The organism is Wolbachia endosymbiont of Dirofilaria (Dirofilaria) immitis, from assembly GCF_013365455.1.
Taxonomy (GTDB): domain Bacteria; phylum Pseudomonadota; class Alphaproteobacteria; order Rickettsiales; family Anaplasmataceae; genus Wolbachia.
The window spans coordinates 57672-173014 of sequence record NZ_CP046578.1; the positions used below are offsets into that span (position 1 = coordinate 57672).

General features: G+C 32.6%; 67 protein-coding genes, 1 tRNA gene, 1 other RNA gene and 3 pseudogenes (2 of these 72 cut by a window edge). 41 read left to right on the plus strand and 31 right to left on the minus strand.

The annotated features are described in order from the left end of the window. A protein-coding gene (locus GOY12_RS00225; protein ID WP_175818101.1) for a class I fructose-bisphosphate aldolase crosses the window boundary here: on the minus strand, nt 1-396 show its 5' end (the start). The gene continues 501 nt to the left of window position 1, outside the view; only the first 396 of its 897 coding nucleotides appear in the window; the start codon lies at nt 394-396; the stop codon falls past the left edge of the window. 566 nt (nt 397-962) lie between these two features. Between GOY12_RS00225 and priA the strand changes: the two are divergent. Continuing rightward, nucleotides 963-3240: pseudogene (gene priA / locus GOY12_RS03770) on the plus strand (replication restart helicase PriA). Between the two features lie 1095 nt (nt 3241-4335). Next, entirely contained in the window at nt 4336-6141 is a 1806-nt protein-coding gene (gene sdhA, locus GOY12_RS00240) for a succinate dehydrogenase flavoprotein subunit (protein ID WP_175818102.1), read from the plus strand. Here sdhA and GOY12_RS00245 read toward each other — a convergent pair. Beyond that, nucleotides 6113-8689, minus strand: a complete 2577-nt coding sequence (locus GOY12_RS00245) for an ankyrin repeat domain-containing protein (protein WP_175818103.1) — start codon at nt 8687-8689, stop codon at nt 6113-6115. The genes sdhA and GOY12_RS00245 overlap by 29 nt on opposite strands. A 462-nt stretch (nt 8690-9151) precedes the next feature. Between GOY12_RS00245 and GOY12_RS00250 the strand changes: the two genes are divergently transcribed. After that, a complete protein-coding gene (locus GOY12_RS00250; protein ID WP_175818104.1) occupies nt 9152-10483 on the plus strand; it encodes a dihydroorotase in 1332 nt (443 codons plus the stop codon). A gap of 1162 nt (nt 10484-11645) precedes the next feature. Here GOY12_RS00250 and gltX read toward each other — a convergent pair. Then, nucleotides 11646-12974, minus strand: a complete 1329-nt coding sequence (gltX, locus tag GOY12_RS00260) for a glutamate--tRNA ligase (RefSeq protein ID WP_175818106.1) — start codon at nt 12972-12974, stop codon at nt 11646-11648. Between the two features lie 789 nt (nt 12975-13763). On the opposite strand from gltX, the gene miaB reads away from it, so the two are divergent. The 3 genes from miaB to GOY12_RS00275 all read left to right on the plus strand — a co-directional run bounded on the left by miaB (nt 13764) and on the right by GOY12_RS00275 (nt 21618). Next, nucleotides 13764-15092, plus strand: coding sequence for a tRNA (N6-isopentenyl adenosine(37)-C2)-methylthiotransferase MiaB (gene miaB / locus GOY12_RS00265; protein ID WP_175818683.1), 1329 nt, complete (start codon nt 13764-13766; stop codon nt 15090-15092). 461 nt (nt 15093-15553) lie between these two features. Then, the gene (gene ileS, locus GOY12_RS00270) at nt 15554-18814 is read left to right on the plus strand and encodes an isoleucine--tRNA ligase (protein ID WP_175818107.1); all 3261 of its coding nucleotides are present in this window, start codon (nt 15554-15556) and stop codon (nt 18812-18814) included. A 59-nt stretch (nt 18815-18873) separates the two neighbouring features. Beyond that, a complete protein-coding gene (locus GOY12_RS00275; protein ID WP_175818108.1) occupies nt 18874-21618 on the plus strand; it encodes a hypothetical protein in 2745 nt (914 codons plus the stop codon). Here GOY12_RS00275 and alaS read toward each other — a convergent pair. Together alaS and prfA are read right to left on the minus strand one after the other, a co-directional pair. Continuing rightward, nucleotides 21603-24329 (minus strand): alanine--tRNA ligase, encoded by a 2727-nt coding sequence (gene alaS, locus GOY12_RS00280; protein ID WP_175818109.1) that lies wholly within the window; start codon nt 24327-24329, stop codon nt 21603-21605. The two genes, GOY12_RS00275 and alaS, sit on opposite strands and share 16 nt — an antisense overlap. A gap of 4375 nt (nt 24330-28704) precedes the next feature. Continuing rightward, complete coding sequence (prfA, locus tag GOY12_RS00285) at nt 28705-29784, minus strand: peptide chain release factor 1 (RefSeq protein WP_175818110.1); 1080 nt, start codon at nt 29782-29784, stop codon at nt 28705-28707. Nucleotides 29785-29913: 129 nt separating this feature from the next. On the opposite strand from prfA, the gene yihA reads away from it, so the two are divergent. The 7 genes and pseudogenes from yihA (at nt 29914) to GOY12_RS00320 (ending at nt 37263) form a co-directional block, all read left to right on the plus strand. After that, complete coding sequence (gene yihA / locus GOY12_RS00290; protein ID WP_175818111.1) at nt 29914-30495, plus strand: ribosome biogenesis GTP-binding protein YihA/YsxC; 582 nt, start codon at nt 29914-29916, stop codon at nt 30493-30495. Between the two features lie 4 nt (nt 30496-30499). Then, nucleotides 30500-31408, plus strand: a complete 909-nt coding sequence (gene argB / locus GOY12_RS00295; RefSeq protein WP_175818684.1) for an acetylglutamate kinase — start codon at nt 30500-30502, stop codon at nt 31406-31408. A 34-nt stretch (nt 31409-31442) separates the two neighbouring features. After that, complete coding sequence (dut, locus tag GOY12_RS00300; RefSeq protein ID WP_175818112.1) at nt 31443-31898, plus strand: dUTP diphosphatase; 456 nt, start codon at nt 31443-31445, stop codon at nt 31896-31898. Nucleotides 31899-32003: 105 nt separating this feature from the next. Next, nucleotides 32004-32636 carry a hypothetical protein gene (locus tag GOY12_RS00305; protein ID WP_175818113.1) on the plus strand — a complete coding sequence of 211 codons (633 nt, stop codon included), beginning with the start codon at nt 32004-32006 and terminating at the stop codon, nt 32634-32636. A gap of 1727 nt (nt 32637-34363) precedes the next feature. Next, nucleotides 34364-35553: pseudogene (gene ftsZ / locus GOY12_RS00310) on the plus strand (cell division protein FtsZ). A gap of 373 nt (nt 35554-35926) precedes the next feature. Continuing rightward, nucleotides 35927-36403 (plus strand): rRNA maturation RNase YbeY, encoded by a 477-nt coding sequence (gene ybeY / locus GOY12_RS00315; protein ID WP_175818114.1) that lies wholly within the window; start codon nt 35927-35929, stop codon nt 36401-36403. Between the two features lie 71 nt (nt 36404-36474). After that, nucleotides 36475-37263, plus strand: coding sequence for a succinate dehydrogenase iron-sulfur subunit (locus GOY12_RS00320; RefSeq protein ID WP_175818115.1), 789 nt, complete (start codon nt 36475-36477; stop codon nt 37261-37263). On the opposite strand, the gene GOY12_RS00325 is transcribed toward GOY12_RS00320, so the two are convergent. The 4 genes from GOY12_RS00325 to GOY12_RS00340 are packed head-to-tail and all read right to left on the minus strand — an operon-like array spanning nt 37243 to nt 40714. After that, a complete protein-coding gene (locus tag GOY12_RS00325) occupies nt 37243-38403 on the minus strand; it encodes a transcriptional regulator (RefSeq protein WP_175818116.1) in 1161 nt (386 codons plus the stop codon). The two genes, GOY12_RS00320 and GOY12_RS00325, sit on opposite strands and share 21 nt — an antisense overlap. A gap of 56 nt (nt 38404-38459) precedes the next feature. Continuing rightward, nucleotides 38460-39239 carry a GNAT family N-acetyltransferase gene (locus GOY12_RS00330; protein WP_175818117.1) on the minus strand — a complete coding sequence of 260 codons (780 nt, stop codon included), beginning with the start codon at nt 39237-39239 and terminating at the stop codon, nt 38460-38462. Then, entirely contained in the window at nt 39229-39711 is a 483-nt protein-coding gene (locus GOY12_RS00335; protein ID WP_175818118.1) for a phosphatidylglycerophosphatase A family protein, read from the minus strand. Before GOY12_RS00335 ends, GOY12_RS00330 begins: the two co-directional genes overlap by 11 nt. Before the next feature lie 19 nt (nt 39712-39730). Next, nucleotides 39731-40714, minus strand: a complete 984-nt coding sequence (locus GOY12_RS00340) for an NAD(P)H-dependent glycerol-3-phosphate dehydrogenase (RefSeq protein ID WP_175818119.1) — start codon at nt 40712-40714, stop codon at nt 39731-39733. A 325-nt stretch (nt 40715-41039) separates the two neighbouring features. On the opposite strand from GOY12_RS00340, the gene GOY12_RS00345 reads away from it, so the two are divergent. After that, nucleotides 41040-41810, plus strand: a complete 771-nt coding sequence (locus GOY12_RS00345) for a response regulator transcription factor (protein WP_175818120.1) — start codon at nt 41040-41042, stop codon at nt 41808-41810. 40 nt (nt 41811-41850) lie between these two features. Here the strand turns inward: GOY12_RS00345 and rnpB are convergent. Together rnpB and bcp are read right to left on the minus strand one after the other, a co-directional pair. Continuing rightward, nucleotides 41851-42197, minus strand: an RNA gene (rnpB, locus tag GOY12_RS00350) — RNase P RNA component class A. A 2373-nt stretch (nt 42198-44570) separates the two neighbouring features. Next, nucleotides 44571-45038, minus strand: a complete 468-nt coding sequence (gene bcp / locus GOY12_RS00355) for a thioredoxin-dependent thiol peroxidase (protein WP_175818685.1) — start codon at nt 45036-45038, stop codon at nt 44571-44573. A gap of 2246 nt (nt 45039-47284) precedes the next feature. On the opposite strand from bcp, the gene rimM reads away from it, so the two are divergent. The 3 genes from rimM (at nt 47285) to GOY12_RS00370 (ending at nt 49126) form a co-directional block, all read left to right on the plus strand. Continuing rightward, entirely contained in the window at nt 47285-47791 is a 507-nt protein-coding gene (gene rimM, locus GOY12_RS00360; protein WP_175818121.1) for a ribosome maturation factor RimM, read from the plus strand. Nucleotides 47792-47854: 63 nt separating this feature from the next. Continuing rightward, nucleotides 47855-48421 carry an elongation factor P gene (efp, locus tag GOY12_RS00365; protein WP_175818122.1) on the plus strand — a complete coding sequence of 189 codons (567 nt, stop codon included), beginning with the start codon at nt 47855-47857 and terminating at the stop codon, nt 48419-48421. 6 nt (nt 48422-48427) lie between these two features. After that, nucleotides 48428-49126 carry an inositol monophosphatase family protein gene (locus GOY12_RS00370; RefSeq protein WP_175818123.1) on the plus strand — a complete coding sequence of 233 codons (699 nt, stop codon included), beginning with the start codon at nt 48428-48430 and terminating at the stop codon, nt 49124-49126. Here the strand turns inward: GOY12_RS00370 and hemA are convergent. The 3 genes from hemA to htpG form a co-directional block, all read right to left on the minus strand. Continuing rightward, nucleotides 49118-50320 (minus strand): 5-aminolevulinate synthase, encoded by a 1203-nt coding sequence (hemA, locus tag GOY12_RS00375; RefSeq protein ID WP_175818124.1) that lies wholly within the window; start codon nt 50318-50320, stop codon nt 49118-49120. The two genes, GOY12_RS00370 and hemA, sit on opposite strands and share 9 nt — an antisense overlap. Before the next feature lie 65 nt (nt 50321-50385). Beyond that, complete coding sequence (locus tag GOY12_RS00380; RefSeq protein WP_175818125.1) at nt 50386-51168, minus strand: TomO hydrophobic C-terminal domain-containing protein; 783 nt, start codon at nt 51166-51168, stop codon at nt 50386-50388. Between the two features lie 1472 nt (nt 51169-52640). Continuing rightward, complete coding sequence (htpG, locus tag GOY12_RS00385) at nt 52641-54539, minus strand: molecular chaperone HtpG (protein ID WP_175818686.1); 1899 nt, start codon at nt 54537-54539, stop codon at nt 52641-52643. Between the two features lie 1252 nt (nt 54540-55791). On the opposite strand from htpG, the gene GOY12_RS00390 reads away from it, so the two are divergent. The 3 genes from GOY12_RS00390 (at nt 55792) to GOY12_RS00400 (ending at nt 57865) form a co-directional block, all read left to right on the plus strand. Continuing rightward, nucleotides 55792-56427, plus strand: coding sequence for an HAD family hydrolase (locus tag GOY12_RS00390; protein WP_175818126.1), 636 nt, complete (start codon nt 55792-55794; stop codon nt 56425-56427). Then, nucleotides 56427-56921 (plus strand): RDD family protein, encoded by a 495-nt coding sequence (locus GOY12_RS00395; protein ID WP_175818127.1) that lies wholly within the window; start codon nt 56427-56429, stop codon nt 56919-56921. The genes GOY12_RS00390 and GOY12_RS00395 overlap by 1 nt, the downstream gene beginning before the upstream one ends. Nucleotides 56922-57241: 320 nt before the next feature. Beyond that, nucleotides 57242-57865, plus strand: a complete 624-nt coding sequence (locus GOY12_RS00400; protein WP_175818128.1) for an SURF1 family protein — start codon at nt 57242-57244, stop codon at nt 57863-57865. A 612-nt stretch (nt 57866-58477) separates the two neighbouring features. Here the strand turns inward: GOY12_RS00400 and ftsH are convergent. The 3 genes from ftsH to GOY12_RS00415 all read right to left on the minus strand — a co-directional run bounded on the left by ftsH (nt 58478) and on the right by GOY12_RS00415 (nt 62298). Next, nucleotides 58478-60307 (minus strand): ATP-dependent zinc metalloprotease FtsH, encoded by a 1830-nt coding sequence (gene ftsH / locus GOY12_RS00405; protein WP_175818129.1) that lies wholly within the window; start codon nt 60305-60307, stop codon nt 58478-58480. A 12-nt stretch (nt 60308-60319) separates the two neighbouring features. Beyond that, nucleotides 60320-61618 carry a tRNA lysidine(34) synthetase TilS gene (gene tilS / locus GOY12_RS00410; protein WP_175818130.1) on the minus strand — a complete coding sequence of 433 codons (1299 nt, stop codon included), beginning with the start codon at nt 61616-61618 and terminating at the stop codon, nt 60320-60322. 197 nt (nt 61619-61815) lie between these two features. Then, complete coding sequence (locus GOY12_RS00415) at nt 61816-62298, minus strand: OmpA family protein (protein ID WP_175818131.1); 483 nt, start codon at nt 62296-62298, stop codon at nt 61816-61818. A 274-nt stretch (nt 62299-62572) separates the two neighbouring features. Between GOY12_RS00415 and GOY12_RS00420 the strand changes: the two genes are divergently transcribed. The 3 genes from GOY12_RS00420 to mnmA all read left to right on the plus strand — a co-directional run bounded on the left by GOY12_RS00420 (nt 62573) and on the right by mnmA (nt 66465). Continuing rightward, a complete protein-coding gene (locus tag GOY12_RS00420; protein WP_175818132.1) occupies nt 62573-64000 on the plus strand; it encodes a gluzincin family metallopeptidase in 1428 nt (475 codons plus the stop codon). A 21-nt stretch (nt 64001-64021) separates the two neighbouring features. Beyond that, nucleotides 64022-65098 carry a rod shape-determining protein gene (locus GOY12_RS00425; RefSeq protein ID WP_175818133.1) on the plus strand — a complete coding sequence of 359 codons (1077 nt, stop codon included), beginning with the start codon at nt 64022-64024 and terminating at the stop codon, nt 65096-65098. 260 nt (nt 65099-65358) lie between these two features. Next, complete coding sequence (gene mnmA / locus GOY12_RS00430) at nt 65359-66465, plus strand: tRNA 2-thiouridine(34) synthase MnmA (RefSeq protein ID WP_175818134.1); 1107 nt, start codon at nt 65359-65361, stop codon at nt 66463-66465. A 622-nt stretch (nt 66466-67087) separates the two neighbouring features. On the opposite strand, the gene GOY12_RS00435 is transcribed toward mnmA, so the two are convergent. The 3 genes from GOY12_RS00435 to GOY12_RS00445 are packed head-to-tail and all read right to left on the minus strand — an operon-like array spanning nt 67088 to nt 68856. Further along, nucleotides 67088-67465: a cytochrome c-type biogenesis protein gene (locus GOY12_RS00435; RefSeq protein ID WP_175818135.1), complete on the minus strand. Its 378-nt coding sequence runs from the start codon at nt 67463-67465 to the stop codon at nt 67088-67090. Next, complete coding sequence (locus GOY12_RS00440; protein ID WP_175818136.1) at nt 67449-68498, minus strand: hypothetical protein; 1050 nt, start codon at nt 68496-68498, stop codon at nt 67449-67451. The genes GOY12_RS00435 and GOY12_RS00440 overlap by 17 nt, the downstream gene beginning before the upstream one ends. Before the next feature lie 10 nt (nt 68499-68508). Next, on the minus strand, nt 68509-68856 hold the full coding sequence (locus GOY12_RS00445; RefSeq protein ID WP_175818137.1) for a ferredoxin family 2Fe-2S iron-sulfur cluster binding protein: 348 nt from the start codon (nt 68854-68856) through the stop codon (nt 68509-68511). A 126-nt stretch (nt 68857-68982) separates the two neighbouring features. Here GOY12_RS00445 and murD point away from each other — a divergent pair, with 126 nt between their 5' ends. From murD to GOY12_RS00460, 3 genes are all read left to right on the plus strand, one after another. Next, a complete protein-coding gene (murD, locus tag GOY12_RS00450) occupies nt 68983-70323 on the plus strand; it encodes a UDP-N-acetylmuramoyl-L-alanine--D-glutamate ligase (protein ID WP_175818687.1) in 1341 nt (446 codons plus the stop codon). Between the two features lie 1027 nt (nt 70324-71350). Then, the gene (locus tag GOY12_RS00455) at nt 71351-71566 is read left to right on the plus strand and encodes a hypothetical protein (protein ID WP_175818138.1); all 216 of its coding nucleotides are present in this window, start codon (nt 71351-71353) and stop codon (nt 71564-71566) included. Then, complete coding sequence (locus GOY12_RS00460) at nt 71551-71832, plus strand: hypothetical protein (protein WP_175818139.1); 282 nt, start codon at nt 71551-71553, stop codon at nt 71830-71832. Before GOY12_RS00455 ends, GOY12_RS00460 begins: the two co-directional genes overlap by 16 nt. A 492-nt stretch (nt 71833-72324) precedes the next feature. Here the strand turns inward: GOY12_RS00460 and rsmD are convergent, their stop codons facing one another. From rsmD to GOY12_RS00500, 8 genes are all read right to left on the minus strand, one after another. Next, a complete protein-coding gene (rsmD, locus tag GOY12_RS00465; RefSeq protein ID WP_175818140.1) occupies nt 72325-72873 on the minus strand; it encodes a 16S rRNA (guanine(966)-N(2))-methyltransferase RsmD in 549 nt (182 codons plus the stop codon). A gap of 104 nt (nt 72874-72977) precedes the next feature. Beyond that, a complete protein-coding gene (locus GOY12_RS00470) occupies nt 72978-73616 on the minus strand; it encodes a WD_0853 family protein (protein ID WP_175818141.1) in 639 nt (212 codons plus the stop codon). Continuing rightward, nucleotides 73606-76863, minus strand: a complete 3258-nt coding sequence (locus GOY12_RS00475) for a TrbL/VirB6 family protein (protein WP_175818142.1) — start codon at nt 76861-76863, stop codon at nt 73606-73608. Before GOY12_RS00475 ends, GOY12_RS00470 begins: the two co-directional genes overlap by 11 nt. A gap of 153 nt (nt 76864-77016) precedes the next feature. After that, complete coding sequence (locus GOY12_RS00480) at nt 77017-79968, minus strand: TrbL/VirB6 family protein (protein ID WP_175818688.1); 2952 nt, start codon at nt 79966-79968, stop codon at nt 77017-77019. Next, a complete protein-coding gene (locus GOY12_RS00485) occupies nt 79962-82367 on the minus strand; it encodes a TrbL/VirB6 family protein (protein WP_175818143.1) in 2406 nt (801 codons plus the stop codon). The genes GOY12_RS00480 and GOY12_RS00485 overlap by 7 nt, the downstream gene beginning before the upstream one ends. A gap of 41 nt (nt 82368-82408) precedes the next feature. Continuing rightward, nucleotides 82409-84955: a TrbL/VirB6 family protein gene (locus GOY12_RS00490; RefSeq protein ID WP_175818144.1), complete on the minus strand. Its 2547-nt coding sequence runs from the start codon at nt 84953-84955 to the stop codon at nt 82409-82411. Continuing rightward, complete coding sequence (locus tag GOY12_RS00495; RefSeq protein WP_175818145.1) at nt 84948-87353, minus strand: VirB4 family type IV secretion/conjugal transfer ATPase; 2406 nt, start codon at nt 87351-87353, stop codon at nt 84948-84950. The genes GOY12_RS00490 and GOY12_RS00495 overlap by 8 nt, the downstream gene beginning before the upstream one ends. 9 nt (nt 87354-87362) lie before the next feature. Further along, nucleotides 87363-87656 (minus strand): type IV secretion system protein VirB3, encoded by a 294-nt coding sequence (locus GOY12_RS00500; protein ID WP_175818146.1) that lies wholly within the window; start codon nt 87654-87656, stop codon nt 87363-87365. Between the two features lie 65 nt (nt 87657-87721). On the opposite strand from GOY12_RS00500, the gene GOY12_RS00505 reads away from it, so the two are divergent. The 3 genes from GOY12_RS00505 to purH all read left to right on the plus strand — a co-directional run bounded on the left by GOY12_RS00505 (nt 87722) and on the right by purH (nt 94289). Continuing rightward, nucleotides 87722-89299 (plus strand): lysine--tRNA ligase, encoded by a 1578-nt coding sequence (locus GOY12_RS00505; protein WP_175818147.1) that lies wholly within the window; start codon nt 87722-87724, stop codon nt 89297-89299. Nucleotides 89300-89976: 677 nt separating this feature from the next. Continuing rightward, nucleotides 89977-91368, plus strand: a complete 1392-nt coding sequence (fumC, locus tag GOY12_RS00510) for a class II fumarate hydratase (RefSeq protein WP_175818148.1) — start codon at nt 89977-89979, stop codon at nt 91366-91368. A 1397-nt stretch (nt 91369-92765) separates the two neighbouring features. After that, the gene (gene purH, locus GOY12_RS00515) at nt 92766-94289 is read left to right on the plus strand and encodes a bifunctional phosphoribosylaminoimidazolecarboxamide formyltransferase/IMP cyclohydrolase (protein ID WP_175818149.1); all 1524 of its coding nucleotides are present in this window, start codon (nt 92766-92768) and stop codon (nt 94287-94289) included. Between the two features lie 324 nt (nt 94290-94613). On the opposite strand, the gene GOY12_RS03680 is transcribed toward purH, so the two are convergent. Next, on the minus strand, nt 94614-94724 hold the full coding sequence (locus GOY12_RS03680) for a P-loop NTPase family protein (protein ID WP_369406217.1): 111 nt from the start codon (nt 94722-94724) through the stop codon (nt 94614-94616). 1452 nt (nt 94725-96176) lie between these two features. Continuing rightward, a complete protein-coding gene (miaA, locus tag GOY12_RS00525) occupies nt 96177-97064 on the minus strand; it encodes a tRNA (adenosine(37)-N6)-dimethylallyltransferase MiaA (protein ID WP_175818150.1) in 888 nt (295 codons plus the stop codon). Between the two features lie 74 nt (nt 97065-97138). Here miaA and GOY12_RS00530 point away from each other — a divergent pair, with 74 nt between their 5' ends. Continuing rightward, nucleotides 97139-97609 carry a hypothetical protein gene (locus GOY12_RS00530; protein WP_175818151.1) on the plus strand — a complete coding sequence of 157 codons (471 nt, stop codon included), beginning with the start codon at nt 97139-97141 and terminating at the stop codon, nt 97607-97609. A 206-nt stretch (nt 97610-97815) separates the two neighbouring features. Here GOY12_RS00530 and recJ read toward each other — a convergent pair whose 3' ends face one another. After that, nucleotides 97816-99555 carry a single-stranded-DNA-specific exonuclease RecJ gene (gene recJ, locus GOY12_RS00535; protein ID WP_175818152.1) on the minus strand — a complete coding sequence of 580 codons (1740 nt, stop codon included), beginning with the start codon at nt 99553-99555 and terminating at the stop codon, nt 97816-97818. Nucleotides 99556-99694: 139 nt separating this feature from the next. Between recJ and GOY12_RS00540 the strand changes: the two genes are divergently transcribed. The 11 genes and pseudogenes from GOY12_RS00540 to uvrC form a co-directional block, all read left to right on the plus strand. Continuing rightward, nucleotides 99695-100222, plus strand: coding sequence for a c-type cytochrome (locus tag GOY12_RS00540; protein WP_175818153.1), 528 nt, complete (start codon nt 99695-99697; stop codon nt 100220-100222). Between the two features lie 3 nt (nt 100223-100225). Then, nucleotides 100226-100978: an alpha/beta hydrolase gene (locus GOY12_RS00545; protein WP_175818154.1), complete on the plus strand. Its 753-nt coding sequence runs from the start codon at nt 100226-100228 to the stop codon at nt 100976-100978. A 1084-nt stretch (nt 100979-102062) separates the two neighbouring features. Next, nucleotides 102063-104435 (plus strand): DNA topoisomerase (ATP-hydrolyzing) subunit B, encoded by a 2373-nt coding sequence (gyrB, locus tag GOY12_RS00550; RefSeq protein ID WP_175818155.1) that lies wholly within the window; start codon nt 102063-102065, stop codon nt 104433-104435. Between the two features lie 858 nt (nt 104436-105293). Then, nucleotides 105294-105378: transfer RNA gene (locus GOY12_RS00555), tRNA-Ser, on the plus strand. Between the two features lie 35 nt (nt 105379-105413). Further along, nucleotides 105414-106043, plus strand: coding sequence for a ferredoxin reductase domain-containing protein (locus tag GOY12_RS00560; protein WP_175818156.1), 630 nt, complete (start codon nt 105414-105416; stop codon nt 106041-106043). Further along, a complete protein-coding gene (locus GOY12_RS00565) occupies nt 106027-106560 on the plus strand; it encodes a 5-formyltetrahydrofolate cyclo-ligase (RefSeq protein WP_175818157.1) in 534 nt (177 codons plus the stop codon). The genes GOY12_RS00560 and GOY12_RS00565 overlap by 17 nt, the downstream gene beginning before the upstream one ends. A 1339-nt stretch (nt 106561-107899) precedes the next feature. Next, the gene (mutS, locus tag GOY12_RS00570; RefSeq protein WP_175818158.1) at nt 107900-110380 is read left to right on the plus strand and encodes a DNA mismatch repair protein MutS; all 2481 of its coding nucleotides are present in this window, start codon (nt 107900-107902) and stop codon (nt 110378-110380) included. Nucleotides 110381-110563: 183 nt separating this feature from the next. Next, nucleotides 110564-111321, plus strand: a pseudogene (locus GOY12_RS00575) (phosphatidylglycerophosphatase). A gap of 44 nt (nt 111322-111365) precedes the next feature. Continuing rightward, nucleotides 111366-112205 (plus strand): glycine--tRNA ligase subunit alpha, encoded by an 840-nt coding sequence (locus GOY12_RS00580; RefSeq protein WP_175818160.1) that lies wholly within the window; start codon nt 111366-111368, stop codon nt 112203-112205. A gap of 3 nt (nt 112206-112208) precedes the next feature. Further along, nucleotides 112209-114314 carry a glycine--tRNA ligase subunit beta gene (glyS, locus tag GOY12_RS00585; RefSeq protein WP_175818161.1) on the plus strand — a complete coding sequence of 702 codons (2106 nt, stop codon included), beginning with the start codon at nt 112209-112211 and terminating at the stop codon, nt 114312-114314. Beyond that, nucleotides 114311-115343, plus strand: the 5' portion of a protein-coding gene (gene uvrC / locus GOY12_RS00590; RefSeq protein WP_175818162.1) for an excinuclease ABC subunit UvrC. It continues 623 nt past the right edge of the window; only the first 1033 of its 1656 coding nucleotides appear in the window; it begins with the start codon at nt 114311-114313; its stop codon lies beyond the right edge, outside the window. The genes glyS and uvrC overlap by 4 nt, the downstream gene beginning before the upstream one ends.

Sequence of the window (115343 nt, forward strand, 5' to 3'; positions counted from 1 at the left end):
GCAGCCTAAACGTAGCGCATCTTTTACAGAAGCAGTGATTGCCTGGTCAGAAGATAGGCTTCTAGAATGTAAAGAGTTGGAGCTGTTAAGTTTCAAGATAAGTGGCAGCATTCCAGCATAAGTTGAAACACCAGCCTCGATCATACCAAGTGGAGCAGCGTATGCACTAACTCCTGAATCAACTGCAAGTTGAAAATGATAATGTGGATCATAAGCATCAGGGTTAACTTCAAAACTTTTTATTGGTCCGTGCTCAAATCCCTGGTCTACAGGGAGAATTACCAATTTGCCAGTTCCACCAAGTTTTCCATGCATGAGAATACGAGCGAGGTTTGCTTTTACTCCAGGGTTTTCACTTTCGTAGTAACTTAGAATTTGTCTTACTTTATCACTCATTGTTACTATAACTTAAGTTAAATTTAAATTATAACAAAGGTGAAGCTTAGTACAAGAGCTTAAAACGATATCAAAAGCAATCTTATTCTTTTATTTGCTTATGTAAATTCTTTGAATCCTTAATTTTCTCCTTTAGTTAATTGATATTGAGTATTTCTTCAGCTAAATAGCTTTTTATTTCTTTTTTACAGCTTTTTATTGATAGTGCTCACATTTCCTTGTGTGTAACCAGTTGTGAAGCAAATGATGAGAAAAAGCGTCTAGTAAGCATTTGTACTTCCTGTAACGAAGGGCTTTCTTATTAACTACATTACTATATACATTCGATCTGATTTTATGGTGTTCTTCTTTGAATTCTTCATTCATTTTAAATAGCTGTTTTTCTGTTTTACTTGGTTTTCTGAACTTCATCGGATTTTATGAAGTTCAGAAAATTCTGTTAATTTCTATATATGAGTTTTTTATGTTTATGCCTTAGCTAAACAAATTTACATAAATTATGTTAAGTCAATTTGCTTGTAAAAATCAAGCGAAAGTTCTTAAAATGGTGCTAAACTTACGCTGCTATGACAAGAACAGTTGACATGTTACTCCCACTTCCACTTGACCAGTTATTTTTGTATGCAATTAAGGAAAATACTGAAGTTTCAATTAGGAATTATGTAGTGGTGCCATTTGGTAAAAATGTTAATCGGCATAATCTGGAAGTATAGCGATAAAAGCGGTCGGAAATTAAAATTTGTTGGGCAGAAGATCGATTTACCACAATATTAGACCAAAGTGTTGATTGCATTTGTAGAGTGGGTTGCACGATATAATTTGATACCTATTGGTGTGCTTGCCAAGGTGATAATAGGAGGGGTGTTAAAAGTGAACCGAATAGATAAATTTGTTTATACTGAGCAAAAACAGGAAGTAGGTAAGATAAACTGCCAATTGAGTGCTGAACAGCAAGCAGCTAGTGATAAAATAATAGGAAACTTGAATAGGTATTCAGTAACTTTGCTTGGCGGTGAAACTGAGTCTGGAAAAACAGAGGTTTATCTCTCTGTGGTTGCACAATTGATTAAGAATGACAGTAATCTACCTACCATTTCAAGCGCTGCTCAGACTTTACCATCTCAGTGCACAGATATTGAAGTTCAGGAAGGAAAATTAATATCAAGTATATAATTATATCAACGTTATAATATAAGGGTGCTTTCTGCTAAAAATGATATTGCTTCAGTGCCTGAACACTGTGATCCAGGAGACTTCACTACAAATGAGCATACTAGGCAGTTGCATAATAAAGGCTGGGGTTCCAAGTGCTTGGATGTTAGGTGACCAGAGAGCGTTGAAATTGCCTCGAGAGAAGTTAAAATACGGCAAGTTTTTAGAGCGAGCCTTGAATGCCACTGAGCTAAGTTTCTTGGTACTTGATTGCAGATATGATCTACCAATTGTGAAGTTAAAACAATTTCAGGAAGAAGGATTAAAACTTGTGCACACTAGTTGGCTTAATATAGTAAATTGGAATGTGCAGATAATTATAGGGGCAAGATCAGTCCTTTTTTACCTTATAAGAACCTAAATTTATTATTGTTGTTATTGTTGATGAAGAGCACGATTCATCTTTTAAACAAGAGCAAGGGGCTATATAATGCTCAAAATATGGCAGTAGTCTTAGCTAAAATTGAAAATATCTCAATAGTTTTATTGTCAGCAGCTCCGTTTACTTGAAACCATTTATAATGTTTAAAATGGCAATTACAATTATGTTAGGTTAGCTCGACGGTTTGGTGGTGCAGAATTGCCACTTATTAGAGTAGTAGGTATGAGAAATAATAAACAGTGGATCTCTGATGAGTTTTTTAAAGACATAGGACGAACTATAAAAAGAGATCAGCAGGCCATGCTTTTTTTTGAATCGCCGAGGGTATGTGCTCAGCTCGCAGTTTGTAAAAAATGCAGATATGAAATTTCCTGCTTTGAATTGTGCTGTTTGGCTTACATTTTACAAAAAAAAGAATGTTCTTTTATGTCGTCATTGCTCTTATCAATTGATGCTTCCAGAAGAATGTCCTAATTGCCTAAAGTGGACAGCCATTGTTTCTTTATGGTATAGGGATTGAAAGATTGCTTGAGAAAATAGTAAAATTAATACCAAATGCAAGAACTGCGATTGTGAGTAGTGATCAGAAATCAGTGAGTAACATTATTGACTTAATATTGAAGGAGAAAGTGAATGTTATAATTGGTACGTAGATGATTGCTAAGAGACACAGTTTTTCTAAATTAACTTTAATTGGGATAATAAATGCAGATTTAGGACTTGAGAATTCTGATTTGAGGGCAGCAGAAAAAAACTTATCAGTTATTGCATCAAGTTGTAGGAAGGTCTAGAAGGTTTAACAAAAGAGGGAGTTATTTTATGAAATTGAACTTGAGTTGAGATTAAAAGCTAAAATACCACCTTTTAGAAGGTTAATAGCACTTATAATTTGCGGTAAGAATCAGATTGAAACACAAAAAGCAGCAAGTAGAATAACTAGCTTTTTGTATAGTCAATGTTTAACTACTGCTTCTTCTTTATTGTCATTCAGTGTATAGTACCAGAATCTAGAAGAAAAGAATTTGAAATTTTTTGTTCCATTGCCGGCAGCAATAGATTTCTTAAGTAATAAGTATCGGTATAGGATATTACTGAAGATGTATAATAAACATTGTTTATCGGTACAAAAGAAGCTAAAACATTGGATTCAAGAATATAATTTAAATTCGAGCATCACAGTTACAGTAGATGTTAGTCCTGTGAGTTTTTTAACAGATTTATTACAGAATGTTAAGCCTAAAATTAGATAATATTTTTTTATTCTATAGTTGATTAGGTAATTATCTACAAAAACTTTGTAAATTATGTTGGTTTATTGACCAAGCTCTTGATTTTTAGCAGAATTTATTATATTATTAACGTAATTAAAGCAAGGGGTATATAATCGAGTTAATTATGAAAGAATTTGTCAAGCTGGTAACAGAAAAAGTATTGGTTTAATAGTAAACTTTATTGATAATGGTAAAGTAAAATTTGGTACTTGTTATAAATCTAATGGTTAAAAGGTGCTACATACAGAAGTTCTTCTTATTTTGCATGTAATCTGATAAGCAACTACTAGAAGATGTGATAAAGCATTTAAGAGGGGCGTTGCTGGATTATGTAAAGAACAATTTAATAAAGAATTAAGATAAAGGACTTTATGCTTACATAAAATTTCAGAATAGAGAGGTGATATATTTATTACATTAAGCTATTAAAGTAATACACTTAGATAATGGCAGCCTTTTAGTAAAAGACAAAAGGTAAGATTCTGTTGGATTTAGCTTAAGGAAAACAAGAGCTGCACTTTAATAATAATATGAGGAGAATAAAGCTAAGTCAAAGAAGGGAAGAGCTAGATATAGTGATTTAATTGATATTGTGCCCAGTTTTTTCTTGATGTTGGATTAAGTATTGCTACTATTTTAGTAGCTATTAATGCTAGTTTAGATATAATAGTAGTATTTCCTTTTATTGTTAGAATAGTGGCTGAATTGGCTGTAATCTTTTTGGTTATATAAATAAGCTAAAACGATGAATGGTGTTTGTTAATATGGTTCTGAATTCTCTTTTGTTTATAAGACATATAAAAATAAATAACTTGCTGACGAGAGTTTTACAAAAGAATTTATTGAGTAACACAAAAATCTTGATGTGTTTCCCTTGCTCATTGTAGTAAATTAGGTGCTTAAGTAACTTGCTTTTTAGGTCCTATAATAATTTCAGCTCTCAGTCAGTTTTATATAAGATTAAATTGCCGCTTTTTTCTTTTCTCACTTATTTTTATCTAAAGAAGCTAGAATCTAGTATAGATTTTTTCTACCTCTGTGATATTATAAATTTATGGTCATAGATAAGCAAATATGTATAGGTCGGCATACGCGATTATAGAACATCAGTATGATGTAGTGGTAGTAGGTGCAGGTGGAGCAGGGCTTAGAGCAGCACTTGGAATGTCTGCTACTAATTTTTCAGTTGCTTGTATCTCTAAGATCTTTCCTACGCGCAGTCATACAGTTGCAGCGCAGGGTGGAATCAGTGCAGCTTTAGGAAATATTGCTGAGGATGATTGGCGCTGGCATGCGTATGATACAATAAAAGGGTCAGATTGGCTTGGTGATCAAGATGCAATAGAGTATATGTGTAAAAACGCTGCTGAGGCTGTTATTGAACTTGAAAATTTTGGTGTGCCTTTTTCGCGCACAGAAAAAGGCACAATATACCAGCGTTCTTTTGGCGGAATGACAACTCATTTTGGTAAGGGAAAATCAGCTCAGCGTACTTGTGCAGCGGCAGACAAAACTGGGCATGCAATTCTTCACACTCTATATCAGCAGTGTCTTAAATTCAATACTGAATTTTTTGTTGAATACTTTGTGATTGACCTGATCATGGACAACAAAACTGGGGCTTGCTGTGGAGTTTTTGCCTGGTCGCTATGCGATGGTACGCTGCATAAATTTCGCGCACATTTGGTGGTATTAGCAACAGGTGGATGTGGGCGTGTTTACTTTTCTACAACGAGTGCACACACCTGTACAGGTGATGGTAATGGTATGGTAGTAAGAGCTGGATTGCCACTTGAAGACATGGAGTTTGTGCAATTTCACCCAACGGGAATATATGGTTCGGGATGCTTGATGACAGAAGGGTGTCGAGGAGAAGGTGGATACCTTATTAATTCTCAAGGTGAGAGATTTATGGAACGCTATGCACCTAAGGCAAAGGACTTAGCTTCTCGCGATGTAGTGAGTCGTGCGATAACAGTTGAAATTAGGGAAGGGAGAGGAGTTGGGCCAAAGAAAGACTGTGTATACTTAACTATAGCACATCTTGATCCAGAAGTAATAAAATTAAGGCTTCCAGGAATTAGCGAAACCGCAAAGACTTTTGCAGGAGTTGATGTTACTAAAGATCCAATACCGGTTATTCCAACTGTTCACTACAATATGGGTGGCATTCCAACTAATTATCATGGGGAGGTGGTTACGTTACAAAAAGGTAACGAGCAAGTAGTAGAAGGATTATTTGCAATTGGAGAAGCTGCATGTATTTCTATACACGGTGCAAATCGACTTGGTTCTAATTCACTTCTTGATCTCGTAGTTTTTGGTAGAGCTGCAGCACTAAGAGCGAAGGAAAAATTAAAGCTCAATATGCCACATAGAAAGTTGCAATCAGATTGTACGGATTGGATAGTAGATAGGTTTCACAAGATGCGATTTGCTTCTGGAGGGTTTAGAGTAGCGAAAATACGCAATGAAATGCAGAACACTATGCAAAAATGTGCATCGGTATTTCGTGTTGCTGAGGTTTTAAAAGAAGGTAAGAAAGCTATAAAAGAAGTAGCAAAAATGATGCCTGATATTATGGTTAAAGATCGCAGTATGATATGGAATAGCGATTTAGTTGAAGCGCTAGAACTTGCTAACATGATTCCACAGGCAGTTATTATCATGGAGTGCGCAGCTAATCGCGAGGAAAGCAGAGGTGCTCATGCTCGTGAAGATTTTCCTAAGCGTGATGATGAAAACTGGATGAAGCACACTATGGCGTGGCTTGAAGAGAAAAAAGATGAAATCAATGTAAAAATCGATTACAAAAAAGTTGCTGGAAAAACTCTGAGTGATGAGATTGACTTTATAGCGCCAGAAAAGAGGATTTATTAATTTGCTTGTTAAATTCTAATAATTCCTGGGTGAGTTGGGATATTGATATACTGTCTATTTTAGAATTAGGGAGGTTTTCAGTATGTTTTAATTGGTTTTGCAGTTCTTTTTGTTTTTCTAAATCATTGAGCTGATTTTCTATCTTTTTGGAAGAAGGGCTATTGTATTGTATATTACTTTGGGGTGTAGTTTGCTTTTCTTTGATGAGTTCCTCTTTAATTTTTTTAAATCCTTTGTAAATATTTTCTAAATTTAGGCAGATAAGATAGCAGACTCCTATGGCTGTTATAGTAAATGATGCAGTAATAATTGTAATACTTCCCTGAGCAATACTGAATACTACTGCACAGGTTAGAGCAGCAAACACAAGCGTTGTCACTACTTTGTAAGTAATGTTGTTGACATGTTTCACAATATCACGTGCTTTAAATTTCTTACCAAAATTAAGTTTTAGTTTAGTTCTCATGTCATTTGGAATAAGTAATTTACCCATTGACTTCTCTATTTCTTTTATAGTTTTATAGTACTCTTTATTCCATGATGGTTTAGATAGTATTAATTGCTTTGGGTCAGCGCCATTTTGTAGTAATTTTACACAGAACTTAATTGTGTTATTGTGGTTTTTAGGATTGTGGTGGTGATTATACCTATCTTTTACTATTTTAGAAGTTAACGCTACTTGTAGCGGTGTTTGTTTTTTGCCGTTGCTAGTGTTTATAGCTTTATTTAGCTTATCCTCAGATATATTCCCGTATTTTACTACTAGATCCAAGCATATAACCTTTTGTTCTCCTTTGAGTAAAGCAATATAGTGCAGAGCATTCTTTTTGTTACTGTCTTTGATAGTGATATCAGCACCGTTTTCTAATAGTAGCTTTAAGGCTTTGTATCTTTTAGTATTCTCAAAACTTGCCAGTGAAGGTTTTTTGCTCTTTTTTTGCATGTATTGGAGTAGTTGGTGGAGTGGTGTTTGTCCTTTCTCATTAATAGCATTAATAGCATAACTAAATTCGTCTTTGCTTAAAATCAACTTCAAGTATGCAATTCTTTGTTTTCCCTTGAATGGAACAATATAATGCAAAGCGTTATTCTCTTTTTTATCCTGAATGGTAATATCAGCACCATTTTCCATCAATAGCTTGAAGACTTTATACTTGTTAGTATTTTTGAATTCTTTTTTTACTATATTTTTTATTTTGCTTATTAATGAAGATTTTTTGCTCCTTTCCTGTATGTGCTGGAGTAGTTGATGGAGAGGTGTTTGTCCTTCTTGATTCTTGTTATTATTTATGGCATTAATAAATTGTTCTTTTTGACCTACTTTTAGTAATATATTGAGGAATTCAAGCTTTTGTTCTTTTTTCAATTTTGAAACTATCAGGTGTAGAGCATTATTGCCATTTACATCTTTAAGGCTGACATTTAACCCTTTTTGTAACAGTTTTTTAAAAAGTTTTTTATCGTAATTATTAATTGCTGAATGTAGTAGATAATTATTATTAATATCTAAAATATTTATAATTCGTGTTATAATATCTTTAATTTTTTTTTCTATATCAGATTTCTGCTCTAGTTTGGATTGCTTTACTAACTCTGTTAATTTTTCTGAGAAATTACAATAGTATGCCTTTTGCTCTTCTCTTAATCCTTGTAATTCTTCTATAAATAATTCTAAATTACTATAGCTGGTTCTATATTTTAACAATTTTACGAAAAATTTAAGCGTGTTATTGTTATCCTGTAGTGTATGAGACTTATGTTTTTCTTTTGTTATTTTATTAATTGTTGCTTCCTGAATAGAAGTCTTTTCCTGATCTTGACTATTAATAAGCTGTTCTGGATTTTTTTTGCTAACAGTTTTAATTAGGGTACTGAAAAACTTAAGTTTCTGTTTCCTTTTTAGCGATACAATAGGGTATAAAATATTCTTTTCTTTCTTATCTTTTATGTCGCTAATATCTATGTAGCTTTTTAGGTGTTTTCTAAATTTTCTATCATTTTGATCTTTAATCGCCTTCAGCAATTGAATACTATTATTTACTGCTCTGTTATTTATTTCTACTTTGTAATCATCTTCAATGTTGCTGCCGTAGCCACTTTCTGGTTTGCTACCTTTGCTGTTCTTGTAGTTATTTTTCTTGTGGGCAGTACTATTAAAGCAATGTTTACTGTTACAAGTAACTTCTAAAATTACTTGTCTTATTTCCTCTTTTTTTGTATAGTTTAATTCTTTTGATATCTTTTTATTTAATACTGGGATAAAGCACTGGGTATAGTGTCTATAGTATTTTTCTTGTTTTCTTAGTGTTTCTTTTAGTATAGCTAATACTTTAAGGCTAGCACCTTTCTTGATTAGCCTTTTGTACTTCTTGATAATTCTATCTCGGCTTCTTGGTTTTTTGTGTTTATGCTCTTCTTTTTTTACCTTTTTCTCTATAACATTATACAGTTGTTCACTTTTTCTCTCTTGTTCTTGCCTTTCATTTTTATCTATGCACCCTTCTAATTTATTCACGTTAGTAGTTAGTGCATTTATATCTATATTCATATAAATCCTCGATATCAAAGCTGTTTAGCTATTAGTACAGAAGCTTAATCTACTGAAACTTAGCAGCAAAAATTTGGGTTAGGCTTTTAAATTAGCTAAATGTTGTATTTATGAAAATAAGATGGAAAGGCAGAAAATTAGTTTCTATTGGAAAATTTGCCATCGTAACTATGACTCCACTTTAACGTTTATCTGCTATTTTTAACCTTTTAATCTTAAAAAAGAATGAACGTAGCCAAGGTTGATCTCAATTACTTTAGCTTAAGTTGTTTTTGAAGAATAAAAAAGATGATAATAAAGCTTTATTTTTACATATGTGGAAAATGGTAGCTTTGTGATGTGTATTATTTTCATGGAGGTCAAAAAGTGAAGATAAGATTTTATGTATATACTGCATTTTAATTTAGTTGTGTTTTATAAAAAAGGCTTTAGAATTTAGTAAATATTGACATATGCAAACCCGTGACTAAGACTTGGAGCCTATTACAAGTAGGGCAAAAGGAAAATTATAAGGTGGCATATATAAATGCTCGTATTATTGATCCAGAGACTAAGCTTGATATAAAAGGCTCACTATTAACCGAGGGGAGTAAGATTATTGATTTTGGTGAGTCATTGTTTTCAAATAGAGTGCCAAGTGGAATTGATGAGACGGTAGACTGCAAAGGGCTTGTTCTGATGCCAGGCCTTATTGATATTCATGTGCATTTTCGTGAACCAGGTCAAGAATATAAAGAGACTATATATACAGGCAGCAAATCTGCAGCTGCGGGAGGTGTAACAACTGTAGTTTGTCAGCCTAATACTGTTCCAGCAATAGATAGTATTGTCTTGGCTAAGTATTTGAAATATAGAGCACTTGAAACTTCACATGTGAATGTTGAGTTCTATGCTAAAATCACTATTTCAGAAGAAAGGTTGACAGAAATGGCGCTTTTGAAAGAAGCAGGTGCAATTGGGTTTACTGATGATGGTATGCCAGTTATGAATCCAATGGTTATGAGGCAAGGAATGCTTTATTCGAGTATGTTAAATGTTCCTATTGCACAGCATGCAGAAGATTTAAATTTATCAGCAGGTGGTGCAATCAATGCAGGTAAGGTTTCTGAGGAATTAGGGATAAGGGGAATTTTAAGTACTTCAGAGTCGGTTATGGTGAGTCGTGATATATTGCTCATGAAAGATATAGAAAATGTGCACTATCACATTTTACATATTTCGTCAAAAGATTCGCTTGATGCTGTTAGGCATGCAAAAAATTTAGGGTTAAATGTTACGTGTGAGGTGACTCCTCATCACTTCGCTTTAACTGAAGATGTAGTAAAACAGCATGGAGCAGTTGCAAAAGTAAACCCGCCACTTCGTACTGAAGGAGATCGTTTGGCTATGGTTGAAGGTTTAAAAACAGGTGTGATCGATTGCATTGCAACTGATCATGCGCCGCATGATCGTGGTTCTAAAGATCTATCACTAGAAGATGCTACATTTGGTATCGTAGGTCTTGAAACAGTTCTGCCTCTTTCACTTGAGCTTTATCATAGTGGACAAATGAGTTTGTTTGATGTACTAGCAAAGCTTACATATAAACCTGCAGATATAATACATCTACCACGTGGTCGTATACAAAAAAACCTTGCTGCAGACTTAATTTTAGTTGACCTGAATCATAAATGGGAAGTTAAAATTGATGATTTTGCTAGTAAATCAAAGAATTCTCCTTTTAACGGACGCAAGGTAAAAGGACACGTAGTACGCACTATTGTGTCTGGTAAAACTGTGTATTTATACAAATGATTTTTGCAGATGGCTATACTTATACAGCCGTGAAAAATTTTATTATTTATGCTAATAATAACTTTTTTTTTGAGCTTGACAACTTTATTGTAAGTATAAAAATGCTGTAGCAAATTCTAACTCTTTTCATTATATCTAAATTAACTTGGCTACAAATTCTTTTGTCTTTAGCAGAGCGTTTTTATGTTTTCTAGATAAGGAATAGGTTTTCTGTGATTCGATATTCTGTTGACCTATTGATTTAGTTATGTTTCGGAGTTTATATTTGGGATAGTACGTTATCTTTAGATTTGCACAAAATTAATTCTATTATAGATACATGCTTTAGTAAATTATCACCTGCAGGAAGGTAAAAGTTTGTTTTTGTCAGCATACTTTGGTTTAAAGTCTTTATTTTTTGTTCAGTCACTACAAAGTAGCATAACTTGATGATGAAACAGTAAACTAATATTAGAGATAAAGATCTCTAATATTGAAATGAAATTGCCTGTTAAACAAAATGTAAATCCTTCTCCCAAAGTTTGAGCTGGAGCTTTTCTATATATTTTACAAGCTCTTTTCCTACCTATATTTTTTTTATTAAGATCATCTTCTGTGTTTTAAAAAGTAGAAATATATGGATCATTTTAATGTAAATATGCTAGATTTGATTAAGAGATGATAACTTGTCTTTAAAATTAATAATTACTTACCCTTGATATGTATGTAATTCATATTCTTTTGTATTACTATAATGTTATATATTCAACCGTATTCTATAGTTTTTTGAGAGTAGAAAAGTTCCTATTGTAAGTTTTTATCTTGTCGATAATCACTATATTATATGAAGCTAAGGCAATTGTGCAGCAATCTCCTGCATGGATTTAATATTAGGGTACTACTCTTCAGTGAATTTACATGTATGTTTTAAATTTCTCATGCTTAAAACCTTTCATTTCTGTGAATACCCTTTTCTGGAAATCTTTTGCTTGATTGATATCAATATTTTTTACTTCATAATCATGTTCTCTTTGGGGTTTTAAGATCTATACTAACATGATAGTAAGATAAAATAAGCTTGTTTATTTACTGCGAATGTTGCTTTATAATGACTGTTTAATGCGAATCTTTAGCTGTTCTGAGAGTCTTATGTGCGCTTTTCCCCCATAATTTTTGCACTAGCTTACCTTCTACTTTTTTTTAATCTTGCAGCAATACTTTCTCTGCCGATAAAAACTAACAACCTAGCAAGTTCCGGACCTGTTTTTTTACCTGTTAAAGCTAAACGTAGCTGCATAAATAGGTTTTTTGTTTTTGTGTCTACTGCCTGTCGAATAGCTTTGACCCACTCTGACAATGTACTTTCATTACAATCACCTTGCGGTAATACATTGAGTGCAGTTTGTATGAGCTCCTTATCAAAAATCACAGGTTCTATATCAGATTTGCATATTTGCCACCACTTTTCTACCTCCGAAAACTTTTTTATATTATTTCTTATAAAGTACCAAAACTCCGGAGAGTTTACTCTGACTTGATTTAAACGCTCTTCCATTATTTTAAATGGCATCTGTTGCAGAACTTTGCTATTTAGCTTGTATACTTCGCCTAAATTAAATTGTGTAGATGCTGAACTAAATTTTTTAATGTCAAATGAGTCAACTAAAGATTGCATGTTAGCATGGGCCTTAATAGGGTCTAATGTTCCAAGCTTTGCTAAGTAGCTGGTAAGGGCAATTGGTTCAATTTCACCTTTCTTGATAAATCTGATGTCTAGTCCACCTTTTCGCTTTGATATCTTGCTATTATCAAAATGTAGCAGAGAAAGATGAGCAAATGTTGGGACTTTTGCTTTTAATGCTAGTATCATTTGTATTTGTGCTGCAGTATTAGTTATATGATCTTCCCCACGTACAATATGGGTTATATTAAAGTCAATGTCATCGATGACAGAAGGTAGCATATATGTATAAATCCCATCTTCTCTTCTTACTATAGGATCGCTGATATGACTAGTTGCAATATTTATTTTGCCTTTAACTTCATCGTTCCATTTAGTGACCTCATTTCTATTCAACTTAAATCTAAAGTGTGGTTTTCGTTTTTCTCGCTCATAGCGAGCTTTGTCCTGCTCAGTTAGAATTAATGCACCTCTATCATAAATGGGAGAAAGTCCTTGTTTTAGCTGCAGTTTACGTTTGATGTTTAACTCTTCTTTTGTTTCATAGCATGCATAAATATATCCTTCTTTTACTAACTGCAAAAACACCTCATTATAGCGCTCGAAGCGCTCTGATTGCTTAAAGTTTAAATCCCAATCTATATTAATCCATTGCAAGTCTTGTATGATACTATTTATGTATTTAATGTTTGAACGCTGAAAGTCAGTATCATCAAAACGGAGTAGAAACTTTCCGTTTTGACTGCGTGTATACATCCAGCAGATAAGTGCAGTGCGAACATTTCCTACATGAAGGTAGCCAGTTGGGCTTGGAGCGAATCTTGTTAACATTTATGTCTCTAGCTTTTTTTAATTTTATATAAATATATAGCTAAAGCAAGCAAAGCGATTTGGTTTTTTTGTAAGTGTTCTATTTACCAAAGATTCAAGTAGCTAATAGAAGTGAGATAAAAATTATTTAACAGACCTTACTGGTTCTCTTATCACATATAATATATAATAGTAAAGGTATTCAATTATCTTCAACTTTGTATGGGGCAAATGATTGGATATTATATAGCTCGTGTCTTACATTTAATTTTTGTACTGTGTGCGCTCTATGCCTTTATAGATTTTATCTAAACTTTTGAATCTTTGCTTATACAGACTGAAACACCCTTATCAGGTGTTAAGACTTTTTAAAAAACGCCTATATAAAAATAGTGTTGCTAGAGTTTCTTTTTTTATTGGTAGATTTTTAAAGTGTTGAGGCAATTCTTATACAAGCATTTATTTTTACAATAGGAGGTAGATTTTAGTGCGTAACACTAAAATCTATATTTCTTTTTTTCTGGATTCTAGTGTTAGACTACTTGAATAGAATCTATGAGTCCTATTATCTAGATGCTTGACACTGGAACCTGTTTTTTCATATAGTTTTACTATATGAAGTTTGCAGTGAAAATGATGTTGCGCAGGTAGCCAATATTTTTGAGGTTGAGTTTTCATTATGTAACTAGTTGTTAATCCTTTGGTGTTACCTACTTAGATAATATCTGTTGTGGTATTTTAAGTAACAGTGCTTATGCTGCTGCACCTCATATGCCAGAGGTATATATGATGACTTGCAAGAAGTGTAAAATGAAGGGTTTATATATTAAAACTTATGGCTGTCAGATGAATGTTTACGACTCCATTTTAATGAAAAATATGATTAAGCCTTTGGGATTTGATATTGTAAGCGATGTGGAAAAGGCTGATTTAGTGATACTAAATACTTGTTATATTAGAGAAAAGGCAGCGGAAAAGCTTTATTCAGAGCTTGGAAGGATTCACTTGTTACAAAAGAGTAAAGAAATTATTATAGTGGTAGCCGGATGTGTAGCACAAGCAGAAGGAGAAGAGATATTTAGAAGAGCTCCGTTTATACATGCTGTTGTTGGTCCGCAGAGTATTGCTACTTTACCAGAGCTGATAGTTAAGATAAACAAAAATAAAGGGCATGTAATAAGCACTGACTTTCCTGTGATTGCGAAGTTTGATAAATTACAGGATAAGTGCTACGGTAATAGCCAAGGATCTTCTGCATTTCTTTCTATACAAGAGGGTTGTGATAAGTTTTGTACGTTTTGTGTAGTACCTTATACTCGTGGAGCTGAATATTCACGACCAGTGGGTGAAATATTCCGTGAAGCATTAAAATTAGTTGCAAATGGAACAAAGGAAATCAATTTGCTCGGTCAAAATGTTAATGCTTATCGTGGGGAATGTGAAGGGAAAGTGTGGAATTTAGGAAAATTAATTAGTTATATCGCTAGAATTGAAAAGCTAGAAAGAATCCGCTATACGACTTCTCACCCAAGAGATATGCATGAATCTCTATACTTGGTGCATGCGGAAGAACCAAAACTCATGCCATTTATTCACCTGCCTGTGCAATCAGGTTCAAATAAAATATTGCGTGCAATGAATAGAAAATACACTGCAGAGGAGTATTTGGAAATAACGAGTAAGTTTCGCAAATTGAAACCTGAAATTGAATTTTCTTCTGATTTTATTGTTGGTTTTCCTGGAGAAACTGAAAGAGATTTTGAGGAGACTATAAAGTTAGTAGAAGAAGTAAAGTATGCTCAGGCTTATGGTTTTAAATATAGTCCAAGACCAGGTACACCTGGGGCAGAAAAAAAAGATCAAGTGCCTGAAGAAATTAAAACAGAACGTCTCCTTTGTTTACAGAAGTTAATTAATAAACAACAGCTTAAATTTAACCAGAGTATGATAGGTAAAACTATACCTGTTCTATTTAGTGGTAAAAAAGGTAAACGTCAAAACCAAATTATTGGTAAGAGCCCATATATGCAATCAGTGTGTGTTAGCGATCCTGAAGGTAAATATGGAAATAAAATAGTGAATGTGAAAATACTGGAAGCTTGGCAGAATAGTTTATTAGGAGTAAGTTTAAAGGATTAACTCTGTTGATCACCTGTCAAAAATTATTCTTTTGCTTAGAGAAAAGCGCCACTATGAAAACAAAAGAGGACTTTTCTCGTTTATCTCTGGTCAATTATTTTAAATTCTATAGTAACCATAATTCTTTATTATGTTAGTATGTAAAGCTTCATATAGTATACTTTTAGGTCTGCTAGTTATTCTTCTTTTGCGTTTATGATATATTGTCTAGTTTTTTCTAAGAATTATTGTTCTTATAGAAATGTAAGTTCTAAGTTAGATTTTTATGATAATATTTTTATTATTGTTGCCTTTAGGCATAATTAGCTCCTTTATATTAAATAATGTATTTAATATATTAATATCAGATATAGTGATATTAATATATATTAATAGATAAACTTTTATAGAGATAAGGTTTACATTTTTTTGGATTTGTAATTTTTTACGAAGCTCTATACTCTTTAGCTTTATCAGTAAAAGTGAGCATGAAGCATTATCCTAGTACAATTAGCAACCCTGATTTTTCTTTGTTAGAAAATGAAGTAATAAAATTTGGGCAGGAAAATAAAATTTTCGAGCGTTCAGTTGAAGAACGTTCTAAAGATAATTGTTTCGTCTTTTATGATGGACCTCCATTTGCAAATGGACTTCCACATTATGGGCATTTACTTACTGGTTTTATAAAAGATGCGTTTGCAAGGTATCAAACCATGTTACAAAAGAGGGTTGAACGTAGATTTGGTTGGGATTGCCATGGACTGCCAGCTGAGATGGGTGCAGAAAAGGAACTTGGAATATCTGGTAGGACTGAGATAGAAAAATTTGGTATTGAAAAATTTAATAACCATTGCCGTGCTTCTGTAATGAGATTTTCATTGGAATGGAAAAAATATATAAATAGGCAAGCAAGGTGGGTAGATTTTCATGATAGCTATAAAACAATGGATAGATCATTTATGGAGTCGGTCATGTGGGCATTTAAGCAGCTTTATGATAGAGGTCTGGTATATGAATCGGTACGTGTTGTGCCGTACAGCTGGGCGTGCGAGACTCCATTATCTAATTTTGAAACAAGGCTTGATAACTCTTATAGAGAAAGGACTAGCAAGGCTGTCACTGTTGCATTTGAGCTTTTGGAAAATCCACAGCAATTTAAGCAAAAATGTAAATTGCTTGCTTGGACTACAACTCCTTGGACTTTGCCAAGTAATTTAGCTTTAGCAATAGGGAAAGATATTGAATATTGTGCGGTGTTAGTTCACTCCTTGATGTCATTTCAACATGTGACTCTAGAATCTGCTTTCGGATTTCAGTGTCAAGGTGCTAGGATAACAGAGGACAATAAAAGAAATCAGGTAAGTGATGAGGTATATATCTTTGCTAAAAGCTACCTAGAAAAATTTATCGATTATTGCGAAAAGGACAATGTTACATATGAAAACTGTAACATAAGGCTTAAAGCAAATGATCTTATAGGTCTTTCTTATAAGCCACTGTTTGATTACTTTAAAGATACAAAAAATGCGTTCCGCATTTTTGCTGCTGATTATGTTGTAGGAGAAAATGGTACTGGCGTTGTACATACTGCTCCTGGATTTGGTGAGGAAGATTTTTACCTTTGCCAAGGTCATAATATTCCAGCTGTTTGTCCGATTGATAACAGTGGTAAATTTACTCTTGAAGTTTCAGATCTAGCCGGAGTGCATGTTTTTGATGCTGACGATATAATAATAAAGAAATTGAGAGAGCAAGGAAACTGGTTTAAAACTGAGAAATATGTTCATAATTATCCGCACTGCTGGAGAACTGATACTCCTTTAATCTACCGTACTATGCCTTCTTGGTATGTTGCTGTGACAAAGTTTAAGGGAAGGATGTTGGAGTTGAATAGAAGAGTCAATTGGATACCAGATTATATAAGAGATGGTCAGTTCGGAAAATGGCTTGAAGGAGCACATGATTGGTCAGTTTCACGCAATCGGTTTTGGGGTACACCAATTCCTGTGTGGAAATCGGATGATGTAAGGTATCCAAGAATAGATGTATATGGTTCAATAGCAGAACTAGAACGAGATTTTAATGTTAAAGTAAATGATTTACACAGACCATTTATTGATTCTTTGACAAGGCTAAATCCTGATGATCCAACAGAAAAGTCAGTTATGCGCCGTGTACCCGACGTGTTTGACTGTTGGTTTGAGTCTGGTTCAATGCCGTTTGCACAAGTTCACTATCCATTTGAAAATAAGAAATGGTTTAAGGGTAATTTTCCTGCAGATTTTATCACTGAATATATAGCGCAAACAAGAGGGTGGTTCTATACACTTTTTGTATTATCTACTGCTTTATTTGACAGTGAACCATTTAGAAATTGTATATGCCACGGTGTAGTTTTGGATATGAAAGGTCATAAGTTATCTAAGCATTTGAGTAATTATGTAGATCCAATGGAGGTTTTTGATAAGTATGGTTCTGATGCTCTGCGCTTTTTTATGCTTTCTAGCCCTATTGTTTGTGGTGGTGATTTGTTACTTGATAAAGATGGGAACTCGATACGAGATGTTTTAAGAAATGTGATAAAACCTATTTGGAGTAGTTATCACTTCTTTACTATGTATGCAAATGCAGATGAAATCAAGGCTGCAGTTTGTAAAGATTATCAAAGTACTATTGATTGTTATATGGTCTCTAAATGTTTTGAAGCTATAGAAAGCATCCAGACTTTTATGAACAACTATAATTCTCAAGGAGCTTGCAAAGTTCTAATAGATTTTTTTGAAGTGCTGAATAACTGGTATATCCGTCGCAATCGTGGGCGTTTTTGGAGAAATGGTTTAGATCAGAATAAAATTGATGCTTATAATGTTTTATACACGGTTTTTTATTATATATTAAGAGCCGCAGCTCCTTTATTGCCGCTTATAACAGAAGCTATATGGCAGGGACTTAAGTATAGGGAAACATCTGTTCATTTAGCTGATTTTCCACAATTAGAGAGGTATGATAGTAAATTTATTGCCAAAATGGATTTGGTGAGAGAAATGTGTAATGCTGCACTCTCTGTTAGAAACACTTTTAATATACGTATTAGGCAGCCACTTGGCAGTATGGTAATTTATCATCAGTTTTTTTGTAATTTTCTTGAGAATGATTATCAGGAGATGATAAAGGATGAGGTAAATATAAAAAGCTTGGAATTAGTTAACAAGCTTGAAGATATTGCGTCACTGGAGTTAAAGCTAAATTTTTCACTGCTTGGAAAAAAGATTCCGAGCAAAATCAAGAGGCTAGTTCAATATGTTAAAGGGAGAAAATGGAGACAGATTGAAGGTGGGCGAATATTTTTAGGAGATGAGTTAGAAAGCTATGTTATAGAAGAAGGTGAGTATGAACTATTATTAAAGGCAAATAGGGAGCATTCTGCTGTATTTGATAACAATAAAGGGGTTGTTGTCCTAAACATTGAACTAAATGATGAATTGATTCTAGAAGGACTTGCGCGAGATATTGTAAGGTTCATTCAGGAAACTAGGAAACAAGCTAATTTTCATATATCTGATAGAATCAGAGTAATAATCAAAACAGAGGATGAGAAAATTGAAAAAGCGGTAAATGTGTGGGGTAAGTATATAAAAGAGCAGACTCTTGCCTTATCTTTAGAGGTTGGTGCAGAAATCAGAGCTGGCTTCTATTTTAAGAAATACCAAGATTTGATCATTGGTATTAGTTTAAATTATTAAGTAGTTGAGAATTGTCATTGTTCATGCTACACTTAAGTTACTTCAAATGAGGTTACAATATGGATATAGCTGTTAAAGTTGGTAACTTAAGTAACGATGATGATGGTAGTTTGGGTAAAAAAGAGTCTGTTCTTACTTCGAAAGAGCAAGATGATTTGAGGAAAAGGGATGAGGTTGTTGATTTTAGTATCCCACTAAGTATATTTTATTATAAAGGTTATAACTCTGACTTTTTTACTTCCTGGTATAATGTATCAAGTAAAATCTTCAAAGAGATAAGCAGTGTTTGCCCGGAAAAACGGGTGTTAAATTTAGCTTTATCGGTTTTGATGCTTCCTTATGTTGCTTTTGTTGTATTAGGGTTAGTCATATGTAGTAGATTTAAAGCAGACGATAAAATACAGATCGGTTTTGAAGAGAATAAAGTGAAAAAAGGTGAAGTGAGTGAAAGTGTACCGAAAAGATTGGCATATGGTGTTCTTACTGCGATAGTGATTCTTGTTAACGTGGCTATGCTTGTAGTCTTAATTATCCCTGCAACACTTGCTTTAGCTACTTTTTGTCTTTTAAATAGGAAATTATCTAACTCTTTAATTGCTGCTCTTAGAATAAGTATTGGGCTGTGTTATAATAAGCACCAAGATATTAGAGTATCTTTTCATGAAACAAGTTATGGGGCGGAAGTTCTTAATCCAAACATTATGTGGAATATGAAGATTAAGTTCCCGCCACAGTTTGAACAGTTGCTTAAAGATTTATGCGAAGATGGAAATGGTAAACTATCTATTATGCGAGATGTAGGGCATAGTACTATACTAAAGCTATCAGCTAATGTTCGCTTAAAAAATGGTCTTGTACATTTGTATAGTGAAATTAGTAATGTGATTGCAAAGTCAATTCGAGAATTTGCAAGGGGTATTGAAAAACTGGTAAAACTAAGAAAGAATGATATCGTATACGATAGCCTAAAAAAGCTGTTGAATGAGTTTAGACTGAAGGTGATAGATAGTGTAGATTCTAAGTTAGCAAGTCACTTAATACAGGACGCTTATAGAGTTGCCTTTATACAGGCAATTAAGGTTGCACAAAGGGAAAGAGAAAAAAGGGGGGGATTAGATATAGAAGAAAGACTGAAAGAGGTATTGGTAGAGCAAGAATTGAAAAGCCAGGGTAAGGAGTTACCGACTGAGAAAGAGATGATAATAAGGGATTTAAAAATATCAACCAACTTAAAAAGTGGTACACTTCCTTTGTTTAGAGCAAAATGGAAACAACGTGTGGTTGGAGGAGTAATTGGTGTTTACAGTGAAATATATCCTCAGGAGACAAAAAAGGCTACCTCTGAGGCTAGAAATTTAATTGTAGAGTTAAAAGAAAAAGGAGGACGGAAATATCAGAACATAAAAGAGAAATTAGAGGTGATATATTTAAAGATACATAAAGCTTTGAAAAAAGATAGCAGTTCAGTGAGTAATAATCTAAGGAGGAAACTTGAGGATATTTTTGAATTTGAGCCTGCTAATCAATATGTTTATCGAGAGTTGGTAAAATCGAAAATAAGAAAGGCTGAAGTTATGTTAAGTCAATCGGATCTAGCAGTTGATGTAAAGCAGGGTCTGCTTGGTGAATTCTGTGATTTAAATATAAATGTGTGTTCTTATCATGAAGTAAACCTCTTGCTAGAGAAAATGTATTTAGAAATAATGAAATGTAAAACTCAAAGTTTGTTTCAAGAGCAAGGAAAAAGTATAAGAGACATAGAAGATAATACTGGTGTATTCATGCTGTTTGATGGGGAGGATGAAGAATGCCTAGTAAATAGGATTGTTTCTTATCGAGAAGAAGTAGGAAAGTATTTAATGCAACCTGTGGAATTGAAGAAAGTAATAGAAAAGCAGAATAAGAATTTGGATAGTGAGAAAAATAGTAAAGAGAAGGAATCTTTAAGTATAGAGTTGATAGAGTTATGTTTGAAAAATAACCAGGAAATTTTGGAAACATTGGAACGATTAGGATCAGAAAAAGAAGGGTTATTGATAAATGAGAAAACGGAAAATGATTACAGAGAAGAACTTACTTCTCGTGAAAAGATAAGATTTGCGGTAATAGAAGATGATTTATTGAAGTTGTGTAAGCAAGAAACTTTTAATGAAAAAGAAATCAAGAAGTTATTAGAGAGAGCAGAACTTGAATGCTGTTTAGCAGAAAAATGTATCGAATATCCTATGATTAAAACGAAAGATAATATCAAACATTTTTGTCAGGCTTTATTATCTCCTTTGATAGGTATTTTGATGGAAAATATAATAAGTAATGTGCCAAAAAATATATCGAAAGATAATGAAAATAATTTATTAGGTCAGGGTTGGGGTTGGGTATATAGAAAAGTAATAAAGCCTGCGCAGGTTGCTCTGAATTATAATAAGCTTGGATTATCAGCTATTGGAGATAAAAATAGTATAGAAGGAAAAGCATTAGATTCAGCTCATAATACTTATAAGGAGGTAGAGATGTTGCTTCAATATTTTGAATCAAGTTATGAGAAAGTAGGAACTTTAGTAGGTAATGTATTTTCTGATGATGGAGAAACATTTAAAAAGAATATATGGCCTCAAGTAAAAGAGCATTTGTGTAGTATGTGGAATAGATTTTTTAAGGATATTGAGTTCACACTGGTTAATGAAAGTGAAAATATCCCTCAAGAAACAGAAGAGACAGTGAAAACTAAATTAAGTGAGCTTTATAATATAGGAATACGGCGACAAGCTCTACCTGGTAGCATAATACACTATCTTGCTAAGTAGTTATAAATGGCTGTGATAATATCACTATCATTACAGCCTGTTTGAACAAGTTCATCGTTTCCACTGCAACTTTTTCCAGTTACAGTAGATACTAGCTCTTTTGCACTGATTTTGTCAGCTAGGTCTTTACTTACTTTTACAATCAAAGCTGTTTTACTGGACTTCTTGCTTGGTGAGAAATTAGTAGCTCTATTTGGCATCATCCCAGTGTGTGAAGTTGGAATGATAAAGGATTGCGAAAGTGTTTTATTCTTTCCAGTTACTGTAAAAGCTATTACTGTTTTTGGCTTTTGTTGCTGCAGAACAAATTCTCTTATTATATTTACTGGAATGTCAGTAAAAGCATGACTTATAAAATATATCCTATTTATTTCGATGCTTTTTATATTTTCTATTCTTAAGAGCTTTTTATAAAGTTTTTTTATTTTAGCTTCGAATTCTTTGCGTTCTTGATTTAAAATATCTAATCGATTTATTATCTCGCTTATTGGCGCTTTTACGGATTTTGCAACTTTTTTTAAGTTAATTTCATTATTACGGACATAATTAATTGCTTCTTGACCAGTTAGGGCTTCGATTCTTCTTACTCCAGATGAAATAGAACATTCTGTTACTATTTTAAATAAACCTATTTCTCCAGTGCATTCTACATGTGTCCCACTACATAATTCTTTTGAGTCTCCAATGTTTACAACCCTGACCTGATCACCATATTTTTTGCCAAACGATGCTATAGCTCCTTCACTCATTGCCTGGTTTATGCTCTGAATTTTTGTGGACGTGGAAAGATTTGCTCTTATTAAAAAGTTTACCATATCTTCTATTAAAAACAGCTGATTTTGAGTAACTTGAGTGTTATGGCTGAAGTCAAATCTTAATCTATCTGATGCAACTAAAGAACCTTTTTGAGTAATGTGATCACCTAAGGTTTTTTTCAGTACAAAGTGTAAAAGATGTGTAGCTGAGTGATTCATTCTTATGCTCTTTCTTTTTTCCTTATCAATGGTTGCTGTGACTATGTCACCTTTATGAATTGAACCAGATTTAACTATGCATCTGTGTAGATATAAGTCTTTAATTTTATTGGTATTTTCTACTGTAACTATACCTTGAATAGTATGATTTGTAGTACATGATTGGTTATTTTTTTTGTGAATCTCAGCGCTTATCAATGGGGTAGCAAAGAGAAACTCTCCAACATCCCCAGATTGTCCACCTGATTCACCATAAAAAGGCGTTTTATCAAGTATGATAGTTATCTTATCTCCCTTTTGTGCAGAGTTAATAACTTTATTTTTAGGGGAAATTATGGCTAGTACTTTTGCATCCTTTGCTTCACTAGACTCATAACCAATGAATTCTGTTTTGCCAAATTTATCAATCAAATCAAACCATACTTGCTTAACGGATTTTTCGCCAGGTCCTACTACTACCCATTTAGCACGTGCTCTTTCCTTCTGTTCTTCCATTGCGTTATCAAAACCCTTTTGGTCAAAATTTATTCTTCTCTCTTTTAAAATATCAAGCGTGATATCTAAGGGGAATCCATAAGTATCATATAGCTTAAATGCTGATTTTCCTGATAGAGTATCACCTGGTTTTAAATCTGCAATAAATTTTTCTAAGAGATTGATACCTTTCACCAAAGTATCTTTAAAGTTCTCTTCCTCTGATTTTAATGTTATTTCTATTAAGCTTTTAGCTCTAATTAACTCAGGGTAAATATCTCCCATATAAGCTGAGCTTGAGCTATCTATTAATACTGGAAAAATATGATGAAGAAGGGGTTTATTATATCCAAGCTGGTGAATATAACATGCAGCTCTCCTGATCAATCTACGTAATACATAACTTCTGCCTTCGTTTCCAGGAAGCATTCCTTCTGCAATTAGAAATGCAGCTGAACGAAGATGATCTGCGATAATCTTATGAGCTACTTTATTTTCTATATTTGCACAGTATCCTTGTGATTTATTTATTATGGTAGAAAATAGATCAATATCATAGTTATCGTGAACGTTTTGCATCACAGCAGCTATTCTTTCAAGACCCATCCCAGTGTCAATGCATTTCTTTTGTAATTTTTGTAAATTGCCTTCTTCATCTTTATTGTATTCTATGAATACCAAATTCCAAATTTCAACAGTTCTGTCATTATCTTGTAAGTTGGGCTTTGCATGATCGAAAAGAATTTCAGAACATGGACCACATGGACCAGTGTTGCCCATGCTCCAAAAGTTGTCTTCTGTTGCAATTCTTATGATTTTATCATCTGAAAAACCACTTACCTTGCGCCAAATTTTGTATGATTCATTATCAGTATGATAAATGGTTATAGATAATCTGCTTTTGTCAAGAGATAATTCTTCGGTAATAAATTTCCATGCAAGTTCTATTGCTGTTTCTTTAAAGTAATCACCAAAGCTAAAATTCCCAAGCATTTCAAAGAATGTATGGTGCCTAGTCGTATAACCAACGTTTTCTAGATCATTATGTTTACCGCCGGCCCTTAAACACTTTTGACTTGAAACAGCACGTTCAGCTTCAATTTTTTGTAAACCAGTAAAGCAGTTTTTGAACTGCACCATGCCAGCATTTGTAAACATAAGTGTTGTGTCGTGTTCTGGAATTAAAGGAGAAGAAGGAATATGCTTGTGATTGTTATTTACGAAAAAATTTATGAATCTTTCCCTAATTTCGTTTAGCTTCATTGTTTTTGAGGTTATTTATGAATAATAAGTTGTAATGAGGGTAAAATCAATTTACTGATCTAAATATTAATATATTACATTTAGTGTAACAAAAATGATTCTTATATAAAAATTTTAGTAAAAAATTATAGTCTCAAGTAGTCTGTTCAAATAATATAGAGATATTTATTAATTAAAGCAATATTTTTATTGATTAACTTAGAGGATATAAAATATCTATGAAATTATTACTAGGTAATATGGGATAGATATAGATTATCTGAAAAGTAATCGGTTTTATCAATTTAATTACAAATGATGAAATAGAAATTTGTTCCTCTTTGTATATTTGACATTCATGTAATTTTTGAAGTTGAAGTAGGTGATAAAGACCTTAAAAAAATTATGGTATTTAGTAATTCAATAGTCGGTGGGTAATAAATTTTGCAGTAAGTTATCTGTACTGAGAATAGCTGAGTTAAGTGATAAAGTGTGGCCTATATACCTTAAGATAAAAAAACGTTGAGCTTGGCGCTTGTCGTTAAAGAGTTTTTAGATTGAGTTATTCCATCCTTGAGTGAATTTTTATTATCTAATATATAAAGAGAAAGAATAAACAATACTGTAAAAGTATATAAGATAACTACAATTACAGAAAGTACTGTAATTTGACAGCACAACAGCAAAGCTATCTCTGACTTTAATAAATTAGAAGAATACACTACTGAAAGTAGTTAACTGTAGGATACGAGCTACTAAAAGGTTAATGTTGCTAAGTATTATAGTAACAAGATTTCTAGATTTAAACCAACATCTACTACCGGAAAGGTTAATTATTGAGGTATATGAAGGTAGAGTAAATATATTGTGTAGAATTAGCTCTTTGAAACAATAAGAATTTTATTTTGCATTAAATAAAATTGGTGGAGGAATTAGCTATATAATGAAAGGAAAAAAGATTGAAATGCTGATAATAAAATTGTAGTTAAGGACATAAGAGGTGTTGTTTTCTGTTCTAATAACTTTATATCAAGGGCTATAACTACCATCTAAGTAATATGGGTGGAGTGTTGTTTAAATTGCCAGACGGACTGTAGTGGTTACTGGAATAATGGTAGTAGAATTTAATGCTGAGTGCTTGTGTTATATGAGTGCTAGGACTGTTAACTGCTGTTGTGGGGTTAAATATTGGCCTTTGATATAGGAGAAAAAAAAGAATAGTGCTTAAAAAAAGCTGGTATAGGAAGGAAAGAGGTAAGGTGTTGGCTGAAGAAGATCCTCTACTTGATAAAGTATAAGCATTGAGCAAGGAACGTATAGGTCTTTTTGACTTAATATTTAATCAGTTATAGAAAGAGCTGCTGTATTATTCTCTGTTTGTAGATCTTTTATACTAAAACTAGTATAAAAATCTGAACATCACTTGAAATTTGTGTGCTTTTAAACAAAAACAAGTTATAGGAGCACATTCTCTTGTTGTTTCTAGTTGATTAACCACTCACATTCATCATTCTTAATTAACTGTATATAATTTATTGCAGCTTTGTGATAAAATTTTGCAGTGGATAAAAGTAATCAAAAGAAGAAACGTTTCTTTACTGTGTTTAGGCCTATATTAAGCATCAAATTTTCCTTTAAATATCAATTCTGAAAACATATCTATGTTATTTTTGAATATACCTCTAAGTCACTCTATAACATTCAATATATATGTTATCTTAATAATTTAAACCTTTGCTCTTATATTTGCTAAGCATGCTTTTCACTTTGGAGTTAAAATTGAATGCCTTTATTTCAATTTTATTCGTATTGTTTAATCTATTAGTTAATTTTATATTAGAATTCTCCATGAGTTTTGCAACTCTACCTTTGTTTTTTTATTTCTATTAAGAGTTGGTGCTAGTTAATGTCTGGAATATTTACAACAACTTATGTGTGTTTAGTGTCATGTTTATTTAGAACCTTGAGAGTAATATATTTCACAGCTGCTTATTTAAATGTTTTTTTCTTTGGTGCTATAATAAAAGGTTGACGGCCATGACATTACTCCCGTCAATTGTAGTGGAAAATAGGTCTTTTTTATTATATGTTTGAGTGATGCTAATTACTGCATCTAATTGATTGGCTAAGCAGAATTTGTAAAAAAAAGCAAAAATAAATGGGACTAGAAAGTTTCAGGTACTACTACATATTAAACTTTGTAGTTTTGATTTTGTTGTTTATAATGCCTACTGAAAAGTGGGTAGTTCTATTTAAGTCTAAACTCTTTTAAATCTAAATATTTTGCTATATATTCAACAGCAGCAGAACCAATGCTGAAAGATTTTTGATAAAAAGATTCATCAAATTTTTCCCTTTTTGTAGATGGTAAATTATTTAGGATTTAATAATTAAGCTATAATTGGATAAACTTTCTCTGAAAGAGTAAAGGTTTTTGTGTTTAACGTAAAATTTATAAAAGAATATTAATTAAGTTATATAATCTTTTTTTACAGTTCTGCGTAAAATTTACTTTTTATGACTAAGACGTTTATAAACTTAGCTTTAAGGTAAAGCTAGTGATGAAGGGGAACTTACTAATTGTAGGTATTAATATCTCTATTTTATGCATATTAGTATATATTGTGTGTAATTTAAAATGTTATAATTTTTAAGTTATTAATAAGATTCAATATAGGGATAACAGACATAGGGCAATTTTGTGGGTTCTAATTGTATAGAGTATATGTTTTAGCATCTTATTCCTATAGTATTCTCTAGATAGGTTTAGTTCTAAAATTTATTGTACCAGTTTATATTGTATTGGCACTTTAGGTACCTTACCTTTAATTAATTCTAGCGATTAGAGCTCTATTTTATTGTTGGAAGATGGGTAATTATTAGTATTTATTCTTTCTTCAGTGCTTAGATTCTTTAAGGTAATAAGTGTTCATTACTGCAGAGAAAAATTTGTCATGCTGTTTATTAACATATTAATTATTATTTGTATCTAAGATAGAGTATTTTCTATAAACTATTAGCATGATTTATTGATGAATTTTGATGAAATTTTACTGTGTATATTTATATGATATCCGGAGTATTACTTACTTTAATTACTTATGTATATGTTACCCAAAGTTGGTTCCTAAAATTAGAGGTGAGATATTTAAAAATGAAGCAAGGTCCATACTTAATAAAGGTATTTTATTGCTAAATTTGTTTAGCTTTCTTATGATTAGAGCATTGAAAAACTTTATAAATACATAGTCTGTAACATCTGTATTAGGTGTACCCTATAGATAGGTAAGTTGTGTGTAGTATTTTGAAATAGATGCTGACTTTAGCTTTAGGTATTTATTATTTTCCTTATATATTGGTAAAGGATGCAACTAAGCACTATAGGATAATAGTTTCTTGGAATATCACTATGATAATTGTGTTCTTACTGATTTTTATGTTCACTATTAGTATAGCTTTAACATTCTCATATTACTTTCGGTATTTACCTTGCTTTTGACTACTAGAGTTTGTAAACTGTGTGCAAGATAATGTAGTAGTAAATGCTAAGACCTGTAGATAATTCTATGGCTGTGAATTCTGGTTACTAAAATCAAAGCGTACCATAAGAAGTTAATTTTCCTTTTTAGGAAAGGGGTTGCTTTGTTGCATAGCGAGCTAGATAATCATAAGAAATTTATGTAGCTAATTTGAGAATGTGTTTGTTATGTTTTTTTAATTTGACTTTTCTAGTAGGCTACTACTTTTTTGTGTGGGTGGTTTTAATCATTTTGATAAAAATGCTCTTTGTTAAATACTCTGAATGCTATGACAGAAGAAGAGTATTTATAATACAGGTAATACATTGTGCTATTAATTGGTGGTATTGATTGTGTTTGTACACTATCAATTTTTTTTTACTTTTTTATCTCTTACTCTGTTTATAGCACTCGTGTATAGCATATTTATACCTGTAGTTGTATCTCAATTGCTGCAGATAGCTATAAAAGTAATGAAGCAGTGAAATTTATTGAAAACATAAGTTCTATTATCGTGGCTGTTATGGTGATTAACTCGGTTTTAGGTAGGTTATATCAATAAAATTGATGAGTAACAACATAACATTTATGTAAACGTCGCAATAATTATACTATTGGATTTCTATTACTTTTTGATAGGCATGATTGCATTTAATGTTTACCTACTACTTAGCAATATCACCTATAATTACTTTTTATATCAGTTATAAAATCTGTCAGACAGTGCTAATTAGAGGTGTAAACTTCTTCTTGTTTTATTTATATCAGATTCTTTATTGACTTGTCAAATTGTGTTTTTTGTGGTAGTACTGGAACTCATTTTTACTACTTGTTTTATGCCTTTGAAGGACACAATATGGTTGATGTAGATATGTATACTAATTTTCTCCTGCTAACCTTTCTGCTTCGTTACGTGAAATTAATGCTTCAATAAATTCATCTAGCTCGCCTTCTTTTATAATCTGCTCTAGCCGATGTGAAGTTAGATTGATTCTATGATCTGTTATTCTTGATTGTGGAAAGTTATAAGTTCTTATACGTTCAGAACGATCTCCAGAGCCAATTTGGCTTTTCCTCATTGTTGATCTTTCTATCTCTTTTTTTTGCCTTTCAATTTCGTATAGCCTTGCTCTCAGCACTTTAAGCGCTTTGGCCTTATTTTTGTGCTGAGATTTTTCATCTTGCTGTATTACAACTATTCCTGTTGGTAAGTGAGTAATTCTTACTGCACTATCAGTTGTGTTGACTGATTGCCCACCGGGGCCGCTAGACCTGTAGACGTCTATTCGTAAATCTTTCTCTTCTATTTTAAAATCGACTTCCTCAACTTCAGGTAATATTGCAACAGTAGCTGCTGAAGTGTGTAATCTTCCTGAAGACTCAGTTTCTGGTACTCGCTGTACTCTGTGTACTCCTGATTCAAATTTCAGTCTTGCAAAGACTTCTGTTCCATTAACAAGTGCAGAAGCTTCCTTATAGCCACCTATACCTGTGCTAGAAATGCTTATCGGTTCAAATTTCCAGTTTCTTCTTTCTGCATATTTTTGGTACATGCGAAATAACATTGCTGCAAATAATGCTGCTTCTTCTCCTCCTATGCCTGCTCTGATTTCTAGTATTGCATTTCTTGAATCATCTTCATCTGTGGGTACTAACGCTAATTTTAGCTTGATTTTTACTTTTGGTAATAGTACTTTTTGTTTTTCGAGAAGTTCTTCTTTTGCTAACTCTTTTATATCATATTCACTGTTTTCATCTTTTAGTATTTTCTCTAAATCTGAAATTTCCTTTTTTAGCATGTTATATTCGTTGATTATCTTAATAATTGGTTTGAGTTCAGAATATTCTTTTGAAAGGTTGATAAATTCTTTTTGACTTAAGTTAATAGGATTTCCTAGTTTTCTTTCTATTTCGTTAAACTTTTTCTTTAAATCTTGTAAATTGTTTTCTATGTCCATATAGGTCAAGTCTAATATTTTAACTATCTTAGCAAATAACATATACTTAAAATAAAAGATTTTTTACATCAAGCAATAACATTATAATATACATACTGCCTTAGATATTTCTATAATAGTGCAAGGAAGATGACATCAAATAGCAATTTTATATTTGGAGCTTCAGACATAAAATCGTTGCCGGGTGAGTCAGTTCCGGAGATTGCATTTGCCGGTAGGTCAAATGTAGGAAAATCTAGTTTAATTAACTTGCTTATAAGTAGCAAAAAAGCTGCTAGGGTTTCTTCTAAACCTGGATGCACTAGGCAAATAAATTTTTATTCTATGTATGATAATAAGTTTAGGCTTGTTGATCTACCAGGGTATGGCTATTCTTATGCAAGCAAGGAAGAAACAATACAATATTTAAACCTAAGCAAGTATTATTTAGCTCAGAGAAGGAGCCTAAGGAGGGTGTTTGTGTTAGTGGATAGCAAAGTCGGACTAAAAGGAATAGACAAAGACTTTATTTATTGGTTAATATATAATAATATTAACTTTGATATTGTGCTAACAAAAGTAGATAAGTTAAGTCAAAAAAATCTCGATGCAATTTTAGAAAGCACTCAAAAGTGGATTAATAATGAAAATGTGTTAATCCATCAAATGAGCACCCGTGTTAAATGTAAAATAACCAAGGTAAGAGATGAATTTTTTAAGTTTACAAAGTAAAAAGATGAAGAGCAGTGAATTTTCAAATGGTGAGATATCATTTAAGCAAAAGACAGAAATATTGCTTGAAGTGCTATCTAATATACCTAACTTTGTAGGGGAAACTTTTGTTATAAAATGTGGTGGTGTGGCAGTCTCAGATGAAACACTGTTTAATACTTTTGTGCATAATATTGTCTTGTTGAAACAACTTGGCATAAATCCAGTTATAGTACATGATGGGGAGCGTGAAATTGATTCTGTGCTGAAAACCTTGGGTATAGGTAGTAAATTTGTGAATAATATTAGACTTACAGATAAAGACACTATGAAGATCATAGAAATGGCGTTATGTGGTTCAGTGAATAAGAAAATTGTCCAGCGTATAAATTCTGCTGGTGGTTCAGCTATTGGATTGTGTGGAAAGGATGGCAACCTGATAAAAGCTGAAAAAGTAAGCACTACGCTGAGAGAAAATGGGTCAGACAATATTGAAAGAATATTAGACATGGGATTTATTGGTATGCCAATTGAGATTAACCCTGATATATTATTTTTTATTGAGGAATCAGATTTTATACCGGTTATTGCACCTGTTGGTCATGGAAGAAGTGGGGAGACATATCACATCGATGCTGATAGTGCTGCAAGTGCGATAGCAATTGCAGTTTCTGCATCTAAGATGATCACTTTTAGTGATACAGAAGAAATAGATAAAATTGGTAGTAGAAGAATATCTATTAAAAATTTAAATACATCAATTAATTGTGGTAAAATTAGAGGGGAAAGACTTATTGAAAAACTTATAGCATGCACTAAAATGGTAGAAGAATGTGCTGGAATCGCTCATATAGTTGATGGTAGAATACCTAATGTTATGATTGATTTATTTACTGAGAATAATTCGAGTATATCAGTTATGAGTGATTTATAGTTTATACGCTATAACTTGATCTTTGGTATGTAGAGTGGAAAAAATTAGAGTGGAGATAAAAAAATTATTACATGGTGAAGGTTTACCTCTTCCGTGCTATGCAACTGCGCAGAGTGCTGGTATGGATCTTTATGCAGCATTGGATGATTTTGTGATTTTAAATCCACTTGAAAGATTACTTGTTCCAACTGGGATTATAATTGCAATACCAAATGGTTTCGAGGGACAAATTCGCCCGCGTTCTGGCCTTGCTGTAAAATATGGGGTCACTATCTTAAATTCTCCTGGTACTGTAGATTCTGATTATCGAGGTGAGGTTAGAGTTTGCTTAATTAATCTAAGTAACCAACCTTATAAAATAGAAAGGGGAGATAGAATTGCACAAATCCTTATTACTTCTGTATCTTGGGTAGTTTGGAGTAATACAGAAAAGTTTTATATAGAAGAAACTGATCGAGATGCAGGCGGTTTTGGTTCAAGTGGTAGATAGTTCATGTAAATGCTGCTTAGTTAGTTTTTACGTTAAAAATTTCTTGACTGGGGTAGTTTTTACATATAGCTTTAGTATATTAATGATTTATCAAAGAGGTTAATAATGTCAATTTTCAGGAATCATCGTGGTCAACTTCGCAAAATGAATGCAGCTCTTGTAGCACTTACTTCTCTATATGTTATAGGTGCAGCAGCAGCATTTTCAGCACCACATTGGGTATCTTCAACTTCAGCTTTAACTCCACTTGCTGCTTTTGCAGCTACACCGCTTGGAATAGGTATATTAGTAACTGTTGCTGTTGTATTGATTGGTTTAGTGGTGTATGCTATCAGCAAAAATAATAAAATATCTGAGTTGGAGGCTATGAAGTTTATTGTTGATAGTGGTAATGTAAAGCTACAAGTAACAAGAAAGGAGTTTGAGTATATAAAAAAGAATAACAAAAATAAGGATAAAGATGGAAAGGTTGCGGAAGGTGAGTACCGTATAGATTTTGCTAACTCAGAGGGTAAGGAGTGTTATGTTATTGTTACAAGCGAGAAGAGCCAAGAAGTAGGCAATACTTTGCTCTTAGATATAAGTTCACTGAGCATGAAAAGCGATGAAGGTAAATATGTGGCTCAGACTGAGATGTCAAAAATATTGGGACTGGACAAAGCTGGTGCTAAAGAGTTTAATACTTATTTAAACTCAGTTATTGTTGGGCAGGCTGTAGAGCAAGAACAAACAAAGTAAGTAGTATGGCTAAGTAAAAAAGAGGTAGATCAAGTCTACCTCTTTTTATCCTTCTTAAAAGTTCTTGAATTTCAAGCACTATATTTGTTGTATTTTTTCCTTATCAGGGGGTAGTGCTACCATGTAAGTAACTGCATTATTAGCATCTAGAAAAAAAAGAAATACAGATTCTAGTGTCGCGTACTGAAATGATGTTTATCTTTAGATTATAGTTGAAAGTATTGGAAGTTTCAACAAGTAGAAAAACAAAAAAACTGTAGTGTTGAGTTCAATTAATCTACTACTATTTCCTAAAAAATCGCAGTTAATTTTTCCTTACAGATTTGCCTAAAGGCTTAATTGATAAAGAATGTTTCAGTTTTGGCTATAGGGAAGTTGGTTGATATTTGTTAAGACCTTTTAGAAGTAAGTAGTATGAGTTGATAATTTTAAGTAAGCAGAAAAGAGATCAGTTTTTGATGTGAAAATAACAGGGGTTAAGTTATTGTAAAGAACAATAGTTGAAATTACAGCAGCATATTGCATTCACCTGCTGCTGTAATAAAACCTTCGGGTACTAAGAAGTTAATGCTTGCCAGTTAGCTTATAAGTTACTGCCTTGCTTGAATTAGTGGTGAATAATTGATATTAATGTTATTTTTAGTATAAAATAGACTAGCAATGAGGTACTTAAAGTAGTAGTCTCTTTTATGAGCTTCATTATTCGTTGTTTCATACCGGCAATAGTAGAAGGGGAAGAACATGGAGAAATTACTATGGCGCTCATAAAAAGAGAGCACTGATAATGTAAAAAAAAGGAGTAGTAGCGGTAAAGAGAATTCAAGCTGAATGTTATAATAAATTAGATATTAGTTATAACTGATGAGTAAGAAGTAGAACATTAGATAAATCCATTAGGCTAGATTAAGTAGAGTTAGAATTGCTAAAATACGTGCTAAAGGAGGGTTAAATTTTTAATTGCTGAAGTACTAAACTATAGAATGAGAATATATTAGCGAGCAAACCTGTTGAATGTGCTATTTTTAAAATTATGTATACTGCTCTTGGATAAATTTAGACATTCTACTTAGGAGTAGAGTTGTAGCATTAAAAACTCTAAATATAGAGAAGGAAATAATGTTTTTGACTCTATTTTAGAGGAGTATAAATAAGTAAGATTACAAGAAACTTCAGGCGTTATTAGTGTACTTGACGAGTGCGCTGAAAATAAGGGAGTTACATGTATTTATAGTGACTAATCTGATGTTTACTGGTTTTCTCTAGTTGCTACAATAGTGATACCTACTCTACTATAAATGCTTTTATGTATGTAAACTATGGTAAGGCAAGCTAAATTAGAAAGGTAAAAGAAGCTGTACTTAATACTTGTGAAAAAGATGATAAAAGTAATCTTAAGTTAACAGCAGGAAAATTTGGTGTGGGTTAGTGAGAACAACATATTAAAAGTTTTTGGATTATGTTTTAGTGAAGATTATTTGGTACAAGAGGCAATAAAAACATAAATATTTGGTAAAAAAGAAACAAGCCTACGCTCCTTTTCTAGATATTTTTTATTTTTTTAATTGATTAATATATTTAATAATTATCATCTAATAATGATGATGCTTGTAATGTAAGAATAAGTGAATTTTGTTTACTGTTTATATCTATAAAGTAAAAGTGTTTGCATATTGTTAAAAAAACAGTAACTTATTATCAAGTGAATCTGCTAAATTTGAGAAATGTAAATGTCTATTAACCTCAGTTTCTCAGAATTGCCTGTACTATATCCAAGAATTACTGTTATAGGTGTTGGTGGTGCTGGTGGAAATGCTGTGAATAACATGATTCAATCTAATTTACAGGGAGTAAATTTTGTTGTAGCAAATACGGATGCTCAAGCGCTAGAAAAGTCATTGTGCGATAAAAAAATTCAGCTGGGTATTGATTTAACTAAAGGGCTCGGTGCTGGTGCCTTACCTGATATTGGTAAAGGTGCAGCAGAAGAATCGATTAAAGAAATTATGGAACATATAAAGGATAGTCATATGCTCTTTATAACAGCAGGAATGGGTGGTGGTACTGGTACAGGTGCAGCGCCAGTAATTGCAAAAGCGGCAAGAGAAGCAAGAACTGCAGTGAAAGATAAAATGTTAAGAGAAAAAAAATATTAACTGTTGGAGTTGTAACTAAGCCATTTGGCTTCGAAGGTGTACGTCGTATGCGTATTGCAGAGCTCGGATTAGAGGAATTGCAAAAATATGTAGATACACTTATTGTTATTCCAAATCAAAACTTGTTTAGAATTGCTAATGAAAAAACCACGTTTGCTGATGCATTTAAACTTGCTGATAATGTTCTGCACATTGGTATTAGAGGAGTAACTGACTTAATGATTATGCCAGGGCTCATTAACCTTGACTTTGCTGATATAGGAACAGTGATGAGCGAAATGGGCAAAGCAATGATTGGTACTGGAGAGGCAGGAGGGGAAAATAGGGCAATTAATGCTGCAGAGGCTGCAATGTCTAATCCATTGCTTGATAATGTATCGATGAAAGGCGCGCAGGGGATATTGATTAACATTACGGGTAGTGGGGACATGACTCTATTTGAAGTTGATGCTGCAGCAAATAGAGTGCGTGAAGAAGTGGATGAAAATGCAAATATAATATTTGGTGCTACTTTCGATCAAGCGATGGAAGGTAAAGTTAGAGTTTCTATTCTTGCAACTGGTATTGATAGTAGTGCTATCCGTGATGATAGAGTGGAAACTTCCTCTGTTAGTCAAACTAGGGCTTTAAAGGAAGAAAAGTTTAAGTGGCCTTACAGCCAAACTTCAGTGCCGGAGACGAAGACGACTGAGCAAGTAAGTGAAAAGGTAAGATGGAATAATAACATTTATGATATACCAGCTTACTTAAGGAGAAAAAAATAATGCAATTTTTGTGCTATTTCAGTCAGAACTAAGTGAATATTTATTATAGAAATATGGAAAGAATAGTAAAGTAGGTGGTGTATTCAACTATCAAGTTTAAAGTTATATAATAGGGTATAGAGCTGAGGTGGATTTACTTTTTTTGCTATACAGGTAAAGAAGAAGTGGTATTTGAAGTAATTAAAGTCTTTAAGAAATATAATTATGGTAGCGGTTGTTGATTTGGATCAGTGGTTATGAAATTTTCTGAGTTTTTAAGTAATCAGACGGCGTTGAGTGATATAAAAAAATCTACTTTTGAAAATATAACTATGTTAAAACGGCTATGTTTATCAGTTTTTTTAGTCTCAGAAATAAATAGAAGGGTGAATAAATGTTAGAAGTAAATGTTTTTGATGAGAGATGGAATAGTATTGTAGAGGATCCAGAGCGATTTGTGTTAAATATTATAAATGTTTCTCTACAGAAATTAGAGATAGATCACTATAAACCAAGTATATCAGTGGTTCTTGCTGATGATGATTTGCTACATCAACTTAATTTAAAGTTTAGAAAAATGAATAAACCGACTAATGTATTATCATTTCGGTATGAGCAACTATCTAGTAAGTGTGATTTAGGTGATGTAGCGATTTCAATAGATACAATACAAAAAGAGTCGAATGAATATAGTGTATCTACTATAGCTTATGTTGCGCATATGTTAGTGCATGGATTGTTACATTTGCTTGGTTACGATCACCAAAAAGAAGATGAAGAAATTATAATGAAAAGCTGGGAAAGCAGGATTTTGACTTCGCTTAGCTGCAATTACTTGTCTGATTTAGAAGGAGATTTAACAAAAGTATAGTAGGTAATGGTAAAATATGTTATTTACAAAATAAAGGATATTTTTAGCTATAAACAATAAAAGGTAAATGTATGGTCCAGTTTTCTTTACCAAAGAATTCTAAAGTTAATAGAAAGGGTAAAGTTTATCCTGCTCCTGCTAGGGCAAAAAACGTTAGAAGATTTCAAATTTACCGTTGGTCAGCTGATGACGGAGAAAATCCTAGGATAGACACATTTTTTATTGATATGGATGATTGTGGCTCTATGGTGCTTGATGCGTTAATAAAGATAAAAAATGAAGTAGATTCGACCTTAACTTTTAGGCGTTCTTGCAGAGAAGGAATATGTGGATCTTGTGCTATGAATATTGGTGGAACCAATACTCTTGCATGTATTAAGTCTATATCTGATATAAAAGGTGATGTGAAAGTATATCCATTGCCTCACATGTATGTAATAAAAGACCTAGTTTCTGACCTGAGCCAATTTTATGAGCAATATAAGTCGATTAACCCTTGGTTACAAGCAGATAAGCCTGAATTACCGAACAAAGAATATTCACAATCTCCTAAAGATAGAAGAAAACTTGATGGACTTTCTGATTGTATATTATGTGCCTGTTGTTCAACTAGTTGTCCGAATTACTGGTGGAACAGTGATAAATTTTTAGGGCCAGCAATACTATTGCAGGCTTACAGGTGGATTGTTGATAGCCGTGATGGTAAGACAAATGAGAGGCTTGATGCCTTAAGTGATCCATTTAGGTTATATTGCTGTCATACAATAATGAGTTGTACGAAAACCTGTCCTAAAGGGCTTAATCCAGCAAGAGCAATAGTAAAAATAAAGCAGCTTATGCTAGAGAGGGGAGGAGTTTGAATGGTACCTCTTGCACTCCTCGTATGAGAAAAGTAGACCTTCTGAAGCATAAGGTATTATTAATATTCTAAATGCTTTTCCATTTGTGAAGTGGATTGTACTATTATATGGCACAAGTAATTTTTTGAATAACTCGTGCCTTTGGCTACTAATGGTTTTAAAATCCTCTTGTTTTAAAAGTTTTTTGGATTCAAATAAGTGAAACATGACTTCGTGATAAGTGGGATAAGATGCCAAGAGCTTTGTGTCAAATTGAAAGGTTTTTACAAAAGCATTGTTAAAAAACTTTAGTTTTTGATTTTTGCCATATATCGTGATAGCAATTGGTAGCTCCTCGAGTAAATTTTTCTGTGCGGCTAAGTAGCTATCTAGTTTGACATGTAACTCCTCTGTATCACTAATATCTTTTCCATACACTATTATGCTGCTGGAATTTCGTATTGGAATTTTAATGAAATCAAAAATTTTGCGCTCATTTTTGTAAGTTATTACATGTTTTCCTGATTTTGTGCTTTGAGTGCTGTTAGGAACAGCCAATCTTTGGGAGCTATTTATATATTTATCATAAAAAAAATTGTAAAACTTTACCTTTTTGTTTTCATTATATTTGAGTATTGGAAATGGTAGAGAGTTGAAAATGTTTCTATAGCTCTCTATTTTTTGTTTAAGTTTATTGTTTTCTAGCTCAAGTTCAGTAGCTTGTATCTTATAGTCTGAGATATTTCTTATCCATAGGAGTACTCCGATCACAGTATTAGAATCATCTACTATGCTTCTGCCATAGCATATACAGTAAACCTCACCATCTTTTGACTTTAAATCTAAAGTGAAGGATTTATTTATTTTTTTTGCCTCAGTAAAATTTTTAATTAGACTTTCTGATTGCTCGAAAAAATTTACGAACTCATTGAATGAATAAAAAACGGTATTGAGCAAAATCAGCAAATTAGGAGAGAATTTTTCTATGCGTTTTTTTGCATCCCAGATATAAAAACCATCGTCTATAGTATCAATTAGATTATTTATTATGATATTTTGATGCTGTAGGCTCTTAATTCTATTATCTACTTTCAATTTGGAATAAGAGAGAAAAAATAGTATTAAAATTAATAATAAAACTACTTCGTACAAAAAAAACATAGTACTTTTAAAATGGACGTAAAAATTTGTAACTGCTCAATAAAGGCATGTATAAGTTACGCTGAAGAAGTATACAAGTAAAGATTGCCTAATATCTGAAAGCCTAATCTTTTATAGAGGTTAACAGAAGGTTTCATACAATGTGCTACTACATATTTGCATTTAAGCTGCTGGATTATTTTGATTCTTTCTAAAACCATTTGGGTGCCTATTCCACGATTTCTATGAATTGGTAAAACTCCATCACTGTAGAAACCGGCTACGCTATCTTGAATATAAAAACCGCATGTTCCGACAACTTCGTTATTTAGTGTTACAAGGAAGAACTTTAATCCTGAGTTTTTATCATCGTAGTTTGGTAATCCGCGAAAAAATGTACTGACAATTCCAACATTATGATGAAAAATTCTAGAGGTACATAAATCTAACTGTTCCAAGAGGTTGCTATTGTTTACGATGTTTAACCTTAAATTTGGAACAACGTCAGCAGATAGGAGATAATTTTTCATATTAAGTAAAACTTTTTTCGGTGTACTAACGTGTTTTATTTCACTATTTTCTAAAATATTTTTTGCCCTTATATGTGAATTCATTACCCATGTTGCTTCTATGTTTCTTGTTCTAAGATAATCTAGAGTTTTTTGTATAGAAAGTTTAGTACATTGATCTCCACAGAACACAAAGTTGAATAATGATTCCTTAGTTCCATTTATTGTAAACCCGATGTTATCAAATTCATTATGCACTTCCCACTGAGATAAGTTTGCTGTGTGCAGTATGTAATCCTTTAGATTTTGAGTAACTAGGCTTGAATAGTAGATTTCCTTATCCTGCATACACAGATAATGAATAATAAAAAGCCTCTATAAGAACACAAGCTAAGATTGCGGCTATAATATCATCTAGCATAACGCCTAGAGGACACTTGATGTTTTTATTAATCAAATTTATAGGCCATATTTTTATTATATCAAAAAACCTAAAAGAAAAAAAGCATAACATTAATAAAAGGCTATTCACTTCTTGGTTTAGCGGTACCGAAATTAAAAATATTGTTAATAATTGGCCAACTACTTCGTCAATTACTACCTCTTTTGGATCATGTAGGGTCTGGTAATGTTTTGTATAGTTACTTATTGACCATAATCCAATTAAAAATAAGAAAAGAATAGTTGTTGCACCTAGAGTTCTATTACTTAGTACTATAGGAACAACTGGGTAAGAAGCTAAGCTGCCTACAGTACCTGGCATTTTCTTTATTGTGCCAGATAGCCACCATGTTGATATCAGTTTGTAAAAAATTTTCATAATACACTAAAGTAAAAGATTAACTTAAAAAAACGGAAACGGTATCCTCTATAGGAGCATTTTCGTATAATAATCTATAAACCGCTTCACATATAGACATTTTTATTTTTAGCTTTTCTGCTAAATAAAATACGGATTGAGCAGTACTAAAACCTTCAGTCACTAATTTTCCTTCTGACAAAATTTGCTGAATGTTAAAACTATTATTACTACTACCTATTTTAGATCCAAGAGATAAGTTTCTTGAATTTAAGGATGTGCATGTCATAATTAGATCGCCTAAACATGCTGGTCCAAGTAATGTGTCTATGTCTATGTTATTGTTATTGATTTTTGCTAAATAAAAAGTTTTGATTTCATTCATACTTTTTGTTATTAATGCTGCGTGGGTATTGTAGCCGAGTTTCTTGCCCAGAATAACTCCACATGCTATAGCAAAAACGTTCTTTAGTGCTGCACAAATTTGCACCCCTATAACATCACTACTAAAATGTAACTTGATATTTTCTTGATGTAGTTCTGACATCAACTTTGAGCCTAGTGTATAGTTTTGACATGCAAGAACCATTGAATAAGGCAGTTTTTTTGCGACTTCCATCGCAAAGCTAGGACCTGAAAAAATAGCAACAGGGTTGTTAGGTAAAACTTCATTTACTATTTCACTTGGTAATTTTAATGTTGATCTTTCTATTCCTTTACAAGCTAAAATCATTGCTACATCTTTCTGCAATCCACAATTATATAACTGCTGGCATACCTGCCTTAGAGACTGAACAGGAACAGCGAAGATTATTGCTGAAGCATTAATTGTTTCTTCAATGGTTGACTTTACTAACACATTGTCAGAAATTCGATAACCAGGTAACTTATCGCTTTCTCTTACTTTATTGATTAATTCAAATGTAGTTCTGCTACGGGCCCACAGGACTACATTCTGTTTATCACTCAGTGAAATTGCAATTGCTGTACCCCATGCACCAGCGCCTAAAATTGATATTGTCACACAATGCTCCTAAAAATTATTATTCTACTTTAGAATGGTGTGATAAGTAAATTAAAATATGACATAGATATGTAAAATAATTAAATATTTATTAACTTAAGTGCTCTTTTATGATGATGTCTTTAATTCAATATTTACTGAAAATAATGTTATTTTTATGATATATAGTATATCTATTATGTATATTTTAGATCTGTTTATATGATTTTGGAATGGTATGTCCATTATAGTAGTTTTGACAATTTGTTAATAAAAGTTTGATTTGTTACTTTCCTTAGTTATATATATATTGCTAAAATTATAAATTACTTACGGGGTATGAAATATGCGTATATTGTTAATTGAAGATGATCAAGTAAGTGCAAAGACTGTAGTTAACGCTTTAACTTCTGATGGACACTTTTGTGATGTTGTGACTTCTGCACAAGACTACAATAATAATATGGTTTCCTCGAATGGGGATCATTACGACCTAGTTATTCTAGATATACACTTACCAGGTGATATTGATGGATACGATATATTATTAAGGTTAAGAAGTGCAAAAATTAAAGTTCCTGTCTTAATACTTTCGTGCATATCTGCTGTTAATCAAAAAGCTAAAGGACTAGGGTACGGTGCTGATGATTACTTAACTAAACCATTCCATAAGAGTGAGCTGCTTGCTCGAATAAAGGCAATAGTTCGTCGTACTAAAGGCCATCCTGAATCGGTGATAAAGATTGGTAATATAAATATTAATTTTGATCATAGGGTTGTTGAAGTAAAAGGTAGAGCAGTTCACCTAACTAATAAAGAATATTCTATGATAGAATTACTAGCGTTGCGTAAAGGTACTGTATTAACAAAAGAAATGTTTTTAAACCATCTCTATAATGGTTTAGATGAACCTTCAGATAATAAGATAGTTGATGTCTTTATGTGTAAGTTACGTAAGAAACTTGAGAGTGCAAATGATGGGAAAAGCCATATAGAAACTGTTTGGGGCAGAGGATATGTCCTGAAAGAATATCTTGATGATGAGGAATATTCTAACGTTAATGTAGGAGAGAATAATGGTGGCTATCAAGCAGAACAAGTGAAGGACGGTGCATAAAATGCTTATACATAGGCTATTGTACTGATACTTATATGAATGCCTAGGTGAAATATAAGCCGAGTTCTGTTTATGTAGCTATTTATCTGGAGTAAATGTTACCATTTACTGCATGCGATTTACCCGAGTAGACATGAGGAAAAGCATAAGACCTACTCTTATTTAATCTTGCTCCTAGTGTTGGTTACTCAACTACCAATGTTGCCATTGGTATGGTATGCTCTTACCACACCTTTTCACCCTTACCTGAAAGTACTTAGGCGGTAATTTTCTGTAGCCCTAAACTGGAGTTACCCCCGGCGGGTATTACCCGTCACTATTTTCCCTTGGAGCCCGGACTTTCCTCTGCTGTATTTATTACACAACAGCAGCTACTTATTTCACCCAGAAAATGGATTTTAACATGAAAATCATAGAAGTAAAATAATTTTCCTGTTAGTTAGTGATCTATATATCAAGTATTAAACCTATAATTAAGGTATATTCTGATACATTATTGCTATCTTAAAGTGAGCGCCACTATACTTTTAGACTTTGATCCCTTACTACTTACTTTACCTAGGTGATAGACTACTTGATTCTGCTACCACTTTCTACTAGTACACTATTTAATCTTATTTTAGGACTGCTTGTATGCTATTGCTATAATAGTTCACCTGCTGTTTGAAACGTGACAAAATCAGATAGCTCTAACACAGGAGTGGCATTGTAATAGTAGTATTTCTTAGTATTGTGCACTATGAATTCTATCACTCCAAAATGCTTATCTCTCTTAGTAGAGATATATTAGCTATAATAAGTTGATTAAGTTACAGAGAAGAGTTCTTTTGGAGGGATACAGTTGGGTAAAGCACATAAATTATTGGCTTTTTTTATTTTGGTCTTGATATAACAAATACTGTTTTTATATAGTCTTTTCTAGAAAGAAATGGTTCTTTGTTTATTTGACCGTTTCTTACCCGAGTAAGGAGTTGTTAATTCCCTATAATATTATTCAAATCCTCAACTATCTCTTGCCACATTGAATTTAGAGATATATGTTTTTTTATCTTGGTAATCTTTTTATTACATTTGTATATAAAACATTGTATTTTTACTTGGTACTATTGCTCTGAAGTTATCAAATTTGGATGATTTTTTTTATGATTCTATTTATTTTAATAAAGTCAAAAGGGGAAGCCTCTTATATAATACACCAGTTTTCATAGGGTATTTAAGACAACACAGAGTGCCAATTTATAAGAGTTAGGGAGGATAAATTTACTATGTGATTTTTTCTTTATATCTTTTTTATTTGGTAGTTTTATTAAACATAAAGTAATCTGTAAGTTATGGTAAGAAAGTAGTATTTAAATATGTGGCACTAAAATTTGGTCTTTATTATATGGTTACTTGGTTAAAATTAAGTTTCCTAGATCCTAGTGTCCGCTGTTTAGGAGATACCCATCTTTGCAAAGGAAGACTTGTATTGTATGTATAAGTATTGCATAGCCTACATTAGAGTGTACTAAAAAATCAGCTAACTATAAGAAAATAGTTGCAATTGCTCTCAGCTATTCAGCGAAAAGTGCTAGTTTTATACTTAGTGTATAATTACAATTTGGTAGATATAGAGGATAATTTTTCAGAAGTAAAATTAACTACAAAGAGCTAAAGTACTAAATGTAAATTTTAGCTAATGTAGAAAGAATATAGAATTGTAATGTCGGTTAGAGAAACATTAACTGGTAAGTGGTGATGATTTCACCTTGTGGATAATCTATACTGATGTCCATCTAAGCTTTGAGTGAAACGCTTTTAGAAAGCATATAGCAGCTAGTTCATCAAACTTTAGTAAGCAGTCTCAATGCAGAAAGAAAAGTAATTTTTTTTGTGATGGTTGTAGCCTATACTATAAAAGGCTTCACTCAGATACCTTCTCTTTCTGAGCTAAAAAGTATATTATGTTGTGTTTATTTACCAGTAATATCTGAAATAATAGTGCTATTTATTCAACTAAAAAGTCAGGGCTCTATTCTTGTGCTATTCAAGTACTGTAGCAAGAGCGGCTATGATGCAGCATTATCATGTGCTGTGTTTACACGAGTATAGATCATATTCAAAAGGGAAAGGTCAATTGCTGTATTGCCCTAGGTGAAAAAGGAGTTGAGGCAATAGAAATTGAACTTGGAAATTATTGCTTTTGCTGCTTAACATTAATTGTTAATAAAGCTCTCTGCTGCATTTAAGTGATATAATCTAAACAAAGAGTGGCTGAAACGCTGGAAATTTTTTGATGATCTTTCTTGTATTTCGTGTGACAACAAATGTGGTTTTCTTCGAATGATTAAACCATAAGATCCAAGAATTTTAGTCTATTACTTGGAAGATTGAGAGAAATATAATCTATTTGTGGAATTAGCCATATTTTGTTGGATATTCTATAAAGGGATGAATAACTTGATTGTATTTTTCCATTAATTTATATTAATTTCTTATTAGAATTTTTTGTGATATCAATTGAGTTAAAATTCACTCATTAAAAAGTCTATAGTGTATACTGCCAAGTTTTTATTGCTGAATCTATTTTGCACCTTACTGGCTTTTTCTTTTTTATTTCATTGCTTTAAGTATGTTAGTTTTGCCAATACCATTTTTTTAAAGATAATAACTAAGTTGTAACTTAAGTTCAGCCTAAAGCTTAAATGGTTACGGAGATTATATAATTTTAGCTTTTTATGTAACAATGAATAACCATTAATTTAAAAATGGTTTTTTTATTTATATTTTTTTAACTTCCTCTAGAACTTCATTAACATGCCCGCTAACTTTTACGTTTTTCCAGATTTTTACTATTTTACCCTTTTTATTTATTAAAAAAGTGGTGCGTTCTATCCCCATATACTTTTTGCCAAATATACTCTTTTCTGTCCAAACACCATACTTTTCTAATATTCTAACATTTTCATCAGAAACTAAATAGAATGGTAGTGAATATTTTGCTTTGAAATTTGCATGGCATTTAACACTATCTTTTGATACACCAATTATCACTGTATCAAAAGAGGAAAAATCTTTTATTTTATCTCTAAAATCTTTTGCTTCTATAGTACAACCTGGAGTGTCATCTTTAGGGTAGAAATAGAGGACTACATTTCTTTTATTAAAAAAAGCAACCAGTGATAGATTTTCACCAGAATCTGTTGGTAAGCTAAAATTTGGTGCATTATTTCCTACTGCTAATTCTATATTTTGCGCTCCTTTAATGGTACCTATGGTAGTATATTATACTCAGAGTTTCAAGAATTCTAGGTAAAAGTCAATTGGATTTTCATATATTTCTTTTTCATAAAAGAAATTTAACGTCATGGTAGTCCAAATTTTGCTTCGCTTTTAGTTAATAGTAAAAAAGTTCTACTATTAACTCTACTAGTTTTTTGCTAGGTGGTAAGCCCAATTCCTGTACCTTCGTTTCTATATCTTGAGTCTGCTTGGATAGAAACGGATATAACTTTTTTTAGTTGCCATTCTTATTAAACTATCTTTAGGAGTAAATTTAATTAAATTTGGTAATAAATTAATTATAACTTATGTTATACTTTTATGATCTGCAATAACTAACAGTTGTTTATTATGCAACTCTTTTTAATTCATTTCTGTTTCTTTTAATTGAGGTGATAGCATATTAAAGTATGAACCATTACTTTATTAGGTTAAGTTTTACTTTTTTACTGTTAAGTTACTTAATTCAGCTTTCGTAAAGTTGAGCACATTGTTAATTAAAGCAAGTAAATATATCCTGTATTATATATCGTTTATATATTTCTTGTGTCAAAAGTGATCAATAAAACATAAAGTTTAATTTTTGATTAACTCTGCGAATCTAATGATAAAAATGAAGAAGTGTATACAGCTCATGTATAACACTTGCAAAAACTTTAGCTTATTTGTGTTTTCTTACTCTGATTTCTCTTTTTATCTATTGCAACTCAGTGTTCGTTTTATGCTACTTAACTAGCATCTAGATATTGAAAAAGTGTGAATAAAGTATTGTTAGTATTGGAATTACTAATGATAAGGCTGAAAAAATTAAAAAACAGGCTGTTAAAAAGTGGCATTTTAGTGTTACCTTTATGAAGTATAGAAAAAATGAGGGATTGATTTATTTTCTATAGTATAAAATACTTCTTAGTTGTTTAGTGGTTTATTAATTTTATCGTTTGTGAGTAACTGTTTACCTTATAATCTTGAATGTTAAGATTGCTAAATATTATCTTGCTATTTTAACTATATAATATTAACCTTAAAGGCTTTTCACTTTGCTAACTTATTGTGATAATACAGCATATATAGCTTTATCAGTTAATTTATATAACCTTAAAGTTTTTGTATTTAACGTGATGCTTTTCTATTATGAATAATAATAATTTCTTATTGTACTGCTTCCAGCACATTTTTAAGTCTATACTTGGGTTACAAAGAAAAATATGCTTCTTAATGAATAATTGAAATATAATGTTATTCAATAGAACCACAAAAATTTTGGAAATATACAGTAACTTTGTTGATTTGCTTAGCTTATACATGTCCTTCTCATTGTAGTAGCTTTTGTGTTATTAATTAAAACTCAGTATACCATATTTTTATGAAAATTTCTCTTATCTTGTTAGTTTATCTTCTATTAATGTCAGTTTTTTCCATAGTAAGAGTATTTACTTGTGCGACGTTGGTAATAAGTACTACATAGATTTTTTCTTGGAATAGCTGTTAATAATTTAGATTGCTCTAACTCAAGATTAATCATACTCTTAAGTTATAAAAAGAAAGATGATGGTGTGTGACGAATATTTATAGTATACTTGTACTAGTTTTTATAAAAAATTAATAAATAACAGCTTTGTTAGTGCCGTGTTTTTTGCGAATTCTAGGCTGTGACAGTAGAGTGGGCTTAAGATTGCTAAGGTTTATCAAGGTGGAAAAGGTAATAAAAACCGTCATAGAATTTTAACATTTTGTGGTTCCTTTTATGGAAGTATGGAAGGAGTTTTTTTAAACTTGTCTACAAACGATAGACAAAAAATTCTGAGTTGTTAAATCCTTGCGTTGGTTGGTACCATAATAATATAAAGCTCAATACTAGGAGCGCAGAGAAGGCAATTTCTCACGGTATAAGTTGTTGTATGAGTAAAAGGATGGGGGTGAATGTTAAGATAATGAATAAATTCCTAAAAAATTAATTAGAGAACCTAGCAAATAAATTTCTGTGATAGGGGAAGTAAGGGAAGGTATTTAATGTTTTGGATAAAATGGAAATGAATAACCTGAAGTTTATAAAAAGCTGGGTTATTGTTAGTTATTTACTGTTGAGGTAGCACTGGTAGAGTTATGAGAATTTTGTCTCTACTCAGTATTACTAAAAAGAAAATTGATGGTAGTAGTAGCGTTAAGTTTATTAAACGGTTATTTATCTAAGGAATCTTTTGGCTTATATTAATATGAGTAGCAATCTAATATGCTTGGGAGTAATTATTTCTCCTCATGGAGTTAATGGGGCTATTAAAATAAAAACTTTTACTGAAAAGCCTGAGAATATCTCCTTGTACGGTAAGCTAACAAGTGGTGATGAGAATTATGAAATAGACTTAATGTCTATAGTAGATGAGAGCTTGGTAATAGCTACAATAGATGGAGTAAATTCTCGTAACAAAGCAGAGCTTTTGAGAAATAAGAAATTATATATAGAAAAAGACAAGCTGCCAGAATTAAGTGATAAGAACGAATTCTATCAAAGTGACCTTGTGGGTATGAAAGTAAGGTTAGAAAATAATAAACTGTATGGATATGTAAAATCTATATGTAATTTTGGTTCAGGAGATATATTGAAAATTTCGGTCACTGATACAAAAAAGAGCATTATGCTACCTTTTACTAAAGAAATATTTTCGCATATAAACGTAAAAGAAGAGTATATAATCCTCAATATGCCAGAATTTATTGATTAGTAAAAGGGTTTGATCTTTAATCAAAAGCCATTTATAATTATAAAACCAACTAGGAATGGAATTATGGCAGAAAGAGCTAATGATGTTAGGCCAGGTCAGATATTAGAGCATAATGATGGGTTGTTTTTGGTTGTAAGTATAATGCATACTCAGCCTGGTAAAGGTGGTGCATACATACAGGCTGAAATGAAGAATATCAAAACTGGAGCAAAATACTATGAGAGGTTTCGCTCTGATGCCCCAATCAGAAGGGCAATTTTAGATGAAGAGGAGTATGTTTATTTATTTACTGAAGGAGATATTGTGTATCTTATGCATCCAAGTAATTATGAGCAAGTTACTCTAAACTTAAGTTTATTGGGAGAAAAGAAGATTTATCTACAGAATAACATAAAAATTAAAGTTATAACTTACCAAGATAGAATAGTTTCTACACGTGTACCTGATTATGTTACGTTGACTGTAAGAGAGACAGAATCTGTTATTAAAAAACAGACTATTACTTCTTCTTATAAGCCTGCAGTTTTAGAAAATGGAATGCGTATTAGCGTACCTCAATTTATAAGAGAAGAAGATAAAGTTGTAGTATATACTCCTGACGATAGCTATTATGAAAGGGCAAAAGGATAGAGAAAGATGTCTACTTCTTCACCGCGAGTTAATGTGATGCTTGATTCTGTCCGAGGTGCTTCTAAACAACTGATGCGTGATTTTAATGAATTGCAAATTTCTAATATTAAATCAAGCGATTTTATTAGCAAAACTTACTCGAAATCCAAGCAAGCCATATGCGGTTGCTTGCATAATTATAGACAAGGATATAGTTTTCTTTTTGAAGATGATGTTGATCAAGAAGTAAAAGATGATACTTATACTTGGTTTATTATGCCTATAGAAAGTAAGGAGAATTTTTTTAGCTGTATAGTTTATTTTACAGTATCGGTCTGTCTAATTTATAAGAACAAAGTTGTGGCAGCTGTAGTTGATGTTCCTGCTCTTAGAGAAACTTTCTGGGCAGAAGAGAGGAGAGGTGCTTTTCTTGAAGATTCTAGATTTCGTCATATAAGGATGCGGATGAAAAGTCGTGATGGGGGATTGATAGATGTAAGCGGTAATTTATTAGATAGGTTACTACCAGATAACAGTAATGTGCGTTCCATTGGTTCGACAGTTTTAGGTTTTGTATATCTTGCTGCAGGAAGACACAAAGGAATAGTTTACTCTGGAGTTAATAAATATAAAACTTTGCTTGGTAAACTTTTTCTTCAAGAAAGTGGTGGAAGGCTAGTAGAGGATAATGGGTTAATTGTTGCAGGCAATATTAGGCTAGCATAAGTAGGCTGTAGGAATAGATAGCTTTTCAAAAACTTTTACAAGGGACTCTGTTAAATGTTCCATCATTTCATCGGTGTGGTAAGGTGTAGGGGTGATACGAAAGCGTTCAGTTCCTCTTGGAACTGTAGGGTAATTTATGTGTTGAACATATATTCCATGTTCATCAAATAGTAACCTTGATGCCCTTTTGGATAACTCTGGATTACCAATTATTATTGGAATTATATGAGTTTTTGTTGGGATAAGGTTGATCCTTGCATTTTTTAGTGAGTTTTTTACTTTTTCAACGACTTGTTTTTGTTTCTCTCTTTCAATATTACTTGATTTTAGATAATCAACGCTTGCTTTTGCTGCTGCTGCTAAAACAGGCGAAATAGCAGTGGTGAAAATAAATCCTGGGGCAGAACTTCTTATTACATCTATTAAGCTTTTTGAAGATGCTATATATCCGCCCATCACTCCAAAAGCTTTTGATAGTGTGCCTTGAATAATAGTTACTCTATCCGTTAGACCTTCCCTTTCTGCGATTCCACCACCATGTGAACCGTACATGCCAACTGCGTGTACCTCATCTAAGTAAGTAATTGCATTATGTTTCTCTGCCAAATCACATATTTCTCTCAATGGTGCTATATCACCATCCATTGAGTATATAGATTCAAATGCTATTATCTTTGGTGTTTTCTCGTCTACAGACTTTAACAACTGTTCTAAGTGATCAACGTTATTGTGCTTGAATATGTATTTCGGTCTTTTTCCTGATTTGATACCTTCTATCATCGAAGAATGGTTTTTCTCGTCTGAAAAAAATACTACGTCAGGAATAACGGACGATAAAGTGCTAAGTGTTGTCTGGTTAGCAAGGTAGCCACAAGCAAAAGTTAAAGCAGCTTTTTTATTATGCAAGCAAGCTAGAGATTTCTCAAGTTCAACGACCTCTTTTGTTGTACCGGATATATTTCTTGTTCCTCCTGCTCCAACTGGTGAATTTTGGATAGCAGCAATTACGCTTTCATTTTGTGACATTCCTAAATAATTGTTGCTGCACCAGACAATTACTTCCCTATTTCTTTCGTAATCCATAACATAAGGAAATCTACCAGGCAATGACGCAAAGTGCATGAATTCACGGTATCGCCCTTCCTCTTTTATATCTTTGATTTTGCTTAAAAATATCCCTTCGTAGTCTACCAAGTTTTTATCTATTAATAGCTAATAAAATTATAATAAATTATTTAATGGTAGACTACTATATTTATTTACAGTGCAACAGTAGGCTTTTTCTTTATATCAACCCCTTCGACTTTACTGTTCTCAATTAAGCTTTTAGGCATATAATAGTATATAATTGCAGCGGCAGCTAAACAGCAAGCTCCAACTACTATTCCTACTACTGATATCTCTAAGTGAACTGCAGTAGCTACTCCTAGGGCAACCACAGCTGTTGTTAATACGGATGCAGCTATGAAGTGCAGATTATTATTTTTTGTATCCTGTAGAATAGTGTTATTCGTTTGTTTAGATTTTTTGTTAGTTACCAGAGGGTGTCTATGCTGACTCTGATACAAGCGATATTGATCTTGGCTCTGTTTTTTTGTTTGTGGGCCTTTTGAACTACTCCTTTCAGGAATAGAAACATTTTCACCTTTATCTATACTCTCAAATGGGGAACCACCGTTATCACTTGACACATCGACTGCACTGAAAGAACTGCTGCTGTGACTACGATCACTATTCGTAGAACTCTCTAGTAGATGTAACGATGAATCTGCTTGACTATCTTTACTTTCAAGCTCTAGCTCACCTTTTATTTGTGATGTTGTCTGTTCAGTAAGTTGATTAGGGACTTGTTTTTTCTTGGTATCATTAACAACTGGTGAGATGTTGATACATTCACTTTGAGACTTCTGTGTGCTTGAAGAAACTCCTTCGCTTTGAGCAATAGCTATTTGTTCTGGAACTTGGGTTTCAAGAACTTCTTGTTGCTCTTGGGCATTAGGTGGTTTGCTGTTATGGTTTTTTTTCTTTTTGCTTTTACACATTTCACCCCCTTGTAATTATTGCTAATAGGCTTCTGTATTGAAACCTCTACATTATTCATAATATTTTTTCTGTTGTCCACAGTATTTTTTCCAGCTGGCGACTGATGGCACTTTTAGATTTTGTTTTTTATTGCTTATTTCGTGTTTATTTTAAAGTATATAAGTCATTCATCTACTAAGTTGTTAATAATGTTTTCTGCTACTAGAAACATGGTCTTTAGCGTCGGTTAAATTTTGTGCTTCTAATTAGGTGCGTTTTTTAATTTTATCACGTAACTAATTTAACCATATATTATTTTTATTAAGATAGAAATTGCTAATAGGAGAAGTAATATTATGAACATTAGGTTTGTGCTTTTTTTGTCTCCTTTATTAATATTTGTCCTCTATGGAGGGATTATTAAATAATTTTCTAAACTAAAACCATAGTATTTTGCTAGAAGCATTATGGATCGCAAAGTTTGTTATTACCTTTTAGATTTGTTGATCTTCACTTATTAAAAACTTCATTTTTCTTTGTAAAGTAACGTTGTTCCGTATTTAGAGTGGCATTTAGAAAAGCATAATAGAAATGCAGTGAAAGCTTTATAATAGCTGTATAGTGTAAGGTACTATAACTTTCTGATAAGGGAAGTTATAGTACCTAAGTGTTATTGTTTGATTGAAAGTTTTCATGTTTTACATCTTATACATATAGAAGTTTATTCTGAAGCTGATGATCTATTATGGAATTACTTGTTTCAGTATTTTATCAAGGCTAGGCAACGAATCATAAAATATATTGCAGAGAACACTGGCATGCATTTTTTTGCCTTTAAGTAAAAATTCTAAAATAAAATTGCGGCATTTACATCAGTTATCATATTATCGTAAAGGTGTTTAGTACTACAATGGGCTATAGTCGTTTCTTTATTTTTTTTTGTAAAGACAAAGCTATCACACCTTCTATTTCTCTTGTTGCAATAAAAAGTGAAACCTTTATTAATGAGGTCAACTTTGATTTTCTATGTCTGCTACCTAACTTTTTATTGGTATCACCACAGCTTATTTTATGGAATTACATGTTTCTAATAATTTCTATTCATTAAATCCTGTAGCTTGCACTTCGTTAAGTTGCTAACCATAACAACTTCAGGGTATCTATCATCTTAAAGTCACTACATTAAGAAGTCTTCAAGTTTATTTTTGGAAATAATTGATGTCTCTTAACTCTTACTATCTAAAATTTAAGCCTCTTTATTTTCCTTCAATGCCAGAGTCCGGGAATGACGATGCTCTTTAACTTTTATTGCTTTTTGATTTTTACTTTCTTAAAATTTGAAATTCTTTTTTAGCATCCATGTTTAAAAATTGTTTTTGTTCTTGCTGTTATTTCCTCTTTCGGGATTTTTATGTAACGTGAGCTGCTAATCAAGTAAATCCTATGTCATGTGTTTCTTTCATATTGAAATAATGCAAGCTAATATGTAGTGCTAAATGGGAATCTTGTTGAGTAAATTGTTCAGTTTCTTAGCAAACAAGTTTGCATTGTCCATTTCTTCGCCTTCTATAATGCAGGCTTGATAGAATAATAAGTGAACCATGTCTTCTAATGTTTGGCTTTCACCGCTTTCAGCGTGAGATTTCATGATACTTTTTATTACTGGATGCTTAGTGTTGATTTCAAGCACCTTTGGCGTACGGTAATTCAGTTGTTTTTGTTCACGCAGAAAACGCTCCATTCTAAGATCCATAGCACCCTCATCGATTGCTAAACATACAGGACTATCAGTTAATTTTTTAGAAATTTTTACGCTTTTTACTGAGTTACTAAGAACTTTGGTGAAATATTGTAATATAGAATCTGCATTTTCTTCACTCCTTTTTTCATCTGACTTGCTTTCTTCATCTTTTTTTTTCGGAGAAAACTTTTCCAGATCTACGTCAGCGCGAGTTACGGACTTAAATTTTTGATCTTTGTATTCATGCACTACACTAGTCCAGAAATCATCTACTGGATCAATAAACAGAAGAACTTCTAATTCTTTACTGATAAATCCTTCAAGTTGTGGACTATATTTTACAGAATCCAGGCTATTTCCCGTGAGGTAGTAAACATGCTCTTGCTCAGGCTTCATTCTGCTTATGTAGTCATCAATGCTGACTAATTTATCGTTACCTGTGCTGTGAAATCTGCAGATTGAGAGCAGTGCTTCTCTCTCATCAGTTAGCATAGCTTCACAAAGGCCTTCTTTTAATACCGCACCAAAATTGGTCCAAAATTTTGTATATTCCTCTAAATTTTCTTTTGCCTTTTTACTAAGTTCAGATATCACTCGTTTAGTGAGAGATTTTCTAATTTGCTCAACAACGCGATTATTCTGCAGTGTTTCTCTGCTAATGTTGAGAGGTAAATCTGGAGAATCAACAATTCCTTTTAAAAATCTTAAATACTGTGGTATAATCTGTACATTATCTTCAGTAATAAATACTTTATTTACATATAGCTTTACAGAGCAACGTCTGTCTGGGTGGAATAAATCAAAAGGTTTAATAGAGGGGATATAAAGCAAGTTTGTATATTCTATTGCTCCTTCATTTTTATTATGTAATATCATCCAAGGCTCACCACCAACATGCGCAACACTATGAAAGAAATCGTTGTGCTCTTCTTGAGTAACATCATTTTTTGGTTTAGTCCAAATTGCAGCTTTACTGTTTAATTTTTCACTTTTTCCCTCTTCATCTATGAACTCAACAGGAAAATTTATGTGATCCGAGTAAGTAGTAACAATGTTTGCAATACGAAACTTTTCTAAAAACTCGCTCTCTTCAGGACATATAACTAGGGTAATTTTAGTTCCACGAGCAATTTGATTACCTAATTTGCTGATTGAATATCTTCCATCTCCCTTTGATTTCCAGATCCAAGATTCCTTTTCTCCCGCCTTTTGAGATTCAACTATTACCTCTGAGGCAACCATGAAACTTGAGTAAAAACCCACACCAAATTTTCCAATTAACTCTACAGTTTGGTTCGAATCTTTGCTACTTTTGATCGCTTCCAGGAATTTTTGTGTACCAGAGCTAGCAATTCTGCCGAGGTTATCTATTAAATCCTGCCGGTTCATTCCAATACCATTGTCTGTTATATATAGCTCATTCTTATCTTTATTGCTACTAATGGTAATTTTTAACTCGTCACTTGAATCTAGTAAATTAGGGTCTAATTGGGACTCATAGCGTAATTTGTCACATGCATCTGATGCATTTGATATCAGTTCACGTAGAAAAATTCCTTTATTGGTATAGAGTGAATTAATTACTATATTTAGTACTTTTTCTATTTCAGCGTCAAATTTTAAATTTTCGGTTTCTTGTATATTATACACTTTGAACTCCATTTATTAGCTTACTACTTAATGATCTAAGTATTGTACTGGGATCTTTCAAGGTTGTGTGCACCAAAATTAACGTAGCTACTATATTATTATAATACTCGATAAATCAAGTATCATAGTTATATTGATCAAACATTTTTTTAAACTGTTAAAAGCGGATTATTCTTTTATAAACTTGTTGTTTACTTCTTTTACTTTAAAGAGTGTTGATAAGGGCATTATCACTGAATTCTCAAATTTTGTTCTTGCTTTGAACCTTTACTTGTGATTTATAATAGAATAAGAACTTTGCTAAAGTTCTTATTCTATTAATGCTTATTTGCTAAGCTAATTTTCAAACTGATACTTTTATAATTGAAAAACTTACTAAGTTGAACATTGTATTCCTAGCTATTTCTGATCCTAAGCTTAACTTTTTCATTTTATTTTTATAAAAAACTTTAATCTATATTTATTTGATGTGTTTTTTTATACTGCTCCTTTTATGTTATTAGCATTTTCTGTACTCTTTCACCTTAATCAAAAAGTAGTTTTCTAGTATTTTCTTCGAAAATTGTGTTAGAGAACTAAAAGAGTCTTTCTTCTTTTTGATTTTTTTGTAGAGCATTATTCTTCTCATTTTGCTCAAGCTTTTTATTGTTGAATTTTTCTTTTTAAATATTCTTACTGCTCGATGAAAAATCGATATAATGGTTTTGATAAGGTTTAACCTGTTTGTGTAAAAGCTTTGGCAGTTGCGTTTATCAGCTTATTACAGTAACTTGTTCTTACTACTAAATCTACTTCTTTTACTTATAGCAATATAGCCAAATTCTTCTTTTGATTTCTATGTTGATTACCTCAGTTTATTTATTGATCTTCATTATTCTTTGAGTTTTTTTGTTATTATTTTATAATATTCCCTATTTTCTTTTTGAAGTTTTTACCTTTCGCAACTTTTAGAGCTCTTGTTCCTTTTGAATATAATTAAACTTTTAATTATATTCCTTCTGAAAACACGCATTAAAAAATGCAGAGAGTATATTTAAATCTTGTTTTAATATTCTTTTTGAGTTGTATTATTTAGCTTTGGCTATGCCTACTTTTTAGTAGCGTATAAAATCAAGTGTGTCAGCCCATTGTAGAAGCGGATTAGCATAGCTTTTAATGATAATATCCCTTAGGCTTATTGGGAGCGTCTTATTTATATTTTTTTATCAAAATGTTATTTACTTGTTAACCTAAAGTACGTAACAATGTAAAAATGGAAAATAGCTCGCTAGCAGTAGTATTTGACTGGGATAATACCTTAGTTGATATCCAAGGCAATATTTCTAATGCTGTTAATTATACTTTAGGCTCAATGGGATGTAACAATAAAGCTGCTAATAAAAATTCTTATAAATCAGAAAGGAACTATATGATTGATTTATCTAGTGACCAGTGGGAAAAAGTAAATCAAATATATCGATATTTAGATAGTACGCTATTACAAAATATTACCCTGAACCAGGGAGTAGGGAAAATGCTGCAGAAGTTGAAAAGCCACAATATTTATCTAGCAATAGTTAGTAATAAGAAAAATATTAATTTGCGTAAAGAAGTTGCCTATTTAAAGTTAGAATCTTACTTTAAAAGAGTAGTGGGTTCATGTGATACTGCAGAAGATAAACCATCTGCAATCCCACTGCTATTTGCCTTGGAAGAGAGTATTTTGCCTATAAGTAGAGAAAATGTATTTTTTGTTGGTGATAGCATCACAGATATTTTGTGTGCACAAAATGCTAATTGTTTACCAATTATATATGGCCAATCAATAAGTGGGTACGAAGATTTGTTGTGTTTTCAACATTTTGATAAACTTACAGACTTCATAATAAAGTATTTAAAAAATAGATAATGAACACTGTTATAGAGATTGCCAGTATACAAAGGCGCTTTTGCGCATATTTACTAGATATAGCAATTTTGCTAGTTCCAACCTTATTAATTGTCCTTTTATTAAAGGATTTTCCGTTAATTCTATATCTACTGTATATATGTATGAATTGCGGTTACTTTACATATTTTATATCTTCAGTAGCTCAAGCAACTCCCGGTCAGCAGTTAATGAACATATATACTATTAGTTTAGATGGTTCTAGAATAGATTTGAGTTTAGCATTTGATAAAAGTATCTCTCAGTTTTTTCTTCCTTTATTGAATAACGTGATAGTTATCCTCATCGATTTTTTTCATGCTCAGGAATCATTAGTAAATGCCTTGAATATACTGGAAGTAATCATAGTTCTGCTCACATTGTGCTGGTATTTAGTAGCTTGCTTCTCTAAAAACAAGCAGACATATCATGACATGCTATTTGGTACAATTGTTGTAAAGGGAACTATCAAATGAACTAGTGACCTCTATTGTTATGCAGATTATATTGGTAAATTAAACTAAAAGAAGGTTGTGAGTAAAGGAGTAATAAAGCATTTGAGTGAGTTAACTTTTATATGCTAGTATTTTTATATTTTATGGTTCTCAAAAGGGGTGAAATTAGTGATCTTGGTGAAGAATTTGAGCATGCAAATGAGCTGGGAAAAAGGATTTTATTAGCGTAATGTTATTAGAGGAATTATTGGAAAACGAGGAAGGACAGTTTACATTGAGTTGAAGGGTAGGTTAGCCTCATTGGGCTTATAGTTAAAATTATTTAAAGATATGAATATAAAGTGTTAAAGAAAATAGTATTTATTTTGATCTTACCTTGTTTACTTCTTTTTTCATTAGGGTTATGGCAATTATTTAGGTTGTACTGGAAAAGTAATATTATTAAAAATATGAATCTTCCGGTTGTTCATCTATTGCCCAATGACGATCTTACAAAGTTTAACTATAGACATATCAAGATTGATGGAATTCTAAGTAATGTAGACTTATATGTTTTTGCAGGGCAACGCGGTTATTATATGCTATCTCCTATGCTGCTTACTACTGGACATTATATGTTAGTGAATAAAGGGTTAATCAAGGAAAGGAAGAGAGAAGGAACAAAAATTGAGAAAGTAACTGTAAGTGGAGTTTTATATTGTGATAGTAGTAAAAGCAAGAGTTGGTTGATCAAGAATGATACTATTTTGAATGTGTGGTTTACCTTAAGTACAGAAGAAATTTCCGATGAGCTTGGTATTAAGCTAGAGAAGTGTGTGTTATGGCAAAAAGGTTTTAGCGATAAATCAACTATACAGCCGATAAAACACTTGGAATATGCAATAACTTGGTTTGTGCTTTTCTTGATTTGGTTGACTATATGTATAGCCTATTATAGACAAAACAAATTCCATACAAGCAGTTGATACATATATCTATATATGCTGTAATTTGTAGGTAATTTATGAACAGATGGGCGTCATTTCAGTTGCTCGATATTAAGGATTTAGGAGAAAAAGAAATTTACTAAAATTAAAGAGGTAAGAGAACCACTGTGATAAGTAGTCTTCTAGATTAAAACTGAACAGAGCATAGGTGGATTTACTAGTAGGAGGTAGGTGGTAATATTCATGTTATTGAGATTTAGACTGGTTTATATTTCTAGAGTAATTTTATTAAAATTTGTGGTGGTGCTTCTATGAACTTTCTTAAGTAGCTGAAAGCATTTTATCTTGCAGATCAGCAGAGCAGTTCACATACGAGAGTTAGACTTATGTTAATGATGGGGGTAGGTCGGATATTTTATATGGGTTTTGAGAAATTGATGGGCCTTTTTGCTACACTATATCTAGAATAGTTCTATATGTTAGAGATTGGGGAAAGTAAAAACAGTAACTTATTACTATATTTGTGCAAAAATGGTCAATGGATACCTAAATTTGACTTAGAAAAACTTTACTATCATTCAGCTGAAACTCAGGAACTTAAGTAGGTTAGCTGTGTTAATGAAATTAAATCTATTAGTATAATTGCTATTCTTACAAAGAAGATTTTCTCACTTTTTCTTTGCTTTCGTTTTCATTTCTAACAATCTTTTTTCCGTCTAGTATATCTTTGATTTCATCTCCAGTTAAAGTCTCAAACTCTAGTAAATTTTCAGCAATAAGTTCCAGATCTTTGTTGCATTTGGTTAAGATATCTTTTGCCTTTTCATAACATAAAGATATAATTCTTTTTACTTCTTCATCTATAAGCTTCAGAGTGTCTTCAGAAATTATGTTGGAGCCATATACATTTTGTTCACGGTTATGATATATAGGTCCTATTTTATCACTCATTCCCCACTTTGTTACCATGGCACGTGATAAATCAGATGCTTGTTTTATGTCTGAAGATGCACCGCTTGTGACCTTACCATATCCAAAAGTCAACTCTTCTGCTACTCTTCCACCCATAGCAACGGTAATATCTGCTATCATTTTTTCTCTTGTATGAGATACTCTATCTGTTTCTGGTAATCTCATAACTAAACCTAAGGCTCTGCCTCTTGGGATAATAGTTGCTTTGTGTATTGGATCAGAAGCAGCCATGTTAACGGCAATTATTGCATGTCCAGCTTCGTGGTATGCAGTAAGTTTTCTTTCCTCTTCTGTCATAACTAAGGATCGCCTCTCCACACCCATCATCACTTTATCACGTGCATATTCGAAATCATCCATAGTAACAATTTTTTTATTCCTTCTTGCAGCAATAAGTGCAGATTCATTCACTAAATTTGCCAGATCAGCTCCTGAAAATCCAGGTGTTCCTCTTGCAACTGTTTTTACATTTACATCTGGTGCTATTGATATCTTTTTTATATGGGTGTTTAATATTTTTTCACGTCCATTTATATCGGGTAAGGAAATAGTTATCTGTCGGTCAAAACGACCAGGTCTAAGCAATGCTGGATCTAAAACATCCGGACGGTTAGTTGCTGCAACTATTATCACACCTTCGTTGGATTCAAAGCCATCCATTTCAACTAATAGCTGATTTAATGTTTGTTCTCTCTCGTCATTGCCACCGCCAAGGCCAATGCCGCGGTGTCTGCCTACTGCATCTATTTCGTCTATAAAGATTATACAAGGAGCATTTTTTTTGCCTTGATCGAACATGTCGCGAACGCGGCTTGCGCCAACACCAACAAACATTTCAACAAAATCAGACCCGGAGATGCTAAAAAATGGTACATTAGCTTCACCTGCAATTGCGCGAGCAAGTAAGGTTTTACCAGTTCCAGGAGAACCAATTAAAAGGCATCCTTTTGGTATTTTTCCACCTAATATCTGAAATTTTTGCCTTTGTTTGAGAAAATCAACAATTTCTACTAACTCTTCTTTTGCTTCATCAATTCCAGCAACATCGTCAAATGTTACTTTTTTCCCGCTAGTCATGAGCCTAGCTTTTGATTTACCGAAGCTTATGGTTCTGTTACCTCCTGCTTGTGTTTGTTTTAAGAGAAAAAGCAATAAGCCAATAAAGATAAATGTTGGAATCCATTGAATAAGTAGTCCACCAATGATACTCATTGCAGAATCTCCAGTTGAAAAGGAGAATTTCACTTTTCTATCATGTAAGCTTTTTATTAAGTCACTATATATGATACTACTTGAATTAAAGCTTGACCCATCTCTGAACTTACCTTCAATACTCTGGTTTTTTATGATGACATGTTCTATATCATCATCTTCTAGCCTGATTAAAAATTCTGAAAAAGGTATGGTTATTTTGCTTTTACCTATGTTCCCACTGAATTGAATATAAGCAACTGAGACAAGTACAACTATTACTAACCAAATCAATAAGCCTTCTAGAAACTTTTTCATTGTTATTTTTAACTAGACATCAATTAAGCTTATCAGATTTTGTTTTATTATACTATTAGCAATGAATTGAATCTTGCCATCATTGACATTTTCTCCATCATAATTTATATAAGGATAAGCTAATATCTTCCCTTCTTTTTGTATTGTGGGTAAGGAATAAAAAACTTCAGAGCAACAATTATGATCTTTTAAAAATTTGGGAATCTTTTGTGTTTTTTTCAACGGGATAATGGTTACTGAACACTCCTGATTTTTAAGTATCGTGCAGGTAAATCTATTATCCCATTTAATAGAGCCATTTAATGGTAGACTTACAGATACTTCTTGTATCTTTGATGGTTCTCTGATTACTAATATGCTTTCTCCATATTTCCTTATTTTACACTCAGAGAGTATGCAATGAATATTAGTGTCGTCCTTTTGCGATATTTTATTAAATATTGCTATGAGACTGTTGTATCTTGGTTTATAGTGTTTACTACTAATTACCATTATAGAATAAAGAAGTAGTCTTAAAGCTATTTCCTCTGGCAATTTATAAAATTCACTTAATTTGATTTCAATATACCCGAGATTATGAATGTTAACACAGTCATTAAACGCAAGGCGAGTATAGTAAATCAGTGCCTTTACTGCTCTTTTTATATGAAAAGTTGTGAGACATATTCGTTCTGTTAGAATCCTCTGATTATCACTTGCTTTAAGCAAGTTACGATATAATGTACGCCTGTACTTCAAATTCTGGTTGCTTTTATCTTCAACCCATTTTAACTGATAGAGATTTGCGTATCTTTCTACTTCGCTACGACTAAAATTTAAAAGTGGTCTTAATATGTAAATGCCATTAAAAGAAAATTTCCAGTCCATGGACGATAACCCATCTATGCCACTACCGCGTTCAAGTCTAAGTAGAAATGTTTCTGCTTGGTCATCTTTATGATGAGCAACAAGCAAGTACTTAACACCGTTGTTTTTGCACCATTCTGTTAATAGCTTATACCGTGCTTTTCGTGCTTGTAATTGAATGTTACCTTTGACGTTTTGTTTTTCCCAGTTTAATGTAAATGACTCTTTTACTCCAAGTTTTTTTGTGTAACTTAGAACAAACTCAGCTTCTTTCTGGGATTCTAAACGCAACCCATGGTTTACTGTTAATGCTACAGGGAGTGACCACTGCCTTTTTTTTGCCCAATTAACCATTAAATGTAACAGACTTATGCTGTCAACACCACCTGACACTGCAACTGCAACTTTGTTGTTGTGAGTAATAAAACCTTTAATTGCATTTTGAAATAATGATTCTAGTCCCATTGTATTTCTTGCATGATTTATTTTTATTAGATTATCATACAACAAGTAAGAAACTTACTTGTTTCAACCATGCTGATATTTCCTTTTCTCTAAACTCTCCTTCTCTATTAGCCCTAATGCCCTTCCTTAACACTACTGGAGCTTCTTCTGCTTTAATCCCAGTATTAAAGCACTGGGATCAGCTTTTAAGCAAGAAGCTATTTCTTTGCTTTAGAAAATGAAAACTCCACTCTGCGATTCTTAGCGTGCTGTTTTTCATACTTGGAGTTCTTAGAGTTGTCTTGTACATAAACTAAAGGTTCAGCTTCACCTCTAGAGGCAGTTTTTATTCTACTTTCTAAGTAAGGTGCACAGCTAACCATAAATTTTTTAGCTGCATCTGCTCTTCTTTCACCTAATGCAACGTTGTACTCGTAAGAGCCACGATTGTCAGTGTGGCCGATTGCAGTAACCTTTATATCAGGGTTATTTTGCAATACTTCTATTACATCAAGTAATGTATCTGCACTTGCTTCAATAATATTAGATTTATCATAGCCAAAGAAAACTCTTTTTTCACTCATCTGCTGAACAACAGAATTCGTTCTGTTTGTTGTGGCTAATTCTCTTTTTTTGCTACAAGAGCTTGCACCAGTAAGTAGTAAACAAAAACAACACATTATAATCAATCTACTCCACATTACTAGACCTCCATAAATTTTTAAATATAGTTTTAAGTTTCATTAATTCATGATCTCTCTATATTATAATGTAGTCAAGGAAAATAAAACACTGGATGCTTTTTTATAATTTTGCAGTTTATCTTTAATAAGATGTTGGGCTTTCGATAAAAGAATCTAGTGAAGCTGTAGTGTGCGCAATTTTTTGTTGTACTTTGAGTAAATATACTTTTAACTTTATTGTTAATTTATTACTACGATGTTAAACAGATATTTTCTAAAAAAATGAACAAATATGAAATCTTATAAGCTCTTAGAGGAAGTATTGTGTAGGGTAGGAAGTATTGAAAATACACTAAAAGTGTTAAGCCAAAGTCAGTTGAATATAGAAGATAAAATTGAGCAAATTGGTCTCCTAGAAGAAATTAGACATGAAATTATTTCTCACAGTATAATAAGGGAATTATTAATAGAAGCAGGTGCTTTTAATAGTGAAAGGAGTGCTAACAATTGGCAACTGAAGTTAATAGAAAGGATGCATAAAGGTAGTAGTGCTATCTCCATTGATTTAGTGAGATCCTTATCGAAAGCTAAAGTTGAGTGCCAGAATTTATGTAAGTTATCTAAGTCTGAGGCTAGTAATTTGGGGAAATTGAAAAGACGCTTTGCTGATTTAATTAAGCTAATTCGTGAAGTAGCTTCTATAAAATCGCAGCAGTTGAAATGTTTGAAGTATGATTCATTACTTGCTGACTATGATTTTGATATTACAGAAAAGAATATAAGGGAAACATTTCCTAGGATAGGCAAGTTTTTTAGTAGAAATGTAGATAAAGTAATTGAAAAGCAGAAGAAAGGTAAAGTTATTAATATACAGAAAGTTACTGCTCGGAAGCAAATTGAACTTGGCTCACTATGTTTACAGCAAATAGGTGGTACATCATACCATCCTTCTTATTATGACCCTATAGATTATAACGAATCTGACTTTTGTTACGGTTTGTTCTTACTTTTACGGCGTAGTGGTTATGAGATTTATCAAAAGCATTTAGCACAAAATTCTATAAATAATTTTATTGCAAAACATATTATGTATGAAACTCAAGGGTTATTCATGGAAAAAATGATTGGAACATCTAGAGAATTTATTGAGTTTATTCAACCGTACATAAAAGAGAAATTTGCTGTGAGAGATAAAATTAGTGCAAAAGCTAGCAGCATTGAGAATTTATACTTGATTTTTAATAAAGTAAATCTTTCTTCTCCTTTGAAAAATGCAGATGAATTTACTCTGCTAGCTCACATTATGCTAAGAACTAGATTGGAACAGAATATGATAAATGGTACTTTAGAGGTAGAAGATTTGCACGATGCATGGTTGGAAGGTATGAAGCACTATAAAATTCCGGTAAAAGCTAAAAATGAGCTAGATACTTGTTTTCAAGATGAATATTGGGCAAGAGGAATTATAGGGTATTTTCCTATTAAAGTGATGGCTTTAATTACTGCTGTACAGATTTTTTCTTTTATTAAAAGGAATCATTATGAGATTCTGGGTGCTATAATAAAGGGAGATTTTAGTTTACTTATTAAGTGGTTGTCTAAAAATATGTGCAGTACAAAGTATGGTTCTTTAGGTCTGCTAAAAAGAGTAACGGGCAAGGGATTAGATGTTGAGTGCTGTACTAGCTACTTATCTGAAAAGTATGATTTACCTCAATAAAATGGTTTTCTTGAATTGTGTATGAAATTCTTTCAGAAGTTGACTAAAGAGTTTTATAATTTTTTCCCTTTTAAGAGGTTGTTTGCTAGTGATATTGCTATAGATCTTGGCACTGCAAACACTGTGGTTTATCAAAAAAATCAAGGGATAATACTTGATGAGCCTTCAGTTGTAGCTAGAATAAGGGAAAAGGGAAATTATGTTCCTTATGCCTTTGGTAAGAAAGCTAAGATGATGTTAGGAAAAACTCCTGGAGAAATAGAAGCAATCAGGCCGTTAAAAGATGGTGTCATTGCTGACTTTAGAAGTGCAGAAGAAATGCTAAAATATTTTATACGTAGTGCAAATACAAAGCTTACTGTCAATAAGCCTGACATTATAATATGTGTTCCATCTGGATCCACTCCGGTTGAAAGACGTGCTATACAGGATGCAGCGGAAAGTGCTGGTGCGAATGAAGTTTTTTTGATTGAGGAGCCAATGGCTGCAGCAATTGGGGCTGGTCTTCCGGTTACTGAGCCTGAGGGTTCTATGGTTGTTGATATAGGGGGTGGTACAACTGAAGTTGCAATTATTTCTTTAGGTGGGATTGTTTATTCACGTTCTGCCAGAGTGGGTGGTGATATTATGGATGAAGCAATAAAGTCATACATTCGTGAAAACCATAAATTATTGATTGGTGAAACAACAGCTGAAAAAATTAAGAAAAGCGTAGGTTCGGCTAATCTACCAGGTGAAAATAATAAAGGGGAAATGATGGTAAAAGGTAGAGACTTAGTGAGTGGAATGCCAAAAGAAATGCTTTTATCAGAGTATCAGGTTGCAGAAAGTTTAACGGAGTCTGTGCACCAAATAATTTCTGCTATTAGGACAGCATTAGAGAGCACTCCTCCTGAGCTTTCTTCTGATATAGTTGATAAGGGGATAGTTTTATCTGGTGGTGGCGGGTTATTACGCAATTTAGGTAAAGTTATCAGTGAAACAACAAAACTGCCAGTGCGTGTTGCGGATGATCCACTTTGTTGTGTTGCCCTAGGTAGTGGTAAAGTGCTTGAAAACATGGATTACTTTAGTCATGTTTTGTTTAAACAAGATTAATTATGATTCTGTTGTTGAGATTTTTTGATTTTATGGTCGTCAGAAAATATTTTTTGTTGTAAAGCTGTATAGATAGCACTAATTCTTTTAATTTTCATATTATTGTGTACTATATGTCTGTAGCTAAAATAGTCTAGGTTTATTTACAATTTGATAAGCATGAAATTTGTTGTTTACTTGTTAGTAGAACCTATGAAAAACTAGGCGATATAGAGAAATCTGACTTACATTGTCTATATTTAATGAGTTTAGGTAACTATGTGTTAAAGAAATTTAGAATTGAACCTTTGTTAAAGGATAAAACTCCATGCCAAACTAAGGCTGTGATTGCAATGTCTGGTGGAGTTGACAGTTCTGTTGTTGCAGTATTACTACACTATCTTGGATACCAAGTGATAGGTGTTACTCTTCGTTTATATAGTGGTGATGGTAATGCAAGAAAAGGCATATGTTGTGCTGGACAAGATATCTATGATGCAAAGCGCGTAGCTGAAAGCATTGGCTTTCCTCATTATATCTTAAATTATGAAGAAACATTTAAGGAAGAAGTAATAGAAGATTTTGCGAATACCTATATGCGTGGAGAAACTCCTATACCATGTATAAAATGTAATCAAACAGTGAAATTTCGTGATCTGTTGCAAGTTACAAAAAATCTTGGTACGGATATATTAGTTACAGGACATTACGTGAGAAGAGTGGAAAAAGATGGTAGAGTAATGTTATGTAAAAGCATTGATAAAAGTAAGGATCAAAGTTATTTTCTGTTTGCTACGACGGAAGAACAACTAAAGCTGTTGAGATTTCCGCTTGGTGGATTCTATAAATATGATGTAAGAAAATTAGCAAAATATTTTGGTTTACGAATTTCTGGAAAACCGGACAGTCAAGATATATGTTTTGTTTCTGAAAGCTATAGCAAAACAATAGCTAAGCTGATTCCACAATCCATGCAGAAAGGTAAAATTATAGATGTAAATGGTAAAGTACTAGGTGAGCATAATGGTATAGTAAATTTCACAGTTGGTCAAAGAAAAGGTTTAGGTGTTTCATACGATAAACCTCTTTATGTGGTCAAAATTAATACAGGAAAAAATGAAGTTATAGTGGGTCCAGCTGATGCACTAATGCAAAGAAAAGTGTTGGTTAAAGGATTAAATTGGCTAGAGCAACCAAGGAAAGGTATGGAAGTAACTGTGAAGCTTAGGTCGTCGCATGTGGGAAGTTTAGCAACAATATATCCAACTGAAGAACAAAATGAAGCCTGTGTCATTTTGAATGATGATTACTTTGGTATTAGTCCTGGTCAGGCTTGTGTAGTATACAAGGATGAGCAAGTTATCGGTGGTGGATGGATATGCTCTTAAAAGATTCTATAGTGCTGGTGATTATTCACTGGTCAGTAAAATCAGGGAAAATTCCTTTTTACTATAGCCCTATTTATAACAAAGTATGTAAAATTTTTAGCTAATATTATAAACAGATTTTATTTCTTTAGTAGTTTTTTATTCCTATTGATTCAATAAATAGAGGCCCTTTTAGTAACCTATTTCCTGAGGTATATTTTAAATCTTTACTTTTTAGTTGATAGCAACTTAGATGATGTATCTCTATACATCTAAAGTCTACTATGTCTTTTTCTACCTTTTACTTTTCTCTCTCATCATAGCCTTTAGTTTCCCTTTTTTCTGCAATTTTGATAGAAAGTTCCCTGCTTCTTTCAACTTTTTGAATTGTTCATTTACTGCTTTTTAGACGGAGAATTGTGTAATAAATGCCTTCATAGTATTCTGTATATAATATGTATTTAATTTTAATTTGATATTTTTCTATTCTGATCCTTTCTTTTCACAAACCTATTAGGTATTCCTTCTTCATTTCTTACTTACTATTCTATTGCTGTATGCTTGCTTGCTCCCTTGACTTGTGACTAGTTTTTAACAAATAAAGAATTAAGTATACCACCGTAAAGCATAGGAGTTAGGTTCATTACAGGTGTTGCTTTTGTATTAAAAAACATCCTATTAATAGGATTATGAATGGAGTAAACCATAAAATATAGGTGCTAGGTTTTATGGGTGGAATAGTTATAATTGAGTCTCCGTAAGAATTTTTCAGCTCTAAAATTATTTGCTTGTCGGTATACCCATTGCTGATTTTTTTACGAATTGCTTTGCGCATATCATATGCAATTTGAGATTCAGATTCAGATAATGATTCGCCAGAACATATTGGACACTTTATTATTTTAAACAAATTAGTTGCCCGTTTTTCCATAATTTTATCTTTAAGCTTGTCATCTAAAGTAAAAGCATTAATATTTAAGCAGAATGTAAATGTAAAAAGTAAGTTAAATGCCGTTCTCATTCTTGACTAGCTCAGTGATTTTATCTAATTGGTTCATGAAATCAGTGATGGGTAACTTTCCAATAAAACTTAATCCTGCATCGGTATCGTACTTTATTGAAAAATTAACATTGTCATCAGTTGTTTCTTCTGATAAAGAAGATATTAATTTTTTAAACCAATCTGAAATTTGTGGGTTGCTAGTCATAAATGAGATCAATTCTTTGTAGTTTAATATGGCCACGTTGATTTTGTCTTTAAACGAAGATGTGACTAGGTTGTAATTATTTACTCCACCATTTGCAGCGAGAGAAAAATTATTACTCTGAATTAAAAATTTTTCTATGTTGAAATTAATTCTGGCAGCTGAGATATGATTTACAAATTCATAATTAAATTTAGTGTCGATACTAAGGTAACTTTCAGGGTTTGTAGTATTTTTATACCGATAAGTATAAAAATCAAATCCTAGCTTATTATTTCCACTTAGTTCTTTATTGAGATAAAATTGAATGTAGTTACTTTTACCATTCACCTCAGTTATAATACTTTGATGATTTTCTAAGTCAGTTGAAACATCACATTTTGATCCATAATCTTCATAACGAAACGTATCTATATAGTCTATTACATTACTATTTTTATTAAATAGCAAAGAAAATGGTAAATCTTTTAACTTAGTAATAAAATGGTTATTATTATTTGTATGACATCTTATACTTTCTTTCTTATTGTTAGAAATAGCAATGCTGACTTCATTGCTTGGTATATAAATATACACTGATCTATCAAATAATCTATTTTTTATTAATAAAGCATTAGACGATATGGTTAATTGTTCATTAGAGAATTTTGGGTTTGTTACGTGGAAGGTTAGATTAAAAGGGAATCCGCTAAAGTCATGTGAAACATCAAATTTTTTGTTGTTAATATATAGTATTATTTCAGCTAGCAGATTTTTTGCATTGCATGCGTAAAAATACCAAAAGCTACTGTATACTGTAGGAATAAACAGGAGCAAGAAGATAATGGTGTAGATAAAAATCTTATGCATAGTTAATTATTTATTTGTTTAGTGATATATTTCTTGTACTCCTTGGTATGGTTACATACAAGCCATCAATGTCTTTTGTAACTTTTATTTGGCATCCAAGCCTAGACGTCTCAGTTAAGCCGAAAACTAGGTCTAACATATCATTTTCCTCATCAGATATGGGATTATGTATTTCTACAGCATCATAAAATTTCGGGTCAACAATTACATGGCATGTAGAACATGCAAGAGAACCTTCACACGCGCCTTCAAGTAAATCTGGATCGATTCTGTGAGCTAAGTTGAGCAAGGTTTCCCCCTCTGTGGCTTCATAATTTTTCTTACTTCCATCAGGTAAGATAAAAGTAACGGATGGCATATCACTTTCTCCTATTAAAATCTTTATCGGTTTTTCTATATTCTACAGATGATAGTCAGTATTTGCAAACTCTTTGCGTTCAACCTATTAATAACTTATATAATGTCTTTTTAACCAAAGTAAGTGATACAACTGAACAAGTATAAAAATCAGGGCGTTGTGGTTTTCGGCCTTGGTAAGACTGGTTTATCTGTGATTAACGCTCTAGTAAATTATGGCATAAGAATATATGCGTGGGATGATAATAAGGAGCAGATAGCAAATGCAAGGGCAATGTATAAAGAATGTAGTTTTATTTGTCCTGAAGAGTATAATTGGCATGAGATAGAAATGTTGATATTGAGCCCTGGAATACCTATTTTGTGTCCAACACCACATTGGGTGGTAAGGCTTGCAAGAAACTTTAACTGTAAAATAAAATCGGATATCGAGTTATTTTTTGAAGATAAAATTACAGACCAGAAAGTAGTAGGGGTTACAGGAACAAATGGTAAATCAACGACTACATCCCTAATAGGGCACATATTAAAGTCTGCAGGAAAGAAAGTTGCTATTGGTGGAAATTTAGGTGCTCCCGTTTTGGACTTGAACAGGAATGCGGAATTTTTTATAATTGAGTTTTCCTCTTTTCAATTGGAGCTAATCAATGAAGTAAATTTAGATATTGCAGTGTTACTTAATATTACGCCAGACCACATAGATAGGCATGGAAGCATGGAGAATTATATAGCGATTAAATCAAAGCTGATAAGCAACAGTAGGATTGCTGTTATAGGGTGTGACAATGAAATTACTGCTGGTATATTTAATAAATTCACTGGGAATAAAGTTCCTATCTCAACTTCGATGTTACTTCAATACCTAGACACTAGGATACAACTAGGATTAGAAGATTATGCAGGTGATATGGAGATAAACTTAATATCTAATGCGGAAAACATAGCAGCTGCGTGTACCGTGTGTGAGCTGCTTAGAGTGGATAGTAACATTATTATCGATGGAATCAAATCCTTTTCAGGATTAAGACATAGAAATGAAATACTTGGTAAGATAGAAAATGTCCTTTTTGTAAATGATAGTAAAGCAACTAATGCTGAATCTAGCGAAAAGGCGATTTTGTCTTATAAAAACATATATTGGATCGTTGGTGGAAAGAGTAAAGAAGGTGGTATAGAACCACTAAGGAAGCATTTTGCAAACATTAAAAAAGCTTTTCTCATTGGGGAATCAACTGAAGCTTTTGCAAATGTTATGGGAAATGAAGTGAATTTTGTAAAATGTTACAATCTAGTAGACGCATTTAAACTAGCTTTAGAAGAGGCTATGAACAGTAAAGAAGAAGTAACTATATTATTTTCTCCTGCGTGTGCTTCTTTTGACCAATGGAAAAATTTTGAAGAACGTGGTGAAGCATTTTGCAGGATGTTTGAAAGTTTTAAGCGCAATTACATATGCAGTTTAGTATAATTGTTGCATGGAACAAGATGAAATAGAGTTAATCTAGTTGTGGTTATTTCATTTAAATGGAAAATTGATGAAACCTTTGTTAAAGGGTATGCATAGACCTTAGTCTAGCTAATCGCTTTTGCGAATTTCAAAAACAGAGTGTATAGCTCTTTAGAGTATGTAGTAGGAAGTTTAAATGGTTCAATGAAAACTGGACTAAAAAATTTTAGTAAGAGATATGGAAAGATGGCTAATAAAGTTAGCTTTTATAGTATGCCTTTTAAACTATGTTAAGCCAAATTACAAAGGGCCTTTAAAAAATGTTTTATTGTTTTCTATATGTTAAAAAGTAAATAATCATTTGGTAAGCTTCTTTATAGAACTGTTAGTGTAATTTAGCATGGTATTTACGATCAGTCACAGGTTTCAGCTACTATGCAAAAGGTGACATTATCTGGAGTACCTAGGTAGGATAAATTCTTTTTTTCAATGGCTATTCGGAAGATTTTGTAGGTATTTTATCATTTTTCGGTGGATGTGTTAACGAAGTTATAATGTTTCAAGAGTTTGAAGCTCTTTTACAAGAAATTATAGGAAATTTCTTGTAAATTTTTCATTATACTAGTTACTCTATACCTACATCACGAAGACTTCCCTTGATTTTTTAAGCTCTTGTGTTAAAAGAATTAAATATTCATTAACAATAAAATGAAAGTTATTTGTTATAGTATAGCAATGGTAATATTGAGTTAGAAGTAAATGCAAAACATGTAATAAACTTTTTTTGTAATGCTTAGATGTATTAAAGTTAATGTACCTTAATAAAGATGCATACAAAAAGTAGAATAATATATTTAGTATAGTTAAGTATTATTTTGATTATCCTATTTTCTAGAATAGTTAATCTAGAATTCTTCTCGGAAGAATTGAACAGTAAAAAAAGAAAATTTACTAAAAGGGTAATATCACTGTGTTTATGTTCTACTATATTGTCCATTGTTCTATTGTGTTATTGTATTTGGCCTACCAGAATCAAAAATCGAAAAAAGTGATCGTGAGATCAGATTTTATGTCGATGTTGCTGTTAATTTTAGCTACAGTATGCTTTGGTGTGCTTATGATATTTTTTAACTTTATTAAGAAAAAGTTTTTTATGTATAAAATCAAAAGCTTCTTGGAGAATGAGGTTAATTCTGAATGGGCAAAGTACTATGGGAAAGAACTTGTAGGTGAGTGTATAGACCAAGGTTGGAAAAAAATATAGAAGATATTGCAGAGTTTCTTTTAGAAAGGAAGAAGATTATAGCACTATATAGATTTCTAACAAATGGTGAGAAATTAGTTCAAGCTAGAATGGTAATGGTAAATGTGTTGCTTATGAATGTTGTATATCCAAACAATATAATTTTAGATACTAACTCCCTTGGAGGAGGAGTTTTAGCAGAAGTTTTAAAGAAATTTGAAGATCAGGGGATTTGTTTAGCGTTAATTCATAACAATTATTACGGTTTGCTTAAGAATTGTAACTAATAATTATTCTTAGTGGAGTGGGAGATTTTTTTTTCATTAAGATGGTTTTCTGCAAAGTTTTTAAGTTTTTGGGTTAGATATTGTGAACTGCAATTTAATCTGCTAAAAACTATGGAAAATATAAAATGTCCTGTCTTAATTGCTGGTGAGAAGGTGACAATATAATTTTATGAAAAACTCAACTTATTGGTAAGCTTAACGATTAGTTTACTTAAGAAAGGTTTAGAGAAAGTGTGCTGCTTAAACATGGTTTTAAAATACCTTATAAGAATGAAGATAAGTATTCATGTTAATTATAAAGAACATTTAGTTTGTTGTGAGAGTGAATAAAATATAAAGAAAAAGAGAATAAATTTATTAGTGATGCATATGAATATTTACTAAACCTTAGATTTATAGAAAGTTTAAACAGAATGCTTATAAAGCGAGCAAATTCTCGCAAAACTTAATAAAAATGGAACTGGAACCTATCAATAGAGAATATATATAAGTTTAAGTTGATAAAGAAAGAAAAATTATTTTAGCTATTCCATAAGTACGTTCTAAGATTATATTAAAATTTGTACTACATTTAAAATCTTCGTTTTTCCTGATTTCTAGAATTATCAATGTATCATCACCTATCCAATCTGAGTTGATTAACCCATCTAAAGTTGAGTGAACTAGATTACTATTGTAAGGTGGGCCTATAAAAACTATGTCGCATTGTGAAATAGTTTTCGGTAACCGGTTAGCACTGCAACAAATTAGTGTAATATTATCTGTAGTACCAAAGTCTTTAGCTGTTTTTTTGGGTAATTGCAAATTATAATAGTCTGAATCTACCATAAATGCATGCTTGGCGCCTCGAGAAAGTGCTTCAAATGAAAAAGCACCGCTTCCGCAGAATAAGTCAAGCACATTTAAATTATAAATAGGCTTTTTTGAAGAAAGTATGTTAAATATTGCTTCTCGAACAACGCTCATAGTTGGTCGTACGGCTAAATACTTGCCTGTAGCTATTTTTCTTCCACGATACTTTCCTGCAATAACACGCAGCATACTAAAAGAGCTTTAAAATGACTAATTATTTAACAATGCATAATTAATGTCAATATGGCTTTGATAATTTGACTAGAGAAGAAAGTTATAGGTATAAGATCAATTTAATTACTTTTCTTTGGTTTATTTGGTATATCTATTACTGTATAGCTGGTCTCATCTTGTAAGCTATTGTAGTCGTTTGTTTCATCATGAGTTAGTCCTTTGATTCTGCTTTCTAACTCTAGCTTAATTAAAGTATTGATTTTATCTACGTTATCGAGAAAGCTTTTACATTCTTCATCACTATACTCTTTACCAGACGCTTTTTTTTCAATAAAGAGTTTCTTAAGCTCTGCTAGATTAGGATTATAGTTAGGATTTAGCACAACATTTCTTTCTATGAAACTAAGATCTGATAGTAATAAACTGACTTCGAGTAAATCTTTGCTTTTAATGTTTGTAAGGTCATTAAGATTGTCCAAAATATTAAACACTTTAAGCTCTTCTTGTGCGACTTTTTGATCTTCGCTATCAAATTCAGACAGTAACTCTCTATTATTTATAAGTTTCTTGCTAAGAGCTTTATTGATCTTTGAAAGATTAATATCATTCTGCTTGATATTGTTATCTAGTAATAAGTCTACTCTTGCCTTGCGGGCATTTAAAATGTCATTGTAATCATTTAATTTTATGTTACCATTTTTATCTTGGTGTAATTTATAATAATTAAAGCCTTTGAAATTTTTTTTACTAATCTTCATTAGTGTCTTTATCTCTTTCTATTGAACTATCAGATGAACTTCTAATAGGTTCATTTTCTGGTTCGCTGGTATGGCTGTTGTCACCTTCTTTATCTCTATATCTTTCTGGCTTTCTTTTGTGTCCTATGGTGTAATCATGGAGTTTTTCCAGAAACTCTCGCCTATGAGATTTTGTCCTATAGAGTAGATTATGGTTATAGTTACGCTTTCCTATAGAATCAACGTTATGTTTCCAAGTAAACTTTATAGCATCTTCTATTGTATAGCCCAGATGTAATCCAGCGTATCCTTTATAATAGTCTAAATATCTACCAATTCTTCTATGTAGAATATCTTCTTTGTCAACTCCAAATGCTTTGTAAATTTTTTCTTCGAGTTTATCAACACTATTCTCAGGAGATGTTGCAAATTTTGTTACTTCAATAGTAGCTCTTGCAAGTTTACGTGGCATATCAACAGCATGTTTTAGCACACCTCCGACTCTTGGTACTCTATCAAGTAAATTAGCTGCACCTCTAGCTGATTTATTTGGTAAATGTATGACCCAACTTCCTAAAGACTCTAATCTTCTACCAGCAAAATTTTGCCACTGTTGTTTGAGTCCTTCTATTGTGCTCGCCAAAGGTGATGCTGAATATATATTAGATATAGCATAAACGCTAAACCCACCACTGGCAATGCTTGAGCCTGTCTGCTGTACAAACTCACGCAGGGAGAACATTAAAAATGAAAGCAGGAATAATACAAAGATTTCTCTTACTTCGATTAAATGACCTTTTTGTATGTTCTTTACCCTTTGGTAATCACTATTTTCTTGATAATTTTTACAATTCTCGCAACCTTTGCATTTCTGACAGTATTTACTGCTAGGATCCCTATATAGCTCATGAAGTTTCAATATTCTGCAACCTCGATTTTCAACTATACCCTGTAGTAAAGACTTTATTTCGCTTTTTAAATTTGGTTGAATGATGCCCTTTCTATAATCTTCTATTATTTTTTTATAATCTTTACACTTTTCTTTATATTGTTGAGATTGACAGTAGCGCTCTGTGATTTCATTATCTATATTACCTATCTTTTTTTCTATGTTTTTGATTAACAATAGAATATCATTCTTTTCTGATGTATGAGATAAGCTATTTGCTAAACGTACTAGATCTCTTACACTGCAGTTTTTATCAACTATTATATCACTTTCCGCGATGTAATGGTCTGCTGGATTATCTTTAGTACCTGGAACTGGATTGAGGAAAGGGTAATCTATATAACGGAAGCCTTCTTTGATGTAATCTGGTGGAAGAGGAATATAACCGGCACCGCCAGTAAATTTTATTGTACCACCTGCTCTACTTAATTTTTCTATATCTTCTATATTTTTATCTACTTTCAGCGAAGCAGCTTCTCCGAGAGAGTAAGGTACGAAAATTTGTCCTGGAGTCCAACTAAAGTATTGCTTATCGACTATGCAAAAACCTCCGGGCATCCATCTTGGAACACATAGTTTTACTTCAAGCCACTTATTGTAACATACAGTGAAACCTAGCTGTCTATAAAAGGTATTCATTATAATTGAGGCTAGCAATGACAATATGGTAAATGTCATGATTGATTGTAGACAGAAACTGATGCAGAATTTTATCCAACCTTCGAATAAATTTTTTAGTGGTGAAAATAGAATGGAAATTAAAAACAGTGGCATTATCGCTATAAGAAAAGCTATGCCCACAAAACCAAAAAGGAATATTATGTAAGCATATACACACAGTAGAAAATATAAAATGATTCCTATAAAGATTGCTGGTATTATAATGATGCTCATCCACATTTGATAATGGAGAAACGCTGCAAACTTTTTCCAAACGGAGTAAGCAAAAAATTTGTTGAACATGTCCTCCATGAAGCTAAATAGCTTGACGTGAGTTTCATCTCCTTGAGTGACACTTCCAGTGTTCATGTTTGGAGCAAAATTAGTAATTATACTTATTAACTGTTCAAGGCCTTTGACAAATAAGATGAGAAAATGGTCATAGAAAAAACTAAAACTGCCAGGAGATATAAGCACTATTACTAGAGTAATTTTTATTATTCTGATGAGAATATCATGCTTAGTTTCTTGTATCATGCCAAAAAGATAAAAAAGTGATGAAATTACTATAAATAGCAGAAGTAGGGAAAGAACAAAATTATGAAAGCTTGTACTTTTTTCAGCTATATTCTGAAATATAGCTTGTGCAGCTGTGGGACCGTTACTGTCAAAATGCTTTTTGCAATTTTCATTGATCAATAATGTGCATTTTAGATAGTTATAAATGTAATCAAAAAATTCAACGGCACCTGTTTTTTGTACTCCGCTCAAAAATTCAAAAGAGTAACCGCCTGCGTTATTTAAATAATAACTATCTAATATTTTTACATATATTTTCCACCCTTTTTTTAACTCTAGCATATTACAATTTCTGTCCTTTAATTTAGTTGCATCCTCTTTTTTTAAAGTAAAAAGTCCGCTTCCGTCTTCTGATACGGAGTTATAACCTAGATGTATAGTCGGAGATTGGGGATTGCGCATTAACTCTAGGTTTTCATTTGGATTTGGATCTATAAATTCTTTCTTGCCACCGGCGTTTGTATTAGATCTTCTAAATAGAAGGTAAGCGCCATAACCGTTAGTAAACCAACATGGAACACTATGTAGTGCTGTATTGCTGTTATTATCCTCATTAATGCACTTACAATTCACAGTACAACTTGTATGAGGATTGCTTGAAAATTTTTGTACGCTAGATTTATAGTTATTACAAGCTAAATAAAAGTCAGGTAAGTTATTGTCGCCTTGTTCGCCTTCGGATTTGGTTGTATATTTCAGCTGCTCTAATTTTTGTAAGCTGTAATTACCTTTAGATTCTTTCTTATTGTTATTGCTCCAAGATATCCATGCACCATTAACTCGTATTACTAAATCATCTCCGTTGGTTTCAAGTCCAGTATCTTTCCATTTTACTACTTGGTTAGGATGAAAGCTATTATTAAATTCTCCAGTATCGTGATCAATAACTTCTCCATCTTCTGGAATAAAAGCATCATGATCATCTGAAAAGTGGGCGTTTACCGTAATAGGTTCAGGGCCAAAATAGTCAGCAGATATGCACCTTGGGAAGGGCATGTCGTTCTTATCACAACCTGTTATTAGGATATAAGCTACAAGAAGTAGTGACCTAAAACAAAATTTGCTTAAGCGTAATTGCATATCTGATTTTTCTTTCTAAATATAGAAATAAACTTTACTTAAAACATCTTTTCAGTTTGTTACTCTATAACAATTATACTTCTCCTTCTTAGTCTTTTCTTACTGTTGTGTTTAGACCACTGAGCATCATCTCTTTCTTATTTTTTAGTATTTTTATTCTTTTCTCATTGGTGTATTTGATCGTCTATTCTTGTATGTAGGTTGTAATACGTATTGTTCGGACTTAAACTCAATTTCTGGTCGATCTTTACCTATTTTTTGCTTGATTTCCTGTATTATGTTCCGAGTCTTATCGTCGAGTCCAATAGTTGACAGTATAGATTGTGATACACTACTAGTGGCTGTACTGATGCTACCTACTATTCCCCAGCCAGCACCGAATATTGCTTGTGCTATAGTTTCTGATGCAGAGACAAAAACTTTCATTGCACCAGCAACAATGAGATATATAAACGCTTGTATTAGGTCTATAGGTAGTGCTGCAAAGTATCCACCAGTTCTTTCTCCAATGCTGAGTGCAACGTCAACACTAGTGTTGGGACTATACCCAATGGGTAGTATCGATTTCATAATGCAAAGATCATACGATAAGAAATTTATGCTAATTAAGCATTGATAGCACGCAGAAAAGTTTGTGAGGTTATATAAAACTGAATACAGGAGTTGATTCAAGATAGATAAAGACGAAAATAAAATGACTGGCTGTATTGCAACATGGGCCAATGTTTTTATCCAGTTCTCAAATAGAGATTTAGTCTGTTGAAATAAAATAAATACGATAAATAAAGGCGTTAATGACAGCAAAAACGCTACTAGAGAAGTAGATATTACATATCTAAATGTAGCGCTGATAATGCATTTTAAGGATACAAGACTAGCGTAAAGTATTATCAGAAAAGCGATAAAGCCAAAAGGACCAGCAAGTATTAACGATAAAAACTTTAACCAAGTTTCTCCTGTGAGTAATACTCCTGTTGTTAAGTCTAAGAATGCAAATTTTTTACCCCCTTCTCCTATATAGCCAGAAAAACTGTCAACTAAATAAGTACTACCGTCTACAAAAAACTTGGATAAAGTTGTACCAAAAAGTTCCCAGCTCCTATCACTAAAGGCAAAAGCTATGAATGCTATCTTCATCATCCTTATAATAAAGTCAAATTTACTTAGCTGTGTTGTTCCAAGTATGTAACCAATAATGGTAAATATAACATATAGAATAAGTAAGGCTTTCACTCCTTGAAAAAGACCTTTTGCATATCTTTCATATGAATTTTTAATGTTGTCTCCGATTACTTCTCCTTTTATAAAATTAAGTACCTTATTTATACTTGATGAAATAAAATTGTTGATCTTCCTTTTGACAAACAAGGTCACACTATATTTGTTATTTTCATAATATTTGCCATTTTTATCCATTATGTCACTCCTCTCTACATTTCTTACGTCAATACCGAAATAGATTTTTTTAGGTTCATTATTTTCTAAATAACTTCCATTTATTTCATAATATTCTATATTATTCTCTATTGAAGTTAATTCTACTACCTCCTTGAAGCTATCATTATTTGTAGTGGGTATATTTTCTGGTAAGCTATCACCTAGATAAATGTACAGTTTTTTACCACCAGTATATTCGCACGACCTGGTAGCTTTAACATAGTAACCTCCCCTATTAAGGTAATAATGACCATAATCTGCAATAGCGAGCATCACACTACTACCTGGTTTTACATTATCATTTACTGGATAGTCATAATTTAGTTTTAGAGAAAAGTTCTCGAAATTATTACTAATTTGTGAGCATATATTATTTTCTTCTGCTCCTTTTTTTTCTGGAAGACACTGAGTGCCTTGAGCAGTATCCTTCATATCACTACGCTTGTTTTCAGGAGTGCTTGTATCGCCTGAATCACTTATTTTTGCAATAAGAGCTTCAGCCCAAGAGATATCTTTAGCGTCCAGTGTAAAGTTAATAATGTCAGTCTGCTTAAAATTCTCCCTGTTTTTAGCCTCATCAAGCTTATCTTCAACGCTTTTTAGATTAGAATATATATCACATTGATTATTTTTGTGATATTTTTGATACCTTACAGAGGAGACACAATTTCTATGTCCCTTTTTGTGCAAACTTGCATTAAATATACCCTCTTTAGTATAACATATGTTCTGGTAGTAACAGTTGAGGTTATAAGAGCTATATTTTTTTATCTTATCAAGATCACAATCTTCTCCTATACACGATTGATTTGATCCCATTTTAGTAAAGTTATAGTTTTTCACTTTATTAAAGTCACAGTCTTTCCTATTACATAACTTATCTAATTCTATTTTAGTCCGTCGTAAGTCTAGCAATGCACCATTTATCCATGGACTTTCGTCTTGGATATAATCTCTATTAAAATGTACCTTATTATCATATGGGGTATAACCATTGCTAACTAGTACTGTTCTTTTTTTAAGGCTTTCTTTACTGAGCTGCGGAAATTTTATCTCGTTTCTACTATTGTTATCGTCTCCACAGAAAAACGTTCCTCCACTAAGCATGTCTTGTATCATAGCTTTTTTATCTCCTTTTCTAGTTTTATAGCAATTATCATCAAAACTGATATCTTTTCCTCCTAGGTTATTGTAGTTAATCGTTATTTCTCTAGGAACTAAGCTGAAACTTAACTTATCACCAGGATTAACTTTAATCCCAGTATCGACATAACGCCTCTTGCTATAGGATTGACTGTTCCCAAAACCTACGTTCTTACACACTTCTTGTTCGTCAAGACCAGAATTATTACTTGGTTCACTACTATAATTTGGTGTTGCATCGTCAGCGCAAAATACAGCAGGTACAAGTACTTTTTTTTGATTTTTATCTTCTTTAAGAGGACAAAAATTTACTGATCCATCAAGAGTGAATTTTATTTTTTCACCTTGAGTAATTACTTGACCGGAATCAATCCAATGAATCTTAATCCTTTCGTTAGCTTTGTGGACTGGAACATCTATATTAACAATAGTGTTTCTATTTTGTAGCCCAGATTCAACGCAATCTATATTACAGCCAGTGATTACAAAATATAATGTCAATAACAGTGATCTTTTACTCATGATGTTGATTTTCCTGGAGGCTGTGATATTTGAGGTGTTGAGCTTCGAGCTCCTTGTGGTACTTCAGGTCTTTTGCTTGTTATATCTGACTGTTGAGTAGCACTTCTTTCTTGTATTTGAACACTTCCTTCACCTAATCCAGCTATTTCCATTAAGCTTTGCTGGTATTGTTTTCCAGGTTCGCTCATTATATAAACACTAAATAGCGAGTCAGATATTTTCGAGGAAGCTTTGGTCAGAGCTTCCATAGCATAACCCAAAATAACAAAAGCTATCATAGCAGCAACATTAGGTGCATACTTAGAAGCATATCCATAGAAAATACAAGGGTTGAAGATTCTTAGGTTAACGCTAAGTATGCACGTAGAACAGACTTCAAAGTCAAACATTGAATATATGACGTGATCCATAGCTTGGCTTACCAATGATATAAAAATGAAGAGTATTGCTGGATGAATTGTAAATCTCGCTAAATTTTTGACCCAGTTATAGAACATCTGCCTAGTATACGTAAACAAAAGGCAAATAATGAAAATAGGTGCTAAGGAAAGTAATAATGTAACTATTGCTATAGATGTAATAAAAGAAAATAGGGCATTAAAAGTAGACAATACTACTTTTATTAAACCCCAAATCACCAGGCAAAAAGCTACAATGCCTAAAGGGCCAGAAAATATTAGAGATATTATTAATAATATAGAGTTCGGAGAAAAAAATCTATTTAATGGTAAATCGAGAAACTCGAAAACATTTGATGTTGTACCTCTAAAGTTTGCCACTTCTATTAACTGTTTTGGAGTGTTAATAAAAATAGAGAATGCATTGTTGTAAAAAAAGTTCCAGCTATCATCTCGCAATAGCTGGGTAATGATTCCTATCTTTATACATGCAATTAAAAACTCGTATATAGAAACATAGGTTAAGCCAAGAAAGTAATAAAGAGTATGCAGGACTATATATAATACTAGCAGTGATATTATTGTAGACCTAATAGTATTTGTTCTGCTTGATTTTATAAAACTCTCATAGAGAGATTTTACAGGGTTAGTATTAGAGTAGATTACATCAAGGTTGTTGTAGCTAGAACTAAAAAATGCGGTTTTTACTTTCTCATCAAAAAAATTATATATTGCACTAAAAGTTCTTGTAGTAGGCTCTTTAGTTATTAGCTTGATACTAATCTGACCTTTATTTTTTTCATAGTTACACCCTTGATCTCTTATCCCGTAGTATATAGTGCCATTTTTATCTTTTAACTTTTTCTTCAATTTTTCCATTTCTTGAGTGTTATGAACTTTGCTGATATCTACGGATATATCTTCCTGATTTTCACCAGGATCATTCTTAGGGAATTTATCAGAAACACGTATATATAAGCTTTTTTCTAGATTAGGAACTCTTGTTACTCTTATATTGAAACCACCTTTATCATTTTTATCGTAACAACTCTCGTCATTTCTGCTGCATAAACTAAAAGTTAAATTTGGTATTTGATGGTCTTTATTCATTTTATAATCACAATTAGTGCATAAACCTCCATTAGGAATATATTCAAAATCTTCACCATCCATATGAACTTTCAGGAGTGTAATGTCAGTTTTTACTTGTTTTTTTTTCAGAATGTTACTAATAGCTTTAACATCAGATTTGGATACCTCACTTTCTATGCTGTTATATTCAATGTATGCACAATCTATGTTTCTGTTACCAGAGGGGAATTTGCATATGCGTCCACAGAGCAAATTTAAAATGTGCGTATCTACTTCGCTTATTTGACTATCTGAAAGACTACTGCAGTTTATGTTTTCTCTTTTTATAGAGTTAATAATACTTTTGGCTTTTTCTTCTCTCTCATCTTGATCTAACTTTAGAAAATTTAGATTCCAGTACTCTTTTCCATTTAACCATTCTACTTTGTCGCCTATTATGTATTTATTAGGACATATTGTATATTGATCATCTTCTTTATCCTTCCATACCTGACATTCATTTTGGTTTAAAATATGTGAAAAATACTCCTTTTCTTTGTTATTGCATTTTTTATCAATACTTATATATCTGATTGTCTCATTTTCTTTATCTTTACACACTTTACTTCCAATAACACTGAAGTTTATTGCATCGCCAGCTTTAAGAGCAAACTTTGATAATGTAACCTTTTCTATCCCAGGCTTTATTGCAAAATCTTCATACTGCGGACAAAAACTGATCTTACTAGGTACTATACTAATTTCTGTTACTTTTGCTTTGCTTGAAATGTTAACGTTGGAATCAACCCACTTCTGTTGTATTGAAATTACGTCAGATTTTTCGCGCAAGTTTAATAGACTCTCCGGCTTAATACAGTGATCTTCGCAACCGGACAGCAGAAAGAGTGTTGCTATTAACAAAAACTTATGCATAGCCTACCTAAGCTTTGATCACTTAAATGTTTAAATATCTATTACTCACTTTGACCACCACTAGTAGCAGTATCTTTTGTAGAGTCAGTAGTAATATCTTTTTCAGTGCTTTTGCTAGTATTAGTGCCAGCATTTGTAAAAGTGAATCCACTGTTGCTTTGGTTATCAGCGCAAAATCTTATGCTTTCTATACTTTCTTTAGCTTTCTTGGCAGCTCCAGCAGTATCTCCAAATTGGGCTTTACCAATAGCTCCGGCAATGGCTTTAGTTGCAAAAAAGGCTTTTGACATCATTTTTCCAGGTGTAGCGCCAGAGCCAAGTGCTGACCTTGGATTGCCAGCAAGTTCTGCAGCTATATTAGGGAGAATATTTAAAAAGTGATAAAATAGGAATAATACTATAGCTAGTTTTAATAATTCTCCGATAAGAGAACTGCTAAACTCCATGTATGTAAAATCGAATAAACCAAGTATGCTACTTTTTTTAAAGTTGTAGTTTTGTATCATGCATGCAAGAGTGGTTTCATTTTTATTACATTCTCCATCTTTTAATTTAAACCACTGTTTTTTGTTGTTTAATAATGTGATTTCTTCTTTTTCGAAATGTAAATCTTTAAAGTAGATTTTATCGCATGCTATAAACATAAAGGATAAGAACGCAAAGAGCATAACTGGGTATAGACTATAAGTGATCAATTCCTTCAACCAACCATCAAAGTATCCTTTAGTGTGTTGGAATAAAACCATAGGAATAAACAGGGGTGATAAAGTGATGATTACACTTAAGGCAATTAGAGATAAAATAAATATATAGCACATCCACAAAATAACCATCATCATCATAACTGCTGTAAATATGCAAATAAGAGCTGTTAAAATCTGTCCGCCAGCAAAAATGATGCCGATTATTGAGCCTGTTACTAATAAAACAGGAGCAGCACCGAGTAAAATAGCTAATATTCCTACACCGCTAGTACCAATTTTTCCAGCGATTCCATCTAAAGGTGCTCCTAAGTAGAATAAGATTCTGCAATCAAGCCTATCCCAGAGCGCAAGATAAATGTCTTCTCCATATTTTTCTGCTTTATAATTACATATGTTTTTACCTTCAGATGACGCCTTCAGCACTATTTCTGATAAACCTTCTGAAAGTTTTGTTAACTCCCTATAATAATGAGACATGGTACTACCTGTTGTAAAGTAAATTACTAGAGCAAATTTGATAATCAGCATATATATTTCTTGTGAACTGCGTACTCCACCGGATACGACTTTTATAGAGAACAGTATTAAAGCTAAAACTAAGATAGCAGTTACAGTATTTTTTAGCCTTTTTTGTACTATAGATATAAAGCTCTCACCGTTTGGTGTACCTTTGCCTGTGACTAGGTTATCTAATGATTCCTTAATACACTGTACTACCATAGAAGTTATGGGAATAGGTGCTAATGATTTACTTCCTGCCTGATTGTAACAAGCTTGTGAGACATAATTTTGAAAACAATCTTTGTTATCATAACCTATAAAGATTTTTCCCTCTTTTTCATTATTTCTTATAATAGTTTTGTAATCTTCATCGGGACCAATAGGGGTTAGATTGCCAATATTAAATTTTATCTTAGATTCCTTACACATGGGAGCAATTAAGTCAGGTGGTAATTCCGTGCATCCTATATCAACCCCTTGTGGCCAAGGGGTCATTCTAATGCCAAGTGTATTAACTTCAGCTAACTCCACACACAACCTGCCTGTTTTTCTTACTGCTTTAAACATTGACCCATATATAGTTTTGCTCTGTCCGGCCTTGAGAACTTTACATTCTAGCCCGCCATCAACTTTTGGTGACCATGACCCATTTATATATCCAGTATCTTTTTCCCTAACATCAAAATCTATGTATCCAGGTTTTTCTCTAGAGTCAAAGTCGTTCTTCTTAAAAAGATTACCAAATGTTAAAGGATTGCGATGGCATACTTCTATGTATTCACTATACTGCACACCATTTTTTGGCCAGTAATAATGATTTTTATTAATATTAATAATATCCCAGTTAGCAAAGTCTAAGATTTCTTTTTCTGTTTGTTTTCCATTTTTTCCAGACTTTTCTTTTAATGCAGCAAGATACTCGTCTTCTGTTTGAAAGTTTTTATTTACGAGTATGCTATAGCTTGTGTCTCTTAATGTAAAATCCTTATACTTTCCATTATGATCGCGTGCAACTGGGTGCCTAACAAAGCTGTGCTCACAAATTACAAGTCCTCCTATTGCTTTCCAAACTCCAACGATTGTAGCTATCATTCCAACAATAATGAGACTAGTAAATAAACTAGCAGAAGAGACAGTTAAGACAATACCAGTAAATATTGCACCAACAGCAATTGCTATCCCAGCAAGTGCTGGAACTGTTTTAAACACTCCGCAGTCAGGGTTAGAGGCACGGCTAAAGCTTCCAGTAAAATTGAATCTGCTAACAAATTCTGTCCTATCAGTACCACTTACTACGTCTGCGAAAGCCGGATATAAGAATAAGAAATCTATATTTAGTAAAAATACTGCAGTTAGTAGTAATGACAGTTTGGTCTTAAACATTTTTTACTCTCTGGTAGAATATAGGTAACCATCCTTTCGGGTCATCTCCGACTTCTTTTAATATATCATGTAATAATAAAGCACTTTCTGCACGTCCAGATAATACATTGACTATGTCATCTAAGTCTTTTAGGTCTATTCTAGCCACGACAGCATTAGCTCCTTGTTTTACCAAAAAAAACCTAGTAGTTGGGTCTGTGTGCTTGATTAGTATGTATTCACGTTCAGTTAACATAAAAACATCACGATAGATGCTAGTAGCTTTTAAGTTTGGTAAAAAAATTTGTGTTGCTGTTTGTTGTATAAGTGTATCACTAATGGTGCTTTTGCTTGCATCTTCAACACTCTGAGTGGCAAAAATCACAAAAGCGTTTAGCTTCCTTAGCACTTTTAACCAGTCTTTTATCTTAGGCGCAAAGACTGGGTTATCTATTAATGCCCATGCCTCATCAAGAACAATAATAGATGGAGTGCCATCAAGAGAAATACTAATCCTATGAAATAAATAGGTTAAAACCGGTCCAAGAGCAATAGAATCTTTGAGCAAGCTAGCCATTTCAAAGCCAAACACTCTTGCCTTTGAAAAATCTAGCAAATCCTCTTTGTTATCAAATATTGCAGCGTGAGAACCATCACCATGCCACATAGATATTGCTCCAGCTAAGGTACCAGGGCCTGCAAGTCCTAAAAATGGCACGAGATTTCTTAAGAATCTGTCTTCTTTTTTTAACTTAAAATTTCCTTCAACTGCGTCATTAATTCTAGCAATATCTTCTGAAGTGAATTTATCATTATACACTAAGATTAAAGACTTTATCCATTCCATTAGAAATGTTCTATTGTCAGGAGTGTCATCAAGTTGCAGAGGATTGAAATTTGTTTTAGTTCTTGGTTCTATTGGAATATAAACACCGCCAAGTGCTCTTAAGAAAATCTCTGCGCCGCGATCTTTATCAAAAAAGAATATTCTTGGAGAAAATTTCATTGCTTGAGCACATAAGAAATTCATTAAAACAGTTTTACCAGAACCAGTTGGACCAATTATCATAGTATGTCCAACATCCCTTATATGAAAGTTGAAGAAAAATGGTGTACCAGATGTTGTGTCGAAAACTGTAACAGCATCTCCCCAGTGATTGTTAAATTTATTACCAGTAGGATAATTATGTTGAGATGCAAAGCCAGCCAGGTTAAGACTGCTTATTGTACCTTTTCTCACTATATAATCGAAATTGCCAGGGATTTGTGCCCAAAATGCTGGCTCAAGATTAACCCTTTCGCGGATAGGGTAAACACCACAATTAGAAAGCTCTGATTCTACTAGCGATAAAGCATTATCTAATGACTTAGGGTTTTTCTCTATACATAGAATAGTTAAGTGATGTTCGCCAAACACAATCTTGCCACTCATTGCATCATCAAGCGCATGAGAGATTTCTGCTATTTGAGAAATGGCTTTATCTGCAGATTGTATCATCCTATTTTGTTGTATCTGCATTTTTGCAATTGCTATTTGCCTATTTGTAAATTGGAAAGACTGTGTGATGATAAATTCATAGGGAAGTTGTAAAAAGTGATCAAGCATTCCTGCGTAAGTGTTATTTCCATATTCTTTGATGCTCACTATTCCAGCATATTTGCTCTCATTGTGAGTCACGACCTGTATGGTCTTGCGGCCAAAAAATAACCTATGTACTGGTAAGTATCTCGATATTTCGGTTTTTAAAGGAAAAAGCGTATTTGTAATGAGGCCACAATTTATTATTCTAGATAAGAATTCCATTATTTCACAGAATAGACCATTTGGGGTTTCTTTTACTCTAAGAACCTTAGGCGAATAATTTCTAAGGCTTGTTACTACACGGTTTGTTGTTTCTTCTAAGTCTTCATAAGTAGCACGCATGTCACTTTCCCAAGCATGTTTTGAAGTTACATGTCCGAATTTTTTTAGTAAGTATGATAAAAATTCTACTCCTTTTGTATCTGCCCTACGAATAATTGTAATATATAAGTCATTGATAAATGATTGCCTTGTTGAGTGTTTTTTTCTCCATTTTAGATTTACGTAATTAGCAAAGAAATTTGGCAATTTTTGGCTTGTAGATTCATCAGAAAAAATATTTTTTTTACGCCTGATAGTATGAAAGTATAAACTAAATGCTGGAGACGAAATGCTTTTCAGCATCTGATTTCTGATATTGTTCTGTATTATTAGATCTTCATCATCTGCTGTTTCAAATGCAAAACCATTTAGTTTTATAAACTTAACTAACCAATTCTGTTTTGTTATTAAGGTTGTACTATTCCAATAGTAAGAATAAGGTATAAATTCAGCAGTATGAACCTCTCTATCTAGAATAGATTTGTTTTTTGATTGGGTAGCTCTAAACCTTAGCATTGTATAACATTAAGTAATGTCGTAAGAATTAGCTCCATGATAGAGACGGTTTGAACATCTTGAGCACTTTCTTAATTTTACCATAAATAGTTCAATAAACAATGGTTCTTTTGTAGAAGCTATATAACCAAGTCCATGTACCCCAAATAACATCAAGAAAGTTCTAAAATCATTCGTATTAATAAAGATTAGCATGCAAATTAAAATATTTAATATTGCAAACATATAACTTACACCAAAGAGCATTGCAGGTCTTGTAAGGCCTTTAAATAATTGATTTGTTTGTATACTTCCTGTAGACATTTTTTATCTTTCCTGAATAATAGCTCTAACACTAATACTACATTATTAATTAAAAATCCATTGAAATGAGTAGCTCTTTAGGTAAGATAAGTAATGTGAATTCAATGACGACAAGCTGGCCATTTCAGGAAGCAGAAAAAATATTGCAAAAATTTCCTAGTCAAAAGGAGATAATATTTGAAGCTGGTTATGGACCTTCAGGTTTTCCCCATATTGGTACTTTTGGAGAGGTTTTTCGTACTACAGTTGTTGCGAATGCACTAAAAGAAATAGCGCCTGGTATAAAAATTAGAATCATTGTAGTTTCTGATGATATGGATGGCTTACGAAAAATACCAGATAATATGCCGAATCAGGAAATGCTAAGAGAGCATTTAAATAAGCCATTAACTATGATACCAGATCCATTTGGCACCCACGAAAGTTATGGCCACCATATGAATTCGCTGTTGTGTAAGTTTCTTAATTTGTTTAGCTTCGAGTATGAATTTAGAAGTGCTACAGAGTGCTATAGATCTGGTGTTTATGATAAAAAACTTTTACTTTTGCTAGAAAATTACGATAAAGTGATGAATGTAATGCTTCCATCGTTCCGAGAAGGAAGGCAGCAAACCTATAGTCCGTTTTTGCCAATATGTCCAAAAATTTCTCAAGTTTTACAAGTTCCAATAATTGAAAAGGATACCAATAAGGGGACAGTCACATACAAGGATGTAGATGGAGAGAAGATAGAGGTTCCAGTAACAAGAGGTAGATGTAAATTGCAATGGAAACCAGATTGGGGAATGAGGTGGGCTACATTTAGAGTTAATTATGAAGCTCATGGAAAAGATTTGGCTCCATCTGCTATACTTTCGAGTCAAATATGTGAAATTCTTGGAGAAAAGCCGCCACTTTTATTTTGCTATGAGTTTTTTCTTGATAAGGAAGGAAAGAAAATATCAAAATCAAAAGGAAATGGTATTTCAATTGAAGAGTGGCTCACTTATGCTCCAGCAGAGAGTTTAGCGTTATACATTTTTCAGAATCCTAAAAAGGCTAAACGTTTGCATTTTGATGTTATACCAAGGTCGACTGATAAATATTTGGAGTTTGTTAAGCGTTATAATGAGAATAAAGAAAAGTGTATAAATAGCCCTGTATGGCATATCCACCAGGGTAATGTTCCAAATGTAGAAATTTCAGGTATCAGCTTCTCGTTGCTTTTGAATCTGGCGGCAGCTTGTAATGCTGAAAACAAAGAGATTCTTTTAGGTTTTATATCCACTTATATCTCAAATATTACACCGGAAAATGGCAAAATGCTCAACAGTCTTTCAGACTTTGCAGTTAAGTATTATCATGATTTTATCAAGCCAACAAAAGTATATAAAACTCCAAGTAAAGGGGAGAAAGAAGCTTTGCTAGATTTGAAGAATACCTTACATTCTCTACCTATTATGGCTACTGCTGAAGAAATTCAATCTTACGTCTTTTCAATTGGAGAGAAGCATAATTACAGCAGTTTACGCGATTGGTTTCAGTTACTATATAGAACATTACTTGGCCAAAAAACTGGTCCAAGAATGGGATCTTTCATAAAGCTTTATGGGGTAGATAATACAATTTCTCTTATAGATCGTGCTATTAAACATACACTTTAGTTAGAATTAAGGAGAGAGGTTGCTTGATAGCTTGTAATTGATTTTTGTATCAGAATACTAAGGATATTTATTTACTTTCATAATCTCTGGGGTTGGCGATAAAAAATAATATATTTAGTGTCTCATATTTAGTTTTTATACTATGTGGTGGTGTATATTTTATAAACTTCTGTGATTTTTTTGCCTGTATAAGCGCTGAACGCACTTATAAAGTGTTGAAGATAGGTAGCAAGGAGCACATTTAGAGATTGGTAGGTAGTACTTAAATACTGGCTATTCTAGTCTTTTTACTTGGTAAGTTTCTCAAGTATTAAGGTGATTCATGAACAAATATTTATTTTTTACAACAAGTGATGTTATTTTAGCGTCATACACTGTAATCTATATTTTTTTTGGTTTTAGTGTTGCCTACTTGAATACTACCCTAACAATCTTTGTCTTTTTCTCTATTTAGTGATTTTTTTAATATTAATAGCTAAGTCAATTTAAGAGTCTAAGGGGATGTTATGCTAGTGCTTGGCATCTATCTTCTAAAGGTAGTTGTTTTTAAACTGTTATATCAGTACACTTGATACTAGGGCTTAGTAATGGTTTGATGGTAAAAAGGTAGAGATGTTCATATGGAATTATGTAGTAGTAAAGTTATGTTCAAGTTTGCTTGATGTGAGGAGAGAAATATGGATAGAGAAGTTAGGGTAGAATCAGATAGTTTAGGTGAAGTAAAGGTGTCAAGTAAACGTTATTGGGGAGCACAAACACAACGTTCCTTGGAGAATTTTAAAATCGGTATAGAGAAAATGCCAGAACCTCTAATTAGAGCGTTGGCAATGGTGAAGCTTGCAGCAGCACGCGTTAACGTGGTGCATGGTGCTATAGATGAAAAAGTGGGGAGTGCAATCTGCACGGCTGCACAGGAGGTAATAGATGGTAAGTTCAATGATGAGTTTCCGCTTGTTATATGGCAAACTGGGTCTGGGACTCAGACTAACATGAATATGAATGAAGTGATTAGTAACCGTGCAATAGAGATTTTAGGTGGTAACTTAGGTAGTAAATTTCCTGTGCACCCAAATGACCATGTGAACTGTGGTCAGTCATCGAATGATACCTTTCCAACAGCAATGCATATAGCAGCAGCTAGGCAAATAAATCATTCTCTCATTCCAAGTCTTGAGTGGCTTCATACAGCATTAAATGATAAGGTTAAGGAATTTAAAAGTATAATAAAAGTAGGACGTACTCATTTGCAAGATGCAACGCCTCTAACACTGGGGCAAGAGTTTTCTGGCTACGTTGCTCAGGTTGAGAAGGGAATAGGGAGGATAAAATCAGCTCTGAGTAATGTGTATGAACTTGCACAAGGTGGCACTGCAGTTGGTACAGGATTGAACGTTAACCGAGGCTTTGCTGAGAGTTTTGCTAAAGAAATAGCAAAAATCACTGGTCTTCCGTTTACTTCAGCAAAAAGCAAGTTTGAAGCGTTAGCAGCAAATGATGCTTTAGTTGAGTTAAGTGGAGCACTCAACACGGTAGCAGTGAGTTTAATGAAAATTGCAAATGATGTTAGGCTACTTAGTTCTGGTCCAAGATGTGGGATTGGAGAAATAATATTACCAGAAAATGAACCTGGTTCTTCAATCATGCCAGGTAAAGTGAATCCAACTCAATGTGAAGCAGTAACCATGGTATGTACTCAAGTTATAGGGAATCATGTTGCCGTAACCATTGGTGGTTCAAATGGTCATTTTGAATTAAATGTGTTTAAGCCAGTAATAATCTACAATATTTTACAGTCTATAAGGCTTTTAGCTGATGTAAGTTTAAGTTTTGCAGAGAAATGTGTACTTGGTATTAAAGCAAATGAAAAAAGGATAAAGGATTTACTGGACCAGTCATTAATGCTAGTAACTATATTAAATACGCATATAGGATATGATAATGCAGCAAAGATAGTAAAGCTTGCCTATAAAGAAAATATTACTCTAAAAGAAGCTACAATAAAATTAGGGCTGCTTACTGAAAAAGAATTTGAAAGAGTAGTGAAACCGGAAGAGATGGTAAATTTATAAGCTACTAGTTTTAGTATTAATGCTCAAGGCAGTTTCTTTTACTCTTTTTATTCTCTTACCTGCTAACGTTTTTAATTTCTTACTGTATCTGTAATAATTTTGCTTTACAGTGTACAGTTGATATGCGGAGTTGTGATCAATTTAAGGTAGTACTCGTGATCGCAGTTTTCTTCTACGTCCTTAATGCTTGTAGGCAATGCTAGAGTGAGAATGGAATCAGCAATAAAGTGAGCAGGGTCTTTGTACGATTATTGTTTGGGCAAAAATATATTAGTTTTTTTATAAAATTGTTTATTTATATGAAAACCAATGATCTACTTTTTAGTGTCATTTTAGTCCGTAGTATTGAAATCTGGAAAAGAAAAAGAAAACAGGTCTCGGTGGTAGCTTTTTTAATGAAAGGAAAGAAGTTTCGTAAGAAACTTTTTATGTAAAATATTTAAACTTAATTGCGTTATAGGTTCTGTAGGTAGCGAGGAGGAAAATCAGTTAGATTTACTATTTTACTTGTAGTTTATTAGCCAATACCTGTTTGTAATAAGGATAGTATTTTCTAGATGTCAATAATATAATCTAAATTCGAAAGTATGCTATACTCTGTAGCTCTATTCAGTTTGAAAGAGAAGAAGTAGAATCTTACTTAGAGTTAAAAATTGGGCAGTTGATCTTGAGCATGTTGAAGTGTACCAATGGTAAGAATGTCCAAAAATCTAACTATAGATATGTGGCTATTAATTATTAAGATTGTGGACAATCATGTAATAAAAGCTTATGGGTGGAGAAAATTACAATATGAGTAACCCTGCCGGGGTTAGAGAAACGACACCTTATAGGCGATATATGTGGTTGCTAAATTTATATAGTTAAAGTATTTATTCTATGTTTATGGTGCTGTTCAGGATAGTGAAACTATAAAAGCTATTTGCTGTTGTGTGACTCCTTGAAAGAAAATTATTGGGGGGGGTAGAAAGTATTTTAAACTAAATAAGATCTTCTTTCAAGATAAAGAAGTATATGTAGGAAGTAGAAACAGATTTTATAGAGGAGATTTGCTTATTTAGGTAGAGAAACAGAAATAATAGAAAGTATAGTTTATATGTAAAGCTTTAAAATATAAATAGATAACATAAGTAGTACATGTTAATTTATGGTAAAGTATGAAAGGTGTTTAAATGGTTGGTACTTATATTGGCTTGACGCAAAGTAATATGCTTCTAAGAAAATTAATTGGCATAGTAGCATATCAAAATGTGATTATCAGAGTGTAGAGCTGACTGTGCTTTATAAAGCTACACAAATAATATTGACAATTGGTAAGAAGAAATTCTACCTGAAAGGTTTAGGATTAAAGCTATAGACAACTTCTTTTTTTTGTATATAACCTTAAGAGGCTTTATGTGTACAAAGTGAAAAGAGCTTTAATATCAGTGTATGATAAGACAAATATAATTGATCTTGCATCATTTTTAGTACAGAGACAAATAAAGGTTCTTTCAACAGGAAATACTTATAAAATGCTATCTGATGCTGGAATAAAAATACAGGAAATCTCAGATTATACTCAATTTCCAGAGGTGCTAGATGGTAGAGTAAAGACTTTGCATCCTAAAGTTCATGGAGGGATACTTTGTGACCGAGAAAAGCATAGAGAGGAAATACAAGGTCTAGGGATTGAGCCTATAGATCTTCTTATAATTAATCTATATCCGTTCTGGGAAACAGTAAGCAGCAGATCAAGTGAGAAGCAAATTATAGAACAAATTGATATTGGTGGAGTAGCACTGATTAGAGCTGCAGCAAAAAATTTTCATTTTACTTCGGTCATTTCTAGCATTCAAGATTATGAAACACTAAAAGTTGAGATGATTGAGAACAATAATGAAACAACTTTAGAGTATAGAAAGCATCTAGCAACTAAAGCGTTTGCTCTTGCAGCATACTATGATTCTAATATTTATAGTTGGTTTTTATCACAGAGTAGAAGTAGTGAGTTGCCAGAGTTTTTTACTCTATATGGATATAAAGCACAAGGACTAAGGTATGGGGAGAATCCTCACCAAAAAGCTGCATTTTATAGCAATCAATTCACAAAATATCCGCTAAAAAAAGTGTGTGGAAAAGAATTGAGTTATAACAATATATTAGATGTAGAGTCTGCGCTTAACATAGTTTCTGAATTTGAAGAACCTACGGCAGTGATAATTAAGCATAATAACCCATGTGGTGTTGCTGTTGGTAATAGTGCTTTAGAAGCATATGAGAAAGCTTTGTCGTGTGATGAAATTAGTAGTTTCGGTGGTATAGTAGCTTTAAATCGTGCTATAGATTTAAAGCTAGCAGAGAAATTAAGTGAGATCTTTTTAGAAGTAGTGATAATGCCATCAGTAAATAGTGAAGCATTGAAAGTTTTACAAAAAAAGAAGAATTTAAGAGTGGTTATTTATGAATCCTTTCAACGAAATGCAAAGTATCAAGTCAAAAACGTTGTAGGTGGTTTTTTAGTACAAGAGAGTAATAACTATACAATAAAAATGGAAGAGATGAGCCAAGTGACTAGGCACACCGCAACGAAAAAAGAAAAAGAAGATCTGATTTTTGCTTGGAAAATATGTAAACACGTGAAGTCCAATGCAATAGTTATAGCAAAAAGTGGATGTACTGTTGGTATTGGTGCAGGGCAAACAAGTAGAATAGACAGTGTAAACATTGCAGTAAAAAAAGCAGGTGAAAGATGTAAAGGTGCTGTACTTGCCTCAGATGCATTTTTCCCGTTTCCAGATAGCATAATAGAAGGTGCAAAGCATGGGGTTACAGCTATAATTCAGCCTGGCGGTTCGCTCAAAGATCAAGATGTGATAGCAGCTGCAAATGAGAGTAAAATTGCCATGTTTTTTACTGGTATTCGTAGCTTCTTTCATTAGGTTTTATATCTTATGCTAGGAATTTTCTTTTTATGCCATCATAACTTTGTGAATATATATGATTCTTTACATCATCAATAATGCAGAGCTGTGCAATAGATCTACTGGATTTTGAGAAATGTAACCTATTTCTGTATTTAAATATATCAAGAAGTAATTTGAAGGATTTATCTTCAGCCATTATGCTTTTTGCATTGCTGTGTGCAGGATTAAGTGCTCTCTATTCTTAGATAAATCAGCAAATTTAAATTCCACGCATTCTGATTATTTTATGCCTAAAATATCTCCTCTACCTCTTAGTTGATTCAGTTGTGATAATCCAAATTACTCTACATTTTCTATAATCATAATGGTTACATTCAGTATATCTATGCCGACTTCTGTCACAGTAGTTGCAGTAAGAAAAGCGAATTTACCTATTTTGAAAGAGAGTATAGTTTGATCTTTCTGCTTCTGGGTTAAGTTTCCTGTATATTATAACTATAACTCTATCAAGGAATGTTTTTTTAATTTATGAAAGCGCATATCTCTGCTGCAGTGATATTTAGCTCCTCATTTCCTACTATGTATAGATGAATCCAATATGCTTTTTTGTCTCTATTTATAGTACCCTTGAGCCTTTCAATAATATCTAATATTTTCTTAGTATTTATAGTGGCAGTTTTTATTACTAATCTGGATTTTGATTTTTTCATTAAAGATAAACATTCAATATTGCCATATATAGCTTGTGACAAAGTTATTAAAATTGAAGTTGCAGTGACGAAAAGTATATTAGCATTTCTTCCTTTTTTTTGCTAAACTATTTCTCTGCATCACTCAAATCTGTGTTGTTCATTTATAACTGTAAATCCCAGATTTTTAAATATAATATTGGCTTGAAGTAGTGCGTGAGTGCCAATCGCTATATTTAAATACCATTTATAAGTTCGTTCATGATAATCTTTTTTTCTTAAGTGTAAGTCTAGTAAGTAGAGCAACCTTTATGTCAGTATAAGATAAAGCCTTTTCTTGAAAACTTCCGCTTCAGTTAATGAGCTTGGCTTGTGTAACTTTATGATACTTTCTCTCCAACTTAGCTATTTTTTTGTCTGATTAATTTGATATCTATCCACTTTGGCAAATTGGGTAGTTCTTTTGAATTAGAGCTTATTATATTCCTAATATCTTTATTGGTGATGTCACCACGACATAGTTGGCAAACCGGTTCTGTGCGAGCTATTTCTTTGAACAGGCTGATGTTAAGTAATACATAATCTGCATGAGCGATTTACCAATGCTTGGCAAATTTTTCGAATTTTCTACTGATAATTACACTGGTTCTGATTGGAAATTAGTTTATGTTAATATTTAATTAAATAGTTAAAAAAAAAGACTATGAGTGTACTATGTACTGGCTTTCACTTTCAACGACTATTTTGTATGGTCTGCCTCTAAGGGTAGGTGGCTGATGCTCACAAACTCTTGCCACGAAAGCTGTAAATTCTCTGGCTTAAGTATCAAGTGGTAGTTTGCTTCTATTTATATAACCGAATGGCTTATAAAATAACAAGTCAATCACTTTATTTCCGCAACAGAGTTTGGGTAGTATTAAAGTTGTAATTTGTCTTTTGCTATTTTTAAAGGGATAAAAGATTAGCTAGTAGTAAATGAGATACAATAAAGTAAAAGTTTGTTTGATGTTATTTAAGGAGTTTTTTTTAATTGATTAGAGTATTTTTGGCTATACTAATAATATAGAAATGAGAGAAGAGAAAGGTGTGTAATTATGATAAAAGGTGACTTTATTAAACTCTTAAAATAAAAAATACTTAAAAAAGTGTTAAATTGTCAATTAATAGTATCGAGGCTGCTGTACAGGACAAGTAGTAAAAAAACTGTACTAAGTCAAAGGGAGAGCGTAAATTTTTCTACGCAGTCGATTATTTCAGAATTTGGAAATTGATTTTTAAACCAAGTGTACTGGCGCTTTGCATAACGTCTTGTATTTGTTTGGGCAATTTGTATTGCTTCGTTTAGAGTAATCTCACCTTTTAAGTATTTTATAATTTCTGGTACTCCGTGTGCTTTCATAGCTGGCAAACATGAGTCTAGGTTCATGCTAAGTAGATTTTTTACTTCATCAATCGCTCCATTCTTGACCATTGTAATAAAGCGGGAATTTATTTTTTGATATACGTCCTCGCGTTTAGGTAAAATTGTATATATCTTAAAATTATTGAGCAAAGGAGGCTGTCTATTTTTTTGCCACGTGAGAATTGACTTACCAGTTTCAGTAATAACTTCAAGTGCTCTTGAAAGGCGATATGAATCGTTCATAAATATTTTACCTCTAATTTTTGGGTCTTTATTTAGCACTAATTTGTAAAACTCTTCTTTGCTTAAGTTTTTCCTGAACTCAATTACATTTTTTCTTACTTCTTTACTTATTTGTGGAGTTGATGATAAGCCTTTGATCAAACTGCTGATATAAAGACCGCTTCCTCCAGTGATGATGGGTACTTGCAAATTTTCTAGTGTATTATTGATTTCCTTTTTTAAATCTTTTAGCCATAAACCCACGGAATAGTTTTCTCTTGCTGAAACATATCCATACAATTTATAAGGTTTTTCTTGTTTCGATGGCTGAGCGGTAATTATGGGAATTTCTTTATATACCTGCTTTGAGTCACAGTTTATTATTCTAATGTCTAAATATTCTTTCGTTAGATTATTGCATAATTCTGATTTGCCTGAAGCTGTAATTCCTGTAATAATTATTATACTATCTCTCATTTATTTAATTTAACTAACATGTAATAGAGTGTGGTAAAAATTTGGATTCTATAATCTAAAGTTCGGAGACTTTTATGGCAGGGAACAACGATAATAATTCATTTACTAAGCGTTTTTCAAATAGGACTTCTGGTCACGCAGGGGAAAGTTTTTTTAATAGATATTTATCTCAAAACACAAAGGAACGTGTGTTAGGAGAAAAAGGAAAAATCTCTGAATTAGCGAACAGAAAAACTGAATCTAATCAAGCTTTTTCCGAAAGTAGCGGCATAAAAAGCAAGAGTAGAACTTTCAATAAGAGATCCTTTGTTGATGTAACAAGAAGAAGTAGATCAGATCTCATATATCTAGTTCGTGGTAAAGATCGTGGAAGGTCAGCATGGCACTATGTATTAATTGATAAAGATAAGAGGGAAATGTTTCTTGCAAAAAGCAGAACTGGTTCTATGGATGTTGCAGATTATGGAGAGATTTTATATTCAGGATGGGGAGAAAATCCACCACAGGGAATAGTTGATAAAATTAATGAAGAGTTTGGTCTGTAGTAAGTTTGCTGTAGGCTTTGTATAGCTTTTTATATAATAACTAAGTGTAAGGTGTAACATAACATAAAAAGTTTAAGTATTATGGTGCTCCTATCATCTTAATCTATACAGGATGATCTGCTTTAGGTAGAAAGTTAACGAAATTTATCAAGTATTTGTTTAATTGCTCAAGTCTAGAAGACTTAAATTTGTTTTTATGAGGTTGCTCAATTAATGGTCAGTACATCTTCTATTAAAAACTGTATAAATTCATTCCCATTCCAGTAACTCATGAAGATTTTGCCTAAAACAGCTTTAACATTGCCCTGTATGATAGCAGAACCAAGATGAGTATTTACAGAACGAAACGCAATAGCTCTGACCATGGCATCATTATCAACAATGAAGCATTTTATATGGTCAACTCCTACAATTTTAGGTTTTTTGATCTTTACTCCTTGGATAATGAATCTTGGCTCAGGATTACCAATACCGAATGGCTCTAAGCGTTGTAATTGATTCCATAGAGATAGGTTTATTGCTTTGACAGTTACTATACCATCAGCTTTCAAAACTTTATCATTTATGTGGTTTGTGAGCTTCTTAGTAAAAAAGTGACGTAGGTCATTTATTTTATCTTCTCTAATTAAAAAACCTGCTGCCATACTATGGCCACCACCTTCAATAATTAAATTCATATACTTTGCAGAAAGGATTGCAGCACCGATGTTGACTTCAGGAATTGACCTGCAACTTGCTTTCCCTATTCCATTGCTTAGAGATATTACTATTGCTGGTAAGTGGAACTGCTCTTTTAACTTTGATGCAATTATGCCAATTATTCCTTGATGCCAATTACCACTTACTATTATAAAATTTCTGCTTGAATAGGTAGATTTTTCCACTTGTGTTATAGCCTCTGAAAAAGCCTCATTTTCCATCATCTTTCTTGTATTATTTAAATTTATTAATTTTAATGCAATGGAATGTGCTTCTTCTTCGTCATTTGTAGAGAGCAGCCTTGCACCTAGCGATGCTTCTCCAATTCTTCCTCCAGCATTTATGCATGGTCCAATATTAAAGCCCAACCGAGAAACACTTGGCTTTTCAATGATTCCTAACGCATCAGACAAAATGCGTAAGCCAACGTTTTTTCTTGTTGACATAACTTTTAATCCTTGTGAGACGAATGCTCTATTAAGGCCAGTAATCTGCATAGCATCACAAACAGTACCAAGAGCAACTAGATCTAGCAGATCAAATAAATTTGGTTCTTTTCTGTTAGTGAAAAATCCCTGTTCGCGTAGGCTCTTATTAAGAGCAACAACCATTAAAAATGATACTCCAACTGCTGCAAGGTCACTGTAAGGAGAGCTCTCATCAAGACGGTTTGGGTTAACAACTGCCACAGCGCTTGGTAGCTTTTCTACGCTAAGGTGATGGTCAATAACTATAATATCAAGGCCAAAGTTTTTTGCATCTTTTATTGGCTGGTATGCAAGCGTGCCGCAATCAACTGAAATACATAAGTTAATGCCTTCATTTTTAAGTTGTAATAAGGCATCTGAGTTTAATCCATAGCCCTCATTAATGCGATCTGGAATGTAAGTAATAGAGTATACACCAATCATTCTGAGATATCTATTAATCAATGCTGATGATGTTGCGCCGTCGACATCGTAGTCACCAAATATTGCTATATTTTCATCATCATTTATTGCTTGTATTATGCGGTAAACAGCCTTATCCATGTCAAGGAGGTGAAATGGATCTGGTAGTAGTAATCTGATTAGTGGATACAGAAAATTGCCTGCATTTTCTATATTAACACCACGAGTGACGAGTGTTCTTGCTAATGTTTCTGGTAATTCAAACTTCTGGATTAGGGTTAAGACTTCTCTTTGGTCAGCTTCTTGCAACTTCCATAATACGTTTGTTATGCTGCGCTTTTCGATATCAAATAGCATATTTTTTGTAAATAAAACTACTTTACCAGAATTTTTGATTTTGCTCTATTGAAAGATGAGTTAACTATTTGTAAATTAATTGCTTGCTGTTTGTAGAAATATTTGTATTACTTATAATGCTAGTTGATAAAGATTAACTATGGAACTTAATAAAGTTGCAGCATCCATTCTTCTTTCTGGGCTTATGATTATGATAGTCAGTAACGTAGTTGATGTGCTTTATAGTCCAGAGAAATATGAGGTTGAACACCAAACGATAGTAACTGCTGGTGGCAGTGAACTTCAACAAAAGATCGAGCAAATAGCGCTTGATATTGGTGCTCTCATGCAGAATGCCAGCTTTGAGAAAGGTAAATTAGCTGTAAAGAAGTGTATAGCTTGTCATAGTTTTGAGAAAGGTGGGTTTAATAGGGTAGGGCCGAATTTATGGAATGTAGTTGGAAATGAAAAAGCCCACCTTGGTAACGCATTTAATTACTCAAAGGCAATGCTCGAAAAGGGTGGGAAGTGGGGATATGAAGAATTATTTGTCTTTTTAAAGAATCCGCAAGCTTATATAAAAGGGACACGCATGGCGTTTGCAGGTATTTCTAATCCACAAGAAATAGCTGACTTAGTCAGCTATTTACGGCTATTAAGCGATAGTCCAGTTGATTTGCCGAAATAATATATGGATTATTATAAGTTATTTGATGAAAATGGTAGGTATATAGCATATCGGAAGCTACAGGGGGTAAGAGCTTCTATAATCTTTTTTAGTGGGTTTGCGTCTAATATGAATGGGACTAAAGCAACTGCTATTTATAGATTTTGCCAAGAAAATAATGTGGAACTTGTACTGTTTGATTATTTTGGTCATGGTTATTCAAGTGGTAATTTTATTGATTACACAGTAAGTGATTGGCGGAAAAATTGTGCTAGAGTCATTAGTGAGTTAACTAGCGGTAAACAGATAGTTATAGGTTCAAGTATGGGTGGGTGGCTGATGTTGCTTACTGTTCTTCAATTTCCAGAAAGGATTTCAGCATTAATTGGTATATCATCTGCTCCTGATTTTACTGAAGATTTAATATTCAGGCAGTTATCAGGCAAACAGAAAGAAGAGCTAGATTCTAAAGGTATAGTGGATTTTACTTCAGAGGGTTGTACATACAAAATAACCAAGAATTTGATAGAAGATGGTAGAAAGAACCTTCTTTTGAATAAAGAAAGGATAGATATAAGTTCTCCTGTGCGCTTGTTACATAGTATTAATGATAAAGATGTTCCTTATCAGACTTCATTAAATTTGGCTAAAAAAATTAAATCACTTGATGTTGAAGTACACTTGATTAAATCAGCAGAACATAATATGTCTGACAATCGTTCATTAGAAATTTTATTTCAGACCATTAGGGAATTTTGTTCACCGTATAGTGATTAGAATAGTTCATATTTGCTGGATTTATTGGTGGGAGCTTTAATTGTATTAGTGTAATATTAATAAAAACTTGATGATAAGTCTTAGTGACATGCGTTTACATATTTGTAATCTTGTATTATGAAGGAAATAGAAGGGTATTATCCTTGGGAGTAAAAAGTGCAAGAGGAAAGCTAAGTTCAGAAGAACTTAAGGTTTTTATTATATATTGAATTTGCTTTCTGATATTGTAGGAGAAAGAAGTGATCAGAGTTGGCTAAGCACCCTTAGCCAAAAGTGGTTGAGGGATGAATCAAAAGAATTTAGTTCTTTTAAAGAAACTTTGATATGCATGATGGAGATTAATGTGTTCTTTTGTATACTGTGATTTGGGAGGATAATATTAAAGTTATAAGCTCTAATAAAATATTATAAATGAGGAATAAATTCTATAATAAAGAGTGTAAGATGCTTATTATAGTACTGGAAATCAAAAGATTTATTAACATAATTATTACTAATAAGTAGGTTTTTCCTATTCTTTTTTTTCTTATATAAGTTCATTTGTACTTATCGGTAGTGGTTAAATTAGGTTAAAGGAAAGCTAATAGGAATTATAAAAAGAGCTATTGTGTAAAAATTTCTCTAAAATGGCTAAGAAAAACCTCAGTAACTTCTTTTAAAAAAAGAGTAAGAAAAGATTCATGATAGGTGCTGAAATTATTGTCTGAAGTATTGATGTATATTATGACTATATATAAAAGATCATTAGAAAATGGTTAACGATTTAGTAATAAAGTAATTGATGAATAGGAAGGATAAGAATTAAAAATGTATGAATAATTTAATTTTACATAGAATTGAGAGGCTCGATGAAAAAGGTGAGCAAATTATATTTTAGCTATTTGCCTTAAAATATAAAGTGAGGTCCTATAATTATTTTGTTTAGTTTGTATGTTGAAGTAGTATGTAAATTCACTTTGCATGAGTAATTTAGTATATTTTGTTTATGTATCACAGCTGAAAGTCTTTCTTTCGGCTTAAAAATGATTGCTAATCAGCATATGTAAATGTAATATTAATTAATATTTATAAATAAAGCAATTCCGTGGAAAGTAACTACGACGCTGATGCAATAAAAATCTTAAGGGGTCTTGATGCTGTAAAAAAGCGTCCAGGTATGTACATTGGTGATACTGATGATGGGTCTGGTCTGCATCATATGGTATATGAGGTTATTGATAATGCGATAGATGAGTCTTTAGCTGGGTGTTGTGATGAAATTGAAATTAGTATAAATGAAGGTGGTTCAGTATCTGTGACTGATAATGGTCGTGGTATTCCAACTGGTATTCATGAGGAAGAAGGAATATCAGCAGCGGAGGTAATAATGACCCAGTTGCATGCAGGTGGTAAATTTGATAACAATAGCTACAAAGTTTCCGGTGGGTTACATGGTGTTGGGATTTCGGTTGTAAATGCATTATCTAGCTGGTTAGAATTAACTATTTGGCGTAATAGGAAAGAGTATTTTATACGCTTTGAAGGTGGTAAGTCTGTTGAACCCTTGAAGGTAGTAAATGAGAGCACAAATAAAAGAGGAACAAGAGTAACATTTATGCCATCAACAGAAATTTTTAGTAGCATTGATTTTAGCTACTCTACTCTTGAGAGTCGTATTAGAGAATTAGCGTTTTTAAATTCGAATATCAGCATTGCTTTGTGTGACTTACGCAGTAGACCACATATAGAATCTTATTTTAATGGTAGTAAACAATCTAAAAACAATTTTGGCACAGCAAATTTTGTACGATATTTAGATAAAAATAAGACGCATGTTACTAAGATTGCTAGCATTAGAGGTGATGCAAAGGATCTTGGTATTAGTGTGGAGATCTCGATGGGGTGGAATGACTCTTACTATGAGAATATGTTGTGCTTCACAAATAATATTAAACAACGGGGTGGTGGTACACATTTGGCAGGGTTTAGGTCTGCATTAACTAGGTGTATCAATGCCTATGCAACTAATGAGGGTTTTTTGAAAAAAGCGAAAGTAAATTTAACTGGAGAGGATATTAGAGAGGGGTTAACTTGTGTTTTATCTCTTAAGATGCCTGACCCTAAGTTTTCTTCACAAACAAAAGATAAATTAGTTAGTTCTGAAGCGCGCACGGTTGTAGAAAATATAGTTTTTGATAAATTAAGTTCAATGCTTGAAACTGATCCAGAATTGGCAATAAGTATAGTAGAAAGAGCTATCAGATCGGCTAAAGGAAGAGAAGCTGCAAGGAGAGCGCGAGAATTAGTTAAGAATAAAAATAATATTGATGTTGCAACTCTTCCTGGAAAACTTGCTGATTGTCAAGAAAAAATTCCTGAGTTATCGGAGTTATTTATAGTAGAAGGTAATTCTGCAGGTGGCTCTGCAAAGCAGGGTCGTAACCGAAAAACACAAGCGGTACTTGCCTTAAAAGGAAAAATTTTGAATGTGGAACGTGTGGGACTTGATCGTATCTTTTCATCTGCAGAAATTGGTTCCTTAGTTACAGCGATCGGTACAGGAGTAGGAGATGGGCATTTTGATATTAAGAAGGCTAGGTACCATAAAATTATCATTATGACGGATGCAGATGTTGATGGTTCACATATTAGAACTCTGCTCTTGACATTTTTCTTTCGATATATGCGTGAAATAATTGAAAAAGGCTATTTATATATAGCACAACCGCCTCTTTATAAGGTTACAAAAAATACTAAAGATACTTATATTAAAGATGATAAAACCTTTGAGGAATATATAGTAAACTTAGCGGTTAAAAGATTGACATTAAATAATATCAACAGGGATTTACGCTTTGTTTTAAATAAATGCCTTAGTATTTCAAACATTAGCAAAAATTATGATAGGGAAATACCACAAAGCTTGTTGGAATCGCTGCTGATCTTAAGCAAAAAAAATGCCTTGTCATCTACCAGTGAGATATTGAAATATTTAAAGTTGATTTATAGCAAATATACTTGGGAAGTAGAGGTAAAGGATGAAGAAATTCATATTTCTAAATTATTTCAAGGGTTAGCAGATAAGTATGTATTCCAACTTAGCATGCTTGGAAGTAAAGAAATGCTTAGTATATTAAGTTTTCTTGATGATATAATTGATTTATTTGATGGTGATTCATTTTTAAAATCACAAGAAACTGAAATAAAGATTAAATCTCCGAGTGCACTTGCAAAAATAATGATGGAGTATGGTAAAAAAGGTTTAACTCTACAAAGATTTAAAGGTCTTGGTGAGATGAATGCTGATCAGCTTTGGGAGACTACGCTCAATCCAGAAACCAGGACTTTACTAAAAGTTGAAATAAAAAATTGTGAAGAAGCAGATAACATATTCTCAGTGTTAATGGGTGATATAGTTGAACCACGCCGTAATTTTATCAATGATAATGCACTCAATGTGCATGATATTGATGTTTAACTTTCTTTTACTTTTGTTTATTAGTTCTGTACTATATCTCTTCATGGTAATCTTTTTTTGTTGGGATATGTAATGGTTAATGCGCTGTCTTTGCAGGTAATGTTCTATAATTTTACATCGTGCATAATGGCACCTTTATTTATTGTTTGTTTTTAGATTTAATCAATTAAATAAGGGGGAGGAAACATTAAATTGTATTAAAAAAGACCATTTAATTGGGGAATTACTTGCTATTGCTATGTATTTATTGGAAATCAATGCTTATTAGTCAGAAAATAACGAGGTTTACTAATTATGATTAGAATTTGAGCATGGTAATATGCTTTGTTAAGCTTTAAATGGATTTGCATTAGTAGTATGATGCTAAGCGTTGATTTGAAGACTGATTAACTGAAACTGGAAACTTAGGTAGTGTTAAGTAGTAATGATATAAAAAAAGAAGATATTTTTTTTCAGAGAAGTGTAACATTTATGAGCGTCGGGATATTTTTTGTTTGCAGGGATTTTAGTCAAAAAAGATGAATCTGTACTTGAAAACTTATAGCAAAGTAGTAGTGTTAGATAAGTGGAGTTTATTGTTGAAGTCAGTTAAATTCTTTAGGTCAACAATACGTGTAGAATTTAGGGTTATAGCGAAGGAGTATAAATATAAAGATAAAGTTAATTGTATTATTCACTGTGCTTTCATAGTAAATTTTTGCCAGAGGTGAATATTTAATGTTAGCAGGTTATAATAAAATATTTCTAATAGGCAAAAGTAAGTTTAACAATACTGTAAATTTTGTGATGGGTCCTATATACTTAGTTTTTATGGCTGAACTTGCTTAGCGGCACAACTTTTAATATTATATAGTATATGGAAAGGTGGCTGAGTGGTCTAAAGCACACGCTTGGAAAGCGTGCATATAAAAATATGTCGGGGGTTCGAATCCCCCCTTTTCCGTATTACATTCATTGTATGAAAATGGAAGCGAAAGTATGAAAAATATAATGCTGGTCGGTGGCGGAGTTGGAAATGCAGTGTTATTTTTAATAGGGAAGGCACACCTTAAAAACAATAGTAAGGTTCTATACTTTGCTGGCTATAGGAAATTAAATGGTGTATTTAAACAAGCACTGATAGAATGTGCGTCAAGTGCGGTAGTTTGGGCATGTGAAGAGGGATTGATAAAAATAAATAGAGGTCAAGACAGATCCTTTCACGGTAATATAGTTGATGCGATAATCTCTTATCAACAGGGAAAATTAGGTGATACCATAGTTAATTTAGATGCTATAGATAAAATTATTGCTATTGGTTCTGATAAAATGATGAAAGCTATAAATGAAGCTAGGAAAACAATTTTGAAGCCATATCTGAAATCTAGTCACGTGGCAATATCGTCAATTAATTCTCCTATGCAGTGTATGATGAAAGGAATTTGTGCTCAATGTGTGCAACGGCATATAAACTTGGAAACAGAAGAAGAGAGTTTTGTTTATAGTTGCAGTAACCAGGACCAAAATATGGAGTTTGTTGACTTTGATTTTTTAAGTGAGCGTTTGAGGCAAAACAGTTTACAAGAAAAACTTACTGCAAAGTGGATAGATTATGCTCAAAGATGTTAAACAACGAAAAAAGGAAGTAAGGGAGCAATATAGGGCTATAAGAAAGAATACTGATAAAAGCTATTCTATCTATGCAGCAAATTCTCTTATTAATCTTTTCAATAAAAACTTAAGTTATATTATAGGTAGGACAGTTGCGGCTTATGTTCCAATTGATCAAGAAGTAAATGTTGTGCCTTTGATGCATAGTTTACTTAGTTTAGGTTATAAAGTAGCAATTCCTGATGAAAATAAGTTATTAAGATTCAAGGAATGGAGCAAAACAGGTGGAAATATACTCCCTGACACGATAATTACTCCTGTTATTGCTTTTGATGAGTGTTTTAATAGATTGGGTTTTGGTAGTGGTTGGTATGATGCTGTGATAAAAGGATTGCGGCCACTTGGAAAAGTGTTTATAGGCGTAGCTTATGAAAAACAATATTGTAAGAATTTGCCAGTAGAAGAACATGATCAAAGATTGGATATTATGATTACTGAGATACGTATTAGGTATAGATGTCAAAATTTCCTATGATTTTCTTGTTGGCTTTCCTAGAAAATATTCAAAATATTGGTTGCATAACCAACTTGATTTTTCTTTTCCTAACCCTAAGAAGTTTGAAAAATAGTGTCTAAATTTTCAATTGCTTTCTTTATGGTAGAGTAAAGGTTTACAGCTGGGTATTCTGTAATGGTGCTTATAATTCCTTTGGTTTTAGGATTTTACAATCTGTGACTGAATTGTTAATTCGTTCTACTATCGATAATATATTGAATGATTATCGTTCTATTCTATATAAGAAATAAGAAAACCAATTATGATGCATGCTCTGGCGGTTACATTGTAAGATTGTTTATGGTGTTCATTTTTTGTAGTATGCAAAAAATGCGCTTAGATATAACAAAGGTGATGATAATAATTTATCTTTTGATAGGAGTAGTGTTCTGAATAAATGTCTACACGTCTGTTATTATTCAAGGGCATATGAATTGCTGAAATCAATAATGACATAAGGCTATGTGTGTAGGTGTAATAATATTTTTTTATGTAGAAACTTTCAAAAAGAGAGCTTAAGTAACTCATCAGTTTGCCAAATGTTGGCAGTACATACCTTGCTATAGTTACTGTGCTAGTATATAGCTTAAGTTTCTGTTCTAATTTTAAACTTAGCAAAATTTTCTTGAAGTTACGTAAAAGCATCTTACACCTTGCGTGCATTTTCCAGTGTATTTTTCTAAAATTGATTAAGATAGTAATGGAAGAGGAACGTGGTACTTGGAGCATACAATTGAGTTCTTGGCTATAATTATATATTGAATATCTACTTCTTGGACTAAAATTTTACTAGGGGCTACCTAGGTTTTCTTGATTTTGCTTAAAGAACTGATTCATATGTTGCAAAGTGCAGCATGGGAGGGACGAGAATTAGGCAATTTAGCTTCTTTTCTAGATAATGTAGCAAAGTATGATCTGTCTTAGAGAGGCTATTAACTAAATCATTATTCCATGTAAATTCTAGCGTGGGGAATTATGTATGAATGCCTAGTGATGATTCTTTAATCCCTATTTAGTTTAGCATATTATTATAATGTGCATTATTTTTTGAAAAAGTTGAAAGTGAAAACGAGAGAGATTTTCTGTTTTTTTAATTGCTAATATAACTTGATGTAGTAACAAATGGCAGTTTAGGCTTTTCAGGGAGTTTAAATTTCATATAATTTTAGTATAGTTTATAGAAGAAAGGCTACAAGAGGTCAATATTTTTAGAAAGGTTTATTTTTTTGTGTGTAAAGGTTTCCATATTTAGTTCTATGTTATTTGTATATAACAGTGAATCTAAAATTATCGTTAATGTGACGTGTTTAAAAATGCTATGGATTTTATAAGAGAAAAAACTACTCCTGTGATGGAGCAATATTTAAACCTAAAAGCTCAATATAAGGATCATTTATTATTTTATAGACTAGGAGATTTTTATGAGTTGTTCTTTGATGATGCTATTAGAGCTTCGAAGCTATTGAATATAGTGCTTACTAAAAGGGGTAGTTTGTGTGGGCAGGACATACCAATGTGTGGAGTACCTGTACATAATAGTGAATCTTATCTACATAAGCTAATAGATTTAGGATTTAAAGTAGCAATTTGTGACCAGTTAGAGACTGCTGGTGAGGCGAAAAGAAGAGGCTATAAATCTATAGTAAAACGTGATGTAGTCCGAATCGTTACTCCAGGTACAATTATTGAAGATTCATTATTGGAAGATAAAAACAGTAATTATCTTGCGTCTATGGTTGAACATAATGAAGAATATGCTATTGGCTGGCTTGAGTTATCAACAGGAAAGTTTTTTTACTCTATAACGAGTTTGGAAGCTCTTGATAATGATTTGTTACGCATATCACCAAAGGAATTGTTGGTTTCTGAAAAGCTCACTGAGAATAAGAAAATTAGGTTGATTTTAAAAAGCTATAAAATATCAATCACGCAGCATGCTCAAAGTTTTTTTGAGTATAACAAGTCTCATAGAGCACTGTGCGAATTTTATAAAATTAGAGAACTTGGGGTTATAGGAAGCTTCAACAAAGTAGAGGTTATAGCTTGTGGTGCGCTACTTGAATATGTAAGAGTAACTCAAAAGGGTTCTGTTCCAAGGCTTGAGCTGCCAAAGCCCTATAAGCAGCAAAGTTTTATGCTAATCGATGCTTCAGCAAGGAGGAACCTTGAGTTATTTTCAACTCAATTTGGTGAAAGAAAAGGTTCACTGATTTCAGTCATTGATCAAACAGTTACAGCTTCTGGTGGACGCCTGCTTAAACAAATACTTGCGTCACCACTTGCTTGTTCTAAAGCAATTAATTTGAGGCTTAGCACTGTTGAGTTTTTTGTAAATCATCATGAATCACGTAAAAAGGTGCGAGAAATGCTTTCTAGTATTCCAGATATTGAGAGGTCATTGTCACGTTTAATGTTAGGGCGTGGCTCACCGAAAGATATTAGTTTATTGAAAGCAGGTCTTAAGAAGACGTCAGAGTTATCTAAGTTCTTGTATAAAATTGGATTTGATAAGGGTAAATTTATCTTGCAGCAATGTGTTACCTTAGTATCACACTCTGGAGTGACATCCGATCCTAGTGAAAATGAACTAAGTGTAATATATAAAAGCCTTGGTGATCATAAGGAACTGCTTGAGCTTTTAAACTATGCTGTGCTTGATAATGATCTAAACTCTACAAAAGAAGGAGGATTTATTAATCCAAAATATGATAAGAGATTATCAGAGCTATCCTATATGCTAAATAATAGCAATGAACTGGTAACTAAACTCCGTAAATCTTATTGCGACCTAACTGGTGTTGCCTCACTAAAAATAGTGCACAATAATATACTTGGTTATTATGTTGAGGTATCAACAAATCACAAGTTAACTTCAGATATATTTATTCATAGGCAGAGTTTAGCAAATAGTATACGTTATACTACTAATGAATTAAAGGAATTAGAAAATAAAATTTTCACGGCGCGTGATGCTGTGATTAATTTAGAAATAAAAATTTTTGGTGAACTATGTAGTAAAATTGCTGAAGAATCTGAGAAGATTGCTCTTGCTGCAAGTGCTTTAGCTAGACTGGACGTTAGGGCTTCATTTGCAGAGCTTGCAGTGCAAAACAATTATGTAAAACCTATTATTGATGATAGTAAGGAATTTAATATCCGTAGCGGAAGGCATCCAGTAGTTGAAATTGACGGTAAGTTCATTGCAAATAGCATCGACTTAGTTGGTATACATCTAATTACTGGTCCCAATATGGCTGGGAAAAGCACTTTTTTGAGGCAAAATGCTCTCATTGCAATTTTAGCTCATATGGGTTCATTTGTACCGGCAGATAGTGCGCATATTGGAGTAATTGACAAGATATTTAGCAGGGTTGGTGCGACAGATAATGTAGCAGCTGGCTATTCTACTTTTATGATAGAGATGATTGAGACAGCAACTATAGTCAATCAGGCAACAGGCCGTTCCTTAGTGATACTTGATGAAATTGGTAGAGGTACAGGAGTATATGACGGGCTATCTATTGCTCAGGCGGTAATTGAACATATTCATGATGTAAATAAGTGCCGTGCTATTTTTGCAACTCATTATCACGAATTAACGAAAGTAAGTGAATATTTAAAAAACATAAAGTGTTTCTGTGTGAGAGTAAAAGAATGGAACGGGAAAGTCGTCTTTTTACATGAAGTAGTTGAAGGTATCGCAGATGAGTCATACGGAATATATGTAGCGAAACTTGCTGGTTTTCCTGATTCTGTGCTAAATAGAGCAAGTGCAGTATTTAAGGAGCTAAAGGCCTGAAAGATTTGCTTGGCTTTTACAAGTGTTTGTTTAGATAACAGAGTTAGTATATGATACTGTTAAGTTTCTAGTATAAGCTTTTTTCTATTATAGTATAAATATATTTAAGGTTTTCCAATGGGGTTTTGAACTATTGATAAGTCTGTTACAATAAAGTATAACCCATTAAGTATCGCTTAAGATATGGAAGTTTTTTTGGTAGTTCTAAAAAAAGTGTTGGGTATGGTTTTTCCTGCTAAAGTAGTAAGCTCTTTTTTTGGAATAGGGTATTTACCAAGTTGGCAGAACTATTGGTCTTCTTTTTTAATGTTACTTATTATCAATGTTATATTAATTTTTATATATGGAGTTGATTTTATACTATATAAGATGCCATATTCAGCTATAATCATAGCTGCTGTTTTTATGAAATTAGCGATAGGTATATTAATACTGCAATTAATTGGTATATCTATCTTCCATATTCAGAACCCTTCAGCGAATAGTGGTGAAAATATAGTAATACAAATGGCGTCAGGACAGGTGTTGACTGTTGCATTTTCGATGCCGGCAATAATGTCAATTTATTATGCTGTAGGTAGATTATATGGAAGTATATGTAAAGAAATACTTCAGTGTTCGTCTTGGTTTAATAATTCTATGCACTTATTCTTTTTCTTTATGATACCTTATATATTTTTTAATGTTGTGGAAGTAATAAAACCTTGGCCAATAAGTTCAATACAGCTTAGTTATAACAATGCAGTATCAATCACGTTTGAGGGGTTTTTTCATACATTTTATGCAGTAATTTTGCTGTACTTAACTGCGTTTATATTCTGCAATTTGACTATGCATGATGCAATTGTTCTAAATAAAAGCATAATTCAGTATGTGAAAGAAAGTTCGGTAGTCTTTTGAGTAACTATTTGCGTGATGCTGTGAAAATAAATATTGAATAGCACCTGTTTGCTTATATATTCAATATAGAAAATTTACGGTTTGTGTGAATCTACAAAATATAATAAAGGAATTGCAAGGGTTTTGGGCTGACGAAGGATGTACTATACTTTATCCGTATACGTCTGAAGTTGGGGCTGGAACATTGCATCCTGCGACAGCTATGTCAGCGATTGACATAAAACCAACGAAAATTGCATATTTACAACCGGTAGTTAGGCCGGCAGATAGCCGCTATGGTGTTAACCCTAATCGCTTATACCAGCATCATCAATACCAGGTAATAATAAAACCTTCTGGAAATAACTTGCAGGATGTTTACTTAAATAGCTTAAAGGCTCTTAATATATCTACAGGAAAGTATGATATTAAATTTATTGAAGATGACTGGGAAAATCCAAGTGTTGGTGCATCAGGACTTGGGTGGGAAGTTACATGTAATGGAATGGAGGTGACACAACTTACTTATATACAGCAAGTAGGAGGTATCGATTGTAGAATGATTCCTGGCGAAATAGCGTATGGGCTAGAACGTTTAGCAATGTGTATACAAGATGTAGATAATGTCTTCGATATAATATGGAACGACAGTGGTGTGACTTATGGAGATATTTTTAAGCAAAGAGAGTATGAATTTTCTTATCTGTCATTAGAATATTGTAATACTAAAGTAGTACAGCAGCAATTTGAAGATACGGAAAGATTATGTAAGTTTCTTATTGAAAAAAAATTGCCGGTAGCAGCTTATGATCAGTGTGTTAAAGCTAGTCATCTACTTAATCTGCTTGATGCGAGAGGTGTGCTTGATGTGAGTGAGCGTACAGTGTATATTGGTAGAGTAAGAGAGCTAACAAAAGGATGTTGTGAGTTATATATAAGTAAATAATATATGTTATCACAACTGTTATTTGAGTGCCTTTCAGAGGAAATACCATCAAGGATGCAAGATTTAGCTGTAGCTCAAATTAAGAGTTATATTACTACTGTTTTTAGTAGAAACAATGTAAAATTTACATCTGTAGAGGTTTTTGCAACGGCACGTCGCATTGCTCTTTTTGTTAATGATATAGACATTTCGGATCTGAAAGATTCTAATAACGAAATTAAGGGACCAAATGTCAATGCACCGAAAAGTGTTATTAAGGGTTTTTTGAGAAAGTATCAGAAAAGTGAAAAGGATTTACTTGTTCAGAGAATAGATGATGGAGAATTTTACTTTGTTAGAAGAGAAAGCTATTTGTTTGACATCAAAGAATTTCTTAAGAATCAACTGGAGAGAATGTTAAAAAAATTTTCTTGGCCGAAGAGTATGAGATGGAGCGAAGGAAAAGAAAGATGGGTTAGGCCAATTAGAAACATTTTATGCGTTTTGAATGACGAGATAATACCTGTATCTTTTGCAGGGGTTACTGCATGCAATGCAACGTATGGTCATAGATTTCTCTCAAATAGTGAGAGGCTTATTGTTGGAATGACTAAAGACTACCTTGAGTTGCTAGAAAAAAACAATGTCATTCTTCAACCAGATAAAAGGAAGAAATTTATACTGGATCAGGTTAATAAATTTAGAAAAGAACAGAGTTTACAACTTGAAAAAAGTGATTATTTACTGAATGAGTTGTCTGGGCTTATAGAGTGGCCAGTGATACTGTTTGGTAAAGTAAATCAAGAAAAGTTATTTGAGTTACCAAAAGAAGTAATTCTTAGTATAATTAATACACAACAAAAATGCCTTGCTTTAAGTAATGAAAAGGGAATTTCGCACTTTGCCACTGTCGTCAGTGTCAACAGTGATGAAGTTGTCAAGGGGTATGAAAGAATATTAGAAGCACGTCTTACTGATGCGAAATTTTTGATATTTCAAGATAGAAAGGAAAATCTTGATTATTATGTCGAAAAATTGGATTCAATATTATCTCATACTTATCTCGGCAATGTTAGAGAAAAAGTAAGGCGTATTATAGTTCTATCAAAATATATAGCTATATATGTTCCATGTGCTTCGTTAACTAAGGTTGAGCGTGCCGCGTATTTGGCAAAAGCAGATCTAGCAACATCGATAGTAAGAGAATTTCCAGAATTACAAGGAGTAATGGGTGGATATTATGCTTCTTATTTCCAAGAAGATAAAGAAGTAGTAGAAGCTATAGCTGAGCATTATAAGCCAGTTGGACCAGAGCAAGAGTGCCCTAGATCTCCTACTGCGATTGCTGTGGCTATCGCTGATAAAGTAGATAGTTTAGTTGGTTTGATTGCAGTAGGTGGAAAGATTTCAGGTTCATATGATCAGTTTGGTTTACGGAGAATGGCAATTGGTATGATTAGAACGATACTCGAGAATAATTTACATATTTCAATTAGGTTACTGATAGATAAGTCGGTATCTTTATATTCAGGACTTATATTTGTTGAGGATTCAGTATCAATTAGTCAGTCAAGTAAGCTAAATAGGAGGCAAATTGTAGAACTTGTCCTTAAATTTTGTCTAGGGAGATTTAAGGTTATTTTAAAAAATAAAGGTGTAAGGCAAGATATTGTGGATTCAGTTTTACATAAAACTGATGTTGATGATCTACTGGCAGCAGAGAAGCAAACTGTTATATTGGATTATTATCTCGGTACGCCTAAAGGCAAGCAGATTCTGGGTACTTATAAAAGGGTGAGTAATATAGTTAGCAAGGCAAAAAAAAATTCTGATGCTACTTACAGAATGTCTTATAATAAAAAATTTTTGGTTGATAGTGAAGAAATAATGTTATCGAATCGTACTGTAGCTGTTTGTAGAAGCATCAAACAAGCAATGAAAAATAATCACTTCAATAAGGCACTTGATGAACTTAGTGAATTCCTTCCACTTATTAATCAGTTTATGGACAATGTAAAGATCAACTGTGCTTCTGATAAGCTGAGAGGGAATAGATTCTCTTTACTTGCGAGCGTTATTTCTATCTTTCATTCAATAGCATATTTCAACTTTATACAAGCTAAGCAATGAATTGTGTCATAGATGTTCAGGCAATAAAAAAGCAAATCGAGTTATCTACTCAGTCCTGTGGTGTATATAAGATGACTGGAGAGGAGGGTAAGGTTTTATATGTTGGAAAAGCAAAAAACTTAAAATCGAGATTGTCTAACTACCTTCGATTTGGAAACCTTTCTAAACGAGTCAAGGTTATGCTCTCACAGACTATTAAGATAGAAACTTTTTTAACTAAAAATGAAATTGAAGCTTTGCTTCTTGAAGCGCGATTAATAAAGTCACTAAAGCCTACTTATAATGTTATGCTTAAGGATGGAAAATCTTATCCTTATATAGCGATTTCTAAACACGATTATCCGAGTATAGCACAACATAGAGGCAAACTTAAAAAGGGTGAATTTTACTATTATGGTCCATTTACGTCTGCCATTGCTGTTAAACAGACTATATTATCATTGCAAAAAACTTTTCTCTTGAGAGTATGTTCAGATAAAAAGTTCTCCTTGACTAAAAGGCCATGTTTTGAACATTATGTTAGGCGCTGTTCAGCACCATGTATAGGTAAAATCACAAAAGATGATTACTACCAATCAGTGAAACAAGCGCGGGATACATTGCTTGGAAGAAACAATAAAGTGGAAGAGCAGTTGCTTTTTACAATGAAAAAGTATAGCAATGAGCAGAACTATGAGCTTGCTGCTGTATATAGAGATCGAATAAGACTTCTTAAGCAAATTCAAATGCAGCCAATGGATTTTTCTTTTGAAAAAGATGCAGACTTTTTCAGCATTGTACGTAAAGAAAATCTAGTGTGTATTAATATGTTATCATTCAGAAATAAAGAAAATTACGGAAGTTCTTCTTACTTTGCTGAAAACTGTAATGATAATCATTCAGATGATGAAATTTTGTCTGCTTTTTTGATCAATCTATATAACTTTGCTGATGTGACTCCAGTGCAAATTTATATTCCAGATTTTATCACAAATAAGAAAATTATAGAGCAGGCGCTATGTAAGGTTACTCGCAAACCAATAAAGGTTT

Bases quoted from the DNA above. Each gene is read 5' to 3' on its own strand.
- GOY12_RS00505 (WP_175818147.1), top strand. From the start codon at position 87,722: ATGAGTAGCTCTTTAGGTAAGATAAGTAATGTGAATTCAATGACGACA.
- GOY12_RS00500 (WP_175818146.1), bottom strand. From the start codon at position 87,656: ATGTCTACAGGAAGTATACAAACAAATCAATTATTTAAAGGCCTTACA.
- glyS (WP_175818161.1), top strand. From the start codon at position 112,209: ATGTTATCACAACTGTTATTTGAGTGCCTTTCAGAGGAAATACCATCA.
- GOY12_RS00435 (WP_175818135.1), bottom strand. From the start codon at position 67,465: ATGAGAACGGCATTTAACTTACTTTTTACATTTACATTCTGCTTAAAT.
- ftsH (WP_175818129.1), bottom strand. From the start codon at position 60,307: ATGAAAAAGTTTCTAGAAGGCTTATTGATTTGGTTAGTAATAGTTGTA.
- fumC (WP_175818148.1), top strand. From the start codon at position 89,977: ATGGATAGAGAAGTTAGGGTAGAATCAGATAGTTTAGGTGAAGTAAAG.
- argB (WP_175818684.1), top strand. From the start codon at position 30,500: ATGAAGAGCAGTGAATTTTCAAATGGTGAGATATCATTTAAGCAAAAG.
- GOY12_RS00305 (WP_175818113.1), top strand. From the start codon at position 32,004: ATGTCAATTTTCAGGAATCATCGTGGTCAACTTCGCAAAATGAATGCA.
- GOY12_RS00415 (WP_175818131.1), bottom strand. From the start codon at position 62,298: ATGTGGAGTAGATTGATTATAATGTGTTGTTTTTGTTTACTACTTACT.
- ybeY (WP_175818114.1), top strand. From the start codon at position 35,927: ATGTTAGAAGTAAATGTTTTTGATGAGAGATGGAATAGTATTGTAGAG.
- GOY12_RS00445 (WP_175818137.1), bottom strand. From the start codon at position 68,856: ATGCCATCCGTTACTTTTATCTTACCTGATGGAAGTAAGAAAAATTAT.
- gltX (WP_175818106.1), bottom strand. From the start codon at position 12,974: ATGTTAACAAGATTCGCTCCAAGCCCAACTGGCTACCTTCATGTAGGA.
- miaB (WP_175818683.1), top strand. From the start codon at position 13,764: ATGAAGGGTTTATATATTAAAACTTATGGCTGTCAGATGAATGTTTAC.
- GOY12_RS00560 (WP_175818156.1), top strand. From the start codon at position 105,414: ATGAAAAATATAATGCTGGTCGGTGGCGGAGTTGGAAATGCAGTGTTA.
- GOY12_RS00330 (WP_175818117.1), bottom strand. From the start codon at position 39,239: ATGCAGGATAAGGAAATCTACTATTCAAGCCTAGTTACTCAAAATCTA.
- efp (WP_175818122.1), top strand. From the start codon at position 47,855: ATGGCAGAAAGAGCTAATGATGTTAGGCCAGGTCAGATATTAGAGCAT.
- rimM (WP_175818121.1), top strand. From the start codon at position 47,285: ATGAGTAGCAATCTAATATGCTTGGGAGTAATTATTTCTCCTCATGGA.
- GOY12_RS00495 (WP_175818145.1), bottom strand. From the start codon at position 87,353: ATGCTAAGGTTTAGAGCTACCCAATCAAAAAACAAATCTATTCTAGAT.
- alaS (WP_175818109.1), bottom strand. From the start codon at position 24,329: ATGAAGCTAAACGAAATTAGGGAAAGATTCATAAATTTTTTCGTAAAT.
- tilS (WP_175818130.1), bottom strand. From the start codon at position 61,618: ATGGGACTAGAATCATTATTTCAAAATGCAATTAAAGGTTTTATTACT.
- yihA (WP_175818111.1), top strand. From the start codon at position 29,914: ATGACATCAAATAGCAATTTTATATTTGGAGCTTCAGACATAAAATCG.
- GOY12_RS00545 (WP_175818154.1), top strand. From the start codon at position 100,226: ATGGATTATTATAAGTTATTTGATGAAAATGGTAGGTATATAGCATAT.
- GOY12_RS00420 (WP_175818132.1), top strand. From the start codon at position 62,573: ATGAAATCTTATAAGCTCTTAGAGGAAGTATTGTGTAGGGTAGGAAGT.
- miaA (WP_175818150.1), bottom strand. From the start codon at position 97,064: ATGAGAGATAGTATAATAATTATTACAGGAATTACAGCTTCAGGCAAA.
- GOY12_RS00485 (WP_175818143.1), bottom strand. From the start codon at position 82,367: ATGCATAAGTTTTTGTTAATAGCAACACTCTTTCTGCTGTCCGGTTGC.
- prfA (WP_175818110.1), bottom strand. From the start codon at position 29,784: ATGGACATAGAAAACAATTTACAAGATTTAAAGAAAAAGTTTAACGAA.
- GOY12_RS00470 (WP_175818141.1), bottom strand. From the start codon at position 73,616: ATGAAGATTAGTAAAAAAAATTTCAAAGGCTTTAATTATTATAAATTA.
- GOY12_RS00345 (WP_175818120.1), top strand. From the start codon at position 41,040: ATGCGTATATTGTTAATTGAAGATGATCAAGTAAGTGCAAAGACTGTA.
- GOY12_RS00440 (WP_175818136.1), bottom strand. From the start codon at position 68,498: ATGCATAAGATTTTTATCTACACCATTATCTTCTTGCTCCTGTTTATT.
- sdhA (WP_175818102.1), top strand. From the start codon at position 4,336: ATGTATAGGTCGGCATACGCGATTATAGAACATCAGTATGATGTAGTG.
- GOY12_RS00530 (WP_175818151.1), top strand. From the start codon at position 97,139: ATGGCAGGGAACAACGATAATAATTCATTTACTAAGCGTTTTTCAAAT.
- GOY12_RS00335 (WP_175818118.1), bottom strand. From the start codon at position 39,711: ATGAAAATTTTTTACAAACTGATATCAACATGGTGGCTATCTGGCACA.
- GOY12_RS00490 (WP_175818144.1), bottom strand. From the start codon at position 84,955: ATGTTTAAGACCAAACTGTCATTACTACTAACTGCAGTATTTTTACTA.
- recJ (WP_175818152.1), bottom strand. From the start codon at position 99,555: ATGCTATTTGATATCGAAAAGCGCAGCATAACAAACGTATTATGGAAG.
- GOY12_RS00320 (WP_175818115.1), top strand. From the start codon at position 36,475: ATGGTCCAGTTTTCTTTACCAAAGAATTCTAAAGTTAATAGAAAGGGT.
- GOY12_RS00380 (WP_175818125.1), bottom strand. From the start codon at position 51,168: ATGTGTAAAAGCAAAAAGAAAAAAAACCATAACAGCAAACCACCTAAT.
- GOY12_RS00325 (WP_175818116.1), bottom strand. From the start codon at position 38,403: ATGTTTTTTTTGTACGAAGTAGTTTTATTATTAATTTTAATACTATTT.
- GOY12_RS00475 (WP_175818142.1), bottom strand. From the start codon at position 76,863: ATGCAATTACGCTTAAGCAAATTTTGTTTTAGGTCACTACTTCTTGTA.
- GOY12_RS00395 (WP_175818127.1), top strand. From the start codon at position 56,427: ATGAACACTGTTATAGAGATTGCCAGTATACAAAGGCGCTTTTGCGCA.
- GOY12_RS00425 (WP_175818133.1), top strand. From the start codon at position 64,022: ATGAAATTCTTTCAGAAGTTGACTAAAGAGTTTTATAATTTTTTCCCT.
- mutS (WP_175818158.1), top strand. From the start codon at position 107,900: ATGGATTTTATAAGAGAAAAAACTACTCCTGTGATGGAGCAATATTTA.
- GOY12_RS00245 (WP_175818103.1), bottom strand. From the start codon at position 8,689: ATGAATATAGATATAAATGCACTAACTACTAACGTGAATAAATTAGAA.
- GOY12_RS00540 (WP_175818153.1), top strand. From the start codon at position 99,695: ATGGAACTTAATAAAGTTGCAGCATCCATTCTTCTTTCTGGGCTTATG.
- rsmD (WP_175818140.1), bottom strand. From the start codon at position 72,873: ATGCTGCGTGTTATTGCAGGAAAGTATCGTGGAAGAAAAATAGCTACA.
- GOY12_RS00390 (WP_175818126.1), top strand. From the start codon at position 55,792: ATGGAAAATAGCTCGCTAGCAGTAGTATTTGACTGGGATAATACCTTA.
- GOY12_RS00565 (WP_175818157.1), top strand. From the start codon at position 106,027: ATGCTCAAAGATGTTAAACAACGAAAAAAGGAAGTAAGGGAGCAATAT.
- GOY12_RS00275 (WP_175818108.1), top strand. From the start codon at position 18,874: ATGGATATAGCTGTTAAAGTTGGTAACTTAAGTAACGATGATGATGGT.
- GOY12_RS00370 (WP_175818123.1), top strand. From the start codon at position 48,428: ATGTCTACTTCTTCACCGCGAGTTAATGTGATGCTTGATTCTGTCCGA.